This is a genomic window from Mesorhizobium sp. M0768, assembly GCF_040320195.1.
Lineage (GTDB): Bacteria > Pseudomonadota > Alphaproteobacteria > Rhizobiales > Rhizobiaceae > Mesorhizobium.
Genome location: NZ_JAMYPD010000008.1, coordinates 105141 through 218712 on the forward strand (window position 1 = coordinate 105141; position 113572 = coordinate 218712).

Consider the following 113572-nt stretch of genomic DNA (forward strand, 5'->3'; position numbering starts at 1 on the left):
CTTCACCCCGCACGTCGACGACGGCGACAACGTCATCGTCATCAATGCCGACAAGGTGGTGTTCACCGGCAAGAAGTTCACCGACAAGGTCTATTACTGGCACACCGGCCACCCCGGCGGCGTCAAGGAGCGCACCGCGCGCCAGCTGCTCGAGGGTCGTTTCCCCGAACGTGTCGTCGAGAAGGCCGTCGAACGCATGATCCCGCGTGGCCCGCTCGGCCGTCGCCAGATGAAGAACCTCCGCGTCTATGCAGGCACGGACCATCCGCATGTCGCCCAGCAGCCCGTCGTCCTCGACGTGGCCAAGCTGAACGCCAAGAACAAGAAGGTTTCGTAAGATGGCTGAGCTTTCCTCGCTCGCAGAACTCGGAGCTGCCACCGGCAATACCAACACCCAGCCGGCCGCACCCGTCCACGTCCAGAAACTCGATAAGTCGGGCCGCGCCTACGCCACCGGCAAGCGCAAGAACGCCATCGCCCGCGTCTGGGTGAAGCCCGGCTCCGGCAAGATCGTCGTAAACGACAAGGTGTTCGCCGAATATTTCGCGCGTCCGGTGCTGCAGATGATCCTCAACCAGCCGATTATCGCCGCCAATCGCGCCGGCCAGTACGACATCGTTGCCACCGTCATCGGCGGCGGCCTTTCCGGCCAGGCGGGTGCCGTGCGCCACGGCATCTCCAAGGCGCTGACCTATTACGAGCCGGCGCTGCGCGCCGTGCTCAAGAAGGGCGGCTTCCTGACCCGCGACAGCCGCGTCGTCGAGCGCAAGAAGTACGGCAAGGCGAAGGCCCGCCGCTCCTTCCAGTTCTCGAAGCGTTAAACAGAGACCTGTTTTCTATCGATTTTTTCAGAGGGGCTGCGTATTCGCAGCCCCTTTTCTTTGTCGACATAAGCAATCCCGCATCTTCAGGTGACCCAACATAATATTAGTAGTATCTTAATTACAGGCGCGTTCCAGATCCCAGGGCAGCAGCCAACTCCACAGAGCGGGAGCTGTGCACGTTGCGACGCGCCGGTAACCCGACGCTCGCGAAGGAGGAGGCAATGCGCATCCATTCCAGCAGTGTGTTTCTGGCAGCTGTCGCCGCCACTTGGGCATTCGCCGCGCCTGCTGCCGACAAAAGCGACGAGCAGCTCATCGATAATGCGATTACAGCGGCACCGGCGGCTGTCGGCAAAAACGCCGCCGTCGTGAATTGGGAGATGAAAACGTTGAGGAAGGGCACCAACGGTTTCACTTGCATCCCGGACGACCCGAGCACTCCCGCCGACGACCCAATGTGCACGGATGAGAACGGGATGGCGTGGATGCACGCGATCATGTCCAAGAAGGAGCCGCCTGCAGGGAAAGTTGCTTTCGCCTACATGCTAAAAGGAGGCGATGCGGCCAGCAATACCGACCCCTTTGCAACCAAGCCGCCGGAGGGGGCCGAATGGCTGCATGATGGTCCGCACGTGATGGTCATGAACGCACCAGACATGATGGCCTTGTATCCCCACGAGCCGAACCCCACACAACCATACGTCATGTTCCCCGGCACGCCCTACGCGCACCTGATGATTCCAGTCAAATAGATCAAGCAACACCTGCCGCGAAGCGTAGTGGCGGGTCACCTGAGGGAAGGGAGCCGCGCTTATTTTCGGGCGCGGCTCTCCCGGGTGTCAGGGCTGGCCGGCGGACGCCTTGATGAAGTCAATGAACGCCCGCAACGGCGCCGGCACGAGGCGCCGTCCGGGATAGTAAAGGAACGGCCCGGAGAAGCTCTGCCACCAGGGTTCAAGCAGCGGTTCGAGCGCTCCGCTCTCGAAGTGAGGACGTAGCCAATCCTCGAACAGGCTGATGATGCCGGTGCCGGCGATGGCTGCATCGACTTTGAGGTCAGTCGCCCCGCCCAGGGTCACGAGAAGCGGCCCCGTCGGGTCGACCCGCACCACCTCGCCGTCGCGCTCGAATTCCCACGGCGGCATCGCACGGCTGGCAAAGCGGCCGCGCAGGCAGGCGTGGCCGAGCAGGTCGCGCGGGTGTTGCGGCCGGCCATGACGATCCAGGTAGGCCGGGCTGGCGGCGGTGGCGAAGCGCTGCACACGCGGTCCGATCGGCACAGCGATCATGTCCTGCTCCAGCCGCTCCTCATAGCGAATGCCGGCGTCGCACCCCGCCGCCAGCACATCGACGAAGCTCTCCTCCGAGATCACCTCCAACCGGATGCCCGGATAGGCGGCGAGAAAAGGCGGAACGATGCTGGGCAGTACCAGCCGCGCCGCGCTGACCGGCACATTGAGGCGCAACGTACCTGCCGGCCTGTCGCGAAAGCCGTTCACTACGTCGAGGGCCGACTCCACCTCGGTCAAGGCAGGACCGAGCCGCGCCAGCAGGCCTTCGCCGGCTTCCGTCAGGACAACGCTGCGGGTCGTCCGGTTGAGCAGCCTGACACCGAGCTGCGTCTCCAGGCGCCGCACCGCCTCGCTCAAGCCGGACGCACTGCCGCCGCTGGCGCGTGCCGCATCCCGAAAACCTTTGGCGCGCGCTACGGCCACGAAGGCGTTCAGGTCCCCGAGATCAATCTGCATTGTTCGTCATTCCGCACAGCCCGTGCGAATTGTAGCCAATTATCATGAGATCGGACAGCGTCTATCTGTGCACCGTTCCTGAAGGAGAAAGACCATGTCCAGCGTCAACCATTCCGGCACATTCATCCTCGGCGACCGTAAGGTGAGACGGCTCGGCTACGGCGCCATGCAGCTCGCAGGGCCAGGCGTCTTCGGCCCACCAAAGGACCACGACGCGGCATTGGCCGTACTGCGCGAAGCCGTTGCACAAGGCGTCAACCACATCGACACCAGCGACTTCTATGGCCCGCAGGTGACCAACCTGTTGATCCGCGAAGCGCTCGCACCCTATCCCGACGACCTCGTTATCGTCACCAAGATCGGTGCCCGACGCGGCACGGATGGCTCATGGCTGCCGGCCTTCTCGGCAGAAGAGCTGACACAGGCGGTGCACGACAATCTGCACAATCTCGGACTCGACGTGCTGGAGGTGGTCAACCTTCGGGTCATGTTCGACGCGCATGGCCCCGCCGAAGGGTCGATCGAGGCGCCGCTTGCGACGCTTGCCGAGCTCCAGCGACAGGGCCTCGTGCGCCACATCGGGCTGAGCAACGTCACCGCTGCGCAGATCGCCGAAGGCCGCAGGATGTGCAGGATCGTCTGCGTGCAGAACCAGTACAATCTGGCGCATCGGGGCGATGATGCCTCGATCGACGATCTGGCCCGCGACGGCACCGCCTATGTGCCGTTCTTCCCGCTTGGCGGCTTCAACCCGTTGCAGTCGTCGACCTTGTCCAAGGTCGCCGCACGCCTCGGCGCCACGCCCATGCAGGTCGCGCTCGCCTGGCTGCTTCGCCGCGCGCCCAACATTCTTCTGATTCCCGGCACGTCTTCCGTCGTGCATCTCAGGGAGAACCTCGCCGCTGCCGACCTCGAACTGTCGGACGATGTCATCAAGGAGCTGGATGGTGTGGCAATGGCGGCCTGCGGGTAGATTGCCGAAGGCAGTGATGAGCCAATCTCCCCCAAGTGGGTTCCCTTGCGGGGGAGATTGCCGGCAGGACAGCGAAGGCGCGACCTTGCAGGCGGAACCGCCGAGGCGCTGAAGGATCGTCGCATTTTTCTGCCACCACGCCACATTTTGTTCTTGCTTTGTGCCGGCAGCTATGCTACTAATCTGGGTATGGTGCTAATTGGCTCCAGCGACCCGCCCACGGAGGCGGGTTTTCTGTTTCTGGGTTCCTTCGAAAGTTTGGCGCTGCCGGCCTGGGGTCGGCGGGACAGCGCCCTTCTGCCCTGCCGGGCATCGTCACCACAAGAGGGAGATCCAATTCTCGCCGCGCCGATCTAGTTGATGCTGGCCGTGTTGGCCGGCTCGGCCGGGCGCTTCTCACCGGCATAGGGCACGCGAAAACCGTTCGCCGCCAGCCAACTGATGGCGGCCTTCGGTTCGTCGGTCTGGATGATGGTGGCGCCGCGCTCGACCCAGAAGCCATAAGTCTCGCGCGGCAGGCTGGCCGCAACCGCCAGCTCGTCGCCGCGACCGCCGGCGAGGAAGCCTCCCGGCTTGTTGACGATGGCATAGGTGTCGGCCCAGATGTGCCAGTCGCCCCTCACCGCCAGCGCGCGCATGCGCGGGCTGAACAGCGGGCCGCCGGTCTCGGTCAGTGTCTCTGATCCCATGCGCCAGTTGATCATCTCGACCGCGCGCATCGGGAAGGCCCGGCCCACTTTCTCGGCAAACATGGCGTCGCGAACCGCGTCATCGGCGATAATCGGCATGAACTGGAAGCCGCTGCCGATCGCGTCCATGGCGGCCTTGACACTGGCAATCCGCTCCGCATTCCACAGGTTCTCCTTGACGATCACCTGTTCGGCCATGCCGAGGTCGCGCGCAACCGCGACCATGCCGACGAGGCTTTCGGTGTCGAGCTTGTTGTCGAGATTGATGAGGATCCTGTCCCTGGTCGTCATCAACATCTCGCGCAACGTCGAGACCGTCTCGCCCGTAACGGCGCCGGTGCCTTCGATCACCAAACGGCACGTCTTGAGTTCGGCCATCGTGCGGTTGACCACCTCACCCTTGCAATTCGTCGTGCGGTCGAGCCAACTGTCATGCATGACGACGAACTGTCCGTCCTTCGAGCGCCTTATATCGACCTCGACGATTTCGGCGCCCATTGCGATCGACGCCTCGGCGGCGGCGATCGAATTTTCGGGATAGAGCGTCTTGCCGGATTGCATGCCGCCGGCGCGGTGCGCGGCCACTATCACATGGTCGCGCCATTGGTTGGCGTGCTCGAAGCGGTCGAGAATCTGCCTGGCGCGCGTTTCGCCTGCCGATGCCTGGCCAAGGGAGAGCGCCAGCGCCGCGGAAAGTAGAAGGCTCAGCCAAATCGTTCGCATGAGACAGGTCATTCGCACGAGAATCGCTCCGTACCGGGATCGCACCCCGGTTAAGCGATGCCCGTGACAGGCAGGTGAACGAAGCCGGCTTGCAAAATGCCGGAAAATCAGGTCAGCGCCGGCCGAAGCAGTCTTCGGCGGCTACTTTCGGTTGCTTGCCAGGCAATCTCCTGGCGAGCCATGCCGGGTTCGCCTGGCGAGCAAGGATTTGTGACCGGATCGAATGGCCATGATCCTCCGCAGGGGTCGCAATTCTGAGAATTATGTCCAATAAGGTTGCGCGTCGACGCACAGGAGATCGCTTCATGCCGCCAAGGACCATCGATCATGCCTTCACCACCCGCTCCAGGACGGGTGCGTCGTTCGAGCCGACCTATGCCGGCGCCCTGTCGTTCATGCGGCGCAAATATTCGAAGGACGTGAAGGACGCCGATGCGGTGGTGTGGGGCATTCCCTTCGACGCTGCGGTCACCAATCGGCCGGGCGCCCGTTTCGGGCCGCAGGCAATCCGCCGCGCCTCGGCCATCCTCGACAACGACCCGCAATATCCGTTTTCGCGCGATCTGTTCGAACAGCTTGCCGTGGTCGATTATGGCGACTGCCTGCTCGACAGCGGCAATCACCAGAAGACGCCTGCCACGATCGAACGCGAAGCGGCCAAGATCCTGAAATCCGGCGCCTTTCTGCTGTCACTCGGTGGCGATCACTTCGTCACCTGGCCGCTGCTCAAGGCGCATGCCGCCATCCATGGCCCGCTGGCTCTGGTGCAGTTCGACGCACACCAGGACACCTGGCCCGACGACGGCAAGCGCATCGATCACGGCTCCTTCGTCGGCCGTGCAGTCAAGGAGGGCATCATCGACCCCGACCGGTCGATCCAGATCGGCATCCGCACCCATGCGCCCGACACGTTCGGTATCAAGATCCTGTACGGCCATGAAGTGGAGGAAATGCGTGCGTCCGACATCGCGTATGCCATCGTCGACCGTACGGGCGGCAAGAAGACCTATGTCACTTTCGACATCGATTGCCTGGACCCGGCTTTTGCGCCCGGCACCGGAACGCCGGTCGCGGGAGGCCCGTCTTCGGCAAAGATCCTGTCGGTGCTGCGCCAGATCAACCAGCTCGATATCGTCGGCGCCGACGTCGTCGAGGTTGCGCCAGCCTATGATCACGCCGATATAACGGCGATTGCCGGCTCGATGGTGGCCATGCACTATCTCGGGCTGCTGGCGGAACGAAAGGCCCGGCTCGAGGAAATGAACCAAGGCAATCACAGCGTTGCCGGATTGAATCAGGCGAGCGGCATATAGCTTTGAGATAACAGGAATTTTGGCACGCAATGAAACCGAAAATCTTCATCGACGGCGAGCACGGCACCACCGGTCTGCAGATAAGGGCGCTGCTTGCCGAGCGCGGCGACCTGGAAATCATCTCCATCCCGACCGAGCGCCGCAAGGAAACGGCAGCGCGCGCCGAGTTCCTCAATGCCGCCGATGTCGCGATTCTCTGCCTGCCGGACGCGGCCGCCAAGGAAAGCGTTTCGCTGATCGCCAATGACACCACCAAAGTGATCGACGCCTCGACGGCGCATCGTGTCGCCGATGGGTGGGAATATGGTTTCGCCGAAATGGACAAGGACCAGGCGAAGAAGATCGCTTCGGCGAAGCGCGTCGCCAATCCGGGCTGCTGGCCGCAAGGACCAATCGCGACGCTGCGGCCGCTGGTTGCGGCGGGGCTGCTGCCGGCCGATTTTCCGGTCACCGTCAACGGCATTTCCGGCTATTCCGGCGGCGGCCGGCCGATGATCGAGGATTATGTCGCCAAGGGCGAGGATGCGCCGGAATTCCTGCCCTACGGACTGACGCTGCAGCACAAGCACGTGCCGGAACTCAGGACCTATGCCAGGCTTTCGCACGATCCGATCATGCAGCCGGCAGTCGGCAATTTCGCGCAAGGCATGATCACGGTGGTGCCGCTGCAACTCGGCGGCCTCGACCATGTGCCGACCGGCGCCGAGCTTCACGCGGCGATCGCCGATCATTTCGCTTCCATCGATGGCGGCGTGGTCGAGGTGGCGCCGTATCTGCATCAGGAACGCATGCCCGACATCGATCCGGAGATCTACAACGGCACCAACCGGATGAAGCTCTATGTCTTTGCCAATGATAACAGGGCGCAGGCGCTGCTGCTTGCCGTCTACGACAATCTCGGCAAGGGCGCCTCGGGCGCTGCCGTGCAGAACATGGATCTGATGCTCGGCCTCTGAATGGATGCGCCAGCATTTCCGAAGCGCTGGAAGGTCGGCGCGCCCGAACTCATCGCCGAAACGTTCAGCAGCCGCATCTGGAAGGTTGATCGCGAAGACGGCTCACCGGCAATCGTCAAGGATCTAAAGCCTTTCGACGATGTCGAGGACGAGTTGCGCGGCGAGCATTTCCTCGCCTGGCGACGCGGCGAAGGCGCGGTGCGGCTGCTGGGTCGCGATGGCCACCGGATGCTGCTCGAGTATGCCGGCGAAACCTCGCTGTCACAGATGATTGCGGATCAGGGCGACAATGCCGCCACCGCGATCGCGGCGGAGGTAATGGCCAAGCTGTTCTCGCCGTCGAAGCACCCTGCCCCGCCGGACCTTCAGCCGTTGCGGATCCTGTTTTCCAGCCTGTTCAAAAAGGCGAAGGCCGATCGCGCCGCCGGCGAAAAGAGCCTGTATGTCGAAGCTGCCGAAATCGCGGAACGGCTGTTGTCCAATCCGCACGACGTACGGCCGCTGCATGGCGACCTGCATCACGACAACATCATGCACGGTCCGCGCGGCTGGCTGGCGATCGATCCGAAGGGCGTTCTCGGCGACCCCGGCTTCGATGCCGCCAATGTGTTCTACAACCCACTCGACCGAGACGATCTTTGCACCGATCCGCGGCGGATCGCGCATATGGCGCATGTCTTTGCCGCAACGCTCGGCCAGTCGCCGCCCGCGATACTGGACCACGCCATCGCCTATGGCTGCCTGTCGGCTGCATGGCACCATGAAGATCGCAATGCGGTCGACGAAAACCGCGAGCTGGCGATTGCCGCGGCAATCCGGCGGGTGCGGCTCAGCCTCTGAGAGCGATCTCGTGGGGCAGCGGGTAAGCGCCCTTGGTACCGCGCCAATGCGCGGCGGCGAAGCCCAGCAGAACCAGCGCGAATGCCTGATGCGTCAGGGCCATGTGCAGAGGCACCTGCATCAATAGCGTGCCGATGCCGATCGACGCCTGCACCACGACAATCAGGAACAGCAGCGTCGCGCGTCGGGCATGCGTCGTGCCCGGCAGGCGCCGGCGTGTCGCAATCATGTGCCAGAGCGCGACCGCGAAGATCGTGTAGGCGCCGACCCGGTGGACGAATTGCACCGTCTTCGGGTTTTCGAAGAAATTGCGCCATGCCGGCTCCAGCAGCAGCAGGTCGCCAGGGACCAGCTTGCCGTCCATCAGCGGCCAGGTGTTGTAGCTCAAGCCGGCGTCTAGCCCTGCGACCAGCCCGCCGAGATAGATCTGGACCAGCGCCAGCAGCACCAGGAAGCCGGCCAGACGTTGCGTCGAGCGGTCGGCGGCAGGTTCCGAGTGCGGCGCCAGCCCACGCGCGACCACCATGGTCGCCGTGAAGATCAGCGCCGCCAGCGTCAGATGCGTCGCCAGCCGATATTGGCTGACCGAAACCCGGTCAACCAACCCGGACGCCACCATCCACCAGCCTATCGCGCCCTGCAGGGCGCCGAGAAGGAGGATGCCCGACAATTTCGTGCCGAGGCCCCGCTCGATGCGGCGCGTCGCCCAGAAGAACAGCAGCGGCAGGGCGAAGACCACGCCGACACTACGCGCCAGGATGCGGTGCACCCATTCCCACCAGAAGATCGATTTGAACGCCTCGATGCTCATGCCGTTGTTGAGTTCGGCATATTGCGGGGTCTGCTGGTAGCGCAGGAACTCCTCCTGCCACTCGGCATCATTGAGCGGCGGGATAACGCCGTGTATCGGCTGCCATTCGGTGATCGACAGGCCGGAATTGGTGAGCCTTGTAGCGCCGCCGACCAGTACCAGCGCAAACAGCACCAGGAGCACGACATAGAGCCAACCGCGTACCAGCGCGCGGTTGCGAAGGTCGCGATCGCGGGCGGCGAAAGGCGCGGCATCGGATATGGCAGCAGCCATGGATTTGTCCCGGCAGTTGAAGTCGCGGATTGGTGAACCATCGCAACCCGGCTTGCAAGACCGGACAGCGCGGCACGCCGTCGCGCCGTTTCTGGCAGGTTGCGCGTATTGGCTGTTCGGCCTAAGCGATAGCGATCAACGAGATCGCGCCATGCCCATTCGCCTGAAAAAGCTGATCGGAAGCTTCCTGCTGGTAGTGCTGGTCATTGTCTATGCGCTGGTCGCCTCGATCGTGGCGGTTGCCCAATTGTCGCAGTCCGGGCCGCTGGCGCACTTCATCTTCTTCCTGCTCAGCGGGCTTTTGTGGGTGCTGCCGGCGATGGGCATCATCAAATGGCTGATCCTGGAGCCGCGGCCGAAGGGGCGAGGCAACAGTTAGATCGTCACCACCGTCTTGCCGGCATTGGCCAGCGGCGTCGTCACGCCCGACAACATTGTTCGGATGTGGGCGACGCTCTGATAGCGGCCATTGACCGAAATGCGCGGCAGGGCGTGCAGGAAGCCGGCATGCTCGGCGCGGAGTATGCCGTGGCGGGTCGTCACCGCCGAGGCGTAGCCGGCATCGCGGGCTAGGCCTACTTCGCGGCGGCCGACGGCACTGGCATAACCGTAGGGATAGGCGAAATGGCGCGGTTCCTCGCCGAGTTTGGCCTGCAATATGCGCTTGACGTCGCCGATCTCATGTCGCGCATCGCTCTCGGGAAGCCGCTTCAGATTGCAGTGATTGACGCTATGTGCGCCGATCGTCACCAGCGGGTGCCCGGCCATGGTGCGGATCTCGTCCCAGTTCATCAGCGTGCTCAGGCGCGGACCACCCAATTCGATGCCGTTCGAGCGCGCCAGATCGCGCAACACCGCACGCTGGTCCTGCTCGCGCACCTTCAGCGTCAGATGAGCGTGCAGGCGCGCATTGGCCTGGACCTTTTTTCCCGGACTCGAGCAGTCGATTGTCACCGGGCCATCCGGCGTCGTCAGCGTCAGACGATCGCGCGCATTGACGATGTCCTCGACCACGTCCCACCACAAATCGGCAGCGCCGTCGATCAGTCCCGGCGCGACGTAGATGGTGATCGGCGCGCCGTGCTTCTCCAGCACCGGCAGCGCCTCGGTCATGTTGTCTCGATAGGCGTCGTCGGCGGTGATCGTCGCAAACTGGCCGTCCTTGTCGCCGGCCTTGATGCGCTCGATCGCCTCGTCAAGCGTGACGAAACTGTAGCCGTTCGCCTTCATGTCGGCGATCACGGTGTCGAGAAACCCAGGCGCGATGTTCAAGTGGCGGTTGACGCCGTTCGGCTTTTCCGGTGTCGCGGTGACCCGATGCAGCATCAGGATGGCGCCAAGGCCGCCGATAAACGGCTTGGCCAGCGGCGCGAGACCGGAATAGCGGGCGAGATTGAGCGCCAGTTTGCGGATTGCCTCGCCCCCGTCGATCATTCATTCACCTTTTGCGCCTAAGCTCATTAAGCATGGAATGCGCCTGCGCGGACCCCCAATCGCGACGAATACGCCCCAAGGATTGAGGTATGGTTGACGCCACCGCGTCATTTGACGGCAATCGGCTGGCAAGCAGCGAGGCGTCGCCGTATGCCTTGCCGGCCGGCAAAGCCGGCCTGTCAACCTCGGTCGCCGATAGTGCGGCGTTGGCGGCGTACGCAGAATTCTGCCATTCGGCGCTTTTTGCCCCTGCGCAAAGCGCTGGCTGGATCCTGAACTGGGCCGCACATACCGGCGCCGACGTTGTCGTTGCGACGCTGCGCGCCGAGGACAGGCCGGTTTTCTCACTGGCGCTGGAGGTCACTCGCAGTGGAGCGTTCCGCGTCGCCCGGTTCATGGGCGGCCGCCATGCAAACGGCAATTTTGCCGCCGCCGACCCGCAATGGCTGGCGAATGCCGATAGCGCGGCGATCCGCTCGATGCTGGCGGCGATTGCCAAGGCGCGGCGCGACATCGATCTTGTCGCGCTGGAGCGGCTGCTGCCCGATCTCGACGGCGTTGCCAACCCGCTCTCCGCCTTGCCGCATTTTTCGAGCCCCAATCTGTCGCTGGCTGCCGGTCTTGTGGGAGGATTTGACGCACTGCTCACCCGCGTGAGCGGCAAGCGCAGGCGCAAGAAGCATCGCTCGCAGGCGCGCAAGTTCGAGGCCGTTGGCAGCTATCGTCGCATCGAGGCGAGGACTGCGGACGAGGTGCACATGCTGCTCGATGCCTTTTTTGAGATGAAGGAATTCCGCTTCCGCAAGATGGGCATCGCCAATGTTTTCGGTGAGGCGGAGGTGCGCGCTTTTTTCCGCTCGCTGTTTGCCGACGCGCTTCAAGGGGAAGATCCGTCCTTCGTCCTGCATGGGCTGGAAGTCGCCGGCAAACTTCGTGCAGTCACCGGGTCGAGCCGCTCGGGCAAGCGGCTGATCTGCGAGTTCGGGGCGATCGCCGAGGACGACCTCGCACACACCAGCCCGGGCGACTTCCTGTTCTTCGAGAACATCCAGGAAGCCTGCGAGGCGGGTTTCGAAATCTATGATTTCTCGGTTGGCGACGAACCCTACAAGCGATTGTGGTGCGATGTCGAAACGCAGCATTTCGAGGTGCTGGTTCCGCTGACGCCGAAAGGTCGTGCGCTGGCGCTGGCGCTCAGGCAGGGCGCAAGCCTGAAGGCATTCATCAAGCACAGCCCAATGGTCTGGAAGCTGACCAAGCTGCTGCGCCGCAAAGCCGTGGGGCGGACAGCACCGGCCGCAGGCGAAGACGACAGCTGATTTCGATTTGAGAGAAAACTGCCTCAGGCGGCCGAGCGCCGTCCCGGCATTGGGCCCGGCGCCACATGGCCGATGGGCGTGACCAGCGTCAGGTCGGGATAGCCACTCTCGATGAGCGCGACCGCGGCCTGCGTCACCTCGTCGTCCGGCTCAAGCATGGAGAGCAAGACCTCGGTCCCCTCGCCCACCAGGCGGCTGATGCCTTGCGCGCCGGCCGGTCCGCATTCGACCACGACCAAATCATAGGCGGTGGTCAGCGACTGCATGATAATCGGCAGCCGATCGGCGGCGCGCATGGCGCGGACCGGATCGGCTGTGCCGACGGGAATAACGTGGCAGTCCGAATAGAGATCGGGGTGGATCACATCGCTGAACTGCGCTTGTGAGGCGAGCAGATCGGTGATGCCCGGAAACAGCCCACTGTCCAGCATCGGCCGCGAGGCAGCACCCGAAGCGGTGAGATCAAGCAGCAGCACGCGTAGCCCGGCGTCGGAGACTGCGCGCGCCACCAGCACTGCCGAGGCAGCCGCCTCGTCGCCTTCCGGCGAGACGAATATGGCGCGGGCGGCACCGGTGGCGATCAGTTTTTCCGCGGCCTTGTCGATGTCGACCTCGCCGAGGATAGAACGTGCCGGTTCAATGTCTCCAGCAGCCATTTCAGAGTACTCCGGTTCGATTTTCTCGGCAGCCGCTTCCGCCACCGCGACGGGTTCCGGCTCCACTTTGCTTTCAATGATATTGTCGTCGTCGGCCTCATCGATCTCAACGACTGCCGGTTCGGACCGGCCAACCGACGGGTCGGGCTCGGCCATCACGCGTTCGGCCTGGACAGCCGGCATCGCAACCTGCTCGATGCGCTCGAAATGGGCACCGGCGGCCGGACGCATGGCGCGGCCGGAAAACAGTTCCTGCAGCAGCGTGACGATCGCCATGATGAGCAACGAGCCGACAAAGGCCGCACTGACAATCGGACCAATCTTGGGGAAATAAGGTTCGGCCGGCACCTGGGCCTCCGAAAATACGCGAGCGTCGACGGGCAGATAGTTGCGATCCTTGCGTGCGGCCGCCTGGAGATAGCTGGATGAATAGAGATCGAGCTGCTGACGCTTGGTCGCGGCATCACGCTGCAGCGCATCGAGTTCCACCTGCTCTTCGCCGGCGCGGGCGGACGCCGCCTTCAGCGTGTTGACGTCTGCCACGAGTTGAGCCTCTCGCGCCTTCGCCGTCTCGGCCTGCGCCATCAGACCTTTCATGATCTTTTCCGCTTCGTTGCGGATCTGGCGGTCGAGATCCGCGAGCTGCGACTTCAGCGCGCGGATGCGCGGATGGTTGTCGAGCAAGGTGGTGGAAAGGTCGGCGATGTTGTTCTTGAGTTCGACTTGCCGCTCGCGCAGGCGCTGGATCAGTTCGGAAGACAACACCTCCGGAACGGCATCCAGCGAGCCGCCATTGCGCAACGCCCTGCGCACGCTGTCAGCGGTCGCTTCCGCCGAAGCGCGATTGGCGCGCACGCGTGACAGTTCGCTCGACAATTCGGACAGCTGCTGGGTGGCAAGCACCGAATTGTTGCCGCCCATCAAAAGATCGGACTGCGCACGGAATGCGGCAACCTTGGCTTCCGCCTCCTTCACCCGGTTCTGCAGATCCGCGATTTCCGGCGCCAGAAAGTCGGTGGCGGCGGAATTCGATTCGAGCTTGGCATTGCCCTTGGAGGCGATATAGGCGTTTGCAATGGCGTTCGGGATCGCGGCGGCAAGCTTTGGATCCTCTGACGAGAACTCGATTGCGATCGCGCGGGTTTTTTCAACGCCATAGACGTTGAGCTTCTCATGCATTGCGTCCAGCACGCGCTCTTCCAGCGGAATCTCGAACGGATCGCTTTTCAAGCCAACAAGGACAAGGGCGCGGCTCAGCGCCGACATCTTCAGCGCCTCGTCGAATTCGGGCAATTTCGCCAGGTTGAGCTTCGCCGCCACCTGCTTGAGGATGTCGGGGGACGAGATGATCTGGACCTCGGTGGCCACAGCCTCTTCGTCGGGAATCGACCGCTCGTTGCCGTTGGCCCCGGCTGGCCGCGTGAACTCCGATTCTCGAGGCCCGATCTCCAGCTTGGCTGCCGCCTTGTATTCGGGCGTTGCAAGCCAGGCGAGCGCAAAGGCCAGACCGGTTACAACCAGTGCGACGACAAGGATGCGCAGCCAGTTTCGCGCCAGGCTGGCGAAAAGCTGCCTGAGATCGACGTCGACATCTGCGGCCGCGGATTGAACGGACATGCATCCCTGCTCCGGTACTGAGTCAGCATGCACCGTAAACAACTATGGTAACTCAGCCGTTAATATCGCGGTAAGAACCTGTCAGGCTCTATTAACAAGCCGCAAACAAGAGGCTGAAAACCATCTGCATTCGTCGATCCGGCCCGCATCGGCCGCGCGCCTTTACCGGCCATTAACCCTAACAGGATGATAACCGAGCTCGATCGTTAAGGTTTGCCGCAGAGTCGCCGGCTATTCAAAGGTACGTGTCCGCTCATGAAAAGCACTGCTCCCCTTTTCCGCGCGCTGCTTGCCGTATCGATGCTTTCGGGCTGCTCCAGCTACCGGCCGACGCCGGCCGCATTCCATGAAGTTCTCGACCAGCCCTATCGCCTCGGCGCCGGCGACCGCGTCCGCGTAACCGTGTTCGAGCAGGAAGGACTGACCAATACCTACAGCGTCGATCAGTCCGGCTATCTCTCGCTGCCGCTCGTTGGCAACGTGCCGGCGCGCGGCCACACCGCCCAACAGCTTGAAAGCGAGATCGCCGAGAAACTGCGCCAGGGTTATTTGCGGGATCCCGATGTTTCGGTAGAAATCGATCGCTACCGGCCGATCTTCGTCATGGGTGAAGTGGGTGCGGCGGGGCAGTATTCCTACGTTCCAGGCCTGACCGTGCAGAAAGCCGTCGCCATCGCCGGCGGGTTCACGCCACGCGCCAACCAGGAAAGCGTCGATATTACCCGCGACATCAACGGCAAGGTGATAACCGGACGCGTGGTGATCTCCGACCCGCTGCTGCCCGGCGATACAGTCTATGTTCGCGAACGCCTGTTTTGATGTGCTGACAAAGTGGCGGACACACTCAGGATCGTCCACTGCTTTCGCTCACCGGTCGGAGGCATCTTCCGGCATGTGCGCGACCTGACCGAGGCTCAGGTCGCCGCCGGCCATGCCGTCGGCATCGTCTGCGATTCGACGACGGGCGGCGATTTCGAGGAACGGCTGTTCGAACAGATGAAAGGCAGCCTGGCGCTCGGCATTCACCGCACCCCGATGCAGCGGCATGTCGGGCCAGGCGATCTCGCCTCGGCCCGGCGCACCTATAGGATCATAAAAGAATTGCGGCCGGACGTGCTGCACGGGCATGGCGCCAAAGGTGGCGCCTATGCCCGTCTGTTCGGCTCATTGTTACGGGTATCCAGGTCTCGCGTAGCCCGCCTTTATTCGCCGCATGGCGGCTCGCTTCACTATGACGAGACCACCGCCATGGGGAAGCTGTTCTTCGCGCTCGAGCGCTTCATGGCTCGCTTCACCGATTGCCTGCTGTTTGTTTCCGATTATGAGCGGCGGACTTATCGCAGGAAGGTCGGCGAGCCGCCCATTCCGAACGCTCTCGTCCACAACGGCCTGCGCGCCGCCGAGTTCGAGCCGGTGCGGACCGAGCACAATGCGGTTGACCTCCTCTATATCGGCATGATGCGCGATCTCAAGGGCCCGGACATCTTCATCGATGCGCTGGGGCTAGCCGCGACACGGCTCGGCCGCCCATTGAAAGCGCTGATGGTCGGCGACGGCGACGACCTGGCGCGCTATCGCGCCCAGGTAGATCAGCTCGGCCTCGAGGTCAGCTTCCTGGCGCCGATGCCGGCCAGGCTCGCCTTCAAGCTGGCCGAACTGGTCGTCGTTCCCTCGCGCGCGGAAGCCATGCCCTATATAGTTCTGGAAGCGCTCGCCGCCGGCAAGCCGATCATCGCGACGGCGGTCGGCGGCATACCGGAAATCTTCGACACCGGCTCGCCTGTCCTGATCCGGCCCGACCCGCGCGAACTTGGCGACAAGATAAGCGCCGCATTGGCCGATCTCGACACCTACAAAGGCCTGATGCCCGGCCTCGCCGACCTCAAGGCACGCTTCGGCGCCGATGTAATGGCCGCCGAAATCGAAAAGGCCTATTTCGCCGCGCTCAAAAAATAGAACAACGGGTTTCCACCGGGCTGCTCCTGGTGAAAGCGTCTCCAAAGCCATCCGTTGTTTCAAGGGTTTCTTAGCTCTCTTTTGCTATTCACCTGAGGGAAACCTGCGGACGCCCCATGAACGAAATCGACCCAGCGCGCCGTTTTTCGCTAGACGCGGTGCGCAAATTCGACGCCCCTGCCGAGAACAATACGGCCGGCGGCATGAACGATGTTGCCCGCCAGGTCGCCTCGCAATACCGGCGCGATACGATGTCGCCGATCATGGTGAGCGGCGTCCTGCGCATGGTGGAATTCGCGCTGCTGTTGGTGTCAGGTCTTGCCGTCTATTTCTATTATGTCGGCTTTTTCAACTATCTTGCCTGGCAATACTCACTGACGATCGCCGCCACTTCGTTCCTCGCGGTCGTTCTGTTCGACGTCACCGACCGCTACCAGATCGTCGCGCTGATGCGGCCGATCGCCAATTTCGGCCGTCTCCTGCTGGTCTGGGCCGGAACATTCGCCTTGATGGCGCTCACCGCCTTCACCATGAAAATGTCGGAAGACTATTCGCGCCTGCTCTTCGGCACATGGTTCGTCGTCGGTTTCGTGCTGATCCTGGGTCTCCGCCTGGTGATGTCGAAGCTGATCCGGCGCTGGGCGCGCGACGGGCGGATGGAGCGCCGGGCCGTCATCGTCGGCGGCGGCAAGGCGGCGGAGGTATTGATCCGCTCGGTCGAAAGGCAGCCCTACAACGACATCCGCATCTGCGGCATCTTCGACGACCGCGGCGACAAGCGGTCGCCGCCGGTTGTCGCCGGTTATCCCAAGCTCGGCACAATTTCCGAACTCATCGAATTTGCCCGCATCGCGCGCATCGACATGCTGATCGTATCGCTGCCGCTAACCGCTGAATCGCGCGTGCTGCAGTTATTGAAGAAGCTGTGGGTGCTGCCGGTCGACATCCGGCTATCGGCGCATTCGAACGCTCTGCAGTTCAGGCCGCGCGCCTATTCCTACATCGGCTCGGTGCCGATGCTCGATATCTTCGACAAGCCGATCAACGACTGGGATTCGGTCGCCAAGCGCGCCTTCGACATTGTCTTTTCGATCATCGGCATCATCGTGTTCTCGCCGGTGATGCTGGCGACCGCAATCGCGATCAAACTCGACAGCAAGGGGCCGGTGCTGTTCCATCAGAAGCGGCACGGCTTCAACAACGAGATCATCGACGTCTACAAGTTCCGTTCGATGTATACCGACAAGGCGGACCCGACGGCCAAACAGACCGTGACCAAGAACGATCCGCGCGTCACCCGCGTCGGCCGCTTCATCCGCAAGACCTCGGTCGACGAACTGCCGCAGTTCTTCAATTCGCTGTTCGGTTCGCTGTCGCTGGTCGGGCCGCGCCCGCACGCCATTGCCGCGCAGTCGCACAACCTCCTCTACAATGAAGTGGTCGACGGCTATTTCGCTCGCCACAAGGTCAAACCCGGTGTGACCGGCTGGGCGCAGATCAATGGCTGGCGCGGCGAGATGGACACCAACGAGAAGATTCGCATGCGGACGGAATACGACCTCTATTACATCGAGAACTGGTCGCTCTTGTTCGACCTCAGAATCCTGTTCCTGACGCCGATCCGCCTGCTCAATACGGAAAACGCGTATTGAGCGCGACGGCCTATGAATTGCCCGCGACGGCGGTCAACGCCAAGCTGATTGCATTGATTGCTTCGGGGGCGGTTTTCCTCGGTGTTTCCCTGTCGGGCTTCGTCATCGATGAACCGGCGCCATACGACCTCTATATGGTCGGGCTGATCGTGGTGTGGCCCTTGTTCGGCCTGCGCATACAACGCGCGGCGGTGCCGCTGCTGGTGCTGCTGGTGATCATGAACATCGGCGGCATGATCTCGATGACGCAGATGTCGGACCTCGCCGGCACGCCGCTCTATCTCGCCGTCTCGCTGTTCCTGGCCTTAACCGCGGTTTTTTTCGCTTCGGTAACGGCGGTCCGGCCCAGTCTCTACCGGGTGATCTTCGTCGCCTATGTGGTGTCGGCGATGCTGACTTCGCTGGTCGGCATAGCCGGCTATTTCCATGCCTTTCCAGGAGCGGAGATCTTCACCAAATACGACCGTGCCGCCGGCGCCTTCCAGGACCCGAACGTGTTCGGTCCGTTCCTGGTGCTGCCGGGCATCTACCTGCTCTATCTGCTGCTTACCGGCTCGGTCGCGCGCATGCCTCTATTGGCTATGCCGCTGCTGATCATCACCGCCGGCATCTTCTTTTCCTTTTCGCGCGGCGCCTGGGGCATGTTCGCCGTTTCGGCGATCCTTTTGACCGGTGCCTTGTTCCTGCAGAGCGCCAGCGGCAAGTTCAGGCTGCGCGTCGTCGTCATGACCATCGCCGCCGTCGGACTGCTGGTCATCGCAATGATCGTCATCCTGCAACTGCCAGGCGTCGCCGAGATGTTCTCGAACCGCGCACAGTTCGAACAAAGCTACGACACCGCCCGGCTCGGCCGCTTCGCCCGCTATACGATCGGCTTTCAGATGGCACTGGAGCATCCGTTCGGCATCGGCCCGCTCGTCTTCGGCAAGATCTTCGGCGAGGACACGCACGACATCTGGCTGAAGATGCTGATGGATTACGGCTGGCTCGGCTTCGTGTCGTTCCTGACGCTGACGTGCTGGACGATCGCCGCCGGCTTCCGCATTCTGCTGCGCGACCGGCCGTGGCAGCCTTATCTTCTATGCGCCTACGTCGCCTTCATCGGCAATATCGGGCTCGGCACCTTCATCGACATCGACCACTGGCGCCATGTCTACCTGCTGCTCGGCTTGATCTGGGGTGCCATCGCGCTCGAATACCGCCACCAGTGGCAGTTGCGGGCGACGCAGCGACCGGCAATCCCCGTCGCGGTTGCCTCAGGCAGGACAGCAACCGAATTCGGTTGACCGGACCCGGTCTATCACGATACATCGCGACCGGTCCGGAGTGTAGCGCAGCCCGGTAGCGCACTTGACTGGGGGTCAAGGGGTCGTCGGTTCGAATCCGGCCACTCCGACCATTAAAATCCAAAGGCTTAGCCAGTTTTCCCCCAAAACTGGCTGTACAGACGATAGCCGCACTGCAGCAGCGCAACATACGCAGGCGTGATCTCATCGAGGGAACCGATCACGCATCACTCGTGCGCGAGGCACGGAGGCTGGCGTCTAGCCAGAAGCCCACCGAGAAACCGCGCGGTAATGGCTAGGTAAGCTTTGCTGCGTACGCCAACCTTTATCGTGAGAAAAGGTCCCGCCGCACATGCCAGAACGGCGGGACTCGATCAGGCGCCTTGCATCAGGCAGGGGTGACTCGGGGGTTGGGCATGCCCGGTGCGCGCGGATCGTACTGAACCCTAGGCGCATCAGCTACAATGCGTCCACCAACCGTCGGTTGGAAAGAACTAATTCAATCCCGACGGCTGGCCTGGCCTGAACAGGCGCGCGCTCAAGGCTCAGTTTCTTCCCGGGGAGGAGCTTTTTGGTCAGGACAATCAGGATAGGGCAATTCTTCACACGGAGAGGGCCTGTCGCCAACGCTGCGATAATGTTCCGCGAGTTTTGCGAAACCGTAGGCGAAGGCGAAAAGAAGCGCGAGGACAACCGCTATTCGGACGGCCATACCGTATTGTAGCAGGATCCTCGCATTGGAGCGCGCGGCGTTTTGGTACGTTTGAATGTTGAGTTCGAAAAAGGTTGGCTCTAGTTGAATTGCCGTCGTCCGCAGTTGTAAGGGCGAGCGGACGCTACGAAGATGCCACGCGCTTTCGCCCTTTTCGGGAGAGATGCAATGTCGCTTCAAGGAGTTGCCTGTCCTGCCGAGCTGACCATGTTGACCAAGGCACTTGATGCCCGATGCCGTGAACTAGGCCTCGCTGATGGAGATCCAGGCAGAGAAGTGCTCGGCCGCAGAGTGATGGATTTATTTGAAAGTGGTCAGCTCAGCGCCGAAGATTTGAGACTGGCTCTGAGCGGCGAGATCTTTAACGCCAAAAATCCTCCGGCCGGAGCCAGTGGGCCTTGATACGGCAAGCGGCTATCCGCGCAGCCATTTGAATCACTGGCCCAGCGTCGGCTTCCGTGTGCGCAGGAGCGCGTGTGAACAAATGTGATTTTGCGGTCGGTGCCAGACGGGCTAACTTTACCCATCGAACGAAAGAGGAGAATGATCATGAAGACATTCCTCGCAATAGCCGCGGCACTGACCATGTCCATATCAGCTGCCTCTGCGGATTGCCCCGCGCATTCCAAGGTTCAGGCATCGGTCGACACGCAGACGAAGACAGCAAGCGTCGAGAAGGCCGATATGTCGACTGTCACGGACGCTCAGACGATCAAGAAAGAAGAGCCACAGAAGACCGAGTAGCGGTAACGCTCAGCGGATTCCACGACCCGGATAAATCGCTACTGGCACACATCCACCCACTCGGCGTCGACGAGTTCGGCCAGGCGTTGCGGGCTGAGCCGCACGGCGGCATTCGTCGCGCCTGCCGCCGGGACGACCTCGTCAAAGGCGCGCAGCGAGATGTCGCAGTAGACCGGGAGCGGCGCCGGTAGGCCGAACGGGCACACCCCACCGACGGGATGGTTGGTCGCGGCGAGCACCTGGTCGGCGTCCAGCATTCGCGCCTTGCCACCAAACCGGTCCTTGAATTTGCGATTGTCCAGCCTGGAGATCCCGCTGGCCACGATCAGCATCGTCTGGTCGCCGGCGCGCAAGCAGATCGTCTTGGCAATCTGCGCCGGCGCCACGCCATGCGCTTCGGCGGCCAGAGCCACCGTCGCCGAGCTTGCCTCCGTGACGATGACGTCAATGTCGGGCGCGTGTGCGGCGAAGAAGGCGCGAACGGATTCGAGGCTCATCTCCAGCAATTTCCGTCTGGCGTCGCCGTGGCGGCCGTCAAGTCCACTAGTGGCCGAAAAAACGAAGCCCGCCAGGGCGACCCATGGCGAGCTCGTGGAAGCATGACACGTCGCTACGACACGGATCGCCTTTTGGCAGGCAACACGGCTTCGTCAAACAGAGCGCTTTCCGGAAATTGAAGCGCGGAGGCAATACGCCGACGTTTCGAGGGATCGGCATCCTTGCCGCTTTCAACGTCGGCAATCTCATAGGCTGCCAGCCCGCACGCCAGGGACAGCTCTTCGATGCTGTATCCACGGGCTTCCCGGGCGGTTCGGACGGCACTGCGTTCAGGCGTAACCGCGCTCGCCGCCAGTTCGGAGTAAGGTTCGCGTTTTGCTATTTGGGGCATTGGCAACTCCGTGGGATGAAAGAGTTAGATCAAATCATGTTGTTGCCTGAGACGATCGGGAGAATGCCCGCTCGCCGGTGATTTGCCAAGCATCAAAGATAGCGTCACGGCATCGTGAACCGACGCCGGAATGGATGGCGGATGCCGGCGAGCTGACATCTGGCCGGATCGTCAGCAGACACAGTTCGGAAACGAAATTCTACAGGCCGGAAAAACTGCCGAAAAACTCCAAGGCGATAGTCCCAACCGCAGCGCTCGAGTCACCGACCTGAATCAGTGACGCTCAAATTCCGCCTGCGCAAAAAGGAAACGATGTCATGAAGAAGCCTCTTCTCTCCGCCCTTGGACTTGCAATCGCACTTGCCCTCTCGATGCCGATCATCGGCGCAAGCAGCGCGAATGCGACGACGATGCACACCACCGTCAAGAAGCATCACCGCCATCACTACCATCACCGCGTCCACCATTACCGCCACCATCACAAGAACATTGTCGCGAAGAAGTACTGAAAAACACCCTCGGGCGAACAACCCGCAATCAGGCGTTCTGGTCCTGGATCAAGGGCGGCGCGCTTGCCGGGTTTGCCGTGTCGGCGAAAAATGGCGGCGGTCCGCTGACCACCGCCATTTGCTTTTCTTAACGTGCCGACCTTGAACGCGCTCGCGGCGCGTTTTGCTGCCGGCCGCCGAGGAACAGACTGGCGACAAGCCCGACCAGAACCAGCCCGACAGCGGCCGCCGTCGCCGGGTGATCTCGGGCGGTCTTCTCGATCGCCCGGCCTTGCCTTCTGATTGCCGGCAAGGCGTTGCCGAGCCGCTCAGTGATATCCGAATAGTAATCCGACGCGGTATCGCGCCCGTCTTCGTAAAAGGCGCCGCCCTGCTTCAACACGGCTTTCTTCAAGGTGGCCAGTTCCCTGGCCAAGGCCGCGACCTGCTTGTTGAGATCGGTGTCGGAGATGCTCGAAAGCGATGCCATGACGTGCTTCCTTCATCTGCAGAAGGAAGCCTAACGCATGACCCTGAAGACCGTTCCGGTCAACCCGGCGGGCTCTAGCGAACCTGATCGAGCAGGCGCTTGCATTCCAGGAGGTCGAACAGCGCCTCCTGCAGCAACGCGCGATTGTCACGGGAAAGTTTTGACGTGTCCGGCGGAACCGGACCTTCCTCGTCGGTCTTGCCCATACCGAAAAAACGACGGCTGGGTTTCACCCTCGGCTGGCCAACCAGCATTTCGTCGTCCGGGCCGCGCGGCTGCGCCGCTTGCGTCAGCGGTACCGTGTCGGCCTGTCGGCGCTGCGAGATCGCCTCGACCGCCGCCATGTCGCCACTGCCGACGGCGATCAGAAACTGGTTGCCGTTCTCGCGCAACAGCTTCTGCACGCCCTTGATCGTATAGCCCTGGTCGTAGAGCATATGACGAATACCCTTGATCAGTTCGACGTCCTGCGGACGGTAGTAGCGGCGGCCGCCGCCGCGCTTCATCGGCTTGATCTGGTTGAAACGCGTCTCCCAGAAACGCAGCACGTGCTGCGGCAAATCCAGATCCTCCGCGACCTCGCTGATGGTGCGGAAAGCATCAGGGCTCTTGTCCATGGACGAATCCTCACGCTAGAGCATTATCGCGAAAGGCGGGAACCGGGTTCGGGCGACATCACGCTTAACAAAGAGAGCAGCTTTCCGTCCCGGCGGAACGGATCACACCCAAATACCGATCCGGCCTACCGAATCGCATCTTATTTCAGCGGTTTATGAAACAATATTCAAGCCCGGCGCAAAAGCCGGGTTCATTTTTCAACCGAAGCCTGGAGCATGATTCTTGGCAAAGGGGGATGGGCGGCTACTTGCTACCCTTGGCTTTGCTGTTTTGATGGGAGCGCAGGATACGGTTCTTCAGTACGTTCGACGACTTGAAGGTCATCACCCGGCGCGGCAGGATCGGCACTTCCTCACCGGTCTTGGGATTGCGCCCGATGCGCTCGTTCTTGGAGCGGACGTGGAAGGTCGCGAAGGACGACAGCTTCACCGTCTCGCCGCGAACGATCGCCTCGCAGATCTCATTCAGCACCGCCTCGACAAGCTCGGCCGATTCAGTACGTGACAGCCCAACCTTGCGGTAAACGGCTTCGGCGAGGTCGGCGCGCGTAAGTGTCTTTCCCCCCATACGAACCGTCCCATCAGCTCAAAAACATAAATCGATACAAGCAACGGCAGAACCTAAGTAATTGATCCGTCAAGGTCAAGGACCCGAACCCGATAGTTCGGCACTTACCAGCGGAGCAGGACGGCACCCCAGGTGAAGCCGCCGCCCATCGCCTCGAGCAGTACCAGGTCACCCTTTCTGATGCGACCGTCGGCGACGGCTGCGGACAGTGCCAGCGGCACGGAAGCCGCCGAGGTATTACCGTGCAAATCGACGGTCACCACCACCTTCCGCTCCTCTATCCCGAGCTTTTTGGCCGAAGCGTCAATAATTCGTTTATTGGCTTGATGCGGCACGAACCAGTCGAGATCGGCGGCGCCGATGCCGGCCTGTGCGAACGTCGCCTCGATGACGTCGGTGATCATGCCGACCGCATGCTTGAACACTTCGCGGCCTTCCATCCTGAGGTGCCCGACCGTTCCGGTGGTCGACGGCCCACCGTCGACAAAAAGCTTGTCCTTGTGGATGCCGTCGGAGCGCAGGCTGGCCGCCAGAACGCCTCGGTCGGCGATGCCGCCTGCCCCCGTGCCTGCTTCCAGCACCATCGCGCCGGCGCCGTCGCCGAACAAAACGCAGGTCGAGCGGTCGTTCCAGTCGAGAATACGCGAAAATGTTTCCGAGCCGATCACCAGTACCCGTCTGGCCAAGCCGCCGCGGATATAGAGGTCGGCGGTCGTCACTGCATAGACGAAGCCGGAGCAGACCGCCTGCAGGTCGAAGGCAAAACCGTGGTGCATGCCGAGCCGGTTCTGGATCTCGACCGCGGTCGCGGGAAAGGTGTTGTTCGGCGTCGAGGTCGCCAGCACGATCAGGTCGATATCGTCAGCCGTCAGGCCGGCGCTGTCGAGGGCCGCGCGCGCTGCCGCCTCGCCCAGCGAGGCCGTCGTCTCGTCGTCGGCCGCAATGTGGCGCTGGCGAATGCCGGTGCGCTGGACGATCCACTCGTCCGACGTCTCGACCATGCCTTCGAAATCGGCATTCTTCATAATGCGGCGGGGCAGCGCGGCGCCCGTGCCACGCACGACGGATCTGATCAATGCTCTTTCCTATTCCTTTGCGTCGATGACGACGTCGGATTTCCGGATTGTCTGGGCATTCGGATTGCGGGCATGGAACAGGTCGAGATCGGCTTCGATGCGGTCAAGCAGATTGTTGCGCACCATGTCGTAGCCAAGCTCGATCGCCGCCGCGAAGCCATCCGAATCAGCCCCGCCATGGCTCTTCACCACGATGCCGTTCAATCCGAGGAAGACGCCGCCATTGGAGCGGCCGACATCCATCTTCTCGCGCAGGCGATCGAAGGCGGTCTTGGCGAAGATATAGCCGATCCTGGCCATCAGCGTCCGGTTCATCGCCGCGCGCAGATAGCCGGCGATCTGCCTAACGGTGCCTTCCGCCGTCTTCAGCGCGATGTTGCCGGCAAATCCCTCGGTAACGACGACGTCGACACTGCCCTTGCCGATGTCGTCACCCTCGACAAAGCCATGGTAGTTCATCGAGGCCATGTTGGCCTCGCGCAACATACGACCCGCCTCCTTGACCTCTTCCTGACCCTTGATCTCCTCGACGCCGACATTGAGCAGCCCGACGCTCGGCCGTTCGATGCCGAAAACCGAGCGCGCCATGCCGGTGCCCAGAATGGCAAAGTCAACCAGTTGATGCGCATCCGCGCCAATGGTGGCGCCGACGTCCAGCACCACGCTCTCGCCGCGCAATGTCGGCCAGAGCGCCGCGATTGCCGGGCGATCGATGGTCGCCATGGTGCGAAGGCAGAATCTGGACATTGCCATCAGCGCGCCGGTATTGCCGGCCGAGATGCAGGCGTCGGCAGTGCCTGCCTTGACCGCCTCGACGGCCTTCCACATCGATGACTTCCAGCGGCCATGGCGCAGCGCCTGGCTCGGCTTGTCGTCCATCCGCACTGCGATCTCGCAGTGCACGAACTCACTCACTTCCGCCAGCTTGGGGAATTTGGCGAGTTCGGGCCGTACCACTTCTTCGCGCCCATAAATGACGAAGCGTATATCCGGACGGCGGGTGGCGACAGTCATGAGCGCCGGGATCACCACGCTTGGCCCGTGATCGCCGCCCATGGCATCGATGGAAATCCTGATCACGCGGTGTTCATCTCACGGTTGATTGGCCAGCGGGCTTGCCAAGGTGCGGGGCTCGCGAAGGTTCGGCGAAAATAACGGTTTTGGGCTGCCGCACAACCAACTTTTCTCAAATTGGGTCAGCCATCAGGATTTTCCCAACAGTGATCTGAGCTTTTGCTGGAATTCATTCTCCACAGGCTCGGCATCGCCGGCGGCCTCCAGCGATACACCCGGCTTGCGCGGATATGGATCGATCGCCAAGCCAAAGAACTGCTCGGCAAGCGCCCCGACGTCGATCGCATCGCCGGAAAAGGTTTCCGGGCTGTCCGGGCCTTCGGCGTCGAGCAGGATCTCACCGCCGCCGTCGAAACCTTGCCGCCCGAGCTTGGATTGCTCCGGCAGGAACAGCGCTTCGACCGGCTCGTCGATATGCGCCTCGACCGGGTCGAGGGTGACGATGCAGGCCTGCGTTATATCGGCCTCAACATGGCCGCTGACTTTCACCCCGTTGCGTTTCCAGGGCTCGACCAGGAGTTCGGCGCGATAGTTCTCGACCGAAAGCAGCTCGTGCTCGACGGCCAGCAGGGCGCGCTGGCCAGCGTCGGCATCGATCACCACCGGCAGCCCCTTTTGCGGCAGCCGGGCGACATTTGCCAGGAATGACACTGGGCTGTGGGTATCAGGGTATTTCATCTTCGCCTCCACTTCGCCACCTTCATCGGCCTGCCGTCGCTCAAGCGTTGGCCACGGGAAATGACACCGTTCCGGAAACGATCGATTCGGTCGGCTGTTCCGCGAGTTGCCTTGATGCATCGGCGGCATAGAGTGCCAGTTGCGACGCTTGCGGCCAGGCGCCGGCATCCGGCCTGACATTGCGGGCAAGGGCGACGGCGAGTGCATCATGGTCATTTCTTTGCAGCGCATCATCATAGGCGGCGGTACGGCCATAGAACATTTTCGCGAGTTTCCGCATTCGCTTCGGCACGCCGACGTCGCCAATGCCCAATTCACGCAACGAATGTTCGACATCCATGAAGAACTCGTCGATCAGCACCTGCGCAACCTCTGCCGCAGCACCGCCCTCGCCTCGCAACCGGTGCTGAAACAGGAACATGTGCAACGACAGCATCTCGAAGCGGCCGAGCGGCGTGTCCGGTACGTTCCAGGCGGAATAAAACACCGTTTGCCGCGCCGCCGCCACGATTTGTGCGTAAAGCGCCTCGGTGATGGCGCGGTTGGCATGTCGTTCGCGGCCAAAGAGGCGCTGGAACATTTGAGGGTGGTCTCCCGGGACCGTTTGTTGAAGTGGCCTTGTTGCATCGGCAAGCAAGCTGGTTTACCGGTTTTGCGGCCCAGCGCAAGTTGCGGCCAGCTTATGGAGTTGTAGTTGCGCGCGCTGAAATTCAAGTCGACTTTCCTGCCCAAGCCCGGCGGTGCGGTTTCGCTGCTGGTGATCGCTGCGGCACTTTCCGCCTGCAATTCGTCCAAGATGATCGGCGATCTCAATCCGAGCGAGACGCTGACGCAAGGCTACGTCATAGACCAGCAGGCGATCGACCTGGTGCCGGTCGGCTCAAGCCGCGAACAGGTGCTGCTGGCGCTCGGCACTCCCTCGACGAAGGCGACCTTCGATAACGAGGCCTTTTATTACATTTCGCAGACGCGCAAGCGCTATGTCGCCTTCGACAAGCCGCGGCTGGTCGACCAGCATGTGCTGGCGGTCTATTTTGGCGATGACGGGCGCGTCACCCAGATCGCCAATTACGGCTTGAAAGACGGCAAGGTGTTCGACTTCATCTCGCGCACCACGCCGACCGGCGGCAAGGACCAGAACTTCCTCAGCCAGATCATCAGTGGCGCCAGCAAGCTGGCGCCTGGTATTCCCGGCGCCAGCGGCGGCAGCACGCTCGGCGGCAGCTGATCCACCCGAGGGTGTCGGCTTCCTTCCATTCCTTTCGCTTCCCTGTAAGCGGCATATCTCAGGCAATGAAGAACCCGCGGGAGCGATCCCGCGGGTTTTGTTTTAAGGCCATAGCGGCCGAGCTTAGCCGTGCGCGAGAACGGCCAGCAACAGCAGCGCGACGATGTTGGTGATCTTGATCGCCGGGTTGACCGCTGGGCCGGCAGTATCCTTGTAGGGATCGCCGACCGTGTCGCCGGTCACCGAAGCCTTGTGCGCTTCGGAGCCCTTGATGTGCTTGAGGCCGTCCTTGTCGACGAAACCATCTTCGAACGACTTCTTGGCGTTGTCCCAGGCGCCGCCGCCGGAGGTCATCGAGATGGCGACGAACAGGCCGTTGACGATGACGCCGAGCAGCGAGGCGCCGAGCGCGGCAAAGGCGGATGCCTTCGAACCGGAGATCAGGAGGACGCCGAAATAGACCACCAGCGGCGCCAGCACCGGCAGCAATGACGGAACGATCATCTCCCGGATCGCTGCCTTGGTCAGAAGGTCGACGGCTCGCGCATAGTTCGGCTTCGAGGTGCCTGCCATGATGCCCGGATCCTCCCGGAACTGCTTGCGCACCTCCTGGACGATAGCACCCGCGGCGCGGCCGACGGCGGTCATGGCGATGCCGCCGAACAGATACGGGATCAGGCCACCGAAGATCAGGCCGGCGACGACGTAAGGATTGGAGAGGTCGAAGGAGACGTCGCCCATACCCTGGAAGTAGGGGTATTTGTCGCCATTGGCGGCAAAGAACTTCAGGTCGTTAGAGTAGGCCGCGAACAGCACCAGCGCGCCGAGGCCGGCCGAACCGATGGCGTAGCCCTTGGTTACCGCCTTGGTGGTGTTGCCGACAGCGTCGAGCGCGTCGGTTGACTGGCGCACTTCCTTGGGCAGGCCGGCCATTTCGGCAATGCCGCCGGCATTGTCGGTGACCGGGCCGAAGGCATCGAGCGCGACGATCATGCCGGCGAGGCCAAGCATCGTCGTCACCGCGATCGCCGTGCCGTAGAGGCCGGCGAGCTGGTATGTCGAGATGATGCCGCCGACGATGACGATCGCCGGTAACGCCGTCGCTTCCAGCGAGACCGCGAGGCCCTGGATGACATTGGTGCCGTGACCGGTGACCGAGGCCTGGGCGATGGAGTTCACCGGACGCTTGTTGGTGCCGGTATAATATTCGGTGATCACCACGATGAGTCCGGTCACCGCAAGGCCGACAAGGCCGCAGATGAACAGGTTCGTGCCGGTGATGGTCATGCCGGCGACGGTGCCGATCTCACCCCAGCCGATGCATGCCGAGGTGGCCACGGCAAGGCCGACAATTGACAGCAGGCCGGTGACGATCAGGCCCTTGTAGAGCGCGCCCATGATCGAGCCGCTGGAACCGAGCTTGACGAAGAAAGTGCCGACGATCGAGGTGAGAATGCAGGCGCCGCAGATGGCCAGCGGATAGAGCATGGCCGCGCCGAGAACGTCGGTGCCACCGAAGAAGATGGCGGCGAGGACCATGGTGGCGACCACGGTCACCGCATAGGTCTCGAACAGGTCGGCGGCCATGCCGGCGCAATCGCCGACATTGTCGCCGACGTTGTCGGCAATGGTGGCCGGATTGCGTGGATCGTCCTCGGGAATGCCGGCTTCAACCTTGCCGACAAGATCGCCGCCGACGTCGGCGCCCTTGGTGAAGATGCCGCCGCCGAGACGGGCGAAGATCGAGATCAGCGAGGCGCCGAAGCCGAGCGAAACAAGCGAGTCGATGACGACGCGATCGTTTGGCTGCAGACCCATGAACTGGGTCAGGATCAGGTAGTAGATCGAGACGCCGAGCAGGGCCAGGCCAGCAACCAGCATGCCAGTGATGGCGCCCGACTTGAAGGCGATCTCGAGGCCGGCAGCGAGGCTGTTGGAAGCCGCCTGCGCGGTACGCACATTAGCGCGCACCGAGACGTGCATGCCGATGAAGCCAGCGGCACCCGATAGAACGGCGCCGATCAGGAAGCCGATGGCGGCGGTGATCGAAAGCAGCCACCAGGCAAGCAGCAGGACCACGACGCCGACGATGGCGATGGTGGTGTACTGGCGCGCCAGATAAGCCTGAGCGCCTTCGCGGATGGCCGCGGAAATTTCCTGCATGCGTGCATTGCCCTGATCGGCCGCGAGGACCGAACGTGTCGCCCAGATGGCGTAAAGGACTGAAAGCAGACCGCAGGCGATGACAGCTGAAATTATGGTCATTGCCGAATTTTCCTCGATTGGTGGCCCAAAAGAACCCCTCCCCGGGCCGTTGAGACAGGGGACGAATTTTCCGCAACCGGAATCCGTCCCTTCGCAGCGGCTTATGCGAAACAGGGCTCGGAACGTCAAGATATTGTTCCGTTCCTGTCCGGCTTTCGCCCAAAAGATCCCGGGTTTCGCCCAAAAGGCTGGACGGCAGCGCCTGTCGACACTGCCATCCGGTTAGATCGGTTGAAATCGGCGAACAGTGGTCAGGCTTTACGCGGGTCGCCGTCCGGCTGGACGACGAAGACCAGCACCAGCAGCATGGTGATGTAGAATTTGAACGCCGCCTCCTGACCATTCCAAGTCGAAGACTGCCACATGGCGAACCACTCGCCGCCAACGACCATGAAGCCGAAATACCAAACGAGGAAGCCCATTGTGGCGGCAATGATGGCGAACTTCTTGGCATCGTTGAAAGCCTGTCCGCTGGCGTTGCGCGCCTGCCAGAGTTGCCAGGCGGCGATTAGGTAAAGCAGGCAGGTCAGCGCCTCGCCAATGATGATCAGCCAGTAGCCAGCCGTCCACAGCGACGGGTTGGTGATCAAGCGGTACATCAGTGCATTGCCGGGAAAGGTCGTGTCCATGCTCAGCACATGCTGGACAAAGGCGAAGTTTGAGCCGTAATCGGTGATGTTGCCGAAGGCGACGAGGAAGGCGAAAGCCGCCAGACACAAACACATGACGATCTTGGAGAAACGCGCGGTCATGGCAAGAACTCCTGCTGAAAGATCGGGGCATCGCACTCATCAATCGCCGAGTCCCGAAGATCGCGCAACGGGTGGGCCAGTGATCATCGTGCTCACAGCCATCGCGAGACATTATGCCGGCAAGCAAGACATTGCCGAGACTGTCGAAGCCCTCGATCTCGACAGTGATTGCGCGGTGGGCGACTTGGTCTCTGTGGTTAGAGCCGACACACAGCACGATTTCGCCATCATCCGCCGCCGCTGGATCACCGGGGAGACTGGCACAACGCTGGAACTGACGCTCGACCATCCGACGCGGTCGACCGGCCACTGAAAAAAGAGCGAACTTCGCCCCGAGACGCTACTCGGGCTCGCGTCCCATGCGCCGGGCGGTGTAGCGCTCGACCGCCGACAGCCCGTCATAGATCAGCACGGCAAGGGCGGCGACGATCAGGCCACCCTGCAGGATGAAGGCGAGGTTGTTCGACAGCAGGCCTGCGATGATCACCTCGCCCAGTGTCCTCGCCGCTACCGTCGAGCCGATGGTCGCGGTGGCGAGGCTGATCACCACCGACAGCCGGATACCACCGAGAATGATCGGCGCGCTGAGCGGCAGCTCGACCTTGACCAGTCTTTGCCAGCCGGTCATGCCGGCGCCACGCGCCGCCTCGACTACGTTGGCCGGCAGCGTCGTCAGGCCGGTCAGCGCATTCTCGAAGATCGGCAGCAGTCCGTAGAGAAACAGCGCAATCAGCGTCGGCTTTTCGCCGAAGCCGACGGCCGGCACGGCAAGCGCCAGCACCGCCACCGGCGGAAAGGTCTGGCCGATATTGACCAGGCTGCGCGACAGCGGCAGGAATTCGGCGCCGGCTGGCCTGGTGACCAGAATGGCGAGCGCGACCGCAACGACCGTCGCGGCAACGGTCGCGATCAGCACGGTCCGCAGATGCAGCAGCGTCAACGTCAAAAGGCTGCCCTGATTGTAGATTACCGGCGCGTTGTTCTCTGTCAGCGGCTTCAGCAGCGGTTCGAACCAGCCGGGATTGGTGACGAAGGCAATAAGCACCACCACCAGGGCAAGCCTGAGCAGCAAGGGAGGCCAGGCTTTCATGCAGGCCTCGCCGCGCGCTTAACCAGCCCGTCCACAGTGACGCGGCCAAGCGGCTTGCCGTCGGCATCTTTCACCGGAAGTGCCGGGCGGCCCGACCACAGGAGTTCGGCGAGCGCGTCGCGTTGGCTGGCGTCACCGGGGATCGCCTCGCCTTCGGCCGTGCCTTTTTCCACCGCGTCGCGCACCCGGCCAAGCGACAACAGCCGGAACGGTTTTTCACTGGCGCCAACCAGGGTCTCGACAAACGCGCTGGCCGGTTTCGCCAGTATCTCGGCCGGCGCGGCATATTGCACTACTTTGCCGCCATCCATCACCGCGATCTTGTCGCCCATGTGAACGGCCTCTTCCATGTCATGGGTGACGAGGATGATGGTGGTGCCGAAGCGTTTCTGGATCGCCAGCAGATCCTCCTGCGCCTTGTTGCGGATGATCGGATCGAGCGCGCCGAAGGGCTCATCCATCAACAGCACGTTGGGTTCCGCGGCAAGCGCCCGGGCGACGCCGACGCGCTGCTGCTGACCGCCGGAAAGCTCATGCGGATAGCGTGGCCCGTAGGCTTGCGGGTCGAGCTGGTATAGCGTCATCAGCTCGTCGACGCGGGCCTTGATGCGGTTGGCGTCCCAGCCGAGCAATACCGGCACAGTGGCGATGTTCTGCGCCACCGTGCGATGCGGAAACAGCCCGTGGCCCTGGATGGCATAGCCTATGCTGCGGCGCAGCTCATAATCCGGCACCGAGCGGTTGTCGACGCCATCGAGCTTGATCACGCCCGATGTCGGCTCGACCAGCCGGTTGATCATGCGAAGCAGCGTCGTCTTGCCGGAGCCGGAGGTGCCGACGATGACGGCGATGCTGCGCGGCTCGATTACTATCGACACGTCGTCGACGACTGTCGTCTCGCCGAAGCGCTTGGTGACGCCTTCGATCTCGATCATGCCGTTTCAACCCTGCGCTTGCTGGCGCTCATTTCGATCACTGCATCGAGGATGATGGCAGCGGCGAAGGCCAGCACCACCGTCGGCACGGCACCGAGCAGCACCAGGTCCATCGCCGTCTGGCCGACCCCTTGGAATACGAACACGCCAAAGCCGCCGCCGCCGATCAACGCGGCAATCGTGGCGAGGCCGATATTCTGCACCAGCACGATGCGGATGCCGGTGAGGATCACCGGGAAGGCCAGCGGAAACTCGACGCCGAACAGCCGCTGGCGGTCGGTCATGCCCATGCCGCGCGCTGCGTCGTTGGCGGCACGCGGCACACCGGCAAGGCCGACCACGGTGTTGGCCACTACCGGCAGCAGTGAATAGAGGAACAAAGCGACGAAAGCCGGCGCTGTACCGATGCCGCGAATGCCGAGCGCGGCAGCACCCGGCACATGCGAAGCGACCCAGCCGAGCGGTGCAATCAAGAGGCCGAACAGCGCGATCGAAGGAATGGTCTGGATGATGTTCAGCACGTTGAGCACGCCGGCCCGCAATTTCTCGACGCGATGGCAGAGGATGCCGAGCGGCAGGCCGATAATCACCGCTGCCGCCAGCGAACCCAGCGCCAGCGTCACGTGCTTGGAGCCTTCCGCCCAAAAACTATCGGCGCGATTGAAATATTCCTTGAGGATCGACAGGCTGTTCCAGCTTCCCGAGACGAGCAGCAGCCCGATCGCCGCGGCGGCGACAACAAGCACGCCGATCCGTGCCTGCGGCGACAGGTTCAGCCGCGTAAGCACGTCGGCGAGCAGAAGCGTGAAGGCGAAGATAAGCAGCCAAAAGCCCGAAGCCGGCGAGATACGGGCGAAGGTGTTGCCGGCGGGTGTCAGGAAACTGCCGGCGACGCCGATCAGCAGCGCCAGCGCTGCAAGCGCAACCACACTGGCGGCGAGGCGCAGAGCAAGCGGCGTTTTCAGCAGCGCAATGAGCGCCGCTGCGACGACAATCGCCATCAACAGCGGACCGACCGTCGCAGGCAAAGATTCGAGGATCGAGCGCGCCTCGCCGGGTACGATGCGATTGGCGCGGAAGGTGGCGAATGGCGCCGCAAAAGCCGCATAGGCCGATATCGCCGCGATGACCACGCCGAGCTTGTCGAACCGGATGCGCACGCCCTCCCCCATCGGCCGATCCGGCGCACCTCGAAAGCGGAGCGCCGGAATCGCCTTACTTCAGGAAGCCGTTCTTTTTCAAAAAGTCCTCGGCGACGCCCTTGACCGGCTCGCCGCCAACCTGCACGCGACCATTCAACTCCTGCAACGTGACGAGATCGAGCTTGGCGAACACCGGCTTCAGCAGCGTCTCGATCTCCGGATGCTCCTTCAGCACCGCCTCGCGGATGATCGGCGCCGGCTGGTAGACCGGCTGCACACCCTTGTCGTCCTCAAGCACGACGAGGCCGGAGGGCGCGATGCCGCCGTCGGTGCCATAGACCATGGCGGCGTTGGCGCCGTTGGTCTGGTTGGCTGCGGCTGCAATTGTCGCCGCCGTGTCGCCGCCCGACAGCGTGATCAACTGGTCCGGCTTCAGCGTGAAGCCATAGGTCTTCTGGAAAGCGGGCAGCGCGGCCGCCGAATTGACGAACTCGGCGGAGGCCGCCAGCACCACCTTGCCGCCGCCCGAGACATATTTGCCGAAGTCGGAAAGGGTGACGAGCTTATTGGTATCGGCGACCTCCTTGCGCAGGGCGATCGCCCAAGTATTGTTCGCCGGTGACGGTGACAGCCAGACGATCTTGTTGGCGTCGTAGTCGAGCTTCTTGGCAGTCTCGTAGGCCTTGGCGGCGTCTTTCCACACCGGATCGTCGGCCTTCTCGAAGAAGAAGGCGGCGTTGCCGGTGTATTCCGGATAGATGTCGATCTCGCCGGCTGTAATCGCCTTGCGTACCACAGGTGTGCCGCCGAGTTGGATGCGGTCGGTGGTCTGGATATTGTTGGCGTTCAGCACCAGTTGGATGATATTGCCGAGCACGCCGCCCTCGGTGTCGATCTTCGACGACACCACCACCTGGGCACTCGCCGAGGCCAACGCAACTCCGAGCGCCAGTACAGCGCCGGCCAGAACCTTGATTGAAAACATCTCACAAATCCCTTGCTGTGAACCGGAATACGGCTGCCGCATATGAGCATGGCTTCGATGCCCCGTCGGGGTACACGGTTTCATAAGAAAGGGGATGGGCGCAATAATTTTGTTCGGATGCGAGTTACTCCGCTGTTGCCTCGTCCCGACAGCGTGACGTCAGCTGGCCGCGCGCAAGCCCGTCATCTTCAACACGCCCAGTGCCACGAAGCACAGCACGACGACCGGGAAAATCATCCAGTTCAACATCTCCCAGCCCCAGGCATTGTAGACCGCCCCCGACATCAGCGAGGCGAAGGCGACGGAGCCGAACAGGACGAAATCGTGAAACCCCTGGACCTTGCCTTTTTCGGATGACTGGTAGCTGTCGGCCACCATGGCGGTGGCACCGATGAAGCTGAAGTTCCAGCCAAGGCCGAGCAGGATCAGCGCCGTCCAGAACTGCCACAGTGCCAACCCTGACAGCGCCACTATGGCGCAGCCAATCAGCAGCACCAGGCCGATGGCCAGGATCCGCTCAGCGCCGAAGCGATAGATCAGCGACCCCGTGAAGAAGCTCGGCGCGAACATCGCCATCACATGCCAGGAAATGCCGAGCGTGGCGTCGTCGGTCGAAAGGCCGCAGCCGACCATGGCCAGCGGCGCGCCCGTCATGACGAAGCTCATCAGCGCGTAGCTGCCGACGGCGCAAAACAGCGCTGCGACGAAGCGCGGCCTGGTGACGATTTCCGAGAGCGGCCGGGCGTCGCTGTCGGCGATTTCCACCTTGTCGGTTGCCTTGGCCGGGATGCGCAACAAAGAGAGAATGGCGGCGCCGACCGCCGCCAGCACCAGGATGGACGCAAACGAGCCGGCAAACTTCACCGGCGAGAACAGGTCGCCGGTGAAGATGACGATCTGCGGTCCAAGGATGGCAGTGACGATGCCGCCGGCCAGCACGAAGGAGATGGCGCGCGCCTTGAATTCAGGTGGCGCATTGTCGGCGGCGGCAAACCGGAACTGCTGGACGAAGGCGCCCCCGATGCCGATCACGGCCAAGCCGAAAGCGAATAGCCAGAAGCTGGCATGAAACAGCGCCAGCGTGGCGACCAGCCCGCCAAGCGCCGTGACCGCTGTGCCGGTCATGAAGCCGTCGCGCTGGCCGAGCCGGCGGATGATCGCCGCGGCCGGCAAGGAACCGAGCGCCACGCCGACATTGAAACCGGTGATCGGCGCGGTTGCCAGCGACTTGTCAGCATCGAGCAGGTACTGCCCCGCCAATCCGCCCATGGAAATGGCGATGGGTGCGGCCGAGCCGATGATCGCCTGCGAGGCTGCGAGGATGAAGGCGGTGCGACGCGCTTCCTTGCCCGCCCCAACGGCGACGATAGCAGTCATGAGGCGTCCTTGCCGCGGCCCTCGCCACGCACCCGGCGCGACACGCGATCAAGCACCGCATTGACCAGTTTCGGCTCGTCTTCCTCGTAAAATGCCTTGGCGATGTCGACATATTCGGAGACGATAACCGCCACCGGCACGTCCTCGCGCTGCATCAGCTCGTAGACGCCGGCGCGCAATATGGCGCGCAATGTGGAATCGAGCCTCGACAGAGGCCAGTCCTCGGTCAGCGCCTGTCGGATGACTGGATCGATGGTCTTCTGGTGCTCGACAACGCCGGCAAGAATGGCGCGAAACCATTGCGCGTCGGCCTCGCGATAGAGCGCGCCGTCGACTTCCTTGCCGAGCCTGAACGCCTCGTACTCGGCGGTGATCTCGAAGACGCCGCTGCCGGCGACATCCATCTGGTAGAGCGCCTGCACGGCGGCCAGACGGGCAGCACCGCGCTTGTTGGCGTGGCGCACCGTGGGCTGGCCGGGCGAAGCGGGTTCGCTCACGAGGGCGCTCCCAGCTGTTCCTTTAGAGCGATCATGGTCAGCGCCGCACGCGCCGCAAAGCCGCCCTTGTCGCCTTCCGAACGCCTGGCCCGTGTCCAGGCCTGTTCGTCGTTTTCGGTGGTCAGGATGCCGTTGCCGATGCAGACCGCATCCTGCACGGACAGGTCCATCAGGGCACGGCTGGATTCATTGGCGACGATATCGAAATGATAGGTGTCGCCGCGGACCACCGTGCCGAGGGCGACGAAGCCGTCATAGTTCGTCCCGCCTTCGGAGGCACCGTCGAGCGCGAAGGAAATCACCGCCGGGATTTCGAGCGAGCCCGGAACGGTGACGACATCGTATGTCGCGCCCGCTTCCTCGAGGGCCTTTGTCGCGCCTTCGAGCAACGCGTCGGCAAGGTCGTCGTGAAAGCGCGCCTCGATGACAAGAAGGTGGGCCTTCTTCTTCGGACGGATGAACGCTTTGCCGTGTTGGGATGTGCCTGCCATAGATGTCTCCGGGGATCGCCGGTGACTTAGGCCGAAGCCGGTTTGATCGCAAGCGGAAGATTGCCGAAGGAACTTTCAAGGCCAACTCGGCGGCGGTCGCACCAGGGAATGGGCTTTATGGACGAGCGCCTCAAAGCCCCTCTTTAGCCGCCTCCACCAGTCGCGCCGCATAGCGGGCCATGGTGTCGATCTCGAGATTGACGCGATCGCCGACCTGGCGTTCGCCCCAGGTGGTGACCGTCAGTGAGTGGTGGATCAACAGCACGTCGAAGCGGCTGCCTTCGACCTTGTTGACGGTCAGCGAAGTGCCGTCGAGCGCGACGGAGCCCTTGGGGGCGATGAATTTTGCCAGGTCGCGCGGTGCTTCCAGGGTGAAGCGAACGGCGTCGCCCTCCTCCTTGCGCGCCACGATCTCGGCCATGTCGTCGACATGGCCGGACACTAGATGGCCGCCAAGCTCGTCGCCGATCTTCAGCGCCCGCTCCAGGTTGATGCGCGTGCCGGATTTCCAGCCCATCGCGGTCGTCAGCCTGAGTGCTTCTTCCCAGGCCTCGACCTCGAACCAGCGTGCGTTGGCGCCGTCTTCCGGCAATCCCGTCACCGTCAGGCAGACGCCGCCGCAGGAAATCGAGGCGCCGATGGCAATGGTCTGCGGATCGTAAGCGGTGTCGATACGCAAACCGACGCCTTCCCTGAGCGGCTTCACGGCAGCGACGGTGCCGACATCGGTGACGATTCCAGTGAACATTAGTTTGGCCCTGTGAACATCAGTTCGGTCCTAGATGTCTCTTATCCATTCCGCATATGTATCTTCGCCGAAACGCATGTTGCGCAATTTGCGAAATCCCGGCGGGATATGATTGGCATCGATCGGCGATACAATGCCGCCCTCGCCGATCGCGTCCGGCCCCTGAAACAGCACGATACGATCGACCACTTGTTCGTCGAGGAACGCCTTGGCCACCCTCGCGCCGCCCTCGACCACGACGCTTGCCATGCCGAGCGCCGCCAGATCCTCGAGCAGTTCCGGCAGCGCAATATCGCCTTCATAGGTCTCAGTACCGATGAAGCGAACGCCGGCGCGTTCGAGCGCGGCGCGCCGGTGCGGATCGGCCTCGGCGCAGGCAGCGACATAGAGCGGCACACGGTCGACGCCGGCGACCAGTTTCGAAGTCTCGGGTAGCCTGATCTGACGGTCGAGTACGATGCGCGCCGGCGAACGGCTCTCCAGTCCCGGAAGCCGAACCGTCAGCGCCGGATCGTCCTCCAGTGCGGTGCCGATGCCGATCAATATGCCATCGGCTTCGGCGCGCATCAGATAGACTTCGCGTCGGGCGATATCGCCGGTGATGGAGACCTGTCCCTCGCCTTTCACGCCGATCTTGTTGTCGCTCGAAAGCGCAAGTTTCAGGATCACTTCCGGGCGTTTTTTCAGAGATCGAATTAAATAGCCGGCCATCTGCTCCGCAGCCTCGGCCGCCAACACTTTTTCCACCACTTCGACGCCGGCGGCACGCAAGATTGCATAGCCCTTGCCGGAAACACGCGGGTCAGGATCGCTGGCAGCGCCGACCACACGCGCCACGCCGGCACTGACCAGCGCATTGGCGCAAGGCGGCGTGCGGCCGTGATGGGCGCAGGGCTCCAGCGTTACATAGGCGGTGGCGCCGCGCGCCAGTTCGCCGGCCTCTGCCAGAGCCTCGGTCTCGGCATGCGGCCGGCCGCCGACGGCGGTGACGCCGCTGCCGACGATCATCGGCCCGTCGCCGTCATCGCGCACGATCAGCGTGCCGACGGAAGGGTTGGTCGAGGTCCGCCCGGCATTCTTGCGCGACAGCCTGAGGGCTGCCGCCATATAGCGGCGATCGAGGACCTCTTGTTCAGCCGTGCTGCGTCCGGACCCTGCCATGCTCAGCTGGCGTCCTCTTCGCTCTTCAGCTCTTCGCCCCTGGGCTCGTCGGCTTTGAGCTCGTCGCCTTTGAGTTCGCCCAACACGTCGTGGAAATCCTTGGCCTCGCGGAAATTGCGGTAGACGGAGGCAAAGCGCACATAGGCGACATCATCGAGCGACTTAAGCGCCTCCATGACCAGCCGGCCGACTTCCCCCGAGGCCACCTCGGTCTCGCCCGAGCTTTCGAGCTGGCGCACGATGCCGGTCACCGCCCGATCGATACGTTCCGGGTCGACATTGCGCTTGCGTACCGCGATCTCGACAGAGCGCAGCAACTTGTCGCGGTCGAACGGCACCTTGCGTCCAGACTTCTTCACCACGACGAGATCGCGCAATTGGACGCGCTCGAAAGTGGTGAAGCGGCCGCCGCAATCCGGGCAGACGCGCCGCCTGCGGATCGCTGCACCGTCTTCGGCAGGGCGCGAATCCTTCACCTGCGTATCTTCGGACTGACAGTAGGGACAGCGCATGGAGAGCCTTCGGTTCGCGATTCTCGTAGTGCGAACGGCTTAGAGGTTTTTGCCACGATGGCAAAGTATGGCCGATGACCGATCGCGTCTCAGAGATAGCGAGGCACGAGGAAAATTGCGAGAGCGGCAATTAGTTGGACGGCAATACGCCAATCAGGGAGCGACGTCGCCGGTCGGGAAGCCGCAGGACGTGCCGAGATAGCGATAGGCCTTGGTGAAGCCGTCCATCGATATCGTCGCGACCGGCTTGTCGGCGAAGCTGACATCGAGGGCGCTGGTACGGCGCATGGCACGCAGTATGGCAACCGTGGTCTCGGGTTTGTTGTCCATCATCCACTGTCCGTCGGCGATAATATGAAAACCAGCCTTGATCTTGTCGTTGACGTCGCGGAACACCGCCGGGATGTTGTCCCCCTTGGGCAAGTCACTGTTTCTCACGGCGATGATGAGGCTCGGATAGCCCTCGGGTGGCAGTACGTCGCCATTCGAGATGGCCAGCGTGAGGGTGCCACTGGTGCCGTTAGCGTCGAAAAAGACCGTCGAGGCGGCGCAGGTCTTGCGCACGTCCTCACCGGTGTTGACCTCGTCCACCGTGGTGGACCACCTGCCGAAGGTCTCTGTCTTGGGTGCTGCCGGCGTCGGCTCGGTCTGCGCCAAGGCCGCGCCGAGTAGCTGAGAGGTGGCTAAGGTGAGCAAGGCAGCGCCAACACTGGTGAAACGGAAAATTCGCATCATCATCAAGCGTCTCCGAGATGCAGCCGTGGCCAGTTGATCGGCGCCGTCACAGTTGGGGGACCGACGCCCTGCGTCAACCAAGATACGGGTAAAGCGGAAAACGATCCGTCAATGCCGCCACCTTGGCCTTCACGGTTGCCTCGACGGCCGCGTTGCCTTCGTCGGAATTGGCGACCTTCAGTCCATCCAGCACTTCGGCGATCAGCTTGCCGATCTCGCGGAACTCGGCCTGACCGAAGCCGCGCGTGGTGCCGGCCGGCGTGCCGAGCCGAACGCCCGATGTCACGAAAGGCTTTTCCGGATCGAAGGGGATGCCGTTCTTGTTGCAGGTGATGTTGGCGCGGCCAAGGGCAGCCTCGGCGCGCTTGCCGGTGGCGTTCTTGGGACGCAGGTCGACCAACATCAGATGATTGTCGGTGCCGCCGGAGACGATGTCGAGACCGGTTTCCTGCAGACTGGAGGCCAGCGCCTTGGCATTGGCGACGACGCTCTCCGCATAGATCTTGAAGCTCGGCTTCAGCGCCTCGCCCAGAGCCACCGCCTTGGCGGCGATCACATGCATCAGCGGTCCACCCTGCAGGCCGGGGAAGACGGCCGAATTCATCTTCTTGGCAATATCCTCGTCGTTGCAAAGGATCATGCCGCCGCGCGGCCCGCGCAGCGATTTGTGCGTCGTGGTGGTGACCACATGGGCATGCGGCAGCGGCGACGGATGCATGCCGCCGGCGACCAGGCCGGCGATGTGGGCCATGTCGACCATCAGATAGGCACCGATCGAATCGGCGATCTCGCGAAAACGCTTCCAGTCCCAGACACGTGAATAGGCTGTGCCGCCGGCCAGGATCAATTTCGGCCTGGTCTCATGGGCGGTCTTCTCGATCGCATCCATGTCGAGCAGATGATCGTCCCGGCGTACGCCATAGGAGACGACCTTGAACCATTTGCCGCTCATATTGACCGGCGAGCCATGTGTCAGGTGTCCGCCGGAATTGAGGTCGAGGCCCATGAAGGTGTCGCCGGGCTGCAGCAACGCCAGGAACACCGCCTGGTTCATCTGGCTACCGGAATTCGGCTGGACGTTGGCGAAGTTGCAGCCGAACAGCTTTTTCGCGCGTTCGATGGCCAGTTCCTCGGCGACATCGACGAATTGGCAGCCGCCATAGTAGCGCTTGCCCGGATAGCCCTCGGCATATTTGTTGGTCATGATCGATCCCTGTGCCTCGAGCACGGCACGCGAGACGATATTTTCCGAGGCAATCAGCTCGATCTCGTGGCGCTGGCGGCCGAGTTCGTTGCGGATTGCGCCGAAAATCTCAGGGTCGGCATCGGCAAGCGTGGTTTCGAAAAAGGATTCGAATTTGTTCGACACTGCCGCTGCTGTTGCCATGGGCTGAAATCCTCAAGGTTCGGGGTCTCTCGCGCCATTAACACAGTTGCTTTCGGCCCGCCACGTTTGCAGCGCGAAATTTGCTGGCCGGATTGCGCCAGAGGGACTGGCAGCCTCTATTTCCTTGCCTGCCGGCCCTTCAGCAGGGCCTCGGTGAGCGTGATCTCGGTGAACAGCGCCTGCATCGTATGGTCGTTAATCTGGCCGCTGCGAAACATTGCGCGAACCGCTGCGCGTTCGGCCTCAATGCCCGCCAGCCTCAATTCGAGCTCCAGCCGTCCGGCCTCGCGGGCCTCGGCGCGCGCCTCGTCGGCCTCGTCGGAGGCAGCGATGCGGCGACGGTAGCCGGCGACGATGCTGTCGGCGGCGGCAAGCCGGGCGCCGGGTATTTCCCCTTCATCGCCGTCGGTCGCGCCGGCCATGCTCTCGATGCGGGCGATGGCGGCCTTGGCCGCGCCCACACGCGCAAGACGCTCCTCGGCAGCGCCAGGATCCTCGCCCGGCTCGACCAGCCCGCGTGCCACCTTGGGCAAGGCAAGGCTGGCTATGAGCAATGAGCAGATGATGACGCCTGCGGCGAGGAAGATCACCACGTCGCGCGCCGGAAAGGGCGAACCATTCGGCATGGTGAGCGGCAGCGACAGGATGCCGGCCAGCGTGATGGCGCCGCGCACGCCGGCAACAGAGCCGGCGATCCGGACGCGCAGCCCGAACGGCTCGGCCTTCTGCTCGCGTAATCGCGCCGAGACGCGCGTCGCGATGTCGCCGACCCAGATCCACAGGAAGCGCAGCCCGATCAGGCATAGTGTCAGCGCGACCACCGTGGCGATTGGCTGGATGACCGGATAGCGGCTGCCGAGCTCAGGCGGCACGTTGCCGATGATTTCGGGAAGCTGCAACCCGAGCAGGATGAACAGCGCGCCGTTGAAGACGAAGGATAGCGTCGTCCACAGCGATACGGTCTGTATGCGCGCCGAGACGCCGAGAAAGCGGAAAATCCCGGAGCCGCCGGTGAGCACTCCGGCCGTGACCGCCCCCAGAATGCCCGAGGCGCCGACATTCTCGGCGCCGAGATAGGCGATGAACGGCAGCAGGACCATGACCAGCACCTGCGCCTCGGACGGCACGCCGCCGATACGGTTCAGCAATTGCAGCACCTTGGCGGCGACGAACAAGGCAGCCACGCCGGCCAGGATGCCGGTAGCGACGGCATAGAGGAAAGTCACGGATGCCGCGACGAAGGAGAAGCTGCCGGTCAAGGCAGCTGCCACCGCAAAGCGGAACATCACGAGGCCCGACGCATCGTTGAGCAGCGCCTCGCCCTCCAGGATGTGCATCAGCCGGGCCGGGACCAGGCTCTTGTCGACGATCGAGGAGACGGCCACCGCATCGGTGGGCGACAGCACCGCAGCAAGCGCGAAAGCGACGACGAGCGGGATGCTCGGGACAAGCCAGTGCAAAGCGTAGCCGAAGCCGACAATGGTGAAGAAGACCAGCCCGATGGCGAGGTCGAGGATCGGCCCGCGCAGCGCGATCAGTTCGCGCTTGGGCGCACCATAGGCGTCGCTGAACAGCAGCGGTGGGATGAACACTAGCAGGAACAGCTCGGGATCGATCTCGACATGCATGCCGCGCACCGGCCAGGCGAGCGCTGCACCGATGGCGATCTGCAGTACCGGCAGCGGCACCCGCACCAGCCGGACCAGCGCGCCCGAAACGGCGACGAAGATGAGCACGACCAGAATGAACATTGCGACATGCATGATGCGATTTCCGACTACAGCGCCGCGTCCTTTTTCCGGCAATCGGCCCAGCAAAGCTTTCCGCGAAAGACTCGGCAACGAAAAAGGCCGCCTTCCGGCGGCCTTTTGCAAATGAACTCAGCTGCTTAGAGCGCGGATGTGATCTGCAGCTCGTTGGCTCCGTCGAGGCCGTAAATGTCGTCACGGAACTGGACCACGCCCGGCCCTGTCGACCAGGCCGAGACGTAGAGAAAATAAACCGGCACCGGATTGGTGACCTGCACCGGCGTGTTCTCCCCGGTCTTGATCGCCGCCTCGAAATGCTGGCGATCCCAGCCCGGTGTGTCGCGCAGAATCCAGGTGACGAGGTCGCGCACGTTCTGAACCCGCACGCAGCCAGAGGAATCGAAGCGCATCAGCTTGCCGAACAGGCTCTGCTGCGGCGTGTCGTGCATGTAGACGCCGTCCGGGCTGGGAAAATTGATCTTGACTGAGGCCATCGCGTTGCCGGAACCGGGATCCTGGCGGAAGCGGTATTTGGCGGCATCATCGGTCGACCAGTCGACCGTCATTGGGTCGACCTCGCTGCCGTCCGGCGCAAACAGGCGGATATGGCTGTCCTTGAGATAGTTGGGGTCCTTCCGCATCAGCGGAATGATATCCTTGCGCACGATCGAGACCGGCGCGTTCCAGTACGGATTGACGATGATTTCGTTGATCTTGGAATTGACGATCGGCGTCTGGCGATCGATCTTGCCGACGATTGCGGTGTGGCGCAGCACAACGCGGTCGTTCTCGACAGCCTCGATCTGCGCCGCCGGGATGTCGACCAGAACATAGCGGTTGCCAAGCGTGCCGGCCCGCTCACGCAGCCGTTGCAGATTGGTCTGGAGCTGACCAAGCCGAACCGGCGCCGACACGTTCATTGCCGCGAAAGTATATTTGCCCGTGGTTCCGTCGGCCGGCAAGCCGTGACGCAACTGGAAGCGCTTGAGCGCCGAGTCGACGTACGAATCGAACGCTTCCGAGAGCCCGGCGCTCTGCGCCAGATCGCCCGATATCATCAAGCGCCTGCGCAGCGGCACCACATCGGGATCCTCGACGCCAAGCTGCAGCTTCTTGGTGTCTGGAACCTGTTCCCAGCCGCCTTGCGCGACGATATTCTGATACTGCATGATCGCCTGCTCGGTGAAGGACACCGTCTGCAGGCTGAAGATCGGCAGCGTCGAGGCAACCTTGCCGCCTTCGCTGGCACGCGCATCGAATTGGTCGTCCCAATTGCCGCGCGCCGAGGATTTCAGGATATCCCCGATCACATCCTGTGCACTGGCGCGGCCGGCGACCATTGCGGCTGCGAGCGCGGAGGCTCCTGAAAGGAAGAAACGGCGGCTGGTTCTCATGGACGTTCCAGACATTCTTGCTACAATTCAACCCACCGGGCGGTCTCGCCCGCACTCTAGAGTTGGCTTCTTAACAATTAGCCAACCATGGCCCGCATCACTTCGGTGTAAAACCACATGGGAAGTGACTTGAGCACAGGACAAATGCACGGCTTTGGCCCCAGCATCACCCGCATCTTCGGTTCCATTGGAATATGGCGGCAACGTGGCTGTTGCTCGAATTTGGATCGGCCGGCCTGACGAAACGGCAAGACCGGTGCTTTTCGGCACCGGCCTTTGGTCCACTCCGCGGCAGCACTTCCGTAGTCCAGCTTCAAATCTAGATGCGGCGGATGCGATTACATCCGGTAGGCGATGGTATCGTTCCAGAACCGATCCAGGCGCTGCAGGGCGCGGTTCATCTGCTTGAACTCCTCCGTGTTGATGCCGCCAACCTGCTCGATCGAACCGACATGGCGCTCGTAGAGGCCGGCGACGACTTCCGCCACCTCATTGCCCCTCGGCGTCAGCGAAACCCGCACCGAACGGCGGTCGATGCGCGAGCGCTGGTGGTTGATGAAGCCGAGATCGACCAGCTTCTTCAGATTGTAGGAGACGTTCGAGCCGAGATAGTAGCCACGCGAGCGCAGTTCGCCGGCGGTCAGCTCCGAATTGCCGATGTTGAACAGGAGCAGCGCCTGGATGGCGTTGATGTCGGAGCGACCGTTGCGGTCGAATTCGTCCTTGATCACATCAAGCAGACGGCGATGCAGCCGCTCGACCAGCTGCAGCGATTCCATGTACAGCGAACGGATCGCCTCGCGGCGGTCATCGGATACGTTGGCGGTCTTCGCCGCCGGACGCGAATTGATCATTGTCTTTGCCTCTCGTTTGTCGCCCGGTGATTTTTTGTTCTTCACCTTGACCGCGACACTATCGAATACTCATAAAATTCGACTTAAACGCCAAGGCTAACAAGAGCTTACCGGTAAGGGGTTTCGAAAGAGGCTTAACGGACGGTCACCCGAGCAAGGATAATTAACCTAAAGATTTAGCCAACGATCCTGGCCGGAATTGCTATCGCCGGGGTTGCCGCTTCTGGATCCAGATCACCACGCGGAACACTATGTAGAGCAGCGCCACCGCAAGGTGCGAGGCGACGATCAGCGGCCGGTGGCCGAACAACTCGGGGAAGCCAGCATACATGACGCACTCGGTCACCGCGCAGATGAACCAGATCACCGGCCCCCAGGACGCCAGCATCCACAGGCCGGCGGCAGCGAACGGAAAAAACACCGCCAGCACCACCGCCGCCACCTGCCAGTGTACCGGCATCAGGTCGAAGCGCCACAACGGGCCGGGGTAAAAGCCGATCAGCCGGATCCAGTACAAGATGCCGAACAGCAGACAGTAGCCGGCGATGACGCGCTGGAACCAGGCGAAGATGACCTCGATCGTCGAGGGCTGCAGCACCACGCGTCTCGAGGCGACCTCGCTCACAGCTTCAGTTCCCGTTCGCCGAGCGATGCGAAATAGGCGTCGACGTTGGCGGCGCTGACGTCATCGATACCTGCCGGCCGCCATTGCGGCGTCGAGCCTTTATCGATGATGGCGGCGCGGATACCTTCATAGAAGTCGTGCCCGGCAAGCATGCGGTTGAGGATACGGAACTCCATTTTCATGCACTCGTCCATCGACAACGTCTGCCCGGCGCTAATCTGGCGCCATGCAACATGCAGGCTGGTCGGTGAACGTGTGCGGATGGTGGCCAGCGTCTTTGCCGCGAACTCGTCGGCAGCGGCTGCCCGCTCCAGACTGGCGACGATATCGGCCAGCGACGGCTGCGCGAAATGCCGGGCGATGGCTTCCAGCGTCGGCCTGTCGGTCTCGCGCCTGGCCGGGACGAAGCAGCCGCGCAGCACCGATTCCGGGTCGCCGCTTTCCGCCAGACGGGCGAGGAAGCCGGCCTGGTCCTCCGCCTTGATCGTATGGGTGGCGAGGCCCGAGCACAAAGCATCGCCATAGCGGATGCGGTTGCCGGTCAGCGCCAGATACATGCCGAAGCTGCCGCCGAGATCCGGCAACAGATGGCTGGCGCCGACATCCGGGAAAAAGCCGATGCCGACCTCGGGCATGGCAAACTGGGCGTTTTCGGTCAGCACTCGCTGCGAACCATGGAAGGAGATACCTACGCCGCCGCCCATGACGATGCCGTCGATCACCGCGACATAGGGTTTCTTGAAGCGGGCGATGCGGGCGTTCAGCCGGTATTCATCGGCGAAGAAATCGACCGGAGGCCTTCCTGCGCGGCCGGCTTCGTAGATGTGGAGGATGTCGCCGCCCGCCGAAAATGCCCTGCCCTCGGCCTTGACGACGACAACGTCGACGCCGTCGTCGCGCTCCCAACTGCGCAGCGCCTTGTCCAGCGCCTTGACCATGCGGTGGGTTACGGCATTGAGCGCCTGCGGCCGCGTCAGCGTGACGACGCCAGCCCTGCCCAATCTTTCGAAGCGAATCTCGTCGCCTCCGCCAAAATCCATCGCCAGAGAATCCCTCCCCGCGCCCGCCGGGAGTGAAGTGCTAAAGCGTGGCGCATGGCCGCGTCAATGGCGGCGGCCAATCCGCTGCATGGTCGTCGGCGTCACCCAGTGCTAATGCTGGCGCTTTGAACCGGAAGGTTGAACCATGCCTTGGTTGCCGCGCCTTGCTGTTATGGTGGTCGGCCTGATCGCTGCGAACACTCCTCCCGTATCGGCCGAAACCGTCGACGAGCTCTATCAATCGCAGACCATCGTCACCGGCCAGGGCGAGGTCAACAGGCAGATCGGCTTCAAGGCCTGCCTCGATGCGGTGCTGGTTCGTGTGTCCGGCGATCAGCGGCTGCCGAAGAGAACTGAGATGGCGGCGCTGCGCGACAAGGCCGGCAGCTTCGTTGCCGAATTCCGCTATCGCGACCGTCTCGAAGGCATTCCAATCCATGACGAACAAGGCACCCATGACCGGCCGCATGATCTCACTTGTCTGTACAGGCCTGACGTTATCGATCCGGTGCTTGCCGCGCTTGGCAGCAATCCATGGCTTGGCGAGCGGCCACGCCTGGCAATTTTCCTGGCGGCGGAGCAAGGCACAAGGCAGTTCGTGCTGACCGCCGACGATGAGCGCGGGGCGGCGATGCGCGAATCCTTCGTCAATGCCACCGGTCCGCTGGTCATGCCGATTGTGTTTCCCGAAGCGTCACTGCTGTCGGCCTCGAAGCTTGACGACCAGGCCCTGCGCCATGCCGATATCACGACGCTGGACCAGCTTGCCAGGAAGGCCGGAGCCGACCAGGCGCTCGCCGGCAGTATCGTCTGGAGCGACAAGGAACTGGGCTGGATAGCCGACTGGCGGCTTGCCTTGAATGGCAAGAGCTACAATTGGCAAGTGCGCGGCGTCAGCTTCGACGAGGCATTCCGCGTCGCCATGCGGGGTGCTGCGCAGATCCTGTCGGGCAATGGCCAACCAGAATAGCGCCCGACAGGACCCTGGCACAATCGTGTCGCATTGGTCAGCAGCGGAGGCTCGTGGTAAAAGCCGCCCGATCCGGAGTTTTTGCGATGAACAAATTCACCCCTGCAAAGCCTGCCGGCGCGCGCAGCGTCGACGAGATCACCGGCAGCCGGCGTCTGCGGCGCATGCGCAAGGCCGATTGGTCGCGCCGCCTTGTCCAGGAGAACCGGCTCTCGGTCGACGATCTGATTTGGCCGATCTTCGTCGTCGACGGCAGACAAGTGCGCGAACCGATCGCCGCCATGCCCGGCGTGTTCCGCCTGTCGCTCGACCTCGCCGTCAAGGAGGCTGAGCGCGCGGCCAAGCTTGGCATTCCGGCGATCGCCACTTTCCCCAATGTGGAGCTCGGCCTGCGCGATCAGACCGGTTCGCACATCCTCGATCCGGAAAACATCATCAACCGCGCCACCCGCGCCATCAAGCGGGCGGTGCCGGAGATCGGCATCATCACCGACGCGGCGCTTGACCCGTTCACCTCGCATGGCCATGACGGCATCTTGCGCGAGGGCATTATCGTCAATGATGAAACGGTGGAGCAAGTGACGGCGGCGGCCGTCATCCAGGCGGCGGCGGGGGCCGACATCATTGCCCCCTCGGACATGATGGACGGCCGGATCGGTGCCATCCGCGATGCGCTCGACGCCAATGGATTTCAGGATGTGGCGATCATGTCCTATGCGACCAAGTTCGCATCCGCTTTTTACGGCCCCTACCGTGAGGCGGTCGGCACCGCCGGCCTGCTCAAGGGCGACAAGAAGACCTATTATATCGATCACGCCAATTCCGACGAAGCGGTGCGCGAGGCCGAGCAGGATCTGGCCGAGGGCGCCGACATGCTGATGGTCAAGCCCGGCCTGCCCTATCTCGACATCATCCGCCGGCTGAAAGTCGAGTTGCAGATGCCGACGTTTGCCTATCAGGTCTCGGGCGAATATTCGATGATCAAGGCCGCCGCCGCCAATGGCTGGATCGACGGCGAAAAGGCGATGCTGGAATCGCTGCTCGCCTTCAAGCGCGCCGGCTGCGACGGCATCCTGACCTACTTCGCGCCGGAAGTGGCGGCGATGCTCAAGGGGTGATGCGCTTTGTAGCGTCTACATCGAGTAGTGTTCGTTCGTCCAAAGCGCGACATGGAACGCCGCAGGACATCGCTTCAAGTTTACGCTGCCCCTCGTTGCCCTGCCGGGCATTTCTCCCTGTAAAGTGGCAGGGAGAAAGACGCGTTCGTAAAAGATTTCACCAATCTCCAGCGTTGCAAAAACATCGACGTTGCGGCCAGCCCCTTCTCCCCGTCACTATACAGGGAGAAGCTGCCGGCAGGCGGATGACGGGCGGCGCCGACATTGAGATTGGTTATTCCAACATGATTTGGAAGCGATTGCCCCGCCGGCGATTCAAAATACCGCTTGCAAAATGCAATCAGTTAAGCTACCCCAATAACTGCTTGCATCTCACAATTGGCTATCGAGGAGGCTCTCATGTCCAAACTTCGCGTCAGCGCCTTCACCCTGTCGATCGACGGCTTCGGCGCCGGTCCCGACCAAGACCTGAAGAACCCGCTGGGTGTTGGCGGAGAAGCCCTGCACGAATGGATGTTCGGCACCCGCACCTTCCGCAAGATGGTCCTCGGCAAGGATGGCGGGACCACGGACACCAACGAGGCGTTCGCGGCACGCAGCTTCGAAAATGTCGGCGCATGGATCCTCGGCCGCAACATGTTTGGGCCGATCCGCGGCGAATGGCCGGATGACAGCTGGAAAGGCTGGTGGGGTGACAACCCACCCTACCACGTGCCGGTCTTCGTGCTCACGCACCATGCGCGTGATCCTATTGTCATGGAGGGCGGCACGACCTTCTATTTCGTGACCGACGGCATCCACTCAGCGCTGGAGAAGGCGAAGGCAGTGGCTGACGGTAAGGATGTACGGCTGGGCGGCGGCGTTTCTACGATCCGGCAATATCTCAAGGAAAAGCTCATCGACGAAATGCATCTGGCGATCTCACCGGTCCTGCTAGGCGCCGGCGAGAGCCTTTTTGCCGGCATCGACATGCCCAAGCTCGGCTATCGCTGCAGCGAGCAGGTCGCGACGCCGAAGGCCACGCATGTCATCATCGAGCGCCCCTAGCTTGTTGCAGGGTGCCGCCATGGAGCGGCGCCCTCCTCGCCGCTTTAGTCAGTACTTCTCCGGCACATACTGTTCGCGCGGCAGTACCTGGCGCTCGTATTCGGGATTGAAGACGCGCTCCGCAGTGTGATCTCCTCGTGCGGCACCTCCTCATAGGGCACCTGCTTGAGGAGATGGTCGATGCAGTTCAGCCGTGCCTGTTTCTTGTCGTTGCCCTCGACGCTGAACCACGGGGCTTCCGGGATATTGGTGCGGGCGAACGTTTCTTCCTTGGCCTTGGTGTACTGCTCCCAGCGCACGCGCGACTGGAGGTCCATCGGCGACAGTTTCCATTGCTTCATTGGGTCATGGATGCGCATCAAAAAGCGCATCTGCTGCTCCTCGTCGGTGATCGAAAACCAGTATTTGACAGGCGTAATGCCCGAGCGGACCAGCATGCGTTCGAAATCCGGAACGTCGCGGAAGAACTCCTCGACCTGATCCGGCTGGGCAAAGCCCATTACCCGTTCGACGCCGGAGCGGTTGTACCAGGAGCGGTCGAACAGCACGATCTCGCCGCCGGCCGGCAGATGCGGAACGTAGCGCTGGAAATACCATTGCGACTTGTCGCGCTCGGTCGGCGCCGGAAGTGCTACGACACGGCAGATGCGCGGATTAAGCCTCTGGGTGATGCGCTTGATAACACCACCCTTGCCCGCCGAGTCGCGGCCCTCGAAAACCACGACGAGCTTCTTCTTGTGATAGGCGACCCAGGACTGCAGCTTGATCAACTCGGATTGCAGCGTGATGAGATCGCGAAAATACTGCAGGCGGTCGATCGATGGCGGATGTGCATTCTTGTAGATCTTGGCGATCTCCATCGACAGCGCCGGCTCCGAGATTTCCAGCTCATAGTCTTCATCCAGCGTGTCGGCGAGTTCCGCTTCCAGCCAGTCCCTGGCCGGGGAATTCTGTTTTATCTCGGTCATTTACGCTGCTCCGCTTACAGGCCTTGCCGGCCGCTGTCAGGCGCTCTGCCGCCCGGCCCGGCGGCCGGAAATCGAAGCGCTGGACCGATGTTAGTGTAGGCCGGCAATGACGGTTTTATTGCAGCCACTACTGAGCTGGCTGTGCGTTTCAATCCGCAAGATGTGATCGAGCTTGCCCTGCGGAACGGGCGACAAGCGGAACGAATTATCCTACAAATAGCTGGTTCATTGAGGGCTGTCGTCTGCAACGCCCTTTCCCGATAAATTGTGAGGATACGACATGGAATACCGCACTCTCGGCCGTTCCGGGCTGAAGGTTTCAACGCTGACCATGGGCACCATGACGTTCGGCGGCGGCGGCGCGTTTTCGGCGGTCGGCAAGACCGACCTCGACGAGGCGCGCCGGATGATCGACCTTTGCATCGATGCCGGCGTCAATGTCATCGACACCGCCAACGTCTATTCGAACGGCGTGTCGGAAGAGATCATCGGCGAGGCGCTCGGCGGCAAGCGCAAGGGCGACGTGCTGATCGCCTCCAAGGCGCGCATGCGGATCGGCAAAGGCCCCAATGATGAAGGCCTGTCGCGCTACCATCTGATCCGCGAATGCGAGAGGAGCCTGAAGCGGCTCAGGACGGATGTCATCGACATCTATTTCCTGCACGAGTGGGATGGCCTGACACCGCTTGAGGAAACCATCGGCGCGCTCGACACGCTGGTCGCGCAGGGCAAGGTCCGTTATGTCGGCTGCTCCAATTATTCCGGCTGGCAAGTGATGAAGGGGCTGGGGATCAGCGACCGTCATCACCAGCCGCGCTTCGTCACCCAGCAGATCCATTACACGTTGGAAGCGCGCGAGGCCGAGTATGAATTGTTGCCGATCTCGGTCGACCAGGGGCTCGGCGTGCTGGTCTGGAGCCCGCTTGCCGGCGGGTTGCTGTCCGGCAAATACCACCGTGACCAGCCGACCGCCCGCCAGCTCAGCGGCTGGTCGGAACCGCCGATCCGCGACGAGGACCGGCTGTGGCGGATCGTCGACACGCTGATCGATATCGGCAATAATCACGGCGTGTCGGCGGCGCAGGTGGCGCTTGCGTGGCTGCTCGGCCGGCCCGCTGTCAGTTCGCTGGTGATCGGCGGACGAACCGAAGCCCATTTCAAAGACAATATCGCCGCTGCAAGCCTTGTGCTTGCCGATGAGGAGCGCACACGGCTCGATGTGGTCAGCAGGCCGCCCGTGCTCTATCCCTACTGGCACCAGCAATTCACGGCAAAGGACCGGTTCGGGCCGGCCGATCTCGTTCTCGACCGCGACGGCGCCTGAAAAGCCGGGCTCTCCGGACTGCGCCGAGATATGGAGCCCGATCGTGCCTTGCGGTGTTGTGTTTGCGGTCCAATGCTCCTAGGCAAAGGCCAAGCACAACGAAAGGAAACGATATGGCACGAGCACCGAACTACGGTCAGGAACGCAAGGAACGCGACCGGCAGAAGGCTGCCAAGAAGGCGGAAAAGCAGGCTGCCAAGGTCGCAGCCAAGGAGCGATCGAAGCCCGAGGGCGAGAGCGAGTCCCAAACCAAAACCGAAACGGCAGAGTGATGATATCCGGGCTGCCAGGCGGGCCGGGCCTCGGTCAAATCCCGCTATGCCTCAGGCAGGCGCCTTGTCGCTGACGAAGACGTTCACTTCACGAGCGGCGGCAATGAAGGCCCGTCTTGCGTTCATGGCCGGCTTGTCGCCGGCCAGCGCATCATGACAGGCTTGCAACGCTTCGCGGTGCTTGGGGCTGCGCTTGCCGGGCCAATTGTTGAGGAGGTAGTCGGAAGCCTCGCGGGCCGTACGCAAGAGCTGATTGCTTCCCGCCGCGCCCTTGACGGTCACGGGTGTGTCAAATCGGTTGTTTTCCATCGCCGCTCTTACGCCATCGGCATTTGCGAAGCGAGACCGAAAGTAGCATTCTTCGCTCATCTGCTCTTTTCGTGATCAATGGCAGCCGATCCTCACTCAAGCGACGACGGCAAATCCACGGGCGCGCAGGCCGCGCCGGTCGTTGCGCAGCGAGGTCACCAGCCGGTCGCGGCTGCCGATGATATGGGCCGAAAGCAGGCGGGCGGCGGTATCGGCATCGCCGGCCCGCACCGCCGACAGAATGGCATGGTGTTCGGCCCAGGCGCGGCCGAGCGCTGCCTCGTCGCGAACCTCGAGCCAGCGGGCGCGCGACAGGCGCGTCATCGCATCGCGAACCGCTCTGAACAGGAACTCGTTGCCTGACAGGCGTGCCAGCTCGATATGAAAATCCCTGCCGACGCGATGCCATTCCTCGCGCGGCGTCTTGTCGTCGCAAGAATCGAGCATCGCCTCGATGATTTCGACGGCACTTCTGTCCTGCAAGGTGCAAGTCAGCCTGACTGCCGCGACCTCGACCGCCTCGCGATAGACGGCGATCTGCTCCAGCTCGGCAAGATTGATTGGCGAGACCGTCCAGCCGCGGCCGTCGCGGCAGATCAGGCCTTCGGTCTCGAGCCGCAGCAACGCAGCCCTGACCGGCGTGCGCGAGGCGCCGAAGCGGCTTTCGACCCAGCGCTCCGTCAGCCGCTCGCCGGGACCAATCTCGAGCCCGAGGATCATCTCGCGAAGCTGCTTTTCGACGTTCTGCATCTGCGACATTGGCGTTCCGTTCAGGTCATTCGTTCCGGCAATCGGGTCACTGGCCGGCGTTGGCCGATCACGCCGGCCTTTGTCGCTCATGTTTGAGAGGCCCGCATTGACAGCGACGGGGCTTGCGTTCATGACAGATACCAGCTTGGTATCCCAAATTGGTATCCACAGCAAGTTCCATGCAAGCTGGCCGGACAGGACAGACATGCCGCAAGACGCCAACCGCGCCACGCACAACGTCCACTGGCGCCGCAATCTCGCCGTGTGTTTTGCCGGCTCGTTCAGCACGCTTGTAGCGATGACGCTGCTGTTGCCCTTCCTGCCGCTTTACGTCGAGCAGCTGGGCGCAGAGGGCCATGCGGCGATCGTGCAGTGGTCGGGCGTCGCCTACGGCGCCACCTTCCTTGCCGCCGCGCTGGTCGCGCCCCTGTGGGGGCGGCTAGGCGACCGTTACGGCCGCAAACTGATGCTGGTGCGCGCCAGTTTCGGCATGGCGCTGTGCATGTCGCTGACCGGCATGGTGCAGACTGTCTGGCAATTGGTGCTCTTGCGCCTGCTGATCGGCTTTGCCGGCGGCTATTCTTCGGGTTCGACCATCCTGGTTGCCATGCAGACGCCGAAGGATCGCTCCGGCTGGGCGCTGGGCGTGCTGTCGGCCGGTATCACCGCCGGTGCCCTGGTCGGTCCGCTGCTTGGCGGCGCGCTGCCGCCGCTGATTGGCATCCGCGCCACATTCCTGCTCGCCGGCGGCGTCATTTTCCTGGCTTTTCTGGCAACCACCTTGCTGATCAAGGAGGCGCCTCGCCCGGTTGCCGCCAAGGCCGCGTCAGAAGAAAAAGTGAAAGACAGCTGGTCGCAGATTCCCGACAAGCGCCCCGTCGTCGCCATGCTCGCGACCGGCATGCTGTTGAGTTTCGCCACCATGTCGATCGAGCCGATCATCACCGTCTATGTCCAGCAGCTCATCGAAGATCAGAGCCAGGTCACGCTGGTCTCCGGCATCGTCATGTCCGCGGCAGCGCTCGGCGCCATCCTGTCGGCGTCGCGGCTCGGCAAGCTCGCCGACCGTATCGGCCACTGGAACGTGATCGTTGCCGCACTCGCCGTCTCGGCGCTGCTGCTGATCCCGCAGGCCTTCGTTACCCAGGGCTGGCAACTCGTCGTCCTGCGTTTCCTGATGGGCCTGGCGCTTGGCGGTCTTTTGCCCTGCATCACCAGCGTCATCCGCCACAATGTGCCCGACGGGGTCGGCGGCAATGTGCTTGGCTTGTCGATCTCGGCGCAATATGTCGGGCAGGTCGCCGGACCATTGCTCGGCGGCTTCGCCGGCGGCCATTTCGGTATGCGCTCGGTGTTTCTCGGCACATCCATTCTGATGGCGGGCGGAGCGGCCTATAACTGGCTGGTCCAGTCGCGCCGCGAGCGCGACATGCTGGCGGAAGCCGGCAAATCCTGACACGGTTCGCAGCACTATCTCAGGCGGTCGCTAGGAATCACGGAGGCGTGGACATGAGCACGGATGAACACGCGGCAGGCGGCCGCATTCTGGTTTTTGCCGGCGGCCTATGCGGCGCGGCTGGCGTGGCGCTTTCGGCGGCGGCGGCGCATCTCGGCGGCGCTTTCGTCGGTACGGCCGCATCCTTCCTGCTCTTGCATGCGCCGGTCTTCCTTGCCGTCGGGCTGCTCGGTGGCAATAGCATCCTGCGAACCGGAAGCCTCATCCTTCTCGTCGGGCTTCTGCTGTTCTCGGGAGATCTTTTGGCCCGCGACTTCCTTGGCTCGCGGCTGTTCCCGATGTCGGCGCCGATCGGCGGCACGTTGCTCATCGGCGGCTGGCTGATGATGGCCGCCTCGGCGCTGGTGCGGCCGCGCCCTTGACGCGGCAGCCAGGTTCGCCGGTTCTGTCAGTCTTGGCGACGTTCGGGCCGGACTTGGCCGTCGCGTTTGGCCGTTTTGACCACACGCCGCCGCTCCGGCCGTTCGGTGGCCGGCGATATGCCCCAATAATTGCGATAGATGTCTTCGAACAGATGCTTGATCGGGTGCATGGCTTAATCTCCTTTTTGAATCGATCCAATCAGCGGGCACAAAAAATAGGCCGCCGATCAGCTCCGCTTGCGTCCTACGAGGAAACGCAGGTCGCGAATCCACGGACCGGTCCTGTCGCGCCCCTTGCGGGCCTCCGCGCTCGAGCGGATGCTCCAGTCGTTCCGGTAAATGTCCTCGAACAGATAATTGACGGGGTGCATGGCACTCTCCTCTTGTATCGATCCAGTCTGCGGGCAAAACCGCTCTTGGATCGATTCAAGAATATGCGTCACAGCACAAATGTCAAGCAAAATTTGAATCGATCCAAGGAAGATGTTAGTAATCGGCACTACTGTCGGACAGGAGTCCTGGAGACGAACAAATGACATCACCCACCGAGGGCAGCAGGAGGCCCATCCGGCTGGCGGACATCGCCAAAGCCGCGGGCGTATCGCACGGCACTGCCTCCAATGCCTTCAGCCGTCCCGAAATCGTGCGCGAGGAAGTCCGCGAGCGGGTCAAGGCGGCGGCCGAGGCGCTGGGCTACGCCGGCCCGGATCCCAAGGGCCGGCTGCTGCGCGCCGGCAAGGTCAATGCAATCGGCGTCGCCACAACCGAGCCGCTGTCCTATTTCTTCGACGACCCGTTTGCCCGCGTGATGATGGCCGGCATCTCGGAAGCCTGCGACGCCACCGGCGCGGGGATAGCCCTCGTGTCGGCTGGCAACGAGGAAAAACTTGCCTGGAATATCCAGAGCGCCCTCGTGGACGGCTTCATCCTTTTCTGCATCGAGGGCGGTCCGCGTCTCGTTGAGCTGACGCGCGAACGAAAGCTCCCCTTCGTCGCGCTCGAGCTCGGCTCGCAGGACGAGACGGTCTCGGCGATCAGTATCGACAATGTTGCCGGCGGCCGGCTCGCGGCGCGCCATCTGGCGGAACTTGGACATCGCCGCTTCGCCGTGCTGTCGCTGGCCTTCGCCGACGACAGCACCGGTCTTGTCTCGCCCGAGCAGGTCCGGACCGCAGTCTATACCGGAACCCGTGACCGCCTCCTCGGCTATTTCGAAGAGCTTTCCCGGTTTGGTGTCGACACCGCCAAGGTGCCGGTCTACGAGACGGAAAACGATAAGGCGAGCACAAGGGCCGGTCTCGAAACCATCTTCGCCTCGGCGGAACCGCCGACCGCCATCCTGGCGATGTCGGACCGGATCGCGATGGTGGCATTGGAATGGCTCAACGCACGGGGCATCGCGGTTCCCCGCGATATTTCCGTCGTCGGCTTCGACGGCGTGCCTGAAGCCGCAACTTGCGAGCCTCCGCTCACCACCATCGCCCAGCCGATCGCCGAGATCGGCCGCCGGGCAGCGCGAAGAATCCTCGACTTCGACGGCACCGTGCGGCGAGAAACGCTCGACGTCGAACTTGTCGTCAGGGCATCTTCCGGACCGCCGCCAAGTACAGGCTGACTGGGGCAGATCGGCTCCAAATCTTACCTGTTGGCCGCCATGGGACCGATGCCAAAGGATGGACGGACAGGCGGCGCCTCATTGCGGACCGGCTTGCCCTTGCCGGACCAGCCGATAGCGGACAGCCATTCCAGATAGAAGGCGAGCGCGAACTGCATGGCGATGCCGGCGGCGAGCAGCAGACTGTCATAGGCAAAGCCGCCCGGGTTGACCAGCTTCATCACCTGCGCCGCCATGGCAATCACCGTGCCGGCAATGAAAACCGGCAGCGAGCGTTTGCCCAATATGGCGAGCGGATTGTCGCGGCCGGTGCGGAACAGGTTCGAGACGAAAGGCAAGGCGACAACCAGGTAGCTCATCGCCAGGATGTGCAGCAGTCGCGGCAACGACAGGAACGTCTTGTCGAAACCGGTCAGCACCACCGGCAGGTCGAGCCACGACACATGCCCCCACAGCGGGCTGTGCACCCAGACGAGCGCCGTCAGCACATAGGCGGCGGCCGCGCCGACCAGCCAGCGATTGACCGGGATGGTGCCGCCGCGCCGCACATGCAACACGCTGGCCATGCCGATATTGAACAGCAATTGCCATGACAGCGGATTGAGGAACCAGAAGCCGGGCTCCGGGTAGTTCGGCGGCGCGATCTGGTAGATTCCGGCAATCAGCCAAAGGGCTGCGGACACAGCAAGCGCCGCCAGTGGCCGGTAGCTGATGAACAGCAGGAAGACCGGCGCCATCAACAGCAGCGCCGCATAGACCGGCAGTATGTTGTTGTAACCGAGCTGATGGCCGAGCGTGACGATGCCGACCAGGACTTGTGGCGGGTTCGTGACGAGCGGCTCGATGTTGATCAGCGTCAGAAGGTCCGGCCGTTTCGCAAACACCGCCGCCGCGCAGAAGATGGCCATGACCACCATCGTCGTGACGATGTGGGTGACGTAGAGCACGCCGGCGCGGCGCCACATTTTCAGCGTTGCAATCAGCCGGTTTCCCGGCTGGAACTTAGTGCCGTAGGCGAGAGCGACGGACATGCCGGAGATCAGCACGAAGGCCTCGGCCGCATCGGAAAACCCGAAATTCTTGTAGGTCAGGGTTTCGAAAACGGTGCCCGGCACGTGGTCGATGAATATGGTCAGGAGGGCGAGAGCCCGGAACACGTCAATACGCGTATCGCGTTCCGGCGAAACTGGCATGGTCATCGATAAAAGGCCTTAAAGCTGGTTGTTTATGCCCGGCATGCGATCACTCGGGCGACCACCCGGCGCACACTGCTTCGATCCCCCCGCGGGGATTATATGGGCAAAGAAACGGACTGAAATGCGCCCGGTTCAATCAACTTTCGCGGAGCTTGAAAATATTTCGTTTTGAAGCCGGCAAATTAACGAAAGTAACGCGAAATCAAAAGGATGTGACTATGGCCGAGGAGAGCCTCGAAGACGGTATTCTGCAGGAAAATTCAGGCTTTTTCTACCGGCTCCTTCGACCCGCCAACTTACCCGGTGACTGGCTGTTCCTGTTGCATGGATCGGGTGTCGACGAGACGACCTTGCTGCCGCTTGGTCGGCAAATCGCGCCGCATGCTGTGCTGGTTGCGGTCCGTGGCCGCATTCCTCAGGAGGACGGGTTCCGTTGGTTCACGCGAATGACCCCGACGCGATTCGAGCAGGCAAGCATCCGCGCGGAGGCGGAGGCATTCGCGGGCTTCGTCGCCGGCGTCGCGAAGCGCCACAGCCTCGATCTCCGTCGCGCGACCTTTCTCGGTTATTCGAACGGCGCCAATTTGGTTTCAAGCGTCATGCTGCTGCATCCGGGCCTCATCGAGCGCGCCGCATTGCTGCGTCCGATGCCGGTGCTCGACGAGGTGCCGCCGGCCGACCTGTCGAAGGCGCGGGCGCTGATCATCGCCGGCGCCGCCGACCTGACCTACGTGCCATTCGCGCCGGTGCTGGCCGCTCTACTGAACTCGCATGGCGCCAAGGTCGAGGCCCACACCGTCGCCTCCGGCCATGAAATTGGCGATCCGGACGCCGACATCGTCAGGCAATGGCTGGCGGATCCTGCGGTCGCCGTTGCAGCGTCGGATCGATGAGCCCCGAAGCTACCCTCGCCCCATGCGGTTCCAGGCGTCCAGCCCGGCGATCTTGTAGGCTTCCGCCAGCGTCGGGTAGTTGAAGGTGTTGTTGACGAAGAAGTCGACTGTGCCGCCGAGATTGATGACCGCCTGGCCGATGTGGATGAGTTCGGTCGCGCCCTCGCCGACAATATGGGCGCCGAGCAGACGGCGTGTTTCGATCGAGAACAGAAGCTTCAGGAAACCGGTGTTGACACCCATGATGTGGCCGCGCGATGTCTCGCGGAACCGCGCCACGCCGACCTCGTAGGCGGCACCGCTCTCGCGCACCTGCTCCTCGGATTGCCCGACGGTGGAGATTTCCGGCACGGCGTAGATGCCGTAGGGAAAGGTTTCGGGCGGGGGCGGCAAGGGCACGCCGAAGGCATGGCAGGCGGCCACCCTGCCCTGCTCCATCGAGGTCGATGCCAGGCTCGGAAAGCCGATGACATCGCCGGCGGCATAGATGTTGGGCGCGCTGGTCTGGAAGGTCTGCGGATCGACCTTGATGCGGCCTCGCGAATCAGCCTCGATGCCGACGGCGTCGAGCCCTAAATTGCCGACATTGCCGGTGCGTCCCGCGGCATAAAGCACGATCTCGGAACGTATGGTGCGGCCGTCGGCCAGCGTCACCTCAGCATAGTCGGGTTTCGAGGCGATCTCCTTGACGGCACTGCCCAATCGGATGGTCATGCCGCGGTCGCGCATCTGATGGATGAAGTCGTCGACGATCTCGCGGTCGACGAAATCCAACATCGTGTTGCGCGGCTCGACCAGTGTCACCGGAACGTCGAGTGCCGAAAAGATTGTCGCATATTCGACGCCGATGACGCCGGCGCCGATCACCGTCAGCGTGCGCGGTAGCCGATCGAGCTCCAGCATCTCGTCGCTGTCGAAGATCCGTGTCTTGTCGAACGGCACGTCGCGCGGCCGGTGCGGCCGGGTGCCGACCGCGATCAGCGCATGGGCGAAGCCAACCTCGCTGTAGTCGCCGGTGTCGGTGGTCAGGCTGACCTTGTTGGGGCCCAGGAATTTTACCGCGGCGCGCGCACTCTTGACCGTGTTGCGCATGAACTGGTGCTGCAGCACCTCGACCTCATGGTCGAGCGTCTTGTGCAGGCGCTCGACCAGATCGCCGACCGAAATGTCCTGCTTGACGCGGTAGCCGCGTCCATAAAAGCCGCGCTCGCGCCAGCCGGAGAGGTTGAGCACCGTCTCGCGCAACGTCTTCGACGGTATAGTGCCGGTATGCACCGAAACGCCGCCGAGACGCCGGCCCCTGTCGACCACCAGCACCGACTTGCCGAGCTTGGCCGACTGCACCGCGGCGCGGCGCCCGGATGGGCCGCTGCCGATGACCAGCATGTCGTAGTCCATGTCGCCCCGTCCCCTCGGCTCGGCGCGCTTTGTGCGCCGCAGCAAACTAACGCTATCCGCGCCGTGAATTCAACAAGTCAGACGGCCCCAGGCGCTCTGTCGCCATCTACACGGCGGCGAAAGGCTCGATCTTGATTCCGCCGCGAACCTTCACCATTTCATCAATACGCGGCCCGTGCATTAACCCGGGTTCGATTACGAGGAAATGGCATGAACGCTCGCGTTCTCGACGGCGAAATCATCACCAGCAGGCTCGAAGATGTCCGCTCTTATGAGGGCGTGCGCACGCGGCGCATTCTCGCTTTCGTCATCGACTATTTCATCGTCGCGCTGCTCACCATTCCATTCGCGATCCTGGTGTTCCTGTTCGGGCTGTTGACGCTCGGCCTCGGCTGGATGCTGTTTTCCATTCTCGTGCCGACCGTCGCCATCCTCTACATCTGGAACACGCTCGGCAGTAAAGACCAGGCCACCACCGGCATGAAGATGATGGGCATCCGGCTCGACCGTCTCGACGGCAGCCGCATCGACGGGCTGACCGCCGTCGTGCATTCGGTGCTGTTTTGGGCCGGTAATGTCATCCTTTCGCCGCTGGTCCTGCTGGTGAGCCTGTTTTCCGACCGCAAGCGCACGCTGCACGACCTGCTGCTCGGCACCGTTGTCAGCCGCAGTGGCCGCTGAGCAGACTTTTGAAGCGCGGCCGCAGCCTTTGCGCACAAATGTGAAGACGTCCAATCAACCAGGCTTTCACAATCCTGTTGAATTTTTCGGCGTCCGCGCCAAAGGTAGAGCGATTCGCAGGAGTATTTCCAAGGCTCGATGACGCAGCACCCGACCCAGTCGCCGCAGTTCTTTCTGACCGCGCCCTCGCCATGTCCCTATCTCGAGGGCCAGTTCGAGCGCAAGGTGTTCACACACTTGGTCGGCGACAAGGCCCCCGAGATGAACGATCTGTTGACGCAGGGCGGTTTCAGGCGCTCGCAGAACATCGCCTACAGGCCGGCCTGCGAGACCTGCCGCGCCTGTGTGTCCGTGCGCATCCTGGCGCAGGAATTCACCGCCAGCCGCAACATGAAACGGGTCATACAGCATAATTCGGATCTGGTCGGCGCCATGCACGACGCCGAACCCTCCACCGAACAGTATTCGCTGTTCCGCAGCTATCTCGACGTCCGCCACCGCCGTGGCGGCATGTCTGACATGACCGTGCTCGACTACGCCATGATGGTCGAGGATACCCATGTCGACACCAAGGTCATCGAATACCGTCGCCGCGGACCTGACAGCTTCATTACCGGCAAGGGCCAGGGCGAACTGATCGCCGTGGCGCTTACCGACAAGATGGCCGATGGCCTGTCGATGGTCTATTCCTACTTCAACCCGGACTTCGAGGACCGTTCGCTCGGCACCTTCATGATCCTCGATCACATCGCCCGCGCCAGGGCGATGGGCCTGCCCCATGTCTACCTGGGTTACTGGGTCAACGGCTCGCGCAAGATGAATTATAAGATGCGCTTCCAGCCGCAGGAGCATCTCGGCCCGAAAGGCTGGGAACGCTACAATCACGAAGCGGTTTCGCGCTGATCTTCGCTTTCGGTATTCACTCTTAAATTGTTTCGAGGAGGATGCCGCTGGGCTTCCGGCCGATCGGCTGGGAAACCGGGCGGGTCAATTTTGCGCCTCCAAGCCTACGCGAGAATTGCCGCATGTCTTCCCACAACGACCACCAGAGAGGCCTTCTGATCACCGCCATCGGCGGGCTGACGCTGACCGTCGACATTCCGCTGATCCGGCTCGCCGACGGCGAGGCGTGGACGATCCTGCTGTTGCGCACCGGCACGACCTTCGTCGCCACGCTTATCATCTGGGCCGCCTGGCGCTCGCTGAGCGCAAAGGCACCGCAGCTTGTGCCAGGCTGGTCAGGGCTCATCGTTGCCGGCCTCTACGGGCTCGGCTCGATCGCCTTCATCACCGGTGTCTACAGTACCTCGACTGCCAACCTCGTTTTCATCCTGGCGTTCACAACCATGTTCGCGGCCCTTTTGTCATGGCTGTTCCTGAAGGAGAGGCCACGGCCCCTGACGCTTGCAGCGCTGGCACTGATGATCGTCGGCGTGACGATCATTGTCGGCGATTCCGTTGGAACCGGACATCTCTTCGGCGACCTGATGGCGCTATGCTCGGCTTTCATGATCGCCGCGGCCATCACCATCTCGCGCGCCAGCGGCAAGGATATGGGTTTCACGGCGCTGATCGGAGTGGTCCTGCCGCTGGCCGTCGCCACCCTGATGGTTTCCAAGGTGGGTTTTCACGTCAACGCGCCATGGTGGATCGTCTTCAACGGTGCCGTCATCATGCCGATCTCGTTCTTCTGCCTCGCCAACGGCCCGAAATACATCTCCGGGCCGGAGGTGGCGATGTTCTACCTGCTTGAAACCGTGCTGGCGCCGGTCTGGGTGTGGATGATCTTCGCCGAAACACCGACGCGCAACAGCCTGATCGGCGGCGCGATCCTCATCATGACCTTGATCGGCCATTCGCTCTGGCAGTTGCACGACGGGCGCAAGCGCCGCGCCACGTTCGCCGTCAGTCACCCGGCCTGATTCTTTTTCGCGGCGGCGCGTTCGGCAACAATTTCAATCTGCGGCGGTGCATCTTCCTGCTCCGCCGGTTCGGCGGCAGCGAGTTCATCGGTCAGTTCCACCTCGCGCAGCCATTCGCGCCAGATTGCAACCAGCAGGGCCATCAGCACCGGGCCGATGAACAGGCCGAGAAAACCCATTGTCTTGACGCCGCCGATCAGGCCGAAAAAGGTTGGCAGGAAGGGCAGCTTTATCGGCCCGCCGACCAGCTTCGGGCGCAATGTCTTGTCGACGATGAAGAGTTCGACCGCGCCCCAGACGAACAGCGCCAGCCCCGCCATCGGCGAGCCGCTGGCGGCGAGATAGATCGAGACCAGCGTGAACGACAGCGGCGCGCCGCCGGGGATAAGCGCCATGATGCCGGTCAGCGCGCCGAGCGTCACCGGCGACGGTACGCCGGCCAACCAGTAAGCGCTGCCCAGCACCAGTCCTTCGCCGATGGCGATAACGGTCATACCGGTAACCGTCGACGAGATCGTCGCCGGCACCACGCGTGAGATCCGTTCCCATCGGGCCGGCAGGATGCGTTCGCCGAGGCGATCGACCTGCCCGGCGAAATGCTCGCCGTCGCGATAGGCAAAGAACAATGCGATCATCATGAACAGCAGCGTCAGCAAAAGTCCGAAGGCGCTGCCGCCGGCGGCAAGCGCGCCGCGATAGATGCTGCCGATATTGGCGCCGCTGATCAGCTGGATCAGTTCGCCGATACCGCCTGGATGGCCAACGTTGACCGTCCACTGTTCATTGAGCCATTCGCCTACTAAAGGCAGCGTGGCGATCCAGTGCGGCGTCGGCGCGCCGTAGCGGTTGGTCTCGATAGCCCAGCCGACCCATTCGCGCACCTCGTTGATGGCGTAGGTGCCGGCAAGCGCGATCGGCACCACCAGGAAGGTCAGGATGAACAGGATCGCAAGCGTAGCGGCAATCGTGCGGTTGCCGCCGACGCCTGCGAGCAGCCGCCGATAGAGCGGCCAACTGGCGAAAGCGATAACCAGGGCGGCAAGGACCGGGAACAGGAAGCCGTGGAAAAAATATACGCCGGCGGCGACGATCAGCACCAAGAGCCAGCGCGCCGCCGACAGCGGCGGAATGACAGCGGCCCTGAGCGGCGTCGACAGGCCAAACAGACGCTGTTGCCGCTCTGGCTTCTGGATCCTGATTTCCTTCAATCGCCCAATTCTCCCTAGCCCATCGCATCGCTTATGCACTGATATAGTGCAGCAATCGTGACGACATTCCAAATGTTCGGGTGGCGCTTCTAATCTCCCCCCTTGAGGGGGAGATGTCGCCGAAGGCGACAGAGGGGGGGTCGGGACGTCCTGACGCGACCTTACCACGAACAAAGCAGGCTGGCGCTTCATGCGCGGGGATCCCCTCTGGCCTGCCGGCCATCTCCCCCTCAAGGGGGGAGATTACCGCTTCACCCGAACTTGCCAGTCCTCGGGAAACCCTTCGGCACCATGCGGCCGGCCGAGGCGCGGGCGCCGATCCATTCGGCAAGCTCGTCACGCGATTTGGTGAAGGTGCGGTCTGCCGAATCCTGCCAGGACAGGCCGCTTGCCAGCGTGAAGGTCTTGAGGTCGAGGACACCGCCATCCTTGTATTTCTGCAGGCGCACGCCCTTGCCGCGTCCCATCTCGGGGATCTCGGCCAGCGGGAACACCAGCATCTTGCGGTTCTCGCCGACAATGGCGAGATGGTCGCCGGCGACGCTCACACAGCGCTGGGCTTCGTCGGGTGCCTTGACGTTCATCACCTGCTTGCCCTTGCGGGTGTTGGCGACGACTTCTTCTTCCGGCACGATGAAACCGTTGCCGTCATGCGACACCAGCAGCAGCTTGCGCTTGGGATCATGGACGAAAGCGGTGACGATATCCTGGTCGTTGTCCATGTCGACGATGATGCGGATCGGCTCGCCGTGGCCACGCCCACCCGGCAGCCGGTCGGCGCCGATCGTGTAGAACTTGCCGCCGGTGGTGAAGACCAGCACCTTGTCGGTCGTCTGGGCGTGGAAGGCGAGCTTGAGGCTGTCGCCTTCCTTGAAGGTCAGGGCCGAATGGTCGGTCAGATGACCTTTCATGGCCCTCAGCCAGCCCTTTTCCGAAACCACCACGGTGACCGGCTCGCGCTCGATCATGGCGTGGGCGATATCGGTCAGGTCATGCTCGGGTGCGTCGGCGAACTCGGTGCGGCGCTTGCCGATCTCGGTGTCGGGCCCGTATTTCTGGCGAACATTGGCGACTTCCCACTTGATCGTCGCCCACTGCTTGGCGTCGGACGCAAGCAGTGCCTCGATCTGCTTCTTCTCGCCGGTCAGGCCATTGAATTCCTCGCTGATTTCGAATTCCTCGAGCTTGCGCAGCGCTCTCAGCCGCATGTTGAGGATGGCTTCAGCCTGGGTGTCGGTCAGCGACCAGCGCACCATCATCACCTGCTTGGGCTCGTCCTCCTCGCGGATGATCCTGATCACCTCGTCGATGTTGAGGTAGGCGATCAAATAGCCGGCGAGGATCTCCAGCCGCCTTTCGATCTCGCCGAGGCGGTGCTTGGAGCGGCGGATCAGGACGTCGCGGCGGTGCTCCAGCCATTCCTTGAGAACACCTTTCAGCGACAGCACGTTCGGCACCTTGCCGCGCGATAACACGTTCATGTTGAGCGGAAAGCGGCTTTCGAGCTCGGTCAGCTTGAACAGTGATTCCATCATGATGCCGGGATCGACCGAGCGGCTCTTCGGCACCAGCACGACGCGGATGTCCTCGGCGCTCTCGTCGCGGATATCCTCGAGCAACGGCAGCTTGCGCGCCATCAAGAGCTCGGCGATCTTTTCGATCAGCCTGGCCTTCTGGACGCCGTAAGGGATTTCGGTGACGACTATGTTCCAGGTGCCCCTGCCCTGGTCCTCCTGGCTCCATTTCGCCCTGACGCGAAAGCCGCCGCGACCCGTTTCGTAGGCTTCGAGGATCGAGGCTCGGCTGTCGACGATGATGCCGCCGGTCGGGAAATCCGGACCTTGCACGAAATCCATCAGCTTGGTGACGGGCGCATCCGGATGATCGATCAGGTGAAGCGCGGCGTCGCAGAGCTCGGCCGCATTGTGCGGCGGGATCGAGGTCGCCATGCCGACGGCGATGCCGGACGAGCCGTTGGCGAGCAGATTCGGGAAGGCGCCGGGCAGCACGGCCGGCTCCTCGTCTTCCTCGTTGTAGGTCGGGCGGAAATCGACGGCGTCCTCGGTGATGCCTTCCAGCAGCAGCGTCGACACTTCGGTCATGCGCGCTTCGGTGTAGCGCATGGCGGCGGCGTTATCGCCGTCGATATTGCCGAAATTGCCCTGCCCGTCGACCAGCGGGTAGCGCATCGAAAAATCCTGCGCCAACCGCACCAACGCGTCGTAGATCGACTGGTCGCCATGCGGATGGAATTTGCCCATCACCTCGCCGACGATGCGGGCGCATTTGGCAAAACCCTGGTCGGGGTTGAGCCGCAACAGGCGCATGGCATGCATGATGCGACGATGCACCGGCTTCAATCCGTCGCGCACGTCCGGCAGCGCCCGGTGCATGATGGTCGACAGCGCGTAGGCGAGATAGCGCTCTTCCAGCGCCTTCTTCAGATCGACCGGCTCAATATTGTCGCCGCCGCCACTCTCGGGCGGCAAAAGCCTTTTTCCCATGGGCTGGCACTAGCCGAGCGGGTGATTCGCGGCAAGAGGCACACCGGTATGCGTGCTCCTAAAGCGCATCGCGTTCGACCGGCCCCATGCGACGCTTTAGGTCCTTGTTTTGATGCATGTCGTTATCGCAAAACCGTTGCACATTTTTGCGCGACACCCATTATGCAACAGGAATTGGAAGCGTCGCGACGCCGGCCAACATCAATCCGTTACATCCTGCTTCTATCGCAAGGCTGATGGATCGGGTTTGCCTTTGGCCGCGATTTTCGACCATTGTGCCGAGGCCCGCCTTTTTCCGGTCCAGTTCGTCACCGAATGGTGACGACGCGACGATTTGAAAAGAATTTCAGGACACTCTCAGGGGAGCTCTCGATGACGATCAGACACTCGACACTTATTAAAAGACACTCGACACTTGTTAAGAGACTGGCTTTTTCGACCTTTTTGCTGACGCTGCCGCTGAATGCGGCGTTCGCGCAAGATACCGCGGTCGCCGACCGGCTGAAGGCGGCCCTCGCCGCGCAGGGTGTCGACCTCTCCTGGACCGGAGTAACCGGCGACACCTCCAGCATGGTTCTGCAAGGCGTAGCGGTCAAACCGGCGGCCGAAAAGGAGGCGCTCAAGATCGGCGACGTCAAGCTCGAAGGTGTGACCGAAGCCAATGGCGGCTATCAAATCGCGACCGTATCGACGTCGCCGTTCGAACACAGCGAAGATGGCGTCACGCTCAATCTCAGCCCCTTCGTCATCCACGACATGACGGTTCCGGCCGAAGGCGCAACCGGGCCGCTGGGCTCGCTGATGATGTACAAATCGGCCGAGCTCGACAACATGACAGTCAAAGTGGCTGACAAAACTGCTTTCTCGATGGACGGGCTTGCCATCGCAATCACGCCGCCGGCCGACGGCAAGGCCATGGCGTTTTCCGGCACTACGGAAAAATTCGCTGCCGACCTGACCCTGGTCGAAGATCCGAAATCCAAGGAAGTCATCAACGCACTCGGCTACCAGAACATAACAGGCAATCTTGAGATGGAAGGCACCTGGCAGCCTACCGACGGCAGGATGGACTTGTCGAAATACGAAATATCGGTCGACAATGCCGGCACGCTCGGCATGACCTTCGATCTCGGCGGCTACACGCTGAACGTCATCAAATCACTGCAGGAGATGCAGAAGAAGATGGCAGCGCAGCCCGAAGGCGCCGACAATTCGGCGCAAGGCATGGCCATGCTCGGGCTGCTGCAGCAGCTTTCGTTCAACAGCGCCTCGATCCGCTTCGACGACGATTCGCTGACCAAAAAGGTGCTCGATTATGCCGGCAAGCAGCAAGGCATGTCCGGCAAGGACATCGCCAACCAGGCCAAGGCGATCGTGCCCTTCGGCATGGCGCAGCTCAACAATCCGGAACTGACCGCGCAGGTTTCGGCCGCGGTCAACAAGTTCCTCGACGATCCGCAAAGCATCGAGGTCTCGGCCGAGCCGCCGGCAGCGGTGCCGTTCGCGCTGATCATGGCGGGCGCCATGTCCAACCCGCTCGACCTGCCGAAAACGCTCGGCGTGACGGTTACGGCAAACGAAGACTGACCGAGACAGGCTTCAAGCAAAAAGCCCGGCAGCGATGCCGGGCTTTTTTATGAATCAACAGCACCGGTTCGGAGCGTTTTCTAAACCTCTTTCTTCGTCGCCACCACGCGCAGCGACAATTCGCGAAGCTGCTGCGGGCTGGCTTCCGACGGCGCGCTCATCAACAGGTCGTAGGCCTGCTGGTTCATCGGGAACATAGTCACTTCGCGCAGGTTCCTGGCGCCGACCAGAAGCATGACGACGCGGTCGATGCCGGCCGCCATGCCGCCATGCGGCGGCGCGCCATACTGGAAGGCGCGATAAAGGCCGCCGAAGCGCTCTTCGACCGTCGCGCGGTCCAGCCCGACGGTTTCGAACGCCTTGACCATGGTTTCGGGCAGATGGTTGCGGATGCCGCCGGAGGCGATCTCGAAACCGTTACAGACCATGTCGTACTGGAACGCCTTGATGCCGAGCAGATCCTCGCCGTTAAGCACATCGATGCCGCCTTGTGGCATCGAGAAAGGATTGTGCGCGAAGTCGATCTTCTTCTCCTCCTCGTTCCATTCGAAGAACGGGAAGTCGACGATCCAGCACAATTCGAAGCGGTCGCGGTCGACAAGATTGAGCTCCTCGCCGGCGCGGGTGCGCGCCGCTCCTGCGAAGGAGACGAACTTCTTCGGATCACCGGCGACGAAGAAGGCGGCATCGCCATCGGCGAGGCCGAGTTGTTGTCGGATCGCCTCCGTGCGCTCCTCGCCGATGTTCTTGGCCAGCGGCCCGGCGCCTTCGAGCTTCTCGCCCTCCTTGCGCCAGAAGATGTAGCCGAGGCCGGGCTGACCCTCGCCCTGCGCCCATGAGTTCATGCGGTCGCAGAAGGCGCGAGACCCGCCGGTCTTGGCCGGAATGGCCCAGACCTCGGCCTTCGGATCGTTGGCAAGGATGTTGGCAAATACCTTGAAGCCAGAGTCGCGAAAATGATCCGAGACGGCCTGCATCTCGATCGGGTTGCGCAGGTCCGGCTTGTCGGTGCCGTATTTGCGCATGGCGACATCATAGGCGATGCGCGGAAACTTCTCCGTCACCGGCTTGCCGGCGGCAAAGGTCTCGAACACCCCCCGCATCACCGGCTCCATGGTGGTGAACACATCCTCCTGCTCGACGAAGCTCATCTCAACGTCGAGCTGGTAGAATTCACCCGGCAGACGGTCGGCGCGCGGGTCCTCGTCGCGGAAGCAGGGCGCAATCTGGAAGTAGCGGTCGAAGCCGGACACCATGATCAGCTGCTTATATATCTGCGGTGCCTGCGGCAGCGCATAGAAAGTGCCGGGGTGGATGCGCGACGGCACCAGAAAGTCGCGCGCCCCTTCCGGCGACGAGGCGGTCAGGATCGGCGTCGAGAATTCGGTGAAGCCGACCTCGCCCATCAGCTTGCGCATCTCGGCGATGATTTTGGTGCGCGCGACGATGTTCTTGTGCAGGGTATCGCGGCGCAGGTCGAGGAAGCGGTATTTGAGGCGGATGTCCTCTGGGTAATCCGGCTCGCCGAAGACCGGCAGGGGCAATTCCCTGGCGGCCGACAGTACCTCGATCTCGCGCGCGAAGACTTCGATCTCGCCGGTTGGCAAATTAGGGTTCACGGTGTCGGCGAGGCGCGCCTTGACCTCGCCGTCGACGCGGACGACCCATTCGCCGCGCAGGGTCTCGGCAATCTTGAAGGCGGGCGAATCCGGATCGGCGACGATCTGGGTCAGGCCGTAATGGTCGCGCAAATCGATGAACAGCAGGCCGCCATGGTCGCGCACGCGATGCACCCAGCCCGACAAGCGAACGGTCGAGCCGACGTCGAGCTTCCTCAATTGGGCACAGGTATGGCTGCGGTAACGATGCATTGTCATTCTTAAAGTCCGGATGTTGGGTTGCGGCCAAGGCATGATGGCCCAGCCTGAAAATTTGCGCGAAAAGCACATGAGAGGGTGCATTTGTCAAGGCAAGCGGCAGCCGGGTCGAGTTCGCGTTCTTCCCGCCCCTTTCCCACCGGCATCAATTTATGCTCGAGGCGTCAATCTGAGTTCGCTGCTCTGTGCCCGCAGTTCAACTATGCACTCACCCCTTCACCCCGCCCGCCGTGAGACCGGAAATGATCTTGCGCTGGAAGATGAGAACGAGGACGACGAGCGGCACGGTGACGATCACCGATGCGGCCATGATGTTGCCCCACGGGATCTCGAACTGCGAGCTGCCGGAGAGCAGCGCGATCGCCACCGGCACGGTTCGCTGCTCGTTGCTTGAGGTAAACGTCAGGGCGAACAGGAACTCGTTCCAAGCACCGATGAAGGCGAGAAGCCCGGTGGTCGCCAGCGCCGGCCACATGAGCGGCAGGAAGACGCGGCTGATGATGATCCAGGGCGTGGCGCCATCGAGGATCGCCGCTTCCTCCAGCTCGATCGGTAGGTCGCGAACGAAGGCGGTGAGCACCCAGACGGTGAACGGCAAGGTGAAGATCATGTAGGACAAGATCAGCGCGAACGGCGAATTGTAGAGGCCGAAGATGCGGATCAGCTCGAAAAGCCCGGCAAGCACCGCCAATTGCGGGAACATCGAAACGGACAGGATAATGAGGAGCAGAGCCGAGCGGCCGCGGAAGCGGATGCGCGCCAGCGCATAGGCGGCGGTGACGCCGAGGAACAGCGAAATGACGACAACGGCGCTCGAGATGAAAAGCGAGTTCACGAGGTTGCGCAGGAAGGTCCCCTCGGTGAACACGGTCCTGTAGTTGCTGAAGGTAATCGTCTTCGGCCAATAGTCGATCTGGAAGAGCGCCGTCCCCGATTTCAGGCTGGTGATGATGGCGTAGTAGAACGGGAACACCGCGACGACGACGATAACGGCGACGAGGAGGTAGAAAGCCGTGCGCTTGACGATCCACATGGTCAGTAGTCCCCCATGATCAATAGTCCCCCATGGTCAATAGTCCTTGTCCAGTCTTATCCGGCCGAGCCAAAGAACGAGCATGGTCAGCAGAGCGAGGATAAGGAAGAGAAGCGTCGAGGCGGCGGAACCGGAAGCGAACTTGTCGAACTCAAACAGGCTCTCGCGGGCAAACACCGACATCGACTTGGTGTGTATGTTGTTTGGCGTAAGCACGTAGATCAGATCGAAGATGCGCAGGGCATCGAGACCGCGAAAGATCATGGCCACCATCAACGCCGGTCGGATGAGCGGCAAAGTGATCTTCCAGAAAATTCTCCACGCGCCGACGCCGTCGAGCTTGGCGACCTCGTAGATTTCTTGTGGAAGCATCTGGAGGCCGGCGAGAATGAGAAGCGCCATGAAGGGGGTTGCCTTCCAGATGTCGACAACAAGGACGGCGACCATCGCCGTGTCGGCGCTGGCCGTCCAGGCGATCTTGGTGCTGATCAGGCCGAGCTTGAGCAGGACGTCGTTGATGATGCCGAACTGGTCGTTGAGCATCCACTGCCACATTTTCGCCGAGACCATCGTCGGGATCGCCCAAGGGATGAGGATCGCGGCGCGCACGATACCGCGGCCGCGAAACCTGGCGTTGAGCACCAGCGCGACGATCATGCCGAGCATCGTCTCGCAGGTCACCGAAATCACCGCGAAGCGCACCGTGTTCCAGACGGCGCGCCACCAGACCGGATCGGCGAGCAGCCCGTCATAGACGACGCGGCCGCTCGGCATTTGCACGACGGAGAAATAGTTGGCGAAGCCAACCCAGCGGCGGGCTTCGAGGTCGGCGAGCGAGGCGTCGGTGAAGCCGAAATAGATCGTGCGCATCAACGGCCAACCGGCAACGGCGGCGAGCACGATGAGCATCGGAGCAAGCAGCAGCCATGCCGAGCGCACACGCTGACGCGCCAGCAGCGAGCCTGAGCGCGGCGAGGTCACCAGGCGGTGCCCTTGAGCCTGGTCAAGGAGAACTCCAGATCGGCAAGGTTGTCGGCGGCTGTGCCCTCGCCGGAAATGGTGTTGTGGACGGCGGTCCAGAACTCGCTCGATGCCTCATTGTACCGGCTCTTGGCTTGGGCCGAGGGACGCGGCACCGCGTTGAGGACGACTTCCTTCCAGCGCGGAATCACCGGCTGGGCGCTGGCGATGTCGGCATCGTCATAGAGTGCCTGGATGGTCGGCAGATATGCCCCCTTCAAGGCGCGGTACTTCTGCATCTGAGGCGAGGCGATCCATTTGACCAGCTCGATCGCTGCATCCGGGTTCTTCGAATATTTGGAAACCGCGAGATTCCAGCCGCCAAGCGTTGCTGCCGGGTGCGCGCCCTCACCAGACCCCGGCGGCAGCGTCGTCACCCCGAACTTGCCTTTGATGGGGGAGCTTTCGCTGTTGCCAAGCGCGTAGGCGTAGGGCCAGTTGCGCATGAAGACGGCGTTGCCGGTCTGCCAGACTCCGCGCGACTCTTCTTCCTGGTAGGCCAGAACGCCGGGCGGTGAGATGGTTCCCACCCAGCTCCTCGCCATTTCCAGCGCCGCAGCTGCTTGCGGATTGTTGATGGAGATGGTGCCGTCCGGCTCGATAATCTGGCCGCCGCCGTTCGACTTCACCCATTCGAGTGCATCGCAGGTCAGCCCCTCATAGGCGTTGCCCTGGAAAACGAAACCCCACATGTCCTTGTTGCCGGCCGCGCGCTCCTTATCCATGACAAGCTTGGCGGTATCGGCAAGTTCAGCCCAGCTGGCCGGGACCCTGGCGCCGTATTTGTCGAGGAGATCCTTGCGGTAGTAGAGCGCCGGAGCGTCGGTGAATATCGGCAAGGCGACGAGCTTGCCGTCCACGGTCTGCGATTTGATGATCGATGGGAAATGGGCGCCAACGACATCCTTGGTCGCTTCGGTCAGGTCGATGAACTGCCTTGCAAGCTGGGGGGCCCAGATGATGTCCGTTTGATAGACGTCGACGTCGCTGCTTCCGGCGGCAAGCCAGAGCCGGTATTGGCCAAACTGGTCCGTCGCCGAGGGGGGCAGCGGAACGACGCTAACCTTGTTGCCGGTCTTCTTCTCGTATTGATCGAGGATCTCGCGAAGGATTCTCTGGCCGTTGCCGGTATCTCCTGACACCATGGCGAGGTCGACAGCCCGCGCCGGCCCGGCCGCCAGAACTGCGGCCACGGCAAATGCCGCAAATGCGGAATGAAATTTCATGATGGCGGACCTCCCTTTGGAGCTTCAGGCCGGGCAGCAGAAACGACGTCGATGCTGACACCGTCTCCGCACACCGGCGGCTCACAAGACGCGTGTTCGCCCACCAGCACTGAACTACAAAGATACGCCTTGGTTCCCAACACGGAGGGTCCGGCGCCACGCGGTAGCGCAAGTTCTCCCGCGGTAATGCACCTAAAACGTGTCGCGTTCGATCGGCCTCATGCGACGCGCTTTAGGTCCTTGTTTTTATACATGTCGTTATCGCAAAACCGCTGCACTTTTGCGCGACATGCATTAAGGCCCCCGGCTGGCCCCAACGCCACCGGGAATTGCCGCTGGCATTGGCGAAGCCGATGGTTCAAGAAGGATCAACGACAGGCTTTCCTTCATGTCCTCCATCCGCCCGCTGATCCCCCTCCTGATCGCCGCCGGCATCCTGCTCGGCGGCAACGGCCTGCAGAGCACGTTGATTGCGCTGCGTGGTGCGCAGGAAGGTTTTCCCGCTTCCTCGATCGGCCTGATGGGCACGTTCTATTTCGCCGGCTTCCTGCTCGGCTGCCTTGCCGTGACCCGCATCATGAAGTCCGTCGGCCATGTGCGCGCCTTTTCGGCACTCGCGGCGATCGCCTCGGCGGGAACGCTGCTTCTGGTGCTGGTCATCGATCCGGTGATGTGGTGCGCCGTGCGCTTTGCCGGCGGGTTCTGCTTTGCCGGCCTGTTCACCATCATGGAAGCCTGGCTGAATTCCGGCGTCACCAACACCGACCGGGCGCGGGTGCTTGCCATCTACCGGATGGTCGACATCGGCTCGGTGACGGGCGCCCAGTTCCTGATCCCGATCTTCGGCGCCGGCGGCTTTGCCATCTTCGCCATCATGTCGATGATGATCACCGTTTCGCTGGTGCCGGTTTCGCTCGGCGACCGCTCCAATCCGACGCCGCCGGAAGACGTCAAGCTCGATTTGGCGCGCGTCTGGCGGATCTCGCCGCTCGGCTGCTTCGGCTGTATCGCCGTCGGCGTCACAAACAGCGCCTTTCGCACCCTGTCGCCGGTCTATGCCGAGCAGATCGGCATGTCGGTCGCCGACGTCGTCACCTTCGTCAGCGTCGGCATTTTCGGCGGCGCCATCATCCAATACCCGCTTGGCTATCTCTCCGACCGCTGGGACCGGCGCTCGGTGCTGCTGATGACGACGTGCTGTGCGATGGTGGCGGCACTGGCGCTGGCATTCGTGGCAGGCGGCAGCCCGTTTCTCAACTTCCTGCTCGTCTTCATCTTCGGCTGCTTCGCCATGCCGCTCTATTCGTTGTCAGCGGCGCATTCCAACGACCGCGCCGACAAGGGCGAGTTCGTGCTGATCAACGCTGCCTTGATGCTGTTTTATTCCTTCGGCGCCATCGGCGGGCCGTTCGCAGCCTCGACGGTGATGCAATTTTTCGGGCCGAGCGCGCTGTTCGTGTTCAGCGCCACCGTCTATGCGATCTTCGTGGCCGTCATCCTTTACCGGATGCAGGCGCGCTCCGCCGTGCCGGCCACCCATCGCAGCCGTTTTACGGCGCTTTTGCGCACTTCGACGGTTTTTGCCCGGCTGGCGAAGCGGAATGCCGATCCCGATGAACCCGCAAAGCCTGGATAGAGGTGCTTGCGCTTGACGAAAGCGCGCGCGGCTGAAATTGAAAGAGACCCTATCCCTTGCCAAAAGCGATTTGATGCACGTCATCACCACCCAGAAAGAACTCGAGACCGCTATTGCCGCCTTCGAAAAGGCGGAATTCGTCACCGTCGATACCGAATTCATTCGCGAAACGACCTTCTGGCCGATCCTGTGCCTGATCCAGATGGCAGCGCCCGGGGTGACCGCGCTGATCGATCCGCTGTCGCCCGACATCGATCTGAAACCGTTCTTCAGGCTGATGGCCAACGAGGCGATCGTCAAAGTCTTCCATGCGGCGCGGCAGGACATCGAAATCATCGTGCATCTCGGCGATCTGGTGCCGCATCCGGTGTTCGACACCCAGGTCGCGGCAATGGTCTGCGGCTTCGGCGACAGCGTCTCCTACGACCAGCTGGTGCAGCGCATCACCGGAGCGCGGCTCGACAAGTCCTCGCGCTTCACCGACTGGCGCCACCGTCCGCTGTCCGAAAAGCAGCTCGACTACGCGCTCGCCGACGTCACCCACCTGATCGAGGTCTACAAGCATCTCAGCGCCGAGCTGGTGCGGGAAAACCGCGCCCACTGGCTGAACGAGGAGATGGACGTGCTGACCTCGCGCGAGACCTACGATCCGCATCCCGAGGATGCCTGGAAGAGGCTCAAGATGCGGCTGCGCAAGCCGCAGGAACTGGCGATCGTGCAGGCGGTGGCCGCCTGGCGCGAACGCGAAGCGCGCGAGCGCGACGTGCCGCGCGGCCGGGTGCTCAAGGACGATGCGATCTACGAAGTGGCGCAGCAGGCGCCGCGCGACGCTGCGGCGCTGAGCAAGCTGCGTACCACGCCGAAGGGCTGGGAGCGCTCGTCGACGGCGACGGCACTGCTTGGCGCGGTAAACGCTGCCCTTGCCCTGCCCAGGGAAGAGATGCCGAAGCTGCCGAAGAGCTTCCAGCCGCCGGAGGGGTCAAGCGCCGCGGCGGAGTTGCTGAAGGTGCTGCTGCGGATCGTTGCCGAAAAGGAGGGCGTCGCATCCAAGGTACTCGCCTCCAGTGACGACATCGACCGCATCGCTGCCGAGGGCGAGGAAGCCGACGTGCCGGCATTGCAAGGCTGGCGGCGCGCCGTCTTCGGCGAGGCCGCGCTCAAGCTTGTGCGCGGTGAACTCGCCATCAGGTTCGACAAGCGCAAGATCGCTGTGTTCGATTTGTAGCCTTGAGCTTGCTCAGACCAAGCCGAGCAGATGCAGCGCTAGCCATATCCATCCAAGTGCAAGAACCACCGCGCCCAGGTAGAATGCCCTGCTGCGCAGGATCAGCTGATTGCTGGTCAAGTGGACCGATGCGTGAAGATAGCGGGAGACGACAAAGATCCACATCAGTGCCAAGGTCAGATAATTGACGCCATTGGTCACGTGCAGCGTCAAGCATAAGACGTAGAAAAGCACCGGCAGTTCGAACTGGTTGCTCAGATTGTCGGCGACGGTGACGCTGGAACCAGGCTCCGTCGAGCGCGTCTTGAACTGGCCGGCCTTGGCTTCGCCCGATCTGACCGCACCATGGCGGCGCCGGCCCATAACGACGTAGACGATATAGACCAGCAGCACCTGCGCCAGCATCGGCCAGAAGATCGCGGTCTGGTTCAAGATGCCCCCTGTCTTTGTCACCCAGCCTTCAAGACCGTTTCTGAGCCATCAGAGTGAAAGCCGCAGTGACGGTCACTGGTATCGCCAGTAGGGCGAATTTGGTGACGATCAGCGCCGAGGCGAAGGATAGCGAATCCGGGTTGGCCGACAGAAAATCGGACAAAAGACGAGCCACGGCGATATTCTGGGCATAGTCGGTAAGCAGGTAGGGCAGCACCAGCACAACCGCGAATATCGACTGGGTTTGCGCAGGCAGTGCACGGAAATTCTTCAGCCGCCGGCCCGTGGCCAGGATCAGGCTGACCATCGTCAGCGACAGCAGCGCCGGGAACAGCAGGTCGAAGGTCAGGTAATGCCAGACGAGAATAATTTCGCTGCCGCGCCGGCCGAGGGCTGTTAGCCAGGCCATGCCCTCATCCGGGGTGAAACCGGCATAGCGCATGTCGAGCGACGGCAGACCGCCGCTCAATTGGCGAAAATAGAGGAACTCCATTGCCGTCATGATGATGAAAACCGCCACGGTGGCGACACAGAGTGCGGCCGCGTGGCGCGACAGCCGCAGGATCATTGCCGCCAGATTGCGCCAAGACGCATGACGGTCAGGCTCCGCCAGGATAATTCGGGCTTTCGCGGGTAATCGTGACGTCATGGGCGTGGCTTTCACGAAGTCCGGCATTGGATATCCGCACAAAAGTGGCGCGCTCGCGGAAATCGGCAAGGTCGCGGCCACCGACATAACCCATAGCGGCTTTCAGGCCGCCTGCAAGCTGGTGCAGCACGCCAGACACAGGTCCTTTGTACGGCACCTGCCCTTCGATGCCTTCCGGGACCAGTTTCAGCGTGTCGCGCACCTCGGCCTGGAAATAACGATCGGCGGAGCCGCGCGCCATCGCGCCGACCGAGCCCATGCCGCGATAGGCTTTGAAGGAGCGGCCCTGGTGCAGATAGACCTCGCCCGGGCTCTCGTCCGTGCCGGCCAGCAGCGAGCCGATCATCGCAGCACTTGCGCCGGCGGCCAGTGCCTTGGCGAGATCGCCCGAATATTTGATGCCGCCATCGGCAATGACCGAAACGCCGGATTTCTGCGCCGTCTCGACCGCCGACATGATCGCCGAGAGCTGCGGCACGCCGACGCCGGCGACGATGCGGGTGGTGCAGATGGAGCCTGGTCCGATGCCGACCTTGACCGCGTCGGCGCCGGCATCGATCAGCGCCAAGGTGCCTTCCGCGGTGGCGACGTTGCCGGCCAGGATGCGAACCGAGTTGGACAGTTTCTTGGCCCGCGTCACCGCATCCAGAACGCGCTGCGAATGACCGTGCGCGGTGTCGATCACGAGAAGGTCGACGCCGGCGTCGATGAGGCGCTCGGCGCGTTCGAAACCGTCATCGCCGACGCTGGTGGCGGCGGCTGCGCGCAAGCGCCCCTGCGCATCCTTGGTGGCGTGCGGGTTGAGCTGCGACTTCTCGATGTCCTTGACCGTGATCAGCCCGACGCAATTGCCGTCCCGATCGACCACAACAAGCTTCTCGATGCGGTGCTGATGGAGTAGCCGCTTGGCCTCGTCCTGATCGACGTTCTCCTTGACCGTGATCAGGTTCTCGCGGGTCATCAGCTCATAGACCTTTTGCGCCGGATCGGACGCGAAGCGGACGTCGCGGTTGGTCAGGATGCCGACGAGCCGGCCGACCGTGTGGCCGCCGGTGCCGCCGTTCTCGACCACCGGAATGCCCGAAATGCTGTAGGTGCGCATCAGACCCAGCGCATCGGCAAGCGTCGCCTCGGGACCGATGGTGACAGGGTTGACCACCATGCCGGACTCGAATTTCTTCACCTGCCGCACCTGCTCGGCCTGTTCGGCCGGCGAGAAATTGCGGTGGATGACACCGATGCCGCCGGCCTGGGCCATGGCGATGGCGAGCCGCGCCTCGGTAACCGTGTCCATGGCGGCCGACAGGATCGGCACGTTGAGGTCGATGTCGCCGGCGATGCGGGTGCGGATGTCGGTCTCGCCGGGCATGACCTCGGAATGACCCGGCTGCAGCAGCACGTCGTCAAAGGTCAGCGCCAATGCGCCGGTGGACGTCTCGATGATTTTTGCCATGGCCAGCCCTCGGAATGCAGGAAAGGCGCTCGCCCTGGATGGACAGCGCCGACTCGTCTTCTTCCCTTTCAGGATTGGCGCTGGCTCGTAACACGTCCCGTGGCCGTTGAAAAGCCGATGGTTGTGTAGTGGCGAAGCTGCATTTTGCCCCAGGGGCTGCGGGACTTGCGGTCGCACAAACGTGACAGCAAATTAATGCGACATCCGGGCCAAGCCATGATAACCGCCCTACCTGTCGGTTTGGCCCCAGGGCCGGCAAGCAATCGCGACGCACATTTCAAGGCCGGATCCATCGTGAACCGCACCATTCCGCTTATCCTGGCGGTCGCTCTATTCATGGAAAACATGGATTCGACCGTCATTGCGACATCGTTGCCGGCGATCGCCATCGACATCCACACCAGCCCGATCGCGCTCAAGCTGGCGCTGACCGCCTATCTGGTATCGCTGGCGATCTTCATTCCGATCAGCGGCTGGATGGCCGACCGCTTCGGCGCCAAGAATGTCTTCCGTGCCGCGATCGCCGTGTTCATCGTCGGTTCGGTCGCGTGCGCCATTTCCAATTCGTTGCCGGCTTTCGTGGTGTCACGCTTCCTGCAAGGCATTGGCGGCGCCATGATGACACCGGTCGGACGCCTGGTACTGGTACGCGCGACGCCGAAAAGCGAACTCGTCGCCGCCATGTCGTGGCTGACTGTCCCGGCTCTGGTCGGCCCCCTGGTCGGCCCGCCGGTCGGCGGCTTCATCACGACCTATTTTTCCTGGCACTGGATTTTTCTGATCAATGTGCCGATCGGGCTGATCGGCATCTGGCTGGCCACGCGTTTCCTGCCGAAGACCGACGCCGCGCAGACGCCGCCGCTCGATCTCATCGGTTTCGTGCTGAGCGGGCTGGCGGCATCGGGCATTGTGTTCGGCCTTTCGGTGGTCAGCCTGCCGGCTCTGCCGCCAGTTGCCGGCTTTATCACCGTTGCCGTCGGACTGGCATCGGCGGTGCTTTACCTGCTGCACGCGCGCCGCGCCAAGAACCCGCTGCTGGCGCTCGAGCTGTTTCGCAATCGGGTGTTCCGCTCCTCGGTGCTCGGCGGCGGACTGTTCCGCATCGGCATTGGTGCCGTACCTTTCCTGTTGCCGCTGATGTTCCAGATTGGTTTCGGGCTGACGCCGTTCCAGTCCGGCATGATCACCTTCGTCTCGGCAATCGGCGCCATAGGCATGAAATTCGTCACCGCGCTGATCTTCAGGGTCGCCGGCTTCCGCCGTGTGCTGATTTCAGGCTCGCTCATCGCTGCCGCGTCCATCGCCATTAACGGCCTGTTCACACCCGACACGCCCTACGGGCTGATCCTCGCCATGCTGCTCGCCGGGGGCTTCATCCGCTCGATGTTCTTCACCGGCATCAATGCGCTTGCCTACGCCGAGATTTCGGCCGCCGACACCAGCAAGGCGACGCCGATCACGGCCGTGTTCCAGCAGTTGGCGATCGCGCTCGGCGTGGCGCTGGCCGGCGGCATCCTCGAAGTGTCGACCAAGATCCATGGCGGCCCGCTGACGCTGAGCGACTTCCACACCGCCTTCTTCATCGTAGCGGCGGTGTCGGCGGCAGCCTCGCTGTCGTTCATGCGGCTGGCGCCGGACGCCGGCAATGCCGTGTCTGGACATGGCCGGTTGACGCCGCCGAAGACACTGGAGCCGGTGAGCCCGCCGGGAAGTTGAGAACCCCTTCCCTTCTCCCCTTGTGGGAGAAGATGGATCGGCGCGCAGCGCCGAGACGGTTGAGGGGTGTTGGAAGAAATGAGGCGATGATAACTGCAAGCGTGTTGCCAAGCTGGAACACCCCTCATCCGACCTCGCTTCGCGAGGCCACCTTCTCCCACAAGGGGAGAAGGAAAGGGCGCTACCCCTTGAAATCCTTCGCCAGCAAATACAGCTCCACCGATTCGTCGCGTGAGGCCGGTGGCTTGACGTGGTGGACCGAGCGGAAATTCCGCTTGAGTCTCGCCAGCAATTCGTTCTCGGCGCCGCCCTGAAACGTCTTGGCGAGGAAATGTCCGCCCGGCTTCAATACCGACAGCGCGAAATCGGCCGCCACCTCGCAAAGATGCATGGTGCGGATGTGGTCGGTCCGTTTGTGGCCGGTGGTCGGTGCGGCCATGTCGGAGAGCACGATGTCGGGCTGGCCGCCCAGCGTCTCGGCCAGCTTTTCGGGTGCCTGCGGATCGAGGAAATCCATCAGCAGCACCGGGGCGCCCGGTACGGCGTCCATCTCGAGGTAATCGATGCCGACGACGTTCGGGTGTTCCGCGGTCGACTTGGTACGCGCGGCGGCGACCTGGCACCAGCCGCCGGGTGCCGCGCCAAGGTCTATCACCTTCATGCCAGGCTTGAGCAAATGGTGCTTGTCGTCGATCTCGATCAGCTTGTAGGCGGCGCGCGAGCGATAGCCGTCGGCCTTCGAGCGCTGGACATAGGGATCGTTGATGTGGCGCTGCAACCAGCGGCGCGACGATTCCTTCAAGCCGCTTTTCTTCTTGATCTTTGTCTTCAGCACGCGAATGCCGGCGGAGCTCGGTCTTTCCGGTTTCTTGGTCATTGCTTGATTGCTTGTTTGAGCATGATCTTGTCCGAAAACCGGCAGCCACTTTTCGGGATCATGCTCTGCCTCGCCGCCAGACGCCGTCATCGGCCATCAATTCGCTCAATATGCCCTCGCGCAGGCCGCGGTCGGCGACACGCAGCCGCTCCGACGGCCAGACGGCGCGGATCGCCTCCAATATGGCGCAGCCGGCCAGAACCAGGTCGGCGCGGTCGGCGCCGATGCAAGGGTTGGCGACGCGTTGCTGGAAATCCCAGCCGACCAGTTTTTCGACCATGCGGTCGACGCTGTCGCGATCCATCCACAGCCCGTCGACGCGGCGGCGGTCATAGCGTTCGAGATCGAGATGGACGCCGGCCAGCGTCGTCACCGTGCCCGATGTGCCGAGCAAATGGAATTTCGGGCTGGCCAGGAGGTGGCTCAGCCGATCACGCCCGTCGAAGGCGCGCAGCCGCATTGCGACATCCTCGACCATGGCGCCAAAGATCTCGCGTGTCACCGTGCGGCCGCCAAAACGCTCGGCCAGCGAGACGACGCCGACCGGCAGCGACGTCCACGAGACGATATGGTTGGCAAGCCTTGGCGAGCGCTGACCGGTGAGGTCGATCAGCGCGATTTCGGACGAGCCGCCGCCGATGTCGAACAGCACGACGCCTTGCGTGTCGCGCTCGACCAGCGAACCGCAGCCCGACACCGCCAGCCGCGCCTCGGTCTGGCGGTCGATGATCTCGAGCTTCAGGCCGGCCTCGCGCTCGACGCGCTCGAGGAACTCGACGCCATTGGCGGCGGTGCGGCAGGCCTCGGTGGCGATCAGCCTGGCTTTCCTGACCTTGCGGTTGCGCAATTTGTCACCGCAGATCTTCAGCGCCTCGACCGCGCGGTCCATTGCGGCGTCGCCGAGCCGGCCATTGGCGGTAAGGCCCTCGCCCAGCCTGACGATGCGCGAGAAGGCATCGATGACGCGGAACTGGCCATGGCGCGTCGGCACCGCGACCAGCAGCCGGCAATTGTTGGTGCCGAGATCGAGCGCGGCAAACACCGGCAATTCCTGCAGCGGCGGCGGTGTGCGGGCACCTTGCCCCGGCCTTGGCGGAGCTGAGGGCGGAGGCGCGTAAGCCGCTGGCTGGGGCGGGCGCGCGGCCGGGGCCTCGTTGGCGGCGGGCACCGAAGCGCCGGCCGCCAGCGGACGAGTCTCGTCGCGTGCGAAAACCTTGCGCCCGCGCCGACGCTTGCGCCGTTTCTTGGGTTTGCCGTTCTGATGCGGGCCGTTCTGACCCTTGTGATCGTGGGACGTGTCGCCAGCCTGTCCATTGCCGGACCAGGGTTGCACCTGACGGCCGTAGCGTCCGGTGGATGGGCTTGCCTGGCCGGACGGCGTCGGCGAACCCCTGGACACGCCCACTTCCGGCGCGCCAGCGCCGGCGTCGTGGTCTTCCACTGTCGTTCCTTCCGGCGCCGCGCGAACCGGAGACCGGACGCAGCAGGCGCTTTTACATGTTCAAGTTGCCGCCAGACTATCAGCGCACGGCCGGATCACCAAGAGCGCTCGCGGCGAATTTTGCCGGCGGCGTGAAGGCGGCGACGTCGGTGAGCCCTTGTCCCCTTGGGAGAAGGGAAGGCGCGAGCGCCACAACGCGCCTTCCCGGTTGAATAGCCGGCTTCAATGAGGCATTTCTGAAATGGAGGGTAAATCATTCGGCAACGCGGGCGGTTTGCCTGCTGCGAACCGGAAAACGGTACGGGCTGCAACGCATGATCGTCATGCCATGAACTGGAGGCGCTATTTCTGGCCCGTCATCGGCATCGCCGCGGTGGTGTTCTCGCTGTGGCTGCTGCTGCACGAATTGCGCGGCATCTCGCTTGACGATGTCTGGGCCGGCATAATCGCCATCCCGGCGCGCGGCTGGGTGCTGGCGGCGCTGAGCTCGGTCATCGCCTATGCCTCGCTCGCCGGCTACGACCACATCGCGTTGCTGCACATCGGCAAGAAAGTATCGTGGCTGTTCGTCACCTTCTGCTCGTTCACCACCTACGCGCTGTCGCACAATATCGGCGGCTCGGTGTTTTCCGGTGCGGTGATCCGCTACCGCGCCTACGGCACCAGGGGCCTGACCGGGCAGGACGTCGGCATTCTGGTGGCGATCTGCTGGATCACCTTCGTGCTGTCGACGCTGTTCGTCTCAAGCATCGTCCTGCTGCTCGAGCCCGACGTGATCGACCGGTTTTCCGGCACGCCGCATCACCGGCTGTCGCAAGCAGCAGGGCTCGCCATGCTGCTCGTGGTGGCGGCCTACATATTCGGCAGTTGGCTGCATCTGAGACCACTCAGGATCGGCAGCTTTCAGCTGCATTATCCGGCGCTGCCGATCGTGGCGCGGCAATTGCTGGTCGGCCCGATCGAACTGCTGGCGGCGGCGGCGATCATCTTCTTCGCCCTGCCCGCCACCGGCAATCCCGGCTATTTCATCGTGCTCGGCGTTTTCCTGGTGTCGTTCTCGATCGCGCAGATCTCGCATGCGCCGGGCGGGCTGGGCGTGTTCGAGGTGGTGTTTCTCGCGGGCTTGTCACATATGGACCAGGTCGGCGTGCTGGCGGCGCTGCTGGTGTTCCGGCTGTTCTACCTGATCATCCCGCTGCTGATCGCGCTCGGCGTGGTGCTGTTCTTCGAGCACTCGCAATACAGCCGCAGCGAGAGTTGAAGCGCCAGAAGCCTACAATTGAAGCCAGACACAGGGTTGACTATTTTCCGGCGGCGGCTACAAGGGCCGCGCGGCTGCCTGGCGGCCCACCCTGCGCGACAAGCGCCTGCTGGGGAATAGGTTAACGGTAGACCCACGGACTCTGACTCCGTTAGTCCTGGTTCGAATCCAGGTTCCCCAGCCAGTTGATTTCTTTGGCTTTTTTCGGCATTTCCCAAAATAGAAATATCGCGGAAGAAGGTCAGAATAGGAAGCTCGGGCGATCGACGGCTTTTTACGGCATCATCCGCGCCCTGTCATCGCGACATCAAAGCTCCACCTCGCCACTATTCCGAACCCTTTTTCAGTCCCATTGTAAGGACGTGAGCAATCCGCGCACCATTCCGACCGCCGTCAACGTCCGCGAATCGGCGGTCAGCATGCTGGCCGCGCGCGGCACGCTCGATGCCGCGCAGAGGCGGTCGAGGATTGAGCCATCATGTTCTCTTCAAGACGTCATTCGCCAAATCGGCACGAGGGGTAGAGGAAGTCCGAATGGGAACCTTCTAAAGCAACTTTAGTTGGCCACGCTCTTGATGCCAGATACAACTGCTGCGTTGTCCGCGGATTGAGTTATTCTGTTGAACAGAACGCACGCACTTTCTTTTTTGCGGAAATTAAAACCTAAGCAGGAGTTGTCGTTCGCGCACTGCAGTATGCAGTCTGGATATCGGAGCGGAGAGTTCCAATATGCATTGCCGGAGATTTCTGTTTTTGTGGCGAACACCAAATTCGAATAGCGCAGGTTTCCCTCCACCACCTTCTTGGCAGCCATGATGGACTCAGCGCTTTTGACCAAGAGCGAGGCATCACCTTTCATAAAGCAAGCCTGGAATTTTGTGTTGTAGGTAACCGCCAAACATTTGAAGTCTCTGTCGCAGGCACTTTGGCACTGTTCGGAGCTCACGCTTCTAATCGGCATATCGGGCAGGTCGTTTCCGATCGCGTCCCACCCGGATACGACCACAAATCCGCTGTCCGGATCGACTTCGGGCACAGCAGTTTGTGTTGGTACAGCGTTTGCCTGCTCTCGAGACTGGTCTGGAATGACGTCCGATGAGGCAAATGTGCGACCGTCCAGCCACGCACATTTTGTTACCAGATCAACAGCGGATGAATCATTGAGACCGACCAGTTGGAGGGTCTGAACGGCAGCGCCTGGTCCGACTGGAGGCGCGTTCGGGGCAGATCGGGACGCTAATGCTACGTTAACGTCAACGCCGTTGACACTTCGGCGAGAATAGCACCATGCCCGGTCCCACGTTTCGTCCTTTTCATCCTTGAAGTGATGACCCGATATGAGCTCCCACTTGATGCCTTGGAATTCCACACTTTTGGTGGCGAATTTATTGAAATCGACCGTCACCACGTCAGGCTTGGCAGGCACGTCAACCCGTGGCGTTTCTTCCGGCGCAGGCTTTGGTGTCGGGATGGGAATAGGCGGGTGATCAACATTCGGGACAGTGCGCGCGCTCGATTGCTCTATCGTCGATAAAACCATTGGCTCTGGCAAGCTCTTATCCCAGAGACCGAGTTTTATACCCAGCCCAACCCCGACAGCCGCTACTGCAATGGCTCCGCCCGTCGCCATCCGGCGAAAGGCAGTCGCTCGCGCTGTTTTCTCTTGAGCTGCCGCCTGAGCTTGCAAGGTCGGAATTGCCGATCTCTGTATGACGAGATCGACGGCTTGCTCAAGCAGCGAGGTATTATGCCGGACGAGCACTTTTGCGACCTTTCATGGATACGGTCACGAGATCCGCCACCTCAGCCGGCAAGTCCTGATCCAGGGCTTTTCGAAGAACTTCGGGATCGTCGGTGAAGAGAGGAACGTAAAGGATTTCTTTGATGACCTTCTCGATCGGCACCTCGACCCGTTTCTCGACCTCCTTCTCGACCGCAATCTCGACCGGTACCTCCATTGTTCGAACTCGGCGCCAACGCCAACTCAAAAGCATTCTACGAAGCAGCCTGGAAAACTTGCTCTCAGACATATCCTCTTCTCGGGCGGCAATCCGCTGCAGAGCAAGTGCCACCATTGCTGTGATTGGTCCCGCGAGCGCGGCAATGATCGCAAGTGAGCTAAACCAGATTACCGAGATTGTTCCGGCTTGGCGTTCGGTTACCAGTTCCGGTTTACTCCCATACCATCGTGAAGCGATACGCCGGACCTGATCGGTCCGCGCCATGGGAATCCGCTCTTTCTCCAAATCACTAAGCTCTTTGGCAATCTGGTCTTGTCTTACCTGATTTTCCGCCGACGTATTTGCCTTGTTGGCCTCGGCGGATTGGGCTTCCGCGAGCCGTTTGCCGGCTTCATCCAATCTGCGCTGCCAAGCCCCCGCATCGCTGTCGCGTGTCTGCTCCAAAGATGAACGTCTATCGGTGAGTTTCTGTCTCTGATCGGCAGTCATAGGAGGGCTGCTTGCCCGCAAACGATCGAAAGCTCCCCGTAGGGCCGCGATCTCCTCATCTAGCGGTTCTATCTGTACGTCGAACTTGGCAACGATTTTTGCGCGTGGATTAGCCAGTTTGGCCACTTCCGACTCTAGCTTTCGAGCCGAGTCACTGTCGGCTGAATCGCGCGCCATCTTGATGCGTTCGACAAAGCTGTCGCGCTGGCGCTCAAACTGATCGACTGCGTCCCTTATTTCGCTATCTCGCTGCTGAAACAGGGCCTGTCGAACCGCGCTTTTTTCGTCCACCTGATCCCGAACGCGGGAGGCCTCGGGGGTGATGGCTGTCGTTCCCTGTAACTCAGCGTTGACCTCGGCTATCTGCGACTGAAACGTCGCGCGAGATTTTTCCGCAAGATGTGTAAGCTGCTCAATTTCGGAACGCGCCTGCTCGACCTGATCGGATTTTCGGCCAAGCTCGTCAGCCGAAGCCAGCTTTTTGGCCTCCTGGTCCAATGCGTCGATTTTGTTTACCAATTCTTCATAGCGCAGTTGGCGCAGCGCACCCGCTCGCTCCATTCCCATGAATACAGTTTCGAAAGTTATGCCTGCCAATACGAGTAGAAACGCCAAGATTATGGGCTTCCATAACCACGATGCGCTAAAAAGCAGGGTGGCTATCGGTATTTTCGTTAGCTCAGCAATTGCGACCATGAGAAAGGGCGCACTTGCGAGCGTCAAATCCATTGCAGTTACCGATTCACTCGCAGAAAACGCTTGGACGCCTAAAGCTACGCCTGTCGTAAGGCCAATCGTTGCGGCTGCGATCTCAAGTGCCCACGCGCCCCGGTAGGTCCATTGGCCGTAGCTCGCCAATTTTTGGCTCATCACTGTCTGCATTGCACTCGCCCCCGTGATCAGGCAACGCTCGGCCTTGATCGCCTTCAGCATACACTGAAAAATGACTATGTTTACAACTTTGGGCAGTCGCAGTTAAGGCACCCGCAATAGTTGCAGCGTCTCCGAGGCCACAGTCGCCAGCGAAAAGAAAATGGTGCAGCCAGGCGGAGATCGGCGTCGAGAACCCGACAGCCATGGAAACTGAAAGACCCCTTTGGACACGGCGCCGAACCAACGTTCTTCTGGGGCGGCTGAGCCGCCGGGACAAGGGAAAGCCGCAGGCCTGACCAATGCTTGATCCCTATGGATGTCTGGCGCGATCGTTCATACGTTCGCAGCCAAGCGTGAAGAAACGGGTACGGTTCAAAACCTGCCGCTAAAAGCAAGGAAAAGAAAGAATGCAATTGGCGGCTGACGCCGCCAAAAAATTCCGCGCGCCCTTGACGGGAGGCCGGCTAATGGGTGTCACCGTAATTCCTAAAACCTCTCCGGCAACCCTTCTACTCCCCGACAATGGACGTCGGCGGGCGTGCCGAGGTTATCGGATCGGCATGACGAAGGACGATCCTCCACGCGCCTTCCTCGCGCCGGAATATGGTGGTGGCCCGAAGCGCAATCGGCACCAGTTTGTTGCCACCACCGACCTTGGATTGGAACCGCTCGACCTCGATGATGTATCCCAAATCGGCTGTCGCATACTCCGAGATGCGCTCAAAACCGATGGCCTTGCCGTGCCGGTAATTGGTGGCGGCCCGTTCCATGATCTCAGCGGCCTTTCTCCATCCCTTCGCCGGCGGGCCAAAGGGATTGGCAATAATGACGTCGTCCTGTCGCGAGTAGAGGTTTTTCAAGGGCTCAGGATCGCCCTTTACGAAGGCATCCAGAGCCAGATGATCCTGCTCGATAAATTTCGTCAGGTCGGAGGCTAACATCTTAACATCGCCACATGACTACAAAGAGAACTCTATCAAGCGCTTCATCCGCCCTTCGCCTTGCCACAGGCGTTCGGGCCGATGTCCGGAGTATAGATCAGAATTACGGTGAGTGCACTGTTTACCATGTGGCTCCCGCCGCATGGTGCACCTTGCCCGCGTTCCCGGTCTGCCGCATCGCGGCGTCGTACGGGCGAGCCAAAGTGTTTTCACGTCCGAAGACTATGTGTTCGACAATATCCTCGGTATGCGAAGGCTGCATTTCGAAGGAGTCTAACCTATCGGTACGCGGCAGCTAGATGTTTGACGGAGATGGAAAGCTTCATGTTAAGTGGCGGCCATATTGAGCCGTACCACACATCGTGCAGCTCGACGCATTTTCAAGCAACGTCGACGCGCGCGGGAGGATCCATGATCACGCTTTATGGTTTCGGACGCGTTCATCCTGAGATGCTTGGCCACGGTCGCGACCTGCGTGCGCAATGGGCGCTCGAGGAGACCGGGTTGCCCTATCGCTTCCATGCCCTCGACTTCACTGCCGGCGAGCTCGATAGTTCGGCCTACGGCCGGGTCAGCACCTTCCATCAGGTTCCAGTGATCGACGACGACGGCGTCATCGTTGCCGAGTCCGGCGCGGTGGTGCTCTACCTCGCTGAAAAGCGGGTAAGCTTATTCCCGCCGATTTCATCGGACGCACGCAAGTCGTGCAATGGTGCTTCGCCGCGCTGGCCACCGTCGAACGGCCGCTTTCCCAGATCGACGGGATCGACGCCGGCATGGGCGGCGCGGGGGCCGCCGAGCGGCGGACGGGACTGGTGGAGGATGCCCACCGCTGGTTTGCGGGACTGGAGCGCCGGCTCGAAGGCCGCGAGTGGATTGCCTGCGAGATATTCACCGTCGCCGACATCCTGCTAACCACCGTGCTGCGCCAAGTCGGCCATACCGATCTCCTCGATCCATACCCGCGGCTGAGCGCATATTACGCAAGGGCGTTGGCACGCCCAGCGTGGCAACGCACACGGAGCCTTTGCGCGGAGCGCAGCGGAGTGCCCCTTGCGGACATCCCATGACGGCTCGCACTGCGGTCTGAGACCTCAACGCGGGACGACTTCGAAAATTATTGCGTCGGTTTCAGCGTTTTTGCGACGATCCGCGCCTTATCCTCCATCGACCAGCGACGCTGAGTGCGCCCGCCACGCAGGACGCCTGGACCAAAATCAGCTAAATCAGCCAGACTTTGATCAGCGAAGCGGGGACCCCAAGCATGACGCCAGCATTGCCAAAACGAAACGAGCCGTTCCGGGCCGGCGAAACCGCGCTGCTGCTGGTCGACATGCAACGTGTCTGGCTGGAGCCGGGTGCTGATCCGGCGCATCCGGAGCGCGGTCCCGACCACTATTTCTACCGGCAGACGGCGTCGCAAACGATCCCCAACCAGGAGCGCCTGCTGGCGGCGGCGCGGGCCAACGGCGTCGAGGTGATCCATACCATCATCCAGAGCCTGACCGAGGACGGCCGCGACCGCTCGCTCGACCACAAGCTGACGCCGATCCACATCGCGCCGAGCCGGCCGGAGGGCCTGCCGGTGCCGTCGCTGGCGCCGGTCGGAGACGAGATCATGCTGCCGAAGACCTCGTCGGGTGTCTTCAATTCAACCAATATCGACTATGTCCTGAGGAACCTCGGCGTGCGTTATCTGATCGTCGCCGGCATCATGACCGACCAGTGCGTCGACATGGCGGTGCGCGATGCCGCCGATCGCGGCTATCTCGTCACCTGCGTATCGGACGCTTGCGCCGCCGCCTCGCAGGAGCGTCATGACGGTGCGCTAAAAGCCTTCGGTGGCTATTGCTGGGTCACTGATACCGCCACCGTTACAGGCCGTTTCGAAGCCTTGGGAAAAGCTGCATGACCGTCGAACCGCTGGTTGCCGTCGTCACCACCGATCTGTCGGCGATCACGCGCGGCCGCTCGGTCGTCGAAAGCAAGCTGCCGAAGATCGCGGCGACCGGGCTCGGCTGGCTGCAGGCCAATCTGTCGCTGACGCCGTTCAACTCCATCGTCGACCCCAATCCGTGGGGTTCGTCCGGCGATGTGCGGCTCATTCCCGATCTCAACGCGCGGTTCCGCACGGCGCTGACCGGATCGGCGACGGCTTTCGACATGGTCGCCGGCAACATCGTCGAACTCGACGGCAGCCCGTGGGTCGGCTGTACGCGGACCATGCTCAAGGATGCGCTGGCGGAGTTGAAGACAGCGGCCGGGCTTTCCGTCATCGCCGCCTTCGAGCATGAATTCCATATCGAGGCAGACTTCGCACCGGCTCATTCGATGTCGTTGGCCGCACTGCGCCGCGCCGACCCGTTCGCCGCCAATCTGATGGCGGCGCTGGCTGAAGCCGGCGTCGCGCCCGAAGTGGTGATCGCCGAATTCGGCACCGACCAGTTCGAGGTGACGTGCGAGCCGGCCGATGCGCTTGCCGCGGCCGATCGCGCCGTCGCCATCCGCGAGATCACGCGCGAAGTCGCGCGATGTGCCGGCTGGCGGGCGAGCTTCGCGCCCAAAACCGCTCCCGATGCCGTCGGCAACGGCGTCCACATCCATTTCAGTTTCGTCGACGACGCCGGCAAACCGGCGACCTACGACCCGGCCCAGCCGGGCGGCCTTTCCAGCCAGGCCGCTTCGTTCTGTGCCGGTGTGCTGCGCCACCTGCCCGCGATCACCGCCATGACGGCGGCGAGTGTGTCGTCCTACTACCGGCTGAAGCCGCATAGCTGGAGTTCGTCCTACACCTGGCTTGCCGATCGCGACCGCGAGGCGAGCCTGCGCATCTGCCCGACGGTGACGATCGGCGGGCGCGATCCGGCGCGGCAGTACAACATCGAATACCGGGCAGCCGACGCCACCGGCAATCCCTATCTGTCGCTGGCGGCGATCGTGCGCGCCGGGCTGGAGGGGCTGAAGGCCAAGCTGCCGGCGCCGCCGCTTGTCTCAGGCGACCCGACGCAGATGAGCGGTTCCGAGCGCAAGAAGCTTGGCCTCGTGCGGCTGCCGGAAACGCTGCCGGCGGCACTCGACGCGCTCGTCACCGACAAGACCGTCACCGGATGGTTCGCGCCGGTGTTCGTCGAGACCTTTGTCGGCCTCAAGCGGCATGAGACCGAGCGCCTCGCCGGTCTCGACCCAGTGGCGGTCTGCGATCTCTACCGGACGCTGTATTGATGGCTGAGCCGGTTGCCAACGCCATCCTACCGGAAGGTTGGCCACCCGCGGTCGACGCAATCAACGAAACGGGGCGTTCCGATATCGTTCTGATATGCGAGCACGCGTCCAATCATATTCCGGCCGAGTATGCGCGGCTCGGTCTCGACAGCCGCCATTTGCAGCGCCATATCGCCTGGGATATCGGCGCCGCCGAAGTGACCCGCGCTCTGTCGAAACTGCTCGATGCTCCGGCTTTCCTCAGCTCCTATTCGCGGCTGTTGATCGATCTCAACCGGCCGCTTGGTTCCAGCGGCAGCATTCCGGCGCTATCGGAGGACACCGGCATCCCCGGCAATGTCGGCCTCGATCCGGAGGAGCGAAGCCGGCGTGCCGAAATCATGTTCGCGCCGTTTCATGACCGCGTGGCCGCCCATCTCGACGACCGGGCGAAGCAGGGCAGACCGACGCGGATCGCGACGGTCCACTCCTTCACGCCGGTCTTCCTCGGCATTGCGCGGCCCTGGCACGCCGGCGTGCTTTACGACCGGGCAGTCGATTTCGGCCAGGCAGTGCTTGCCGGCCTGCGCGCCGACGGTGCGCTCAACGCCGCGGCAAACGAGCCTTATGCGATCAGCCGCGACGGCGACTACGCCATACCGGTCCATGGCGACGATCGCGGCATTCAGGCCGTCCTCATCGAGATCAGGCAGGACCTGCTGGCGGGCCGCTCCGGCATCGAAGAATGGGCGAAGCGGCTGGCCGCAGCGTTACCGGCGCAGACACAGGGTTTGTGAACAAGCTCGGCTGCTCGAGCGCAACGCGAGAGCCGAGCCGTCGATGAAAAGCCTCCACCCGTCCTCAGGAGAAGATTTCCGCCAAGTCTTCGACGCTGGTGCCTTCCTTGACTTGACGCAGCTCGACATAGCTGACGGCGATGGCAACGGAAAACACGACTTGCTCGACCGCGCGCGCCAGAGCGTCCAGGAAGAACACGAGCGGAATGCCTAAGTGGGATAGGACGCGGCCCAACGTGAAATTTGTTGCGACCAAAGCTACGAACAGGGGGAACCAGAGACTGAGCAGAGACCAACGGCTGCCCTTGGAAAGATCGCGGCTGCGGCCCAAACTCGCGAATACCCCCAGTTTTTCCTGAATCAGAACCGGTATCGCTACAACCCAGAGAACCAACAACAAAAATCCCGGAACGACGAGCAGCACGAGGCCGACTGTGAAGCCAATGTTGACAATCAGCGAAATGCCGATTGCCGGCAGCAGGAGTGCCACGGCCGTCCCGATGCAATCACGCATCGACGGCCGCTTGCCGCTCAAATCCTCGATGGCAGCGCGCGTCAAAGCCACCTCCAGCAAGGACATGAGGACAATATAGCCGATCGCGCCAACCACCGTGAGCGCGACCCGTTGAACCGAGAATTCCGGGCCGCCATGCTCGACATTCGTAACGGTATTCCTGAACCAGAGCGCAAATACGAATCTCGGCAGGGCGGAGAAAATCAAGGCAAGCCCTAGGCAAAGAACGGGATTGCGTCCGATGACGGCAAAGCTGTCGTTGAAAACCCTGCCGATGCGAAATTTGTCGGGCTGTTCCAGCGTTATTGACGCCACGATATTACCTATCCAGTCCAGACCGATCCTGACGCGATGAAGGCAGCAAATCCCTTGCCGCTACGAGAAGATTTCCGCCAAGTCTTCGACGCTGGTGCCTTCCTTGATTTGTCTCAGCTCGACATAGCTAACGGCGATGGCAACCGATATTACCGTCGACACGACCGTTGACACAACGGCGCTTCCAATCGCGCCCACAATCAGGCCAACGGTCGAGAGGCTGCCGGTAAGGGCGAAAGCCAATCCAAACACCAAAGCGAATGCCATTTGGAAGGCAATCGCCACCAAGAACAGAATCAGCAAAAGGCCGAATAGTGACCAGCGGCTGCCCTTCGTCAGGGCGCGGCTCCGCGACATCGAGCCAAACACGCTAAGGCGCTCCTGGATCAGCACGGGTACGGAAACCGATATACCAAGCAACCACATGATGCCGGGAACAAGCAGCATCACGAACGCGATGATCGTCCCGAAGATCGGGATAATCAGCCCTGCGACGGCAATCGCAACAACCCCGAGGACCATGACGAAAAAGACCACCAGCCCGATCCCAAGCGTCGGGAATATGCAGCGTAAAGCTATTTGGATGCAGTCACCGATTGCCGGGCGCTTGCTGTTCAAGTCTTCTATCGTCGCCCTCACCAGTGATGATTGAAACAACAAAGCCAGCACAAGATATATCAAGCCAAAAGCCACCGATATTAACGAGTTGCGTAGAATCGCCGAGGGATCGGCAACAGCCAGAGTTTCGGGACTAGCAATATTGATGTTGGCAAAATTGCTGTAATTCCAAAGGTTAAGCACCAGTGCCGGAAGGGCGGAAAAAAGAGCCGCTAGTCCGACCAACAGACCCGGATTGCGGCCGATAACCGCAAAACTGTTGCTGAAAACCCTGCCGATGCGAAACTTGTCCGACCGTTCCAATGTCGTTGAAACCATGATGCGTCCCCCGCTTAATCACCGCATATCGGCTGGTGATCCCCGCATTAAATGTGCCAACATTGGAGGTCGACGTCTAGTCCACTTGCAATTGTCTTGCCGCATTGCCAGTGTCGGCTGGGGAACCACAGGTTGCAGGGGAGAGGGTGGCGGTGGCACAGCCAGGCACAGCGGAAGCCGAACGGCTGACCAATCTGCACAAGCAGCTGATCGCCGATGAGTCGATCCAGTTCGACCTGCCGGCCTATGTGCCGCCGAAGCCGGCCGAATGGCTGAAACCGCTACAGGATTTTTTGTCGTGGCTCGGTCCCTACATGATCTATCTGTTCTGGGGGGCGGTGATATCGGGCGTCGCAATCATCCTGCTTCTGGTCTTCCTTGAGGTGAAAGGCATCGCCTGGCGGCTGCCGTGGCAGCGCGCCCGACCCGAAGTCGAAGACGAAGAAGCCTGGCGCCCCGACGCCGGCGCCGCGCAGATCCTGCTGTCGCAAGCGGATGCGCTGGCCGCACGCGGCGACTATGACGAGGCGGTTCACCTTTTGCTTCGGCGCAGCGTCGCCGATATTGCCGGCCGGCTGCCGGACTTCCTGCGCCCGTCGCTCACCGCGCGCGACATCGCCAATGCCCCTTCCCTGCCGGGAAGGGCGCGCCATGCGTTTACCGAGATCGCCCGCATTGTCGAGGCGGCGCTGTTCGCGCGCCGGCCGGTCGGCGCGGAAGGCTGGCGGCAGGCGCGCGGCGCCTATGAACGTTTCGCCTTCCGGGATGCCTGGACGTGAGCGCACCGGCGGTCGAGGCACAGGAGCCGTTCAATCGAAAGACACTGTTTTGGGGGATTTTCGCCAGCCTCCTTGCGGCAGCCGGTTTCTTCCTGCTGTCCACCTATGCTCCCGATTTCCGGCAACCCGGCAATGGCGGCGCCACGCCGCTGTCGAAAAGCGGCGTCGGCTACGCCGGCCTGGCGGAATGGCTGCGGCTCACCGGCGAAGCGCCCTTGATGGCGCGGACCGAAGACGATCTTGCCAGAGATATACTGCTGATCGTCACCATCTCGCCCGACAGCGATCCGGAGGCGCTTGACCGCATTCTTGAGCTTCGCGATGACCGCGAGACTCTCTTCGTGCTGCCCAAATGGCAGACCTTGCCCCTCCAGCAGCATGAGGGATGGAAGATGAAAATCGAGCGTTTGCCCGACACCGTAGTCAACAATTGGCTCGGCCGGATCGCCAAGGCCAAGCTCGGTGTCGGCAGGAGCACGGTCGAGCAACTCGAGATCCGGGGCCATCTCGTCGCCGCGCCGCAAGACATGCAATGGGTTGCCGACGATCACCCGATCATTGCGGCAGGCAGCGGCAAGGCCGTCCTCGTCGAATTCCAAGACAAACCCTTTTTCATCCTGACCGACCCCGACCTAATCAACAATTCCGCGCTTGGAGATGCCGACAAGGCGGCCGCGGCGCGCGACCTGATCCAATGGCTGCGGCCTGGCAAGGGTCTGGTCATGTTCGATCTGACACTGCACGGCGGGGCGCGGAAATATGACCTCGCCAAGCTTCTGGTCGAGCCGCCGTTCCTGGCGCTGACACTGACGATCCTGATCGCTGCGGCGCTGGCGTTCCTGCATGGCCTTGGCCGGTTCGGCCCGCCGCGTATCGACCAGCGCGCGATTGCCTTCGGCAAGCGTGCGCTGGTCGATACGACGGCGATGCTCATGCGGCGTGCCGGCCGGCTGGACGAACTGGGAGGCCGCTATGCGGCCTTGATGCGGGTACGCGCCGGCGCGCTGCTCGGGGCACCGCAAGGGTTGCAAGGCAAAGCGCTCGACCACTGGCTCGACTCTCGCGATAAGGAGCAAGCCGGCGGCTTCACGACGCGCTCGCAAGCGGCCGGCGAGGCGAAGAATCTGACACAGATGCAACAGGCAGCAGAACGGCTGCATGACTGGACGGCAAGGAGGCTCGGTGAACGTCGATGATGTGAAGGCCCTGGCGACACGGATCAGGGAAGAAGTGGCCAAGGCGATCACCGGGCAGCACGATACGGTCGACCTGATGCTGACCGCCTTGTTTGCGGGCGGGCATATCCTGCTGGAAGGTCCTCCGGGCACGGCCAAGACCATGACCGCGCGCTGCTTCGCCCAGGCGCTTGGGATCGCCTACGGGCGGATCCAGTTCACGCCGGACCTGATGCCCGGCGATATCGTCGGGTCGAACATCTACAACTTCCAGACCGGGCAGTTCACGCTGACGCGCGGCCCGATCTTCTGCGATCTCCTGCTTGCCGACGAAATCAACCGCACGCCGCCCAAGACGCAGGCCGCACTGCTCGAGGCGATGCAGGAGCATGCGGTCACCTTCGACGGCACCACGCATTCGCTCGGCCGCAATTTCATGGTCGTCGCGACCCAGAATCCGATCGAGCACCAGGGCGTCTATCCGCTGCCGGAGGCGCAGCTCGACCGCTTCCTGTTCAAGCACCGCGTCAGCTATCCCGGCCCCGAGGAAGAACGAGCCATCATCGTCCATCATGGCGGCGGCTCCGCCTCGCACGACATCGCGCAATATGGCATCGAGGCGCAGACGGACCGCGAGACGCTGCAGGAGGCCCTTGAAGTCGTCGGCTCCGTCACCCTTGTCGACGATGTCGTCGGCTACATAGCGGCGCTGGTTCGGGCTACGCGCGAAAATGCCGATCTGGAGGTCGGGGCCAGTCCGCGCGCCGGCGCCATGCTGGCGCGGGCGGCGCGTGCCCGGGCGGCGCTGGACGGACGCGCCTATGTGATCCCCGACGATGTCAAGGCGCTGGCGGTGCCGGCGCTGCGTCATCGCGTCATCCTTTCGCCTGCCGCACAGATCGATGGCCGGCTGGTCGAGCAGATCGTCTCCGACCTGGTCGACCAGACGGAAGCACCACGTTGATCTATCCCAGCGGCCGAGCGGTATGGGCAGCTGCGGCCGGCGCGGTGCCGGCCTTCCTGGTCGCGCTGGCATTGCCGTCGTTCTGGTATCTGGGATTGCTGTGGAGTTGCCTGCTGCTTGCCTTCCTGGCGGTGGATGCCGCGGCCGGACGCGGACGGGCATCGCTGAATGCCAGCATCGATGCGCCGCAGCAAGCCGGTGTCGGCGGCGAGTTCAGCGTGCAAATCACCGCCCGTCACTCGGGGCCGTGCGCCGCGGAGGCTCGCGTCGGCCACGATGCACGTCTGGCGCCGGTGAGCGGCAGCGGCGGCGCCTTGCAGCCGACCGCCGGAGGCGGGTCGCTCTTCCTCCGCTTCCAGGCGCTGCGGCGCGGCGTCGCCAGCTTCGACCGTCTCTGGGTGCGCTGGCGCGGGCCGTTCGGGCTGGTCTGGAACCAGGTCGTGCTGCCGGTGGAAAGCAAGGTTGCCGTGCTGCCCGACGTCAGCAGCGCTCGCGGCGAGGCGATCACGCTGCTGCAACATGCGGCGCTTGCCGAAGGCCATGCGCAGCGCCGCGCCGGTCAAGGCCGCGAGTTCGACGCGCTCAAGGATTACCAGCCGGGCATGGGCCGGCGGATGATCGACTGGAAGCGCAGCGCCCGCCACGGCAAGCTGTTGGCGCGCGAGTTCCGCATCGAGGAGAACAACAACATCGTGCTGGCCATCGACAGCGGACGCCTGATGTGCGAACCGGTCGACGGTGTGCCGAAGGTGGACCGGGCGGTGACGGCCGCCCTGCTGTCGGCATTCATCGCGCTGAAGGGCGGTGACATGGTCAGCCTGTTCGGCTTCGATGCAAGGCCGCGCGTTTCGAGCGGCGCCGTTCGCGGCCCCGCCAGCTTTGCGATGATCCAGAAACGGGCCGCCGAGATCGACTACTCCAGCGAGGAGACCAATTTCACGCTGGCATTGACGACGCTGGCGGCGCGGCTCGACCGCCGCTCGCTGGTCATCATCTTCACCGATTTCGTCGATCCGATCAGTGCGGAATTGATGCTGAGCACCGTGGGCCGGCTCACCGAACGGCATCTCGTGCTGTTCATGATGATGAAGGACACCGAACTGGAGGGCCTGGCCGACCTGCCGCCACGCTCCGGCGAGGATGTTGCCCGCGCGGTCGTTGCCGGAGGGCTCTTGCGCGAAAGGCAGGTCGTCATCGGCCGGCTGCGCCTGCTTGGGGCGCATGTGATCGAAGCCGACCACAACCGGCTCGGTCCGGCGCTGGTCGAGCGCTATCTGCAGTTCAAGCAGGAGGATTTGCTGTGACGGCGCCGGTACGCGGCAATGCGGAGCGCGGCGACGCGGTACGCCAGTCGCTGGCCAGCTTCCGCCGCGAGCGCGAGGCCGACTGGAAGGCATTCGAGGCGCTGCTGGCGCGTGTCGAGAAGCGTGCGCCGCGGACGCTTTCCGAAGAGGAGCTGCTGTCGCTGCCGCTGCTCTATCGATCGGCGCTGTCTTCCCTGTCGGTGGCGCGCGCGACATCGCTCGACAATGCGCTGGTCGGCTATCTCGAAGCGCTGTCGCTGCGCGGTTATTTCTATCTCTACGGCGCGCGCCGCGGGCTGCGGCAGCGCCTCGCCGATTTCTTCCTGCATGACTGGCCCGAAGCCATTCGCGACCTGTGGCGCGAGACATTGGCGTCGGTCGCGCTGATGGTGATCGGCATTGGTGCAGGCGCCTGGCTGGTGGCATCCGACAAGAGCTGGTTCGACGCGATCATCCCGCCCGGCCTCGCAGGAGGCCGCGGCCCCGACACCTCGGCCGAACTGCTGCGAGGCATGCTTTATGATGGCGACAATGGCTTTCTCTCAGGCTTTGCCGCCTATCTGTTCACGCACAACGTCCAGGTCGCAATCCTGGCCTTCGCCCTTGGCTTCGCCTTCGCGGTGCCGACGGTGCTGCTGATGCTGTACAACGGCTGCATGATCGGGGCGTTATTCCAAGTCTATTGGTCCAAGGGGCTTGGCATGGAGCTCGGCGGCTGGCTGGCCATCCACGGCACAACCGAATTGTTCGCAATCTCTTTGGCCGGCGCGGCGGGCATGCGCATCGGCACCAGCATCGCCTTTCCCGGCGAATTGACACGCATGGCGGCAGCGGCTCGCGCCGGACGCATCGCCGCGAATGCCATGGTCGGGGTCGGTCATGCTGCTGTTTGCCGGGCTGCTCGAGGGCATTGGCAGGCAGACCATCACCAGCGACGTCACGCGCTACGGCATTGGCGGGGGCATGCTGGTGCTGTGGATCGGTTATTTCTACCTGTTCCGGGCGGTGCGGCATGGCGATCGTTAAACGCGCCGCCTTCGCGGCTGTACGGCCGCTGATCACGCCCGAAGGCGTCGATCTCCGGATAAAGTTGGCCGACGCCGGCACGCGGGCCTCCGCCTTCCTGCTCGACATCGTGTTCATCGCCGCGGCGGCAATCGTGATCACGATCGTCGCGCTGTTCGGGGTGGGAGGCCTTGGCAGCGAGGGATTTCAGCCGCTCTTCGTCGTCTGGATCATCCTGATCTTCTTTCTGCGCAACGCCTACTTCATCGTCTTCGAAGCGGGCCGGCGCGCGGCTACGCCCGGCAAGCGGATCGTCGGCATCCGGGTCGCGTCGCGCAGCGGAGACGGCCTGTCGATCGACCAGGTCATCGCCCGCAACCTGATGCGCGAGATCGAGGTGTTCCTGCCGCTGTCGATCATCGTTGGACGCAGCGGGACCGACCTCGCCGACACGCTGACGACGGTGTTCGGACTGGTGTGGACGCTGCTGTTTGCCTTGTTCCCGCTGTTCAATCGCGACCGCATGCGGATCGGTGATCTGTTGGCGGGGACCTGGGTGGTAGAGGCGCCGAAGCGCGCCTTGCTTGAAGACCTGTCGGCACGACAGGATCCGGCGGCCGGCGCCTTCCGGTTCAGCCACGCCCAGCTCGATGCCTACGGGATTGCCGAACTCCACAAGCTGGAGGAGGTGCTGCGCCGCGATGACTATTTCGCCCTGCGGACAGTGGCCGAAACGATCGGACGCAAGATCGGCGCGGCATCCCAAGCCCATGACGCACGCGCGTTCCTGACGGCTTACTACGGCGAGCTACGGGCGCATCTCGAACGCAAGCTGCTGCTCGGCAACCGCAGGGCCGACAAGCATGCGCGGTAGCAGTTGCCGAACAGGTGCAGCTAGCGAGAAGCATCGGTGCTGCCCCTCATCCGCCTGCCGGCACCTTCTCCCCGTATAGTGACGGGGAGAAGGGAGATAGACGCAATGTCGACCACTATTCCGCAACGCTGCCAGTTTGCGAAACCATCTGCGATAGCGTCTTTCTCCCCGTCACTATACGGGGAGAAATGCCCGGCAGGGCAATGAGGGGCGGCGCCGACGAACCTGATGAGCCCCTCTCATGAGCCCCGGTTCAAATGCCACCCTCCCCTATCCCACCCACTTCTCATAATCGGACACCAGCAGATGCAGCGGTGCTGTGTCCTCGTCAATGTCCGCGAAGCGGCCGATTGGTTCGCGAAAGACATTGTCGGTGAGATCGTCGTTGACGGTCGAAACCTCGCCGATCAGCACGTCCTTGCCCTCCGCCCAGAAGGCGTGCCAGACGCCCGGCAGCAGCGTCACGCTCTGGCCTGGGTCGAGTTTCAGCAGCCCACCCGCAGGCAGCCTGTGGATGGTTCCGTCGACAGGGACCGATACTTCGGCCTTCGGATCGATGCCGCCATCGCGATCATGCATGAACAGCTCCAGCACCAGCTTGCCGCCGCCGCGGTTGATGATGTCCTCGGCCTTGATGTTGTGGCGGTGCATCGGCGACAGCTGATCCTTGCGCGAGATCATGATCTTTTCGGCATAAAGCATGCCCATGCCCTTCTTCATGTCCTCGTAGCGGCCGTTGCGAACGGTGAACAGGAACAGGCCGAGCTCGTCGAATTTCTCCTGGCCGTAGTCGGTGATGTCCCAGCCAAGCCGCGACGAGAAGATTGCCGACGAATCCTGCCGGCGCGCCTTCATCTCTTCCGGCGACCAGTAGGCGAAGGGCGGCATGATGTAGCCGAACGAGCGGATGAAGGCGTCGGCGTCGCGGATGATATCGTTGATGGCGGAGCGTTTCATGATCGTGGTTCCTTCCCGTCGCTTTGCGAGCGCTAGAACGGTTCATCGTTTCACGGAACGCCGAACCGCTCTATCTTTCTTTGGACGCAATTCCGGACGGAAAACCGTTTCACACTTTTCCTGGGATTGCTCAAACCGCAATAGCCGAACGTCCATCCGGTGTCGATGCAAACTGCTGTCGCTGGCCCCATGACATGCGGTCCGATCAGGGCCATAAGGTCAACCAATTTTCCAATGGTGAGACCATGCGCAGCATAGACGACCTCGATACGCCGGCGATCCTGATCGATGCCGGCCGCGCCGAAGCCAATATCGCGCGGGCGCAGGCCCATGCCGACAGCCATGGGCTGAAGCTCCGGCCGCACATCAAGACCCACAAACTGCCCTACTGGGCAAAGAAGCAGATCGCGGCCGGCGCCGTCGGCATCACCTGCCAGAAGATCGGCGAGGCCGAGGTCATGGCCGACGCCGGACTGACCGACATCTTTCTGCCCTACAATATCCTCGGGCGGGCCAAGCTGGAGCGCCTCAAGGCGCTGCACGGCCGCGTAACCCTGTCGGTGACAACGGACAGCATGGACACGCTGATGGGGCTTGCCGCCACCTTTACCGATCCCGGCCACCGCCTGCCGGTGCTGGTCGAATGCGACACCGGCATGGGCCGCCGCGGTGTGCAGTCGGCCGGCGAGGCAGTCGCGCTGGCGAGCGAGATCAACAAGGTCCGGGGGCTCGTCTTCGGCGGCTTGATGACCTACCCGGGGGCCGGCCGCGCCGCCGAGACCGAGGCGTGGCTGGCCGAAGCGCAGCAAGCACTTGCCGCAGCCGGCCTTGCTTGCGAGCGCATCTCCAGCGGCGGCACACCCGATATGTGGCGTTCCGGCGAGCATAGCGTCGTTACCGAATACCGGCCCGGCACCTACATCTATCTCGACCGCTACCAGGTCGCCAAAGGCGTCGGCAGCCTCGACGATTGCGCACTGACGGTGCTGTCGACGGTGGTCAGCCACCCAACGCCGACACGCGCCATCCTCGACGCCGGCAGCAAGGCGCTCTCCAGCGACACACTGGGGCTCGCCGATTTCGGTGAGCTGCTGGGCATTTCAGGCGCAAGGGTGACCAGCCTCAGCGAAGAGCACGGCAACGTCACGCTGTCAGGCGGCGCCGAGCTTCGCATCGGCGAGCGCGTGCGCGTCGTGCCCGACCATTGCTGCGTCGTCACCAACCTGTTCGACGAGGTGCATCTGATCGAAGGCGACAAGGTGCTGGAAACGCTGCCGGTGGCAGCACGCGGGCGGATGGGGTGAGTCCAGCTGGAGCGCGTGCGCTTCAGGTACAAAATCCTTCAAACGCTGGAGGGACAGCACCCCCCCTCTGGCCTGCCGGCCATCTTCCCCTCAAAGGGGGAGATCGGTAGCTTCGCCTCTCTTTCAACATTCGCGATTGGCGAAACGATACGTGACATTCAATCTCCCCCCTTGAGGGGGAGATGTCCGGCAGGACAGAGGGGGGCGCGAAGGAACTCGACGGCGGTCAGTTAGCCTGCCTTGCCGCGACGCGCCGCATCGAAATGACTCGGCGGCGGAGGATTTCCGTGCGCATCGCCGCTAGGTGCAGCGCGAAGAAAAGCACGGTGAAGCCGAGTGCCATCACCAGCAATGGCCACAACAGGCTTGGGTCGATGGTCGGGCCGCCGAGCCGGAACACCGACGCCGGCTGATGCAGTGTGTTCCACCAGTCGACCGAAAATTTGATGATCGGAATGTTGATGAAGCCGACCAGGGTGATGATGGCGGCGGCCCACGCGGCGCGCCCGGCATCGTCGAGCGCGCGGGTCAGCGCGATGATGCCGAGATACATCAGGAACAGGATGAAGACCGAGGTCAACCGCGCGTCCCATACCCACCAGGTGCCCCACATCGGCTTGCCCCAGATCGAACCGGTGATCAGTGCAAGGGCGGTGAAGACGGCGCCGATGGGTGCCGCCGATTTCAGCGCCACGTCGGCCAGCGGATGGCGCCAGACCAGCGTGCCCAGTGCCGAGACCGCCATCAGCGTGTAGCACATCATGGCGAGCCAGGCGAAAGGCACGTGGATATACATGATGCGAACGGTGATGCCTTGCTGGAAGTCCTCGGGCGCCGCGAAGCTCATGTAGAGGCCGACAGCGAGGATGATGGCGGCAACGCTCGCCAGCCACGGCACGACCTTGTCGGCCAGCCCGACGAACCGCGTCGGGTTGGCAAGGTCCATCCAGCCGGAGAGGCGTGAAGTCGTGTCGCTCATGCCGCCTTACATAGACCGCCGGCGGAGTTGCGGCAACCGCAGCGGCGGTACGGCGTCTCCCGTTCTCCCCGTGAACGGCGGGGCAATCGCATTTGGATTCTTACGAAGATGGACCCCCTACCCTAACCCTCCCCACAAGGGGGAGGGAACGCTGCCGCATGCCCTTACTTCCCCTTTTGGCGCCGAAAGGCAGGCAAATTTGCCGAGGTCAGCGCCAACGGAAGTCTCCCTCCCCCTTGTGGGGAGGGGTTAGGGGTGGGGGTACATCGTAGAGCGAAAGCCTCGGCTTTCCACCTGCGATAGCCCGCCTTCCACTGTGGATCTCACAAGGGGAGAAGGGAAAGCGTTCAGGCGGCTTCGTTCACCGGACGGCTGAGGCGGCGGACCTCCTCGTCGTTGAGCAGGCCGCCGGCGCGCAGCAGGCTGGCGAAGCGACCGTTGCGCAGCGACAGTTCGGTGAACCCGCCCATCTCGACCACCCGGCCCTTGTCCATGAACACGACCAGATCGGCGTCGCGAACGGTGGTCAGGCGGTGGGCAATGATGAAGGTGGTGCGGCCGCGCCGCAATTCGTCGATGGCGTCCTTGACGCGGTCTTCCGTCTCGACGTCGAGCGCGCTGGTCGCCTCGTCGAGAACCAGGATGGGCGCGTCCTTCAGCACGGCGCGGGCGATCGCGATGCGCTGGCGCTCGCCACCGGACAGCTGTCCGCCGCGTTCGCCGACGACCGTGTCGTAGCCCTCGCACTTTGACAGGATGAAATCCTGCGCGGCGGCGGCATTGGCAGCGGCATGGACCTCGTCATAGGTCGCCTCCGCGCGGCCGACGCGAATGTTGTCCTCGATCGAGCGGTTGAGCAGGCCGGCATCCTGGAAGACGGTGGCGATCGAATGGCGCAGCGACTTGCGGGTCACCGTGCGGGTGTCGATGCCGTCGATCAGGATACGGCCGCTGGACGGGGTGAAGACGCGCTGCAGAAGGTTGATGAGCGTCGTCTTGCCGGCGCCCGTCGGGCCGACGATGGCGACGGTCTGGCCGGCCTGGACCTCGAACGACGCGTCGTCGACGCCCTGCCCGGAATTACCGAACTCGAAGCAGACATTCTCGAAACGCACATGACCCGTGACGTTGACGAGATCGCGCAGCCCGTCGGGCTCGGCGGCGTCGGATGCAGAGTCCTCGAGATGATAGAATTCCTCGAGCTTGGCGCGCGCCTCGGAAATCTGGTTGGCGAAGGCCGACATCTGGTCGAGCCGGGCAATCAGCAGCGTGGCAAAGCCGGTAAAGGCGATGACGTCGCCGATGCGCAACTGGCCGTGCGTCACCAGATAGGCGCCGATCAAGAGCACCACCATCATCGAAATCGTCGACGACAGGCGGTGCAGCGCGTTGGCCATCGCCCACCAGTCGAGCACCGGATTCTGTGCGTCGAGCAGGTTCTTGACGTAGCACTTCAGCGCCTCGGTCTCATGGCCGATGCGGTTGTAGCTCTGCAGGACGGCGACGTTGCTGACCGAGTCGGTCACATGCGCAAATACCTTGTGGTAGTGCCGCTCCACGGCCGCCTGGCCTTCCTTGGTGCGCCGCATCACCAGCCGTCCGATGCCCACGTAGAGCGCGCCAAGCGCCAGCAGCACCATCGACATGCGGATATCCATGCTGAGCGCGGTGGGCACCAGCAGGACCAACGCAACCGCCGTCGACAGATGCTGCCGCATGAATTCCAGCCAGAGGCTGAACAAGGTCTCGACCGCCCGCAGGAGCGTGTGCAGGGAATTGGAGGTGCCGCGCTGATGATGCCAGGCAAGCGGCATGGTGATCACGCGCTCGAACGACTGGCAAAGAACCTCGCTGCGCCGCTGGTGGGCAAAGCGGTCGGCGCCGCGCGCCACCAGCACGAAGGCGATGATGTTGAACGCGCCGAGACCGGCCCACATTGCGAGCGTCGCGAATACCGAGCCGCGGTCCGAAATGGCATCGATCACCCGGCCGAACATGATCGGCTCGAGAATGGCGATAATGGCAAGTGCGACATTCGCCCCGCAGATAAACGCAACGCGTTTCCTGTCGGCAGCGAGATAGCCAAGGGCTCGCCAGTAGATTTGCAGAAGTGACACTTCAGCTACTCCGCCAATTATTTATGGTGCAGTGCGTCATTTTTTTGACTCGTATCGGTTGACGCGTCGCAAAACAATGCTCGTCTAGCTCTTCCGTTCCCATTCCGCGAACAAAAGATGACGACGCTTCGAAATTTGCCGTGATCGTCTAACAGTTTGAGATAAAAGGTGAAATGTCAGCGTTGCGGCAAAATCATGGCAGCTGGAAAGCACTGCCACAATTTTAATCAGCAAGACCCTGGGCACAACGTCTAAAGTCGTGTGCAGGCATTCAGCAAGGTCAAACGCAAATATAACCGGTAGAGGCACTTGGAGCGCCCGTGCGTGCCCTGGGAAACGCTAAGCGACGCTCCAAGCCCTTGAATCTAGGCCGGTATTCTGACGACCACCTCGGCACTATCTCCGGCTTTTGGCTCGAAGGACGAAGATTTGGTCTTCGTGCCATTCACTTCAAGTGAGATGGCCCGGGCCTTTTTGTCGCGGACGACGCGTACCTTGATCTCGGCGCCCAGCATCTTCAGAGTTGCCGAATAGCCGTCCCAATGGCTGGGAAGTCTCGGCGTGAACTGGAGGCGCTGTCCGCGGCGCTCTATGCCGAGAATGCTCTCGACCGCGGCGCGATAAAGCCAGCCCGCCGACCCGGTATACCAGGTCCAGCCGCCGCGGCCGCCCTTGTCTTGCCCGGAATAAACATCGGCCGCGACGACATAAGGTTCCACGCGGTAGCGCTCCGCCGCGGCTTCATCGAGAGCATGGTAGACCGGATTGAGCATTGAAAGGCAGCGGTAGGCATCGTCGGTGCGGCCCATCTCGGCCAGCGCAATGACGAACCATGTCGCCGCGTGCGTGTATTGGCCGCCGTTTTCACGGACCCCCGGCGGATAGCTCTTGATGTAGCCCGGGTCCTTTTCCGTCTTCGAGAAGGGCGGGGTGAACAGTTTGACGATGTTGAGGTCGTCGTCGACGAGCGCTTTCATCGCCTGCGCCATTGCCGTGGTCGACCGCGCCGGGTCGCCCTCGCCCGAAAGCACGCTCCAGGACTGGGCGATCGAATCGATCTTGCACTCGTCCGACTTGCGCGAGCCGAGCGGCGTGCCGTCGTCGAAGCTGCCGCGCCGATACCACTCGCCATCCCAGGCGGTGCTTTCCAGCGCCCGCTTCAGCACCTCGGCGTGCTTCGTCCAGGCCTGCACGCGCTTGGCATCGCGCTCCGCCTTGGCGACAGCGGCAAAGTCGCCCAGCGTCTTCAGCAGGAACCAGCCCAGCCACACGCTCTCGCCCTTGCCGTGCTCGCCGACGCGGTTCATGCCGTCGTTCCAGTCGCCGCCGAGGATCAGCGGCAGCCCGGCTGGGCTGCTGCGCTTGACGGCAAGATCGAGCGCCCGCGCGCAATGGTCGTAGAGCGAGGCTGTCTTCTTCGAGATTTCCGGGATGAAGAAAGCATCGTGCTCGCCTTCGCCCAGCGCCTGCCCTTCGATGAAGGGCAGTTGCTCCTTCAGGATCGCGGTGTCGCCGGTCACCAGCAGGTAGCGGGCCGTGGCGTGGGCCAGCCAGACCACGTCGTCCGAGATCATGGTGCGGACGCCGGCCTCGGTGCGCGGCAGCCACCAATGCTGCACGTCGCCTTCGGGGAATTGCCGCCGCGCCGCATTGAGGATCTGATCACGCGCCAGCTTGGGGTCATGCGCCAGCAAAGCCAAGGTATCCTGCAACTGATCGCGGAAGCCGAAGGCACCGCTCGCCTGATAGAACGCCGAGCGGGCACGGATGCGGCAGGCCAGGCTCTGATAGGGCAGCCAGTGATTGACCATGGCGTCGAGTGCCTTGTCCGGCGTCTCGACCTGGATGGTGTCGAGAAAGCCGCGCCATGTGCGCTCGTTGTCGGCCAGCCGCTGATCGAAATCCCTGGAGCGATGGGTCTGCACCAGCGCGCTGGCCGCCTCGGGCGAGGCCGCGTCGCCGAGCAGCCAGAGCAGCGTGACGTCGCCGCCGGCAGCGATGTCGATGTCGCGTGCGATGGCCGCGCAGGGATCGTCGCCGGCCTCGACCCGGCCGGACAGGCCGGCGCCGCTCAGCACGGCATGCGGAAACTCGCTCGTGCCTTGCCTGCCGATGAACTCGCCGCGATCGGCGGTGACCGAATGCACAGCACCGTCGGCGGCCAGAAAGGCGATCCGCTCGCCGAAATCGAGCCCATAGGGATTTTGCGCCAGCAATGCGCCGGTTGCGGCATCCCTCGACGGAACGATGCTTGCAGCGGTGCGCGAGCGATGGCCGCCAAGAACCCATTCCGCATAGGCGTAGACGCGCAGCCGCATCGGCACCGAACCCGAATTCTGGATGCGCAGCCGCGATATCTTCACCGGATCGACGGGATCGACGACATGGGTCAGGTCCATCGACAGCGGCCCGCGTTTTGAGCGGAACGTCGAAAAACCCTGCCCGTGCCAGGTTTCGTAGGTCATTGTCGGATCACGCACCACGGCAGCCATTGGCGAGAACGCCCTGCCACTGGCGTGATCGTAGATGTAGATGCCCTCGCCCGGCCGGTTGGTGACCGGATCGTTCGACCATGGCGTCAACTGATAGTCGCGGCTGTTGCGGCTCCAGGTGAAGGCAGCGCCTTCAGCCGAAATATGGAACCCGAACGATGGGTTGGAGATGACGTTGATCCACGGCTGCGGCGTCGTGCGCCGGCCGGCAAGACGCACGACGTAGTGGCGTCCGCCGCCGTCGAAGCCGCCGAACCCGTTCCATTGCTCGAGCCCGCTGCCGTCGACGCGGCCCTCGATCAGTGCCTGAGCGGCCGATGCTTGCGACGTCGGCACCGGCAAGGACGGCTCGCGAAGCGCTGCAAGGTCTGCCGGCTGGAGGGCGGCGTCCCGCGCCTGCAGTGCCGCGGCCTCGGCACGCTCGATCTGGTCGAAGATGGTGCCGTTGCGCGTATGCAGCACCACCCGAGCGACGGCGAGCAAGGTCCGGTAGGTCGTTTCCTCCATCAGATCGCGGCGCACCGCGAAGATGTGCTGGCGGGGTCCGAGTTCCTTGCCGCGCAACCGGCTGTTTTCGCACAGCGTCTCCACCGCGCGCTGCAGGTCCTGCACGTAGGATGACGCCTGCTCGTTGACGACGACAAAGTCGATCATCATGCCGCGGGCGCGCATGTATTCCTGGAAGCGAAGCGCCTGGGCGACGATCTCCAGATCGGCGACATCGGCGATCCTGACCAGGAAAATCGGAAAATCGCCGGATATGCTGGTCGGCCACAGGCTGGACTGCCTGCCGAGCCCGGAGACGATGGATTCGCCCGGAAGGCGCAGGAACGGATCGGGATAGATCAGATAGCGCGCCAGCTTCTGCACATTGGCGGCGTCGGACAGGCTGAGGCCAAGGTGCCGGGTCTGCACCTGCGAGCGCGTCCAGGCGAGCATCGCCTGGCGGGCGAAGCTTTCGGGATGGTCGAGCCGTGCGACGGCGGCATCCAATTCGGCGCGATGGGTACCGACGACGGTCCAGAACGTCAGCGAAATCTTCTTGTTGGCCGGCACGCGCACCTGCCGGCGAAGCGATGCGATCGGATCCAGGGTGAAACCGGAATGGCCGCCAAGCTTGGCGCCGGGATCAAAGGCCGCCGCTTCGGTGATGGTGCGGCCGCGGCCGATGAAGGCGCGCCTGTCGGTTTCCGCCTCGGCGTCTCGCGCCGATCCAGACGGGTCGGTGACGAAATGCACCATGGTGACGTCGGGTTCGTCCTTTTCGCGCTTGCGCCTGGTGGCGAAGATCGCGCCGTTGTTCGGCGCGATTTCGGTTTCCACGAACATCTTCGAAAAAGCCGGATGGGCATTATCCGAGGGCTCGGAGCCCAGCACCAGTTCGGCAAACGAGGTTACTTCGATATGCCGGTCGGCGGGGCCATCATTGTGGAGCGTCACCCGTCGGCCCTCACCATTGCCTTCCGAGATGACGATGCACTCGACTTCCGAACGCAGCGATCCAATCGATTTGACGAAGCTCGCCTTGTCGTCGGAGAACAGCGTCTGCGCACGCTCGCCGGCGGCGCGCTTCGGCTCGGCGGTGGCCGACCACCAGTCGCCGCTGCTGGCGTCGCGCAGGAAAATATAGGAACCAAGGCGGTCCTCGGTCGGATCCGGCTGCCAGCGCGTGACGGCAAGTTCGCCCCAGCGGCTGTAGCCGGAGCCGGTGGCGGTCACCATGACCGAATAGCGGCCATTGGACATGACACTGGTCGAGCGGAGCGCCCTGAGCGGATCGAGCACGATGCGGGTATCCGGGCTTTCCAGCTCGGTCTCGTCCTTCGAGCGCTCGTCGGCCTCGGTCCGGACGGTCGCAGTCGGGATGTCGCGCGGCGCCCGTTCCTGCAGCAGCAATTCGGCCGACTCGATCACCGGGTCGCTGTGGAAGCGGTCGCGCAGGCGCCCTTCGAAGATCGCATCGGCAACTGCGGCAATCGACATGCCGGAGTGGTGGGCCATGTAGTTGAGCACGACGGCGTGGTCGGTGCCCTCGGGGACGCGTTGCGGCGTGAAATCCACCGCATCGTAAAAACCGTGCCGGCCAAGTGCGCCCAGCCGCCTCAGCCTGGCCAGGTTCTGCACGGATTCATGCGGCGTGAACTGCGCTGCCAGCACGGTCGCGTAAGGCGCGATCACCGTGTTTTGGCCAAGGCCGCGCTTCAGGCCGAGCCCGGGCACGCCGAAATTGGTGTACTGGTAGGTCAGTTCACGGTCGCGGGCGTTGTAGGCCGCTTCCGAAATCCCCCAGGGAACGTTCTTCGAACGGCCATACTGGATCTGGCGCTTGATGATGAGCTTGCTGGTCTGGTTGAGAATGCTGCCTTGCGGCTCCTTCATCACCAGCGGCGGCATCAGATATTCGAACATCGAGCCGGACCAGGACATCAGTGCGCCCTGGAAGCCGATCTCGACGATCGGCCGGCCGAGCCGGAACCAGTGCTCGGTCGGCAAATCGCCCTTGGCGATGGCGAACAGGCTGGTCAGCCGCGCCTCGGACGCCAAAAGGTCGTAGCAGCTTTCGTCGAGCTGATGCTCCTCGACCCGGTAACCGATCGACAAGAGCTTGCGTTCGGGCCGCATCAGGAACGAGAAATCCATCTCGAAGGCGAAACGGCGCGTGCGTTCGCGCAAGGTTAGAAGCTTGGCCCGCAATGCCGCGACGGCGTTTTCGTCGCTGTGCGCGTCGTGCACATGCGCCTCGCAGGTGGCCTCGAGCCTGGCCGCCCAATCGGCGATGGTGTCGCTCTGGGTCGACGCGGCCTCGGTGTGGATGGCTGTCGCGAGCTTGCGTATCTCGCCGGCCAGGACGGCCAGGTTGATGGTACGGATCGACGCCATCTCCGGCTGCGCCTTGATCAATTCGACCGCCCGCCGCATGCCGTCGAGACGGTCGGCGAGCCGCTGGCGCAAGGGCCGCAATTGACGCCGGTCGTCGGGCAGTTCCTCAAGGCTTTCGTCGAGGATGGTGACGGTGTCGAGGATGCCTTCGAAGTCGCCCTGCACATGCACCGACGGCGCTTCGGCCCATTCGGCGCAAGCTGCGGCCACAGCCACCAGATGGCCGGCGAGATTGCCGCTGTCGACTGCAGAAATGTAAAGCGGATAGAGCGGCTTCAGGGTCGTCGTGTCATACCAGTTGAAGAGATGGCCGCGGTCGCGCGGCATGCTCTCGATGGTCGACATGGTCGCGTCGATGCGGTTGACGGCGTCGGAGAGGCTGATCCAGCCGAAATCGCGTGCCGAAATCACCGACAGCAGGTAGACGCCGATATTGGTCGGCGAGGTGCGGGGCGCCACCACGGGGGCCGGGCTTTCCTGGAAATTATCCGGCGGCAGATGGTGATGCTCGGCCGTCACGAAGGTCTCGAAATAGTGCCATGTACGCCGCGCCACGGTGCGCAGCGCGTGGATGTCGGCGGCCGATATGCGCAGGCGGTCCTCGGTTTCGGCCGAACGGCTGATCCAGCAGGCGATGGCGGGCGAGCCGATCCAGAACAAGGCAAAGAAGAAGGCGACGAAGGCGCCGGTGGAATCGGCCAGCACCGGCACGGCGAGGCCGACGACGCCTATGATCACCGCGCCGTACATGATGCTGTAGTAGGAGCCCAGATCGTTGTCGCCGCCCTTGTGTGCCTGCGAGGCGGTGCGCCATTCGAGCAGGTTCTGGCGGCTGACGAACAGGCGGTAGAGCGTGCGGATGATCGCGTCGCCCATCATCCAGGCAAGATGCGCCATCAGCACGATCTTCAGCGCCACCAGAGCGGTGCCGAAGGCAACGTCGCGTGCCAGTGCCGAGAAATGGCCGCGCGGCGTCTGATCGCCGCTCTTCGGCAGGATGGCGTTGACGATGTCGAAAGTGGGCGCCATGAACAGCGTAAGGATCAGCAGCGCCTGCCATTGCGCGGCCTGCGTGAAGGGCAGCAGCGTCCAGCCGGCGATCGCGGCCATCACCCAGAAGATCGGCGTCACTGAGCGGCGCAGATTGTCCACCATCTTCCAGCGCGACAGCGCCGGCACGTTTGAGCGTGGGCCGAGGATGAAGCCCAGAAGCTGCCAGTCGCCGCGTGCCCAGCGATGGTGGCGCGACGCGTCGACCGAGTAGCGGGTCGGATAGTCCTCGACCAGTTCGACGTCGGTGACCAAGGCCGAGCGCGCCAGGGCGCCTTCGAGCAGATCATGGCTGAGGATGGTGTTTTCCTCGATGCGACCCTTCAGCGCCGCCTCGAAGGCGTCGACATGGTAAAGACCCTTGCCGGTGAAGGAACCGTCGCCGAAGATGTCCTGGTAGAGGTCCGACACGGCAAAGACGTACGGGTCGAGCCCGCGATTGGCGGAAAAGACACGCTGAAAGAACGACGCCTCGTCGCCACTGGTCAGCGACGCGGTGATGCGCGGCTGCAGGATGGAATAACCTGCCGTAACCTGGCGCCGTGCGACATCGAAATGCGGACGGTTGAGCGGGTGGCAAAGCTTGCCGGCCAGCGCAGCGACGGCGTCGCGGGTGGTGCGGGTGTCGGCGTCCAGCGTCATCACGTGGACGACGCTCTCCGGCAATGGCACTTCCAACGGCAGGAAGGTGGTGTCGCTGTCTCCGCGCAGCAGAAGGTTCAATTCGTGCAGCTTGCCGCGCTTGCGCTCCCAGCCCATCCAGACGCCTTGCGACGCGTTGTAGAGCCGGCGCCGATGCAGCAGATA

Annotated in this window: 106 protein-coding genes, 2 tRNA genes and 1 pseudogene (2 of these 109 only partly in view); 49 read left to right on the top strand and 60 right to left on the bottom strand. The window is 62.7% G+C overall.

The features are described 5' to 3' along the window. The 3 genes from rplM to NKI08_RS13510 all read left to right on the top strand — a co-directional run. A protein-coding gene (rplM, locus tag NKI08_RS13500; protein WP_352770012.1) for a 50S ribosomal protein L13 crosses the window boundary here: on the top strand, nucleotides 1-337 show its 3' portion. 128 nt of this gene lie to the left of the window's left edge; only the last 337 of its 465 coding nucleotides appear in the window; its start codon lies off the left edge, out of view; the stop codon is at nucleotides 335-337. Between the two features lies 1 nt (nucleotide 338). Next, complete coding sequence (gene rpsI, locus NKI08_RS13505; RefSeq protein WP_023674644.1) at nucleotides 339-821, top strand: 30S ribosomal protein S9; 483 nt, start codon at nucleotides 339-341, stop codon at nucleotides 819-821. A gap of 224 nt (nucleotides 822-1045) precedes the next feature. After that, nucleotides 1046-1576 (top strand): hypothetical protein, encoded by a 531-nt coding sequence (locus NKI08_RS13510; RefSeq protein WP_352614136.1) that lies wholly within the window; start codon nucleotides 1046-1048, stop codon nucleotides 1574-1576. Nucleotides 1577-1663: 87 nt separating this feature from the next. Here NKI08_RS13510 and NKI08_RS13515 read toward each other — a convergent pair whose 3' ends face one another. Beyond that, nucleotides 1664-2572, bottom strand: coding sequence for a LysR family transcriptional regulator (locus NKI08_RS13515; RefSeq protein ID WP_352614137.1), 909 nt, complete (start codon nucleotides 2570-2572; stop codon nucleotides 1664-1666). Nucleotides 2573-2666: 94 nt separating this feature from the next. Here NKI08_RS13515 and NKI08_RS13520 point away from each other — a divergent pair, with 94 nt between their 5' ends. Then, on the top strand, nucleotides 2667-3545 hold the full coding sequence (locus NKI08_RS13520) for an aldo/keto reductase family oxidoreductase (protein WP_352770017.1): 879 nt from the start codon (nucleotides 2667-2669) through the stop codon (nucleotides 3543-3545). A 353-nt stretch (nucleotides 3546-3898) separates the two neighbouring features. Here NKI08_RS13520 and NKI08_RS13525 read toward each other — a convergent pair whose 3' ends face one another. Next, nucleotides 3899-4957: a glycerophosphodiester phosphodiesterase family protein gene (locus NKI08_RS13525; protein ID WP_352745892.1), complete on the bottom strand. Its 1059-nt coding sequence runs from the start codon at nucleotides 4955-4957 to the stop codon at nucleotides 3899-3901. A 305-nt stretch (nucleotides 4958-5262) separates the two neighbouring features. Here NKI08_RS13525 and speB point away from each other — a divergent pair, with 305 nt between their 5' ends. The 3 genes from speB to NKI08_RS13540 are packed head-to-tail and all read left to right on the top strand — an operon-like array spanning nucleotide 5263 to nucleotide 8066. After that, on the top strand, nucleotides 5263-6270 hold the full coding sequence (gene speB, locus NKI08_RS13530; RefSeq protein WP_352471982.1) for an agmatinase: 1008 nt from the start codon (nucleotides 5263-5265) through the stop codon (nucleotides 6268-6270). Nucleotides 6271-6299: 29 nt separating this feature from the next. After that, nucleotides 6300-7226, top strand: a complete 927-nt coding sequence (gene argC, locus NKI08_RS13535) for an N-acetyl-gamma-glutamyl-phosphate reductase (RefSeq protein ID WP_352501535.1) — start codon at nucleotides 6300-6302, stop codon at nucleotides 7224-7226. After that, entirely contained in the window at nucleotides 7227-8066 is an 840-nt protein-coding gene (locus tag NKI08_RS13540; protein ID WP_352770022.1) for an aminoglycoside phosphotransferase family protein, read from the top strand. On the opposite strand, the gene NKI08_RS13545 is transcribed toward NKI08_RS13540, so the two are convergent. Further along, entirely contained in the window at nucleotides 8056-9150 is a 1095-nt protein-coding gene (locus NKI08_RS13545; protein ID WP_352491886.1) for a COX15/CtaA family protein, read from the bottom strand. The two genes, NKI08_RS13540 and NKI08_RS13545, sit on opposite strands and share 11 nt — an antisense overlap. A 151-nt stretch (nucleotides 9151-9301) precedes the next feature. Here NKI08_RS13545 and NKI08_RS13550 point away from each other — a divergent pair, with 151 nt between their 5' ends. Then, the gene (locus NKI08_RS13550; protein WP_023674629.1) at nucleotides 9302-9529 is read left to right on the top strand and encodes a DUF2842 domain-containing protein; all 228 of its coding nucleotides are present in this window, start codon (nucleotides 9302-9304) and stop codon (nucleotides 9527-9529) included. On the opposite strand, the gene NKI08_RS13555 is transcribed toward NKI08_RS13550, so the two are convergent. Then, nucleotides 9526-10584 (bottom strand): polysaccharide deacetylase family protein, encoded by a 1059-nt coding sequence (locus tag NKI08_RS13555; protein WP_352770027.1) that lies wholly within the window; start codon nucleotides 10582-10584, stop codon nucleotides 9526-9528. The genes NKI08_RS13550 and NKI08_RS13555 overlap by 4 nt on opposite strands. Before the next feature lie 89 nt (nucleotides 10585-10673). Here NKI08_RS13555 and NKI08_RS13560 point away from each other — a divergent pair, with 89 nt between their 5' ends. Continuing rightward, on the top strand, nucleotides 10674-11903 hold the full coding sequence (locus NKI08_RS13560) for a GNAT family N-acetyltransferase (protein WP_352770029.1): 1230 nt from the start codon (nucleotides 10674-10676) through the stop codon (nucleotides 11901-11903). 23 nt (nucleotides 11904-11926) lie between these two features. Here NKI08_RS13560 and NKI08_RS13565 read toward each other — a convergent pair whose 3' ends face one another. Further along, nucleotides 11927-14176 (bottom strand): GumC family protein, encoded by a 2250-nt coding sequence (locus NKI08_RS13565; protein ID WP_352770032.1) that lies wholly within the window; start codon nucleotides 14174-14176, stop codon nucleotides 11927-11929. Nucleotides 14177-14431: 255 nt separating this feature from the next. On the opposite strand from NKI08_RS13565, the gene NKI08_RS13570 reads away from it, so the two are divergent. From NKI08_RS13570 to NKI08_RS13600, 7 genes are all read left to right on the top strand, one after another. Beyond that, nucleotides 14432-14995 carry a polysaccharide biosynthesis/export family protein gene (locus NKI08_RS13570; RefSeq protein WP_352682029.1) on the top strand — a complete coding sequence of 188 codons (564 nt, stop codon included), beginning with the start codon at nucleotides 14432-14434 and terminating at the stop codon, nucleotides 14993-14995. 12 nt (nucleotides 14996-15007) lie between these two features. Further along, complete coding sequence (locus NKI08_RS13575) at nucleotides 15008-16132, top strand: glycosyltransferase family 4 protein (protein ID WP_352770036.1); 1125 nt, start codon at nucleotides 15008-15010, stop codon at nucleotides 16130-16132. Between the two features lie 116 nt (nucleotides 16133-16248). Further along, nucleotides 16249-17784 (top strand): undecaprenyl-phosphate glucose phosphotransferase, encoded by a 1536-nt coding sequence (locus NKI08_RS13580; RefSeq protein ID WP_352770039.1) that lies wholly within the window; start codon nucleotides 16249-16251, stop codon nucleotides 17782-17784. After that, a complete protein-coding gene (locus NKI08_RS13585; RefSeq protein WP_352770041.1) occupies nucleotides 17781-19070 on the top strand; it encodes an O-antigen ligase family protein in 1290 nt (429 codons plus the stop codon). The genes NKI08_RS13580 and NKI08_RS13585 overlap by 4 nt, the downstream gene beginning before the upstream one ends. 36 nt (nucleotides 19071-19106) lie before the next feature. Continuing rightward, nucleotides 19107-19183 (top strand) — tRNA-Pro (locus NKI08_RS13590). Between the two features lie 767 nt (nucleotides 19184-19950). Then, nucleotides 19951-20184 carry a hypothetical protein gene (locus NKI08_RS13595; RefSeq protein ID WP_352471996.1) on the top strand — a complete coding sequence of 78 codons (234 nt, stop codon included), beginning with the start codon at nucleotides 19951-19953 and terminating at the stop codon, nucleotides 20182-20184. A 147-nt stretch (nucleotides 20185-20331) separates the two neighbouring features. Continuing rightward, nucleotides 20332-20526 (top strand): hypothetical protein, encoded by a 195-nt coding sequence (locus NKI08_RS13600; RefSeq protein WP_023674517.1) that lies wholly within the window; start codon nucleotides 20332-20334, stop codon nucleotides 20524-20526. Nucleotides 20527-20564: 38 nt separating this feature from the next. On the opposite strand, the gene NKI08_RS13605 is transcribed toward NKI08_RS13600, so the two are convergent. Together NKI08_RS13605 and NKI08_RS13610 are read right to left on the bottom strand one after the other, a co-directional pair. Next, nucleotides 20565-21023 (bottom strand): YbaK/EbsC family protein, encoded by a 459-nt coding sequence (locus NKI08_RS13605; RefSeq protein ID WP_352770045.1) that lies wholly within the window; start codon nucleotides 21021-21023, stop codon nucleotides 20565-20567. A 113-nt stretch (nucleotides 21024-21136) separates the two neighbouring features. Continuing rightward, nucleotides 21137-21415: a helix-turn-helix domain-containing protein gene (locus NKI08_RS13610; protein ID WP_352646556.1), complete on the bottom strand. Its 279-nt coding sequence runs from the start codon at nucleotides 21413-21415 to the stop codon at nucleotides 21137-21139. Between the two features lie 317 nt (nucleotides 21416-21732). Here NKI08_RS13610 and NKI08_RS13615 point away from each other — a divergent pair, with 317 nt between their 5' ends. Continuing rightward, nucleotides 21733-21924 carry a hypothetical protein gene (locus tag NKI08_RS13615; protein WP_352770048.1) on the top strand — a complete coding sequence of 64 codons (192 nt, stop codon included), beginning with the start codon at nucleotides 21733-21735 and terminating at the stop codon, nucleotides 21922-21924. A gap of 127 nt (nucleotides 21925-22051) precedes the next feature. Here NKI08_RS13615 and NKI08_RS13620 read toward each other — a convergent pair whose 3' ends face one another. The 7 genes from NKI08_RS13620 to NKI08_RS13650 form a co-directional block, all read right to left on the bottom strand. After that, nucleotides 22052-22393, bottom strand: a complete 342-nt coding sequence (locus NKI08_RS13620; protein ID WP_352501526.1) for a hypothetical protein — start codon at nucleotides 22391-22393, stop codon at nucleotides 22052-22054. A gap of 74 nt (nucleotides 22394-22467) precedes the next feature. Next, nucleotides 22468-23010, bottom strand: coding sequence for a MerR family transcriptional regulator (locus NKI08_RS13625; protein ID WP_352682035.1), 543 nt, complete (start codon nucleotides 23008-23010; stop codon nucleotides 22468-22470). A 244-nt stretch (nucleotides 23011-23254) separates the two neighbouring features. Further along, nucleotides 23255-23578, bottom strand: coding sequence for an integration host factor subunit alpha (locus NKI08_RS13630; protein WP_023717292.1), 324 nt, complete (start codon nucleotides 23576-23578; stop codon nucleotides 23255-23257). 104 nt (nucleotides 23579-23682) lie between these two features. Next, nucleotides 23683-24654: a beta-ketoacyl-ACP synthase III gene (locus tag NKI08_RS13635; protein ID WP_352682037.1), complete on the bottom strand. Its 972-nt coding sequence runs from the start codon at nucleotides 24652-24654 to the stop codon at nucleotides 23683-23685. Between the two features lie 9 nt (nucleotides 24655-24663). Continuing rightward, nucleotides 24664-25734 carry a phosphate acyltransferase PlsX gene (plsX, locus tag NKI08_RS13640; RefSeq protein ID WP_352472001.1) on the bottom strand — a complete coding sequence of 357 codons (1071 nt, stop codon included), beginning with the start codon at nucleotides 25732-25734 and terminating at the stop codon, nucleotides 24664-24666. 123 nt (nucleotides 25735-25857) lie between these two features. After that, nucleotides 25858-26406 (bottom strand): YceD family protein, encoded by a 549-nt coding sequence (locus tag NKI08_RS13645; RefSeq protein ID WP_352501524.1) that lies wholly within the window; start codon nucleotides 26404-26406, stop codon nucleotides 25858-25860. A 40-nt stretch (nucleotides 26407-26446) separates the two neighbouring features. Beyond that, nucleotides 26447-26986: a ubiquinol-cytochrome C chaperone family protein gene (locus NKI08_RS13650; protein WP_352501523.1), complete on the bottom strand. Its 540-nt coding sequence runs from the start codon at nucleotides 26984-26986 to the stop codon at nucleotides 26447-26449. Between the two features lie 114 nt (nucleotides 26987-27100). Between NKI08_RS13650 and NKI08_RS13655 the strand changes: the two genes are divergently transcribed. Further along, nucleotides 27101-27634: an outer membrane protein assembly factor BamE gene (locus NKI08_RS13655; RefSeq protein WP_352472003.1), complete on the top strand. Its 534-nt coding sequence runs from the start codon at nucleotides 27101-27103 to the stop codon at nucleotides 27632-27634. A gap of 123 nt (nucleotides 27635-27757) precedes the next feature. On the opposite strand, the gene NKI08_RS13660 is transcribed toward NKI08_RS13655, so the two are convergent. Both NKI08_RS13660 and NKI08_RS13665 read right to left on the bottom strand, forming a co-directional pair. Continuing rightward, the gene (locus NKI08_RS13660; protein ID WP_352501522.1) at nucleotides 27758-29899 is read right to left on the bottom strand and encodes a sodium-translocating pyrophosphatase; all 2142 of its coding nucleotides are present in this window, start codon (nucleotides 29897-29899) and stop codon (nucleotides 27758-27760) included. A 251-nt stretch (nucleotides 29900-30150) separates the two neighbouring features. Continuing rightward, nucleotides 30151-30651, bottom strand: a complete 501-nt coding sequence (locus tag NKI08_RS13665; RefSeq protein WP_352770056.1) for a DUF2165 family protein — start codon at nucleotides 30649-30651, stop codon at nucleotides 30151-30153. Nucleotides 30652-30730: 79 nt separating this feature from the next. Here NKI08_RS13665 and NKI08_RS13670 point away from each other — a divergent pair, with 79 nt between their 5' ends. Further along, nucleotides 30731-30964, top strand: a complete 234-nt coding sequence (locus NKI08_RS13670; protein ID WP_023674502.1) for a hypothetical protein — start codon at nucleotides 30731-30733, stop codon at nucleotides 30962-30964. Between the two features lie 27 nt (nucleotides 30965-30991). Here NKI08_RS13670 and NKI08_RS13675 read toward each other — a convergent pair whose 3' ends face one another. The 17 genes from NKI08_RS13675 to NKI08_RS13755 form a co-directional block, all read right to left on the bottom strand. Then, a complete protein-coding gene (locus tag NKI08_RS13675; RefSeq protein ID WP_352501521.1) occupies nucleotides 30992-31741 on the bottom strand; it encodes an ABC transporter permease in 750 nt (249 codons plus the stop codon). Next, nucleotides 31738-32676 (bottom strand): ABC transporter ATP-binding protein, encoded by a 939-nt coding sequence (locus NKI08_RS13680; RefSeq protein ID WP_352770060.1) that lies wholly within the window; start codon nucleotides 32674-32676, stop codon nucleotides 31738-31740. Before NKI08_RS13680 ends, NKI08_RS13675 begins: the two co-directional genes overlap by 4 nt. After that, the gene (locus NKI08_RS13685; RefSeq protein ID WP_352501519.1) at nucleotides 32673-33848 is read right to left on the bottom strand and encodes an ABC transporter permease; all 1176 of its coding nucleotides are present in this window, start codon (nucleotides 33846-33848) and stop codon (nucleotides 32673-32675) included. Before NKI08_RS13685 ends, NKI08_RS13680 begins: the two co-directional genes overlap by 4 nt. Before the next feature lie 43 nt (nucleotides 33849-33891). Then, entirely contained in the window at nucleotides 33892-34803 is a 912-nt protein-coding gene (osmF, locus tag NKI08_RS13690; protein ID WP_352542407.1) for a glycine betaine ABC transporter substrate-binding protein OsmF, read from the bottom strand. Between the two features lie 159 nt (nucleotides 34804-34962). Continuing rightward, on the bottom strand, nucleotides 34963-36180 hold the full coding sequence (locus NKI08_RS13695; protein ID WP_352770062.1) for an MFS transporter: 1218 nt from the start codon (nucleotides 36178-36180) through the stop codon (nucleotides 34963-34965). Next, nucleotides 36177-36677, bottom strand: a complete 501-nt coding sequence (gene nusB, locus NKI08_RS13700; protein ID WP_023674496.1) for a transcription antitermination factor NusB — start codon at nucleotides 36675-36677, stop codon at nucleotides 36177-36179. Before nusB ends, NKI08_RS13695 begins: the two co-directional genes overlap by 4 nt. Continuing rightward, complete coding sequence (gene ribH / locus NKI08_RS13705; protein ID WP_023674495.1) at nucleotides 36674-37168, bottom strand: 6,7-dimethyl-8-ribityllumazine synthase; 495 nt, start codon at nucleotides 37166-37168, stop codon at nucleotides 36674-36676. Before ribH ends, nusB begins: the two co-directional genes overlap by 4 nt. A gap of 130 nt (nucleotides 37169-37298) precedes the next feature. Beyond that, nucleotides 37299-37916 (bottom strand): riboflavin synthase, encoded by a 618-nt coding sequence (locus tag NKI08_RS13710; protein ID WP_352766897.1) that lies wholly within the window; start codon nucleotides 37914-37916, stop codon nucleotides 37299-37301. A 30-nt stretch (nucleotides 37917-37946) separates the two neighbouring features. Then, nucleotides 37947-39077: a bifunctional diaminohydroxyphosphoribosylaminopyrimidine deaminase/5-amino-6-(5-phosphoribosylamino)uracil reductase RibD gene (ribD, locus tag NKI08_RS13715; protein ID WP_352770067.1), complete on the bottom strand. Its 1131-nt coding sequence runs from the start codon at nucleotides 39075-39077 to the stop codon at nucleotides 37947-37949. 2 nt (nucleotides 39078-39079) lie between these two features. Then, complete coding sequence (nrdR, locus tag NKI08_RS13720; protein ID WP_352472013.1) at nucleotides 39080-39589, bottom strand: transcriptional regulator NrdR; 510 nt, start codon at nucleotides 39587-39589, stop codon at nucleotides 39080-39082. Between the two features lie 153 nt (nucleotides 39590-39742). Continuing rightward, entirely contained in the window at nucleotides 39743-40327 is a 585-nt protein-coding gene (locus NKI08_RS13725) for an invasion associated locus B family protein (protein WP_352472055.1), read from the bottom strand. A gap of 70 nt (nucleotides 40328-40397) precedes the next feature. After that, nucleotides 40398-41711, bottom strand: coding sequence for a serine hydroxymethyltransferase (glyA, locus tag NKI08_RS13730; RefSeq protein WP_352449301.1), 1314 nt, complete (start codon nucleotides 41709-41711; stop codon nucleotides 40398-40400). A 116-nt stretch (nucleotides 41712-41827) separates the two neighbouring features. Continuing rightward, nucleotides 41828-43474: a Na+/H+ antiporter gene (locus tag NKI08_RS13735; RefSeq protein ID WP_352770072.1), complete on the bottom strand. Its 1647-nt coding sequence runs from the start codon at nucleotides 43472-43474 to the stop codon at nucleotides 41828-41830. A gap of 125 nt (nucleotides 43475-43599) precedes the next feature. Continuing rightward, a complete protein-coding gene (locus NKI08_RS13740; RefSeq protein ID WP_023674488.1) occupies nucleotides 43600-44853 on the bottom strand; it encodes a L,D-transpeptidase family protein in 1254 nt (417 codons plus the stop codon). A 338-nt stretch (nucleotides 44854-45191) separates the two neighbouring features. After that, on the bottom strand, nucleotides 45192-45707 hold the full coding sequence (gene ldtR / locus NKI08_RS13745) for a transcriptional regulator LdtR (RefSeq protein WP_352770075.1): 516 nt from the start codon (nucleotides 45705-45707) through the stop codon (nucleotides 45192-45194). A gap of 202 nt (nucleotides 45708-45909) precedes the next feature. Further along, nucleotides 45910-46332, bottom strand: a complete 423-nt coding sequence (locus NKI08_RS13750) for a DUF6163 family protein (protein ID WP_023674485.1) — start codon at nucleotides 46330-46332, stop codon at nucleotides 45910-45912. Beyond that, a complete protein-coding gene (locus tag NKI08_RS13755) occupies nucleotides 46329-47372 on the bottom strand; it encodes an enoyl-CoA hydratase/isomerase family protein (protein ID WP_352770078.1) in 1044 nt (347 codons plus the stop codon). Before NKI08_RS13755 ends, NKI08_RS13750 begins: the two co-directional genes overlap by 4 nt. 145 nt (nucleotides 47373-47517) lie before the next feature. On the opposite strand from NKI08_RS13755, the gene NKI08_RS13760 reads away from it, so the two are divergent. The 3 genes from NKI08_RS13760 (at nucleotide 47518) to NKI08_RS13770 (ending at nucleotide 50507) form a co-directional block, all read left to right on the top strand. Next, nucleotides 47518-48342, top strand: a complete 825-nt coding sequence (locus NKI08_RS13760) for a DUF8605 domain-containing protein (protein ID WP_352770080.1) — start codon at nucleotides 47518-47520, stop codon at nucleotides 48340-48342. An 86-nt stretch (nucleotides 48343-48428) separates the two neighbouring features. Then, entirely contained in the window at nucleotides 48429-49460 is a 1032-nt protein-coding gene (hemB, locus tag NKI08_RS13765; protein WP_352542426.1) for a porphobilinogen synthase, read from the top strand. 399 nt (nucleotides 49461-49859) lie between these two features. Beyond that, nucleotides 49860-50507 carry a dihydrofolate reductase family protein gene (locus tag NKI08_RS13770; RefSeq protein ID WP_352770082.1) on the top strand — a complete coding sequence of 216 codons (648 nt, stop codon included), beginning with the start codon at nucleotides 49860-49862 and terminating at the stop codon, nucleotides 50505-50507. Nucleotides 50508-50555: 48 nt separating this feature from the next. Here NKI08_RS13770 and ppk2 read toward each other — a convergent pair. Continuing rightward, nucleotides 50556-51475: pseudogene (ppk2, locus tag NKI08_RS13775) on the bottom strand (polyphosphate kinase 2). 280 nt (nucleotides 51476-51755) lie between these two features. Between ppk2 and NKI08_RS13780 the strand changes: the two are divergent. Together NKI08_RS13780 and NKI08_RS13785 are read left to right on the top strand one after the other, a co-directional pair. Next, nucleotides 51756-52799, top strand: coding sequence for an aldo/keto reductase (locus tag NKI08_RS13780; protein WP_352770084.1), 1044 nt, complete (start codon nucleotides 51756-51758; stop codon nucleotides 52797-52799). A 113-nt stretch (nucleotides 52800-52912) separates the two neighbouring features. Further along, nucleotides 52913-53071, top strand: a complete 159-nt coding sequence (locus NKI08_RS13785) for a hypothetical protein (protein WP_254817539.1) — start codon at nucleotides 52913-52915, stop codon at nucleotides 53069-53071. Nucleotides 53072-53122: 51 nt separating this feature from the next. Here NKI08_RS13785 and NKI08_RS13790 read toward each other — a convergent pair whose 3' ends face one another. Together NKI08_RS13790 and NKI08_RS13795 are read right to left on the bottom strand one after the other, a co-directional pair. After that, nucleotides 53123-53380, bottom strand: coding sequence for a DUF982 domain-containing protein (locus NKI08_RS13790; protein WP_023674477.1), 258 nt, complete (start codon nucleotides 53378-53380; stop codon nucleotides 53123-53125). 96 nt (nucleotides 53381-53476) lie between these two features. Beyond that, nucleotides 53477-54139, bottom strand: a complete 663-nt coding sequence (locus tag NKI08_RS13795) for a GntR family transcriptional regulator (protein WP_352472024.1) — start codon at nucleotides 54137-54139, stop codon at nucleotides 53477-53479. Nucleotides 54140-54335: 196 nt separating this feature from the next. On the opposite strand from NKI08_RS13795, the gene NKI08_RS13800 reads away from it, so the two are divergent. Together NKI08_RS13800 and NKI08_RS13805 are read left to right on the top strand one after the other, a co-directional pair. Beyond that, nucleotides 54336-55586 (top strand): multidrug efflux MFS transporter, encoded by a 1251-nt coding sequence (locus NKI08_RS13800; RefSeq protein WP_352472026.1) that lies wholly within the window; start codon nucleotides 54336-54338, stop codon nucleotides 55584-55586. Nucleotides 55587-55639: 53 nt separating this feature from the next. Then, the gene (locus NKI08_RS13805; protein ID WP_352472028.1) at nucleotides 55640-56008 is read left to right on the top strand and encodes a DUF423 domain-containing protein; all 369 of its coding nucleotides are present in this window, start codon (nucleotides 55640-55642) and stop codon (nucleotides 56006-56008) included. A gap of 26 nt (nucleotides 56009-56034) precedes the next feature. On the opposite strand, the gene NKI08_RS13810 is transcribed toward NKI08_RS13805, so the two are convergent. Continuing rightward, nucleotides 56035-56178, bottom strand: coding sequence for a hypothetical protein (locus NKI08_RS13810; protein WP_352472029.1), 144 nt, complete (start codon nucleotides 56176-56178; stop codon nucleotides 56035-56037). Nucleotides 56179-56235: 57 nt separating this feature from the next. Further along, entirely contained in the window at nucleotides 56236-56379 is a 144-nt protein-coding gene (locus tag NKI08_RS13815; protein WP_352472030.1) for a hypothetical protein, read from the bottom strand. Between the two features lie 161 nt (nucleotides 56380-56540). On the opposite strand from NKI08_RS13815, the gene NKI08_RS13820 reads away from it, so the two are divergent. After that, entirely contained in the window at nucleotides 56541-57623 is a 1083-nt protein-coding gene (locus NKI08_RS13820; RefSeq protein WP_352682066.1) for a LacI family DNA-binding transcriptional regulator, read from the top strand. Between the two features lie 23 nt (nucleotides 57624-57646). On the opposite strand, the gene NKI08_RS13825 is transcribed toward NKI08_RS13820, so the two are convergent. Then, nucleotides 57647-58822 carry an OpgC family protein gene (locus NKI08_RS13825; protein WP_352770089.1) on the bottom strand — a complete coding sequence of 392 codons (1176 nt, stop codon included), beginning with the start codon at nucleotides 58820-58822 and terminating at the stop codon, nucleotides 57647-57649. Nucleotides 58823-59037: 215 nt separating this feature from the next. On the opposite strand from NKI08_RS13825, the gene NKI08_RS13830 reads away from it, so the two are divergent. Continuing rightward, a complete protein-coding gene (locus tag NKI08_RS13830; RefSeq protein ID WP_352770092.1) occupies nucleotides 59038-59712 on the top strand; it encodes an alpha/beta hydrolase in 675 nt (224 codons plus the stop codon). A gap of 9 nt (nucleotides 59713-59721) precedes the next feature. On the opposite strand, the gene sthA is transcribed toward NKI08_RS13830, so the two are convergent. After that, nucleotides 59722-61110, bottom strand: coding sequence for a Si-specific NAD(P)(+) transhydrogenase (gene sthA / locus NKI08_RS13835; RefSeq protein ID WP_352472033.1), 1389 nt, complete (start codon nucleotides 61108-61110; stop codon nucleotides 59722-59724). A gap of 210 nt (nucleotides 61111-61320) precedes the next feature. Between sthA and NKI08_RS13840 the strand changes: the two genes are divergently transcribed. The 3 genes from NKI08_RS13840 to NKI08_RS13850 all read left to right on the top strand — a co-directional run bounded on the left by NKI08_RS13840 (nucleotide 61321) and on the right by NKI08_RS13850 (nucleotide 63713). Next, on the top strand, nucleotides 61321-61791 hold the full coding sequence (locus NKI08_RS13840) for an RDD family protein (protein ID WP_352472034.1): 471 nt from the start codon (nucleotides 61321-61323) through the stop codon (nucleotides 61789-61791). A 138-nt stretch (nucleotides 61792-61929) separates the two neighbouring features. Continuing rightward, nucleotides 61930-62694 carry an arginyltransferase gene (locus NKI08_RS13845; RefSeq protein WP_352472035.1) on the top strand — a complete coding sequence of 255 codons (765 nt, stop codon included), beginning with the start codon at nucleotides 61930-61932 and terminating at the stop codon, nucleotides 62692-62694. Nucleotides 62695-62816: 122 nt separating this feature from the next. Beyond that, entirely contained in the window at nucleotides 62817-63713 is an 897-nt protein-coding gene (locus NKI08_RS13850) for a DMT family transporter (protein ID WP_352770096.1), read from the top strand. Here the strand turns inward: NKI08_RS13850 and NKI08_RS13855 are convergent. Beyond that, entirely contained in the window at nucleotides 63701-64921 is a 1221-nt protein-coding gene (locus NKI08_RS13855) for an AI-2E family transporter (protein ID WP_352770098.1), read from the bottom strand. The two genes, NKI08_RS13850 and NKI08_RS13855, sit on opposite strands and share 13 nt — an antisense overlap. A gap of 251 nt (nucleotides 64922-65172) precedes the next feature. Next, nucleotides 65173-67425: a DNA topoisomerase IV subunit A gene (gene parC, locus NKI08_RS13860; RefSeq protein WP_352770101.1), complete on the bottom strand. Its 2253-nt coding sequence runs from the start codon at nucleotides 67423-67425 to the stop codon at nucleotides 65173-65175. Between the two features lie 372 nt (nucleotides 67426-67797). Here parC and NKI08_RS13865 point away from each other — a divergent pair, with 372 nt between their 5' ends. After that, nucleotides 67798-69012 carry an aq_1923 C-terminal domain gene (locus NKI08_RS13865; protein WP_352770104.1) on the top strand — a complete coding sequence of 405 codons (1215 nt, stop codon included), beginning with the start codon at nucleotides 67798-67800 and terminating at the stop codon, nucleotides 69010-69012. Nucleotides 69013-69092: 80 nt separating this feature from the next. Here NKI08_RS13865 and aspS read toward each other — a convergent pair whose 3' ends face one another. The 4 genes from aspS to NKI08_RS13885 form a co-directional block, all read right to left on the bottom strand. Continuing rightward, nucleotides 69093-70883 carry an aspartate--tRNA ligase gene (aspS, locus tag NKI08_RS13870; RefSeq protein ID WP_352682160.1) on the bottom strand — a complete coding sequence of 597 codons (1791 nt, stop codon included), beginning with the start codon at nucleotides 70881-70883 and terminating at the stop codon, nucleotides 69093-69095. Nucleotides 70884-71097: 214 nt separating this feature from the next. Continuing rightward, nucleotides 71098-71922, bottom strand: a complete 825-nt coding sequence (locus NKI08_RS13875; protein WP_352682074.1) for a carbohydrate ABC transporter permease — start codon at nucleotides 71920-71922, stop codon at nucleotides 71098-71100. A 36-nt stretch (nucleotides 71923-71958) separates the two neighbouring features. After that, nucleotides 71959-72831 (bottom strand): carbohydrate ABC transporter permease, encoded by an 873-nt coding sequence (locus tag NKI08_RS13880; RefSeq protein WP_352770174.1) that lies wholly within the window; start codon nucleotides 72829-72831, stop codon nucleotides 71959-71961. Between the two features lie 68 nt (nucleotides 72832-72899). Continuing rightward, nucleotides 72900-74168 (bottom strand): ABC transporter substrate-binding protein, encoded by a 1269-nt coding sequence (locus tag NKI08_RS13885; protein WP_352770107.1) that lies wholly within the window; start codon nucleotides 74166-74168, stop codon nucleotides 72900-72902. A gap of 388 nt (nucleotides 74169-74556) precedes the next feature. Between NKI08_RS13885 and NKI08_RS13890 the strand changes: the two genes are divergently transcribed. Further along, nucleotides 74557-75804, top strand: a complete 1248-nt coding sequence (locus NKI08_RS13890) for an MFS transporter (protein ID WP_023674455.1) — start codon at nucleotides 74557-74559, stop codon at nucleotides 75802-75804. A 73-nt stretch (nucleotides 75805-75877) separates the two neighbouring features. Continuing rightward, nucleotides 75878-77029, top strand: a complete 1152-nt coding sequence (rnd, locus tag NKI08_RS13895) for a ribonuclease D (protein ID WP_023674454.1) — start codon at nucleotides 75878-75880, stop codon at nucleotides 77027-77029. A 12-nt stretch (nucleotides 77030-77041) separates the two neighbouring features. Here rnd and NKI08_RS13900 read toward each other — a convergent pair whose 3' ends face one another. The 3 genes from NKI08_RS13900 to guaB are packed head-to-tail and all read right to left on the bottom strand — an operon-like array spanning nucleotide 77042 to nucleotide 79563. Continuing rightward, nucleotides 77042-77461: an MAPEG family protein gene (locus tag NKI08_RS13900; RefSeq protein ID WP_352472046.1), complete on the bottom strand. Its 420-nt coding sequence runs from the start codon at nucleotides 77459-77461 to the stop codon at nucleotides 77042-77044. A 28-nt stretch (nucleotides 77462-77489) separates the two neighbouring features. After that, nucleotides 77490-78029, bottom strand: coding sequence for a hypothetical protein (locus NKI08_RS13905; protein ID WP_352542392.1), 540 nt, complete (start codon nucleotides 78027-78029; stop codon nucleotides 77490-77492). A 31-nt stretch (nucleotides 78030-78060) separates the two neighbouring features. Beyond that, on the bottom strand, nucleotides 78061-79563 hold the full coding sequence (guaB, locus tag NKI08_RS13910) for an IMP dehydrogenase (RefSeq protein WP_352458563.1): 1503 nt from the start codon (nucleotides 79561-79563) through the stop codon (nucleotides 78061-78063). A 294-nt stretch (nucleotides 79564-79857) separates the two neighbouring features. On the opposite strand from guaB, the gene NKI08_RS13915 reads away from it, so the two are divergent. Continuing rightward, nucleotides 79858-81279, top strand: a complete 1422-nt coding sequence (locus NKI08_RS13915; RefSeq protein WP_352501491.1) for an MFS transporter — start codon at nucleotides 79858-79860, stop codon at nucleotides 81277-81279. Between the two features lie 181 nt (nucleotides 81280-81460). On the opposite strand, the gene NKI08_RS13920 is transcribed toward NKI08_RS13915, so the two are convergent. Beyond that, nucleotides 81461-82156: an RlmE family RNA methyltransferase gene (locus NKI08_RS13920; protein ID WP_023674449.1), complete on the bottom strand. Its 696-nt coding sequence runs from the start codon at nucleotides 82154-82156 to the stop codon at nucleotides 81461-81463. Nucleotides 82157-82214: 58 nt separating this feature from the next. Next, nucleotides 82215-83597 carry a Ppx/GppA phosphatase family protein gene (locus NKI08_RS13925; RefSeq protein WP_352501489.1) on the bottom strand — a complete coding sequence of 461 codons (1383 nt, stop codon included), beginning with the start codon at nucleotides 83595-83597 and terminating at the stop codon, nucleotides 82215-82217. Nucleotides 83598-83925: 328 nt separating this feature from the next. Between NKI08_RS13925 and NKI08_RS13930 the strand changes: the two genes are divergently transcribed. Together NKI08_RS13930 and NKI08_RS13935 are read left to right on the top strand one after the other, a co-directional pair. Further along, entirely contained in the window at nucleotides 83926-84858 is a 933-nt protein-coding gene (locus NKI08_RS13930) for a lysylphosphatidylglycerol synthase domain-containing protein (protein ID WP_352501488.1), read from the top strand. Nucleotides 84859-84968: 110 nt separating this feature from the next. Beyond that, nucleotides 84969-85042 (top strand) — tRNA-Gln (locus NKI08_RS13935). A 372-nt stretch (nucleotides 85043-85414) separates the two neighbouring features. On the opposite strand, the gene NKI08_RS13940 is transcribed toward NKI08_RS13935, so the two are convergent. The 3 genes from NKI08_RS13940 to NKI08_RS13950 all read right to left on the bottom strand — a co-directional run bounded on the left by NKI08_RS13940 (nucleotide 85415) and on the right by NKI08_RS13950 (nucleotide 89122). Further along, nucleotides 85415-86620 carry a PAN domain-containing protein gene (locus tag NKI08_RS13940; RefSeq protein WP_352770112.1) on the bottom strand — a complete coding sequence of 402 codons (1206 nt, stop codon included), beginning with the start codon at nucleotides 86618-86620 and terminating at the stop codon, nucleotides 85415-85417. Continuing rightward, the gene (locus NKI08_RS13945) at nucleotides 86604-88241 is read right to left on the bottom strand and encodes a hypothetical protein (protein ID WP_352770115.1); all 1638 of its coding nucleotides are present in this window, start codon (nucleotides 88239-88241) and stop codon (nucleotides 86604-86606) included. Before NKI08_RS13945 ends, NKI08_RS13940 begins: the two co-directional genes overlap by 17 nt. A 449-nt stretch (nucleotides 88242-88690) precedes the next feature. Further along, on the bottom strand, nucleotides 88691-89122 hold the full coding sequence (locus NKI08_RS13950) for a YybH family protein (protein ID WP_352770118.1): 432 nt from the start codon (nucleotides 89120-89122) through the stop codon (nucleotides 88691-88693). A gap of 411 nt (nucleotides 89123-89533) precedes the next feature. On the opposite strand from NKI08_RS13950, the gene NKI08_RS13955 reads away from it, so the two are divergent. The 5 genes from NKI08_RS13955 (at nucleotide 89534) to NKI08_RS13975 (ending at nucleotide 93120) form a co-directional block, all read left to right on the top strand. After that, nucleotides 89534-90037: a glutathione S-transferase N-terminal domain-containing protein gene (locus NKI08_RS13955; RefSeq protein WP_352770121.1), complete on the top strand. Its 504-nt coding sequence runs from the start codon at nucleotides 89534-89536 to the stop codon at nucleotides 90035-90037. Further along, nucleotides 89938-90192, top strand: coding sequence for a glutathione S-transferase family protein (locus NKI08_RS13960; protein ID WP_352770123.1), 255 nt, complete (start codon nucleotides 89938-89940; stop codon nucleotides 90190-90192). The genes NKI08_RS13955 and NKI08_RS13960 overlap by 100 nt, the downstream gene beginning before the upstream one ends. Before the next feature lie 194 nt (nucleotides 90193-90386). Next, nucleotides 90387-91034, top strand: a complete 648-nt coding sequence (locus tag NKI08_RS13965; protein WP_352770125.1) for a cysteine hydrolase family protein — start codon at nucleotides 90387-90389, stop codon at nucleotides 91032-91034. Beyond that, on the top strand, nucleotides 91031-92344 hold the full coding sequence (locus tag NKI08_RS13970; protein ID WP_352770128.1) for a type I glutamate--ammonia ligase: 1314 nt from the start codon (nucleotides 91031-91033) through the stop codon (nucleotides 92342-92344). Before NKI08_RS13965 ends, NKI08_RS13970 begins: the two co-directional genes overlap by 4 nt. Further along, nucleotides 92344-93120, top strand: coding sequence for an N-formylglutamate amidohydrolase (locus tag NKI08_RS13975; protein ID WP_352770131.1), 777 nt, complete (start codon nucleotides 92344-92346; stop codon nucleotides 93118-93120). The genes NKI08_RS13970 and NKI08_RS13975 overlap by 1 nt, the downstream gene beginning before the upstream one ends. Nucleotides 93121-93184: 64 nt before the next feature. Here NKI08_RS13975 and NKI08_RS13980 read toward each other — a convergent pair whose 3' ends face one another. Together NKI08_RS13980 and NKI08_RS13985 are read right to left on the bottom strand one after the other, a co-directional pair. Further along, nucleotides 93185-93949, bottom strand: a complete 765-nt coding sequence (locus NKI08_RS13980; RefSeq protein ID WP_352770133.1) for a hypothetical protein — start codon at nucleotides 93947-93949, stop codon at nucleotides 93185-93187. Nucleotides 93950-94009: 60 nt separating this feature from the next. Beyond that, nucleotides 94010-94885, bottom strand: a complete 876-nt coding sequence (locus NKI08_RS13985) for a hypothetical protein (protein WP_352770136.1) — start codon at nucleotides 94883-94885, stop codon at nucleotides 94010-94012. Between the two features lie 152 nt (nucleotides 94886-95037). Here NKI08_RS13985 and NKI08_RS13990 point away from each other — a divergent pair, with 152 nt between their 5' ends. The 6 genes from NKI08_RS13990 to NKI08_RS14015 are packed head-to-tail and all read left to right on the top strand — an operon-like array spanning nucleotide 95038 to nucleotide 100986. Continuing rightward, on the top strand, nucleotides 95038-95664 hold the full coding sequence (locus tag NKI08_RS13990) for a DUF4129 domain-containing protein (RefSeq protein ID WP_352770139.1): 627 nt from the start codon (nucleotides 95038-95040) through the stop codon (nucleotides 95662-95664). Further along, complete coding sequence (locus NKI08_RS13995) at nucleotides 95661-96860, top strand: DUF4350 domain-containing protein (protein WP_352682106.1); 1200 nt, start codon at nucleotides 95661-95663, stop codon at nucleotides 96858-96860. Before NKI08_RS13990 ends, NKI08_RS13995 begins: the two co-directional genes overlap by 4 nt. After that, nucleotides 96847-97803 carry an AAA family ATPase gene (locus tag NKI08_RS14000; RefSeq protein ID WP_352449246.1) on the top strand — a complete coding sequence of 319 codons (957 nt, stop codon included), beginning with the start codon at nucleotides 96847-96849 and terminating at the stop codon, nucleotides 97801-97803. Before NKI08_RS13995 ends, NKI08_RS14000 begins: the two co-directional genes overlap by 14 nt. Further along, the gene (locus tag NKI08_RS14005; RefSeq protein WP_352770142.1) at nucleotides 97800-99107 is read left to right on the top strand and encodes a DUF58 domain-containing protein; all 1308 of its coding nucleotides are present in this window, start codon (nucleotides 97800-97802) and stop codon (nucleotides 99105-99107) included. Before NKI08_RS14000 ends, NKI08_RS14005 begins: the two co-directional genes overlap by 4 nt. Further along, nucleotides 99104-100165 (top strand): stage II sporulation protein M, encoded by a 1062-nt coding sequence (locus NKI08_RS14010; RefSeq protein WP_352770145.1) that lies wholly within the window; start codon nucleotides 99104-99106, stop codon nucleotides 100163-100165. Before NKI08_RS14005 ends, NKI08_RS14010 begins: the two co-directional genes overlap by 4 nt. A 32-nt stretch (nucleotides 100166-100197) precedes the next feature. Further along, nucleotides 100198-100986 (top strand): RDD family protein, encoded by a 789-nt coding sequence (locus tag NKI08_RS14015; protein ID WP_352770148.1) that lies wholly within the window; start codon nucleotides 100198-100200, stop codon nucleotides 100984-100986. 270 nt (nucleotides 100987-101256) lie between these two features. Here NKI08_RS14015 and NKI08_RS14020 read toward each other — a convergent pair whose 3' ends face one another. After that, the gene (locus tag NKI08_RS14020; RefSeq protein WP_023674428.1) at nucleotides 101257-101943 is read right to left on the bottom strand and encodes a D-lyxose/D-mannose family sugar isomerase; all 687 of its coding nucleotides are present in this window, start codon (nucleotides 101941-101943) and stop codon (nucleotides 101257-101259) included. A 245-nt stretch (nucleotides 101944-102188) separates the two neighbouring features. Here NKI08_RS14020 and NKI08_RS14025 point away from each other — a divergent pair, with 245 nt between their 5' ends. After that, nucleotides 102189-103247 (top strand): D-TA family PLP-dependent enzyme, encoded by a 1059-nt coding sequence (locus NKI08_RS14025; protein WP_352770152.1) that lies wholly within the window; start codon nucleotides 102189-102191, stop codon nucleotides 103245-103247. A 226-nt stretch (nucleotides 103248-103473) separates the two neighbouring features. Here NKI08_RS14025 and NKI08_RS14030 read toward each other — a convergent pair whose 3' ends face one another. The 3 genes from NKI08_RS14030 to NKI08_RS14040 all read right to left on the bottom strand — a co-directional run. Continuing rightward, nucleotides 103474-104226, bottom strand: coding sequence for a heme ABC transporter permease (locus tag NKI08_RS14030; RefSeq protein ID WP_352449240.1), 753 nt, complete (start codon nucleotides 104224-104226; stop codon nucleotides 103474-103476). A 347-nt stretch (nucleotides 104227-104573) separates the two neighbouring features. Beyond that, on the bottom strand, nucleotides 104574-106343 hold the full coding sequence (locus tag NKI08_RS14035) for a glucan ABC transporter ATP-binding protein/ permease (protein WP_352770155.1): 1770 nt from the start codon (nucleotides 106341-106343) through the stop codon (nucleotides 104574-104576). 365 nt (nucleotides 106344-106708) lie between these two features. Beyond that, nucleotides 106709-113572: the 3' portion of a glycoside hydrolase family 94 protein gene (locus NKI08_RS14040; RefSeq protein ID WP_352770157.1), read on the bottom strand. The gene runs 1707 nt beyond the window's last position; the window shows 6864 of its 8571 coding nt (coding positions 1708-8571); its start codon lies off the right edge, out of view — the gene reads right to left on this strand; its stop codon occupies nucleotides 106709-106711.

What these genes read in the sequence shown, in the direction of transcription:
- NKI08_RS13565 (WP_352770032.1), bottom strand. Translation starts at nt 14,176, where the DNA reads ATGTCCGTTCAATCCGCGGCCGCAGATGTCGACGTCGATCTCAGGCAG.
- NKI08_RS13510 (WP_352614136.1), top strand. Translation starts at nt 1,046, where the DNA reads ATGCGCATCCATTCCAGCAGTGTGTTTCTGGCAGCTGTCGCCGCCACT.
- NKI08_RS13660 (WP_352501522.1), bottom strand. Translation starts at nt 29,899, where the DNA reads ATGACCATAATTTCAGCTGTCATCGCCTGCGGTCTGCTTTCAGTCCTT.
- NKI08_RS13790 (WP_023674477.1), bottom strand. Translation starts at nt 53,380, where the DNA reads ATGGAAAACAACCGATTTGACACACCCGTGACCGTCAAGGGCGCGGCG.
- NKI08_RS13550 (WP_023674629.1), top strand. Translation starts at nt 9,302, where the DNA reads ATGCCCATTCGCCTGAAAAAGCTGATCGGAAGCTTCCTGCTGGTAGTG.
- NKI08_RS14030 (WP_352449240.1), bottom strand. Translation starts at nt 104,226, where the DNA reads ATGAGCGACACGACTTCACGCCTCTCCGGCTGGATGGACCTTGCCAAC.
- NKI08_RS13520 (WP_352770017.1), top strand. Translation starts at nt 2,667, where the DNA reads ATGTCCAGCGTCAACCATTCCGGCACATTCATCCTCGGCGACCGTAAG.
- NKI08_RS13685 (WP_352501519.1), bottom strand. Translation starts at nt 33,848, where the DNA reads ATGGGGGAGGGCGTGCGCATCCGGTTCGACAAGCTCGGCGTGGTCATC.
- NKI08_RS14020 (WP_023674428.1), bottom strand. Translation starts at nt 101,943, where the DNA reads ATGAAACGCTCCGCCATCAACGATATCATCCGCGACGCCGACGCCTTC.
- NKI08_RS13985 (WP_352770136.1), bottom strand. Translation starts at nt 94,885, where the DNA reads ATGGTTTCAACGACATTGGAACGGTCGGACAAGTTTCGCATCGGCAGG.
- NKI08_RS13665 (WP_352770056.1), bottom strand. Translation starts at nt 30,651, where the DNA reads ATGACCGCGCGTTTCTCCAAGATCGTCATGTGTTTGTGTCTGGCGGCT.
- NKI08_RS13950 (WP_352770118.1), bottom strand. Translation starts at nt 89,122, where the DNA reads ATGTTAGCCTCCGACCTGACGAAATTTATCGAGCAGGATCATCTGGCT.
- NKI08_RS13770 (WP_352770082.1), top strand. Translation starts at nt 49,860, where the DNA reads ATGTCCAAACTTCGCGTCAGCGCCTTCACCCTGTCGATCGACGGCTTC.
- NKI08_RS13865 (WP_352770104.1), top strand. Translation starts at nt 67,798, where the DNA reads ATGACGATCAGACACTCGACACTTATTAAAAGACACTCGACACTTGTT.
- NKI08_RS13970 (WP_352770128.1), top strand. Translation starts at nt 91,031, where the DNA reads ATGACCGTCGAACCGCTGGTTGCCGTCGTCACCACCGATCTGTCGGCG.
- NKI08_RS13930 (WP_352501488.1), top strand. Translation starts at nt 83,926, where the DNA reads ATGAACTGGAGGCGCTATTTCTGGCCCGTCATCGGCATCGCCGCGGTG.
- NKI08_RS13680 (WP_352770060.1), bottom strand. Translation starts at nt 32,676, where the DNA reads ATGATCGAGATCGAAGGCGTCACCAAGCGCTTCGGCGAGACGACAGTC.
- aspS (WP_352682160.1), bottom strand. Translation starts at nt 70,883, where the DNA reads ATGCATCGTTACCGCAGCCATACCTGTGCCCAATTGAGGAAGCTCGAC.
- NKI08_RS13905 (WP_352542392.1), bottom strand. Translation starts at nt 78,029, where the DNA reads ATGATCCTGCGGCTGTCGCGCCACGCGGCCGCACTCTGTGTCGCCACC.
- nrdR (WP_352472013.1), bottom strand. Translation starts at nt 39,589, where the DNA reads ATGCGCTGTCCCTACTGTCAGTCCGAAGATACGCAGGTGAAGGATTCG.
- NKI08_RS13780 (WP_352770084.1), top strand. Translation starts at nt 51,756, where the DNA reads ATGGAATACCGCACTCTCGGCCGTTCCGGGCTGAAGGTTTCAACGCTG.
- NKI08_RS13525 (WP_352745892.1), bottom strand. Translation starts at nt 4,957, where the DNA reads ATGCGAACGATTTGGCTGAGCCTTCTACTTTCCGCGGCGCTGGCGCTC.
- NKI08_RS13760 (WP_352770080.1), top strand. Translation starts at nt 47,518, where the DNA reads ATGCCTTGGTTGCCGCGCCTTGCTGTTATGGTGGTCGGCCTGATCGCT.
- NKI08_RS13555 (WP_352770027.1), bottom strand. Translation starts at nt 10,584, where the DNA reads ATGATCGACGGGGGCGAGGCAATCCGCAAACTGGCGCTCAATCTCGCC.
- NKI08_RS13620 (WP_352501526.1), bottom strand. Translation starts at nt 22,393, where the DNA reads ATGGCATCGCTTTCGAGCATCTCCGACACCGATCTCAACAAGCAGGTC.
- NKI08_RS13570 (WP_352682029.1), top strand. Translation starts at nt 14,432, where the DNA reads ATGAAAAGCACTGCTCCCCTTTTCCGCGCGCTGCTTGCCGTATCGATG.
- NKI08_RS13845 (WP_352472035.1), top strand. Translation starts at nt 61,930, where the DNA reads ATGACGCAGCACCCGACCCAGTCGCCGCAGTTCTTTCTGACCGCGCCC.
- NKI08_RS13740 (WP_023674488.1), bottom strand. Translation starts at nt 44,853, where the DNA reads ATGAGAACCAGCCGCCGTTTCTTCCTTTCAGGAGCCTCCGCGCTCGCA.
- sthA (WP_352472033.1), bottom strand. Translation starts at nt 61,110, where the DNA reads ATGGACTACGACATGCTGGTCATCGGCAGCGGCCCATCCGGGCGCCGC.
- glyA (WP_352449301.1), bottom strand. Translation starts at nt 41,711, where the DNA reads ATGGCAACAGCAGCGGCAGTGTCGAACAAATTCGAATCCTTTTTCGAA.
- NKI08_RS13625 (WP_352682035.1), bottom strand. Translation starts at nt 23,010, where the DNA reads ATGGACAAGAGCCCTGATGCTTTCCGCACCATCAGCGAGGTCGCGGAG.
- osmF (WP_352542407.1), bottom strand. Translation starts at nt 34,803, where the DNA reads ATGTTTTCAATCAAGGTTCTGGCCGGCGCTGTACTGGCGCTCGGAGTT.
- NKI08_RS13810 (WP_352472029.1), bottom strand. Translation starts at nt 56,178, where the DNA reads ATGCACCCGATCAAGCATCTGTTCGAAGACATCTATCGCAATTATTGG.
- NKI08_RS13800 (WP_352472026.1), top strand. Translation starts at nt 54,336, where the DNA reads ATGCCGCAAGACGCCAACCGCGCCACGCACAACGTCCACTGGCGCCGC.
- ribH (WP_023674495.1), bottom strand. Translation starts at nt 37,168, where the DNA reads ATGGCAGGCACATCCCAACACGGCAAAGCGTTCATCCGTCCGAAGAAG.
- NKI08_RS13955 (WP_352770121.1), top strand. Translation starts at nt 89,534, where the DNA reads ATGATCACGCTTTATGGTTTCGGACGCGTTCATCCTGAGATGCTTGGC.
- NKI08_RS13595 (WP_352471996.1), top strand. Translation starts at nt 19,951, where the DNA reads ATGTCGCTTCAAGGAGTTGCCTGTCCTGCCGAGCTGACCATGTTGACC.
- NKI08_RS13890 (WP_023674455.1), top strand. Translation starts at nt 74,557, where the DNA reads ATGTCCTCCATCCGCCCGCTGATCCCCCTCCTGATCGCCGCCGGCATC.
- NKI08_RS13540 (WP_352770022.1), top strand. Translation starts at nt 7,227, where the DNA reads ATGGATGCGCCAGCATTTCCGAAGCGCTGGAAGGTCGGCGCGCCCGAA.
- NKI08_RS13795 (WP_352472024.1), bottom strand. Translation starts at nt 54,139, where the DNA reads ATGTCGCAGATGCAGAACGTCGAAAAGCAGCTTCGCGAGATGATCCTC.
- NKI08_RS13850 (WP_352770096.1), top strand. Translation starts at nt 62,817, where the DNA reads ATGTCTTCCCACAACGACCACCAGAGAGGCCTTCTGATCACCGCCATC.
- NKI08_RS13840 (WP_352472034.1), top strand. Translation starts at nt 61,321, where the DNA reads ATGAACGCTCGCGTTCTCGACGGCGAAATCATCACCAGCAGGCTCGAA.
- NKI08_RS13825 (WP_352770089.1), bottom strand. Translation starts at nt 58,822, where the DNA reads ATGACCATGCCAGTTTCGCCGGAACGCGATACGCGTATTGACGTGTTC.
- NKI08_RS13515 (WP_352614137.1), bottom strand. Translation starts at nt 2,572, where the DNA reads ATGCAGATTGATCTCGGGGACCTGAACGCCTTCGTGGCCGTAGCGCGC.
- NKI08_RS13735 (WP_352770072.1), bottom strand. Translation starts at nt 43,474, where the DNA reads ATGCATGTCGCAATGTTCATTCTGGTCGTGCTCATCTTCGTCGCCGTT.
- NKI08_RS13725 (WP_352472055.1), bottom strand. Translation starts at nt 40,327, where the DNA reads ATGATGATGCGAATTTTCCGTTTCACCAGTGTTGGCGCTGCCTTGCTC.
- ribD (WP_352770067.1), bottom strand. Translation starts at nt 39,077, where the DNA reads ATGGCAGGGTCCGGACGCAGCACGGCTGAACAAGAGGTCCTCGATCGC.
- NKI08_RS13580 (WP_352770039.1), top strand. Translation starts at nt 16,249, where the DNA reads ATGAACGAAATCGACCCAGCGCGCCGTTTTTCGCTAGACGCGGTGCGC.
- NKI08_RS13820 (WP_352682066.1), top strand. Translation starts at nt 56,541, where the DNA reads ATGACATCACCCACCGAGGGCAGCAGGAGGCCCATCCGGCTGGCGGAC.
- NKI08_RS13605 (WP_352770045.1), bottom strand. Translation starts at nt 21,023, where the DNA reads ATGAGCCTCGAATCCGTTCGCGCCTTCTTCGCCGCACACGCGCCCGAC.
- NKI08_RS13830 (WP_352770092.1), top strand. Translation starts at nt 59,038, where the DNA reads ATGGCCGAGGAGAGCCTCGAAGACGGTATTCTGCAGGAAAATTCAGGC.
- NKI08_RS13785 (WP_254817539.1), top strand. Translation starts at nt 52,913, where the DNA reads ATGGCACGAGCACCGAACTACGGTCAGGAACGCAAGGAACGCGACCGG.
- NKI08_RS13645 (WP_352501524.1), bottom strand. Translation starts at nt 26,406, where the DNA reads ATGAAATACCCTGATACCCACAGCCCAGTGTCATTCCTGGCAAATGTC.
- guaB (WP_352458563.1), bottom strand. Translation starts at nt 79,563, where the DNA reads ATGGCAAAAATCATCGAGACGTCCACCGGCGCATTGGCGCTGACCTTT.
- NKI08_RS13650 (WP_352501523.1), bottom strand. Translation starts at nt 26,986, where the DNA reads ATGTTCCAGCGCCTCTTTGGCCGCGAACGACATGCCAACCGCGCCATC.
- NKI08_RS13975 (WP_352770131.1), top strand. Translation starts at nt 92,344, where the DNA reads ATGGCTGAGCCGGTTGCCAACGCCATCCTACCGGAAGGTTGGCCACCC.
- argC (WP_352501535.1), top strand. Translation starts at nt 6,300, where the DNA reads ATGAAACCGAAAATCTTCATCGACGGCGAGCACGGCACCACCGGTCTG.
- NKI08_RS13630 (WP_023717292.1), bottom strand. Translation starts at nt 23,578, where the DNA reads ATGGGGGGAAAGACACTTACGCGCGCCGACCTCGCCGAAGCCGTTTAC.
- NKI08_RS13965 (WP_352770125.1), top strand. Translation starts at nt 90,387, where the DNA reads ATGACGCCAGCATTGCCAAAACGAAACGAGCCGTTCCGGGCCGGCGAA.
- ldtR (WP_352770075.1), bottom strand. Translation starts at nt 45,707, where the DNA reads ATGATCAATTCGCGTCCGGCGGCGAAGACCGCCAACGTATCCGATGAC.
- NKI08_RS13695 (WP_352770062.1), bottom strand. Translation starts at nt 36,180, where the DNA reads ATGACTGCTATCGTCGCCGTTGGGGCGGGCAAGGAAGCGCGTCGCACC.
- NKI08_RS13610 (WP_352646556.1), bottom strand. Translation starts at nt 21,415, where the DNA reads ATGCCCCAAATAGCAAAACGCGAACCTTACTCCGAACTGGCGGCGAGC.
- NKI08_RS13755 (WP_352770078.1), bottom strand. Translation starts at nt 47,372, where the DNA reads ATGGATTTTGGCGGAGGCGACGAGATTCGCTTCGAAAGATTGGGCAGG.
- NKI08_RS13885 (WP_352770107.1), bottom strand. Translation starts at nt 74,168, where the DNA reads ATGAAATTTCATTCCGCATTTGCGGCATTTGCCGTGGCCGCAGTTCTG.
- NKI08_RS13600 (WP_023674517.1), top strand. Translation starts at nt 20,332, where the DNA reads ATGAAGACATTCCTCGCAATAGCCGCGGCACTGACCATGTCCATATCA.
- NKI08_RS13815 (WP_352472030.1), bottom strand. Translation starts at nt 56,379, where the DNA reads ATGCACCCCGTCAATTATCTGTTCGAGGACATTTACCGGAACGACTGG.
- NKI08_RS13710 (WP_352766897.1), bottom strand. Translation starts at nt 37,916, where the DNA reads ATGTTCACTGGAATCGTCACCGATGTCGGCACCGTCGCTGCCGTGAAG.
- rpsI (WP_023674644.1), top strand. Translation starts at nt 339, where the DNA reads ATGGCTGAGCTTTCCTCGCTCGCAGAACTCGGAGCTGCCACCGGCAAT.
- NKI08_RS14025 (WP_352770152.1), top strand. Translation starts at nt 102,189, where the DNA reads ATGCGCAGCATAGACGACCTCGATACGCCGGCGATCCTGATCGATGCC.
- parC (WP_352770101.1), bottom strand. Translation starts at nt 67,425, where the DNA reads ATGGGAAAAAGGCTTTTGCCGCCCGAGAGTGGCGGCGGCGACAATATT.
- hemB (WP_352542426.1), top strand. Translation starts at nt 48,429, where the DNA reads ATGAACAAATTCACCCCTGCAAAGCCTGCCGGCGCGCGCAGCGTCGAC.
- speB (WP_352471982.1), top strand. Translation starts at nt 5,263, where the DNA reads ATGCCGCCAAGGACCATCGATCATGCCTTCACCACCCGCTCCAGGACG.
- NKI08_RS13560 (WP_352770029.1), top strand. Translation starts at nt 10,674, where the DNA reads ATGGTTGACGCCACCGCGTCATTTGACGGCAATCGGCTGGCAAGCAGC.
- NKI08_RS13920 (WP_023674449.1), bottom strand. Translation starts at nt 82,156, where the DNA reads ATGACCAAGAAACCGGAAAGACCGAGCTCCGCCGGCATTCGCGTGCTG.
- NKI08_RS13880 (WP_352770174.1), bottom strand. Translation starts at nt 72,831, where the DNA reads ATGCTCATCGTGCTCGCCGCCGTTGCCGGTTGGCCGTTGATGCGCACG.
- NKI08_RS13805 (WP_352472028.1), top strand. Translation starts at nt 55,640, where the DNA reads ATGAGCACGGATGAACACGCGGCAGGCGGCCGCATTCTGGTTTTTGCC.
- NKI08_RS13615 (WP_352770048.1), top strand. Translation starts at nt 21,733, where the DNA reads ATGAAGAAGCCTCTTCTCTCCGCCCTTGGACTTGCAATCGCACTTGCC.
- NKI08_RS13945 (WP_352770115.1), bottom strand. Translation starts at nt 88,241, where the DNA reads ATGCTGAAGGCGATCAAGGCCGAGCGTTGCCTGATCACGGGGGCGAGT.
- NKI08_RS13545 (WP_352491886.1), bottom strand. Translation starts at nt 9,150, where the DNA reads ATGGCTGCTGCCATATCCGATGCCGCGCCTTTCGCCGCCCGCGATCGC.
- NKI08_RS13875 (WP_352682074.1), bottom strand. Translation starts at nt 71,922, where the DNA reads ATGTGGATCGTCAAGCGCACGGCTTTCTACCTCCTCGTCGCCGTTATC.
- rnd (WP_023674454.1), top strand. Translation starts at nt 75,878, where the DNA reads ATGCACGTCATCACCACCCAGAAAGAACTCGAGACCGCTATTGCCGCC.
- NKI08_RS13675 (WP_352501521.1), bottom strand. Translation starts at nt 31,741, where the DNA reads ATGAAAGCCTGGCCTCCCTTGCTGCTCAGGCTTGCCCTGGTGGTGGTG.